The organism is Acidovorax sp. SDU_ACID1, from assembly GCF_045291395.1.
Lineage (GTDB): Bacteria > Pseudomonadota > Gammaproteobacteria > Burkholderiales > Burkholderiaceae_C > MR-S7.
The window spans coordinates 732,176-843,377 of the sequence record NZ_CP152342.1 but is presented as its reverse complement, the minus strand read 5'-3'; the positions used below and the strand labels follow the sequence as shown (position 1 = coordinate 843,377).

Here is a 111,202-nt window from a genome sequence, read left to right as displayed (position 1 = left end):
AGCCAGTGGATCACCTCGCCCGAAGCCCGGGCGGACGGCCATGCCTGGCGGGCGCGGGCATGCGCCGTGCTGACCGGCATCGGAACGGTGCTGGAGGACGACCCGCGCCTGGACGTGCGCGAGGTGGCCACGCCGCGCCAACCTCATCTCGCCATCGTGGACAGCCGCCTGCAAACGCCGGCCGATGCGCACCTGTTCGACGTGCCCCAGCGGCAGGTCTTCATCTACACCGCCGCAGCGGAAAGCGCGCCCCAGGCGGACGCCCTGCGCGCCAGGGGCGCGGTGCTGGTGCCCCTGCCCAATGCCCATGGCAAGGTGGACCTGCCCGCCATGCTGCGCGACTTGGGCGCGCGCGGCGTGAACGAGCTGCACATGGAAGCGGGCAACAAGCTCAATGGCTCGTTCATCCGCGAAGGGCTGGTGGACGAGGTGCTGCTGTATGCCGCCCCGCTGCTGCTGGGCAGCGGCGGCCAGGGCATTGCCGGGTGGGGGCCGCTGGAGTCCCTGGCCGAAGGGGTGCGCATGGCATTCCACTCCGCCGATCGCATCGGCCCCGATCTGCGGCTGGTGGCACGCATCCTGGGCCGCGCCGACTTCTAGGGCGGCGGCGGCCCGCCTGCGCATGTCCGGTTGTCCGACAGCGAACGCCACGCGCGTGGCGTTATATCTTCGGTACATGGTTTTCAACCTCATACACGCCCTGCCCTCCGCCGCCCTTCAGCCACACGGCTTGATGCTGCTGCGCTGGTGCGCCATGGCGTGCCTAGTGCTCGCTTGCGGCGGCTGCGCAGGCCTGCCGAAGGACGTGAACCGGCCGCCATCCACCGCGTTCGATGCGTCCTCCGCACCCACGGCCCTCTCCGCGCTGGTGGCCGAACGCCGGCAGGCGGCCGGCGGCAAGTCTCCGTCGGGTTTCCTGCTGCTCAGCGGCCCGCAGGAGGCCTATGGCAGCCGGCTGGCGCTGGTGCAAGCGGCGCAGAAGACGCTGGATTTGCAGTACTACGCCATCCACGCAGACACCAGCTCCGCCCGCCTGCTGCGCGGCGTGGTGGAGGCCGCGCGCCGGGGGTGCGCGTGCGCATCCTGCTGGACGATTTCCACAGCACTGGCCGCAATGCGCTGGTGATGCGCATGGCATTTGAGCCAGGCATCGAGATGCGCATGTTCAACCCCGTGGCGGGCACGCGCGCGTCGGCGCTGGGGCGGCTGTGGGGCTCCGTCACCGATTTCTCGCGCGTGCAGCAGCGCATGCACAACAAGCTGTTCCTGGCCGACAGCGTGATGGGCGTGACCGGCGGGCGCAACCTGGGCGATGCCTATTTCGGCCAGGGGCAGGCGGAGAACTTCGTCGACCTCGACGTGCTGGCCGTGGGCCCCATCGTCGGCGAGATGGCGCGCAGCTTCGACAGTTACTGGAACAACCCGCGCGCCTATCCCGTGCAATCGCTCATCACCGAGGAAGAGCTGGCACGCATCCGCTCGCAGGCGCTGCCTTCCGAAAGCGACGGCGCGCCGGCGAAAGGCGCACCGTCGCCATCGGCCCACGCCGACCTGGCCTGGAACGAAGAGCCCATGGACCTGCGCAGCGCCGAGTTCGCCTGGGCACCCGCCGTGATGCTGGTGGACAAGCCCGCCAAGATCGCGCTGGACGGCGAGGACGCGCCCGTTCCCACCGAAGGCGCAGCCCCTGCGGACACCGTGGTGGACGGGCTGCTCAACCTCATGGACCGCACGCGCAAGGACCTGCTCATCATCTCGCCCTACTTCGTGCCGGGCGAAGACATGAAGAAGGCCTTTGCCGAAGCGCGCGCGCGGGGGTGCGGGTGCGGGTGCTGACCAATTCGCTGGCCTCCAACGACGCACCCATCGCCCACGTGGGCTATGCACGCCACCGCGAGGATCTGCTGGCCATGGGCGTCGAGCTCTACGAGCTGCGCAGCGAACAGGCGGGGCTGCGCTCGGCCTTCGGCAACTCGGGGGGCGGCGGCTCCGTGGGCGCATCGCGCTCCATGCTGCATTCCAAGGTGATGGTGATGGACGGCCGGCTGGTGGCGGTAGGTTCCATGAACCTGGACCTGCGCTCGCAGCTGCAGAACACCGAGATCGCCCTGCTCATCCGCAGCCGCGCGCTGGCTGCCGAGGCTGCCCAGCAGATCGAGGCCGCCATGCGCGAAGCCTCCTGGCACCTGCAGCGCACGGACGGCGGCGCGCTGGTATGGCGCGCACCCGAGGGCAGCGGCCTGGCCGACGCCTACACGGACCCCGATGCCAGCCTGGGCCTGCGCCTGCTGCTCAGGCTGCTGGGGCCGCTGGCCCCCGATCACCTCTTGTAAGGCTTTCCACCCATTCGGTGATGGTGCGCTGGTCGGTCAGCACGCGCACCTGCTGAAACGCCGCCTCGGCTTGGGGGTAGCGCCGGCGCAGCAGGTTCAGCCACTGCTTGAGCCGGCCGGCGCGCTGGCGCGGATCCAGGTCTTCGCACACCAAGCGCCAGAAACGGGCGATGTGCGGCGGCAGCGCCTCCCAGGGCAGCGGCGGCGCATCGGGCCGGCCCGCATCCACGGCGCGGATGGCCAGCGCCAGCCCGGGGTCGGCCACGATGCCGCGGCCCAGCATGAGCGCGCCGCAGCCCGATACGGCGCGGCAGCGCAGCGCGTCGGCCACGGTCCAGATCTCGCCGTTGGCGACCACGGGGATGCGCACCGCCGCGCAGATGGCGGGGATCTGCTCCCAATAGGCGGGCGGGCGGTAGCCGTCGGCCTTGGTGCGTGCGTGCACCACCAGCTCGCAGGCGCCGCCGTCCTGCATGGCCTGCGCGCAGTCGAGCGCCAGGCGGGCGTCGTCGTAGCCCAGCCGCATCTTGGCCGACACGGGCAGACGGGCCGGCACCGCGCGGCGCACGGCAGCCACCACGGCGGCGATGCGTTCGGGCTCGCGCAGCAGCGCGGCGCCGCCGCCGTGGCGATTCACCGTCTTGGCGGGACAGCCGAAGTTCAGGTCGATGCCCTCGGGGCCCAGCTCCGCCAGGCGGGCGGCGTTCTCGGCCATGCTCACCGGGTCGGAGCCCAGCAGTTGCGCCCGCACCGGCACGCCCGACAGCGTGCGGCCGCCGTTGTGCAGCTCGGGGATGTAGCGCAGGAACACCTTGTCCGGCAGCAGGCTGCCGGTGATGCGGATGAACTCCGACACGCACCGGTCCACCCCGCCCACGCGGGTGAGCACGTCGCGCAGCACGAAGTCGAGCAGCCCCTCCATGGGGGCGAGCAGCAGCGGCGGTGCGGATGCGCTCATTTTTGAATGAAATCAGCCTCTAGCGCTTATGCAGCAAGCGCAACCAGCTATCAAAAGAGGAGTTACGAATCTGTGGCGTGCACACCCAGGCGCCACAGCGAGGTGACCTCGGTCGCGCGCGCGCCGGCCAGCACGTCGCCGCCGGCCGTAGCCTTGCCATGGCGCGGACGGATGTCGTGGCGGCCGAGTACCTCCAACCCGGCGGCAGCGATCCAGCCGAGCAGTTCGTCGCGGCTGCGCAGGCGCAGGTGCTCGGCCAGGTCGGACAGGATGAGCCATCCCTCGCCCTGCGGCGCCAGATGCGCCGCCAAGCCCGCGAGAAAGCCGCGCAGCATGCGGCCGCCCTCGTCGTACACCGCGCGCTCGATGGGTGCAGCGGCCTTGGCCGGCAGCCAGGGCGGGTTGCAGACGACGAGCGGGGCACGCCCCTCTGGGAACAGGTCGGCTTGCAGCAGCTCCATGCGGCCGGCCAGGCCCAGGCGGGCCAGGTTGTCCTGCGCGCAGGCCAGGGCGCGCGGGTCCAGCTCGGTCGCCACCACGCGGTCCACGCCGCGCCGCGCCAGCACGGCGGCCAGCACGCCGGTGCCGGTGCCGATCTCGAAGGCCAGCGCCTCCGCGCCCGGCGGCAGCGGCGCCTGGGCGACCAGGTCCACGTATTCGCCGCGCACGGGCGAGAACACGCCGTAGTGCGGATGGATGCGCGCGTCCAGCGCAGGCACGGGCACCCCCTTCTTGCGCCATTCGTGCGCGCCCACAGCCCCCAGCAGTTCGCGCAGCGAGACGACGCAGGGTGCGCCGGGCGCGGCGCCCCAGGCCTCGGCACAGGCCACGCGCCAGTCGGGCGCGCGTCGCAGGGCGATGCCCCAGTCGGGCTCCAGCCCGATCAGCAGCAGGCCCAGCAGGCGTGCGCGCTGCGCCTGCGCCTGGCGGTGCAGGTGGAAGGCGTGCGGGAACTCCGGAGCGGCAGCGTGCTTGCCGCCCTTGCGGTCCTTGCGCGGACGGTCGATGCGGCGCTTGAGCGCATCCAGCAGGTGGCGCGCGTTCTGGAAGTCGCCGCGCCACAGCAGGCCCGTGCCTTCGCACACCAGGCGATAAGCGGCGTCGGCGGCCAGCGTGTCGTCGGCCAGCACCACGCGACGCGGCGCGCTGGCGCCGCTTTCGGAGCGCCACGGCGCGCTGCGCTCATCGCCGTGCTCGCTCCAGTGGATCATGCGGCGAGGGCGACCTGCTGGTTGATCGGACGCTTGAGGCGCACTTCCTCGATCTTCATGCCGCCGACGACGGCCGTCTTGGCGGTCGTCATCTCGCGCTTGAAGCCGGCCAGCTCGTGGAAGCGCAGCGCGCGCTCGTTGCGCAGCGGCACCCAGGCGGTAACCGTGGTGCAGCCCTCTTCCTGCAGGCCATCGCGGGCGGCGTCCCACAGGGCCAGGCCCACGCCCTGGTTCCAGTGCGTGGGGGCGGCGTAGATGGCCCAGATTTCGCCGGTGGTGGGGCGGGATTTTTCATCGCGCGAGCGGTCGAAGCCGACGAAGCCGACGATCCTGTCGCCGTCCACGGCCACCTGGACCTGGGGTTCGCAATATTCGATGGCCTCGCGCCAATAGGCTTGGCGCTTCTCCACCGAGGACATGGATTTCAATTGCTCGTCTGGCACCAGACCGCGATAGGCCTCCATCGCAGCGGCGGTATGGACCTGGGCGATGGCTTTGGCATCGCGAAGGGTGGCGGGACGAACCTGGATACTGGACATGGGGAAACGAAAAACGGGTGGGAAACGAAAAACCCGCTATTGTCGCGCAAACGGATTTTCGCTTCCTACCCCCTGCTGTTTCCACGTTCCCCACCGTGCCATTGCACGCAAACGGCGCCAGTTGTGGCAGGCGCTACATCAGCCTGCGCAGCATCGCCATGACCTGGTCGAAACGCGCTCCGTAGGGCGGGTACAGCAGGTGCCCCAGGGACCAGCGCGACTGCGCCAGCACCGACTTCTGGTGGCAAAAGCGCAGGAAGCCCTGTTCGCCGTGGTAGGCCCCCCAGCCGCTGTCGCCCACGCCGCCGAAGGGCAGCGCGCCGTGCGCGATGTGCATCAGCGTGTCGTTCACCGACACGCCGCCGCTCACCGTGCGGCGCAGCACGTCGTCGCGCACCTGCTCGCTGCGGCCGAACCAGTACAGCGCCAGCGGGCGCGGGCGGGCGTTGATGTGGGCGATGGCGTCGTCCAGCCGCTCGTAGCCCAGCACGGGCAGCACCGGGCCGAAGATTTCCTCCTGCATGAGCTGCATCTGCGGCGTGGCGCCGAACACCAGCACCGGCGCCATCTGCCGGCCCACGCCATCGCCGATGCCCTGGGGCGGTGGCGGCGGCGAGCCCGGCACGGGCTGCATCACCTGCACCTCGGCCCCCTGGGTCTGCGCCTGCTGCAGCATGGTGCGCAGCCGCGCGAAGTGGCGCGTGGTGATGATCGACGCGTAGTCCGGATTGCCCTCGAAGTACGGAAACAGCCGCGCCACGGCCGCGCGGAAGGCGTCGGCGAACGCTGCCTCGCTGCCGCGCGGCAGCAGCACGTAATCGGGCGCGATGCACGTTTGTCCCGCGTTGAGCAGCTTGCCGTGGGCGATCTTGAGCGCGGCATCCTGCATGTCGCAGTCCGCATCGATGATGCAGGGCGACTTTCCGCCCAGCTCCAGCGTGGTCGGCGTGAGGTTGGCCGCCGCCGCCTGCGCCACCTTGCGGCCCACGGCCGTGGAGCCGGTGAACACGAGGTGGTCGAACGGCAGCGAGGCGACCAGCGCCGCCGTGGCCGCGTCGCCCTGCACCACGCAGAACTCGTCGGGCGCGAAGAACTGCGCCACCAGCGCCGCGAGCTGCGCCGAGGTGTGCGGCGTGAGCTCGCTGGGCTTGAGCACCACGCGGTTGCCCGCCGCCAGCGCGCCGATGGCCGGCGCCAGCGCGAGCTGCACCGGGTAGTTCCACGGCGAGATGATGCCCACCACGCCCAGCGGCTGCCGCTCGATCCAACCACGCGCGGGCTGCAGGAACAGCGGCGTGCGCACCTTGCGCGGCCGGCACCAGCGCGCCAGGTGCCGCAGCGTGTGCGCGAGTTCCGTGCGCAGCAGGAACAGATCCGCCACCTCGGTCAGGCGCTGCGAGCGCATGCCGAAGTCCGCCTGCACCGCCGCCGCCAGCACGGGGCCATGCTCGTCGAGCATCTTGGACAGGCGCAGCAGCCGCTCGCGGCGCACCATGAGCGGCACGTCGGGGTGCGCGCGGCTGGCATGGTGCTGGATCTCGAACAGGTGGCGGATGTCGTCAGGGCTCATGGCTTCCATGATAGGGCGCGCAGGCACGCCGTTGGCGCAAAGGCACGTGACATTGTTTTGCCGCACGGTCCTTCGTAAGATGCCCCACCCCTTCCCCAGACCTGAAAGGCCCATCGAGATGAACGGTCATTGCCTCTGCGGCGCAGTCAGCTTCACGTCGCCCGACACGAAAGAGATCGGCGCCTGCCATTGCGGCTTCTGCCGCCGCTGGGGCGGCGGGCCGATGCTGGCCGTGCATTGCGGGCCGGACGTGGCGTTCACGGGCGAGGACCAGATCGCCGTCTACGCGTCCTCGGACTGGGCGCAGCGCGCCTTCTGCAAGCGGTGCGGTACGCACCTGTACTACAAGCTGCTGGCGACGGGCGAGTACTTCGTTCCGGCCGGAGCGTTCGACACGCAGGACTTCACGCTGGCCAGCCAGATCTACATCGACAACAAGCCCGCGTACTACACCTTCGCGGAACAGACGCCAATGCTCACGGAACAGCAGGTGATCGCGCAGTATGCGCTGCCCAGCGATTGAAGCCTTTTTAACCTCCAGCGCTTACCCATCAAGCGCTGGCAGCTCTCATTTCAGGAGCAATCAGCGGACTTCGCGCGGCACCACGTCGGTCACGTCGGCACCGCCTTGCGCCGCACGCGCCGAGGGGCTGGGGGCCGTCCAGCGCGCGGTGCTGCGGTAGACGGTGCTCCAGCCATCGCGCGGGCTCATGCGCATGGCCCAGGGCATGACCGGCCGGCCCGTGAGGCGCGCCCACAGTGCGCGCACCCCCCAGACGAGCGCCAGCACGGCAGCCGCGGCCAGCAGGCTCAGGAAAAAGAGCACGCCCATGGCGAGTACCACGAGGCGCAATGTCCACCGGATCGCGCCGGCCACTATGTCGTTCAAACCATGCCCCTTTCTGGCAGATGAAGCCCCGGGCGCGAGAAACGCCTGGAGCTTCTATGGTAGACCTCACCCTGCGGGGCGGGCCTCTCCGAAGTGGAATACCCCTGGGTCCTTCACCGGATCGACGTCCACGGGGATCGCGCTCTTGGGCGGGTAGCGCCCTTCGAGCAGCAGCTTGGACAGCGGGTTCTCGATGCGTTGCTGGATGGCCCGCTTGAGCGGGCGCGCTCCGAACACAGGGTCGAAGCCGACCTTGGCCAGCTCGCCCAGCGCAGCGGGCGACACCTGCAGAGCAAGGTCCATTTTCGCCAGCCGCGATTCCAGCAGCCGCAACTGAATGCGAGCGATCGCTTCGATGTGCTTCGCGTCGAGGCCGTGGAACACCACCGTCTCGTCGATGCGGTTGAGGAACTCGGGGCGGAAGTGCGTCTTCAGCTCGCCCCACACCGCTTCCTTGATGTCCTCGGAGTCCTGCCCCACCATGGCCTGGATCAGGTGCGAGCCGATGTTGCTGGTCATCACGATGACCGTGTTCTTGAAGTCCACGGTGCGGCCCTGGCCATCGGTCAGGCGCCCGTCGTCCAGCACCTGCAGCAGCACGTTGAACACGTCGGGGTGGGCCTTCTCCACCTCGTCGAGCAGCAGCACGCTGTAGGGCTTGCGGCGCACGGCCTCGGTGAGGTAGCCGCCCTCCTCGTAGCCCACGTAGCCGGGCGGCGCGCCGATGAGGCGGGCCACGGAGTGCTTCTCCATGAACTCGCTCATGTCGATGCGAACCAGATGATCCTCGCTGTCGAACAGGAAGCCCGCCAGCGCCTTGCACAGCTCGGTCTTGCCCACGCCCGTAGGGCCGAGGAACAGGAACGAGCCGGTGGGCCGGTTGGGGTCGGACAGGCCCGAGCGCGAGCGGCGGATGGCATTGGCGACAGCGGAGATCGCCTCGTCCTGCCCCACCACGCGCTCGTGCAGCTTGTCTTCCATGTGCAGCAGCTTGTCCTTCTCGCCCTGCATCATCTTGGCCACGGGGATGCCCGTGGCGCGGCTCACCACCTCGGCGATTTCCTCGGCGCCAACTTGCGTGCGCAGCAGCTTGTGCCTGGTACCAGTGCCGCCGGCCTCGCTGTCCTGTGCTTCCTTGAGCTGCTTTTCCAGCTCGGGCAGCTTGCCGTACTGCAGCTCGGCCACCTTGTTGAAGTCGCCCTTGCGCTTCAGGTCGTCGATCTGCGTGTGGATCGTGTCGATTTCCTTGCGGATTTGCTCGCTGCCCTGGGCGCTGGCCTTCTCGGCCTTCCAGACGTCTTCGAGGTCGGCGTATTCGCGCTCGATGTTGCCCAACTCTTCCTCGATGAGCTGCAGGCGCTTCTGGGAGGCCTCGTCGGTCTCCTTCTTCATCGCCTCGCGCTCGATCTTGAGCTGGATCATGCGGCGCTCGAGCTTGTCCATCGCCTCCGGCTTGGAGTCGATCTCGATCTTGATCTTGGCCGCGGCCTCGTCGATCAGGTCGATGGCCTTGTCGGGCAGGAAGCGGTCGGTGATGTAGCGGTGGCTCAGCTCGGCCGCGGCGACGATGGCCGGGTCGGTGATGTCCACGCCGTGGTGCGCCTCGTAGCGCACCTGCAGGCCGCGCAGGATGGCGATGGTGTCTTCCACGCTGGGCTCGTCGACCAGCACCTTCTGGAAGCGCCGCTCCAGCGCCGCATCCTTCTCGATGTACTTGCGGTATTCGTCGAGCGTGGTGGCGCCGATGCAGTGCAGCTCGCCGCGCGCCAGGGCCGGTTTGAGCATGTTGCCCGCATCCATGGCGCCATCGGCCTTGCCGGCGCCGACCATGGTGTGGATCTCGTCGATGAACAGGATGATGCGCCCTTCCTCGTGCGCGACTTCCTTGAGCACGGACTTCAGCCGCTCCTCGAAGTCGCCGCGGTACTTGGCACCGGCCAGCAGGCCCGCCATGTCCAGCGACAGCACGCGCTTGTTCTTGAGCGACTCGGGCACCTCGCCCTCGACGATGCGCTGGGCCAGGCCCTCGACGATGGCGGTCTTGCCCACGCCGGGCTCGCCGATCAGCACAGGGTTGTTCTTGCTGCGCCGCTGCAGCACCTGGATGGCGCGGCGGATCTCGTCGTCGCGGCCGATCACCGGGTCGAGCTTGCCCGCGCGGGCGCGCTCGGTCAGGTCGAGCGTGTACTTCTTCAGCGCCTCGCGCTGGCCCTCGGCCTCGGCGCTGTCCACCTTCTGGCCGCCGCGCACGGCGTCGATGGCGGCCTCCAGGCTCTTGCGCGTGAGGCCGTTGTCCTTGGCGAGCTGGGCAGCCTCGCCCTTGCTGTCGATCAGGGCCAGCAGGAACAGCTCGCTGGCGATGAACTGGTCGCCGCGCTTGATGGCCTCCTTCTCGGTGGCCTGCAGCACGCGGCCCAGTTCGGGGCTGCCCTGCACCTGGTCCTGCCCCTGCACCTGCGGCAGGCGCTTGACGGCCGCCTCGGCCGCGGCCAGCAGGCCGTGTACGTTGGCACCGGCGCGCTGCAGCAGCGCGCGCGGGCCTTCGTCCTGGCGCAGCATGGCGACCAGCATGTGAACGGGTTCGATGTAGGCGTTGTCGTGCCCCAGCGCGATGGACTGGGCATCGGACAGGGCTTCCTGGAACTTGGTCGTGAATTTATCGAGACGCATGAAAATCCTCCAAACTTCCCGTTAACTAGGGCCCATGGGCCGCTTTTTCAAGCCAGGACGCCGCTTGTTTCAGCTCGCCTGCGGCGCCGCCTCGATGCCCCAGCGCGCCAGGGCCGCGTCGTCGCTCACGCGCGCATCCACCCAGCGCGCGCCCTGCGGCGTTGCTTCCTTCTTCCAGAAAGGCGCCTGGGTCTTGAGGTAGTCCATGAGGAACTCGCAGGCCTGGAAGCTCTCGCCCCGGTGCGCCGAAGTCACCGCCACCAGCACGATCTGCGCCGAAGGCTGCAGCAGCCCCACGCGGTGGATGACACGAACGCCGAACAGGTCGAACCGGCGCCGCGCCTCGGCCACCATCGCCTCGATGGACTTCTCGGTCATGCCGGGGTAGTGCTCCAGTTCCATCGACGCGACCGCATCGCCGTCGCTGCGATCGCGCACCGTGCCCACGAAGCAGCACACGGCGCCCACGCGCCCGTCCTGCGCGCGCAGGGCGGCCAGTTCGGCGGAAACGTCGAAGTCGTCGGTCTGGATGGAAACGCTGGACATGGGGGCGGCGGCACGGGTTTGCTACAGTGCCCGCCACTTTAACGCCGCACCCCCATGGCCACGCAATCCTTCACCTCCGACGGCTACACGCTCTACCCCTCGCCCCGCAACGTGCACCGCGTGGTGTTCGAATTCCAGGTGTTCGTGCCCCATCCCTATGCGCTGATCGACCTGCCCAGCTACGGGCTGGCGGGCCGCCACAGCCTGTTCTCGGCCTGCCGCACGGCCGACGGCAAGATGGGCCAGCTCGTCACCTTCGAGCAGGATGCCGACCGGCAGCGCTTCGAGGACCGATTCGTGCCCGATTGACCTGGGGCAAAGACACTACAGCGCGCATGGTTTGCAATGGTGCCATTACATCCAGAAGGAACCGCCCCATGCAACTGCTCAAGCAACTCTTCACCACCGAGGTGGGCCTGTTCAGCGCCGTCGGCATCGGCATCATGCTGTGCATGGCCGGCTTCTTCCTCTGGCTGTTCACGCGCGACGACGCACCCAAGGACAAGCCGAACCCGTGACGCCGCATCGGCGGGACAATGCGCCGATGCACGACGACAACCAGATCACCGTCCCGCCCTCCTTCATCGCGATCTACAGCGATGCGCGCCAGCGACTGCGCGAAAGCACGGCGGTGGTGCGCACGCGCTACGAACTCTGCGAAGACCTGGCCTGCCACCTGGTGGAGCACGCGCAGCAGCTCTACCACGTGCAGGCGCCATCTGAAGCCGAGATCCTGCGGCGCATCCACGCCGGCCTGGCCGCCGGCCCGGATTCCGGCGTGAACGCCGATGAAGCCGCCTGGATCACCTGCCGCCTGGCCGAGTTGCTGCAGTGGCCCTGCCCCGAGCTGCCGCAGCCCCCCGCTATACTGCGCTGATGCCTTCGCGCCCCGCCCTCGCCTACCGCACCGCCTCCGTGGCGGCCGCGCCGTGCGTGGGCAAAGCGCAAAAACCCCAGCTCATCTGACCGGAGCTGCGGTTCCGTCCGGATGAGCGACGGAACCGACAGGCACGATCTTTCCCCGTTTCCCTTTCAAGCCTCCAGGCCCCTGCGCGCATCCGTCCGGTTGTCTGCCCGGTCGCCATCCATGCCTTGAAAGGACGAAACCGATGCCTGCCTCCCTCACCCCCGCCGGGTTCACCGGCCTGTGGATTCCCCTCGTCACCCCTTTCCACGCGGATGGATCGGTGGACCACGCGGCGCTGCGCGCGCTGGTGCAGCGGCTGCGCGCCAGCGGCATCGCCGGCGTGGTCGCGTGCGGCTCCACGGGCGAGGCCGCCGCGCTCGATGCCGCCGAGCAGGACGCGGTGCTGGACACCGTGCTCGGCGCGGCACAGGGCCTGCCCGTGGCCATGGGCCTGTCGGGCTACCACCTGGGCCACGTGCTGGAGCGCGTGCGCGGCTGGAACGCCCGGCCCCTGGCCGGCCTGCTGGTGCCCGCGCCCCACTACATCCGCCCCTCGCAGGCGGGCCTGCTGCACTGGTTCCGCGCGATCGCCGACGCGAGCGTGCACCCGCTGATCGTCTACGACATTCCCTACCGCACCGGCGTGACGCTGGAGCTGGAAACCCTGCGCGCGCTGGCGCAGCACCCGCGCATCCGCGCCATCAAGGACTGCGGCGGCAGCGCGGCCAAGACGCAGGCGCTCATCGCCGACGGGCAACTGCAGGTGCTGGCGGGGGAGGATGCGCAGATCCTGCCCACCCTGGCCCTGGGCGGCAGCGGCGCCATCGCCGCCAGCGCGCACTGGCAGCCCGGACGCTTCGCCGAATTGATGCACTGCGTGGCTGCCGGCGACCTGCCGCGCGCCCGGGCGCTGTGGCAGGCCCTGGCGCCGGTGGCGGAGGCCTGCTTCGCCGAGCCCAACCCCGCTCCCATCAAGGCCCTGCTCGCAAGCCAAGGCGCAATGCAGGCCGGCCTGCGCGCGCCGATGGAGGCGGCAAGCGCCGCGCATGCCCAGCGCATCGCGGCACTCGCGGCCGTGCAGGAGGTGGCGCTCAGCCGCCTGTGACGGGTGGGAAGAACGCCGCCTCGGCTCCCGGGGCCAGCGGCGCGTCGTCGCCCGCCATGACCTGGTCCAGCGCCATGCGCACCGCGCGCCCGCGCGCCAGGCTGGCGGCCCAGGGGCCGCCGCGGGCGATGAGTTCGTCGCGCAGCGCACCCAGCGTGTCGGCCTGGGTCTGCAGCGTTTCCTGGCCGGTGCCCACCGCTTCGCGGATGGAGGCGAAATAGCGCACGGTGAGGGTCTTGCTTGTGCTCATGACAGCAGCTCCGCCATGGGGAGGTAGCGCACGGTGTCTCCGCGCGCGATGGTGCAACCCGCGGGGTTGTCCACCACGCCGTCGGCCCAGGCAGCCGAGGTGAGCACGCCCGAGCTCTGGTTGGGGAACAGCTCCAGCGTGCCGTCCGGCGCGCGGCGCACGCGCAGGAATTCGCGGCGCTTGTCGGCCCGGGGCCAGTCGAATCCAGCGGTGGCGGCCATGGACCTGGGAGCCGCATCGGCCACGCCCTGCAGCCGCAGCACGAAGGGCCGCACGAGCAACGCGAAGGTCATGAAGCTGGAGACGGGGTTGCCGGGCAGGCCCATGAAGTGCGCACCGCCTACCCGGCCATAGGCGAAGGGCTTGCCGGGCTTCATCCCGATCTGCCACAGGGCCAGCGTGCCCAGGCTTTCCACGGCGGGCCTGATGTGGTCTTCCTCACCCACGGAGACGCCGCCGCTGGTGACGATGAGGTCGCACGCCTGCGCGGCCTCGCGCAGCGCGGCGATGGTGGCCTCGCGCCGGTCGGGCACGATGCCGAGGTCCGCCACCTCGCAGCCCAGGCGCCGCAGCAGGGTGCGCAGGAAGAAGCGGTTGCTGTTGTAGATGGCGCCGGGCGGCATGCGCTCTGGCGGCACTTCGCCGGGCATGACGAGTTCGTCGCCGGTCGAGAACAGGGCCACGCGCGGCCTGCGCGCCACCTGCAGGGTTCCCAGGCCGATGCTGGCGGCCAGGCCCAGGGCGGCGGGCGTGAGGCGCGTGCCGGCGGCGAGCACCTGCGCGCCCAGGGCGATGTCTTCGCCCGCACGGCGCACCCACTGGCCGGGCGCGGGCACGGCGTTCACACGCACGCAGGAGCCGCCGTCCAGTGCCTCGCAGTCTTCCTGCATGACGATGGCGTCGGCCCCTGCGGGCACGGGCGCGCCGGTGAAGATGCGCGCGGCCGTGCCGGCGGCCAGCGGGGTGCCGGCAGCGCCGGCGGGAATGCGCTGGCTGACTGGAAGGGTGATCGGCAGCGCCACGCCCGGCGCCGCCACGTCGGCGCGGCGCACGGCGTAGCCGTCCATGGCGCTGTTGTCCAGCGGCGGCACCTGCAGCGGCGAGACGGCGGTCTGCGCGAGCACGCGGCCGTCGGCATCGAAGGTATCGACGGTGTCCGTGCCCACCAGCGGCGCGGCCTGCGCCAGCAGCTCGGCCAGCGCGTCGTCCAGGGGCTTGAGGGGGGGCGCGTGCTCATCGCTCGGTTTCCAGGCTGGGGAAGGAATAGTCAAAGCGCTCGTCCTGCGCCAACAGCCAGCCCACGATGGCGGCCGGGTCGCGCACATCCAGCACCGGCAGCGGCGTGGGTGCGGGCAGCGGCGTGCCGTCGGTGGCGACGGCGACGATGCAGGGGTCGTGCGGATAGAGCGGGGGCCGCTCGCGGCTATCGAGCCACTGGCCGCGCAGAAGCTCGATCTTGGGCAAATCCGCGTGCTTGAAGCCTTCCACCAGCACCCAGTCCACCGCCGGGTCCAGCGCGGCCAGCAGTTCGGGCACATGGGGTTCGCGCGGCTGGTCGTATTCGCGCATCAGCGCCAGGCGCTGGTCGGAGGCGATGAGCACCTCGCTCGCGCCCGCCTTGCGGTGGCGCCAGCTGTCCTTGCCTTCATGGTCGATATCGAAGCCATGGTGCGCATGCTTGACGACCGACACGCGCTGGCCGCGCGCGCGCAGGCCGGCGATGACCTGCTCCAGCAGCGTGGTCTTGCCGCTGCCCGAATAGCCGGCGAAGCCGACGACCTTCATGGCGCCATCCTTCCAAATTGATAGCTGCCAGCGCTTGACAGGCAAGCGCTGGAGGCCGATTTGACCCTCAATCGCAGTGGGCGGCGATGTAGGACTTCACCTGCTGAGCGTCGGCCGGCAGCACGGTCACGCGCTTCGGCAGGGCTTCGATGCCCTCGAACTTCGCGGGGCGGTCGGGCGCGCGGCCCAGGGCTTCCTCGATGGTGGCGGCGAACTTGATGGGCAGCGCCGTCTCCAGCACGACCATGGGCACGGCCGGGTCGCCCCGCAGCGCACGCGCCACCTTCACGCCATCGGCGGTATGGGTGTCGATGATCTGGCCGAAGCGCTCCCAGGTGTCCTTGATGGTGGCGAGGCGGTCGGCGTGGGTACTCTTGCCGCTCACGAAGCCGTAGCGCGCGGCGGCATCCTTGAATGCAGGGCTGCCGCTCAGGTCGAAGCGGCCCTGCCTGCCCACGCCGTCCTCGAACAGCGCGCGCGTGGCGGCGCCATCACGTCCCAGCAGGTCGAACACGAAGCGCTCGAAGTTGCTGGCCTTGCTGATGTCCATCGACGGGCTGGAGGTCTCGTAGGTCTGCGCGCTGCCGCGCACCTGGTAGACGCCGGTGCGGAAGAACTCGTCGAGTACGTCGTTCTCGTTGGTGGCGACGATCAGGCGGTCGATCGGCAGGCCCATCTGCCGCGCGACATGGCCCGCGCAGACATTGCCGAAGTTGCCGCTGGGCACGGCGAAGCTGACCTTTTGCGCGTTGCTTTCCGTCGCCTGGATGTAGCCCGCGAAGTAGTAGACCACCTGCGCAAGCAGCCGCGCCCAGTTGATCGAGTTGACGGTGCCGATCTTGTACTGGGCCTTGAACGCGTGGTCGTTGCTCACGGCCTTGACGATGTCCTGGCAGTCGTCGAACACGCCCTCGATGGCGAGGTTGTGGATGTTCTCGTCCTGCAGCGAGAACATCTGCGCCTGCTGGAACGGGCTCATGCGCCCGTGCGGGCTGGTCATGAAGACGCGGATGCCTCGCTTGCCGCGCATCGCGTATTCGGCAGCGCTGCCGGTGTCGCCGCTGGTGGCACCCAGGATGTTGAGCTGCTCGCCGCGCCGCGCCAGTTCGTACTCGAACAGGTTGCCCAGCAGTTGCATCGCCATGTCCTTGAAGGCCAGCGTGGGGCCATTGGACAGGGCCTCGATCCACAGGGCGTCTTCAAGGTGGCGCAGCGGGACGATCTCGCCGGTGCCGAAGACCTCGGCGGTGTACGTTTTCTCGCACAGGCGCTTCAGGTCGGCGGCGGGGATGTCGTCGATGTAGAGCGAGAGCAGGCGGAAGGCCAGCTCCGCATAGCCCTGCTTGTGGTAGACCTCACGCAGCTCCGTGAGCTGCGCGTCGCTGATCTGCGGATAGCGCTCGGGCAGGTACAGGCCGCCGTCGGGCGCCAGGCCTTCGAGCAGGATGTCGCAGAAGCGCTTGCGGTCCGGATGGCCGCGCGTGGAGAGGTACAGCATCAGTTCAGCTCCTCCTTGCGGATGCGCGTGATCGGCGCCAGCACCGTGGGCAGGCCCTGGATCTGCGCGAGCGCCGCGTCCATGTCGCCCTCGCGCGTGTCGTGCGTGAGGATGATGAGGTCGGTCTGCGTGGAGCCCTCGCCGCCCACCTCGTCGGCCTCGCGCTGCAGCACCGCGTCGATGCTGATGCCGGAGCCGGCCAGGATGCCGGTGATCTTGGCGAGCACGCCGGCCTCGTCGGCCACGCGGATGCGCAGGTAGTAGCTGGTGACCACGTCGGCCATGGGCAGCACGGGCAGCTCGCCGCTGGCGGCCGCCAGCGTGTGGCTCTGGAAGGCCAGCGCGGGCACGCGGTGCGCGGGATCGGCCTCGATCAGGCGGGTGATGTCCACGAGGTCGGCGATCACCGCGCTGGCCGTGGGCTCGCTGCCCGCGCCCTTGCCGTAGTACAGCGTGGTGCCCACGGCGTCGCCGTGCACCACGACGGCGTTCATCGCGCCCTCGACGTTGGCGATCAGCCGCTTGGCGGGCACCAGGCTCGGGTGCACGCGCAGCTCGATGCCCTTGGGCGTGCGCTTGGTGATGCCCAGCAGCTTGATGCGGTAGCCCAGTTGCTCGGCGTAGCGGATGTCGGCCCCGGCGAGCTTGGTGATGCCCTCCACGTAGGCCTTGTCGAACTGCACCGGGATGCCGAAGGCGATGGCGCTCATGATGGTGGCCTTGTGCGCGGCATCCACGCCCTCGATGTCGAAGGTCGGGTCGGCCTCTGCGTAGCCCAGGCGCTGCGCTTCCTTGAGCACCACGTCGAAGTCCAGGCCCTTGTCGCGCATCTCGGAGAGGATGAAGTTCGTCGTGCCGTTGATGATGCCGGCCACCCACTGGATCTGGTTGGCCGTCAGGCCTTCGCGCAGCGCCTTGATGATGGGAATGCCGCCGGCCACGGCCGCCTCGTAGGCGACGACCACGCCCTTCTCCGCGGCTGCCTTGAAGATCTCGGTGCCGTGCACGGCCAGCAGCGCCTTGTTGGCGGTGACCACGTGCTTGCCTGCGGCAATCGCCTCCAGCACGAGCTGCTTGGCGATGCCGTAGCCGCCGATCAGTTCCACCACGATGTCGATCTCGGGGTTGGCGATCACCTCACGCGCATCGCCCACCACGCGGGCCTTATCGCCCACGATGGAGCGCGCGCGGGCGGTGTCCAGGTCGGCCACGCAGGCGATCTCGATGCCGCGGCCCGCGCGGCGGCGGATCTCCTCCTGGTTGCGCTGCAGCACGTTGAACACGCCGCTGCCCACGGTGCCGATGCCGAGCAGGCCAACTTGGATGGGTTTCATATCAGGATTACCAGTCAAAATGGGCTGCAGCGCTTAGCAGGAAAGCGCCAGCAGCTATCAAAAGATGAGTTTCACGCGGCCTTCGCGTGGCGCTGCCGGTAGGCGGCCAGGAACCCGGCCAAGCGGCCGATGGCCTCGCGCAGGTCGTCCTCGTGCGGCAGGAAGACGATGCGGAAGTGCTGGTTGTCGGGGTAGTTGAAGCCCGAGCCCTGCACCAGCATCACGCGCGTGGCGCGCAGCACTTCCATGAAGAACTGGCGGTCGTCGGCGATGGGGTACATCTCCGGGTCGAGCCGCGGGAACATGTAGAGCGCCGCCTGCGGCCTGACGCAGGTGACGCCGGGGATCTGCGTGATGAGCTCGTAGGCCAGGTCACGCTGGCGGCGCAGGCGCCCGCCGGGCCGCACCAGGTCGTTGATGCTCTGGTAGCCGCCCAGCGCCGTCTGGATCGCCCACTGGCCCGGCACGTTGGAGCCGAGCTTGAGGTTGGCCAGCATGTTCAGGCCTTCGATGTAGTCGCGCGCGTCGGCCTTGGGGCCGGAGATCACCATCCACCCCGCGCGGTAGCCGCAGGAGCGGTAGGCCTTGGAGAGCGAATTGAAGGTGAGCGTGAGCACGTCGGTGGACAGGCTCGCCATCGAGGTGAACTGCACGCCGTCGTACAGCACCTTGTCGTACACCTCGTCCACCAGCAGCACGAGGCTGTGCTCGCGCGCGATCTGCACGATGCCCTTGAGCAGCTCGGTGGAGTACAGCGCGCCGGTGGGGTTGTTGGGGTTGATGACGACGATGCCGCGCGTGCGCGGGCCTATTTTTGCGCGCATGTCGGCCAGGTCGGGCATCCAGCCGTCGTCCTCGCGGCACTCGTAGTGCACCGGCTTGCCGCCCGAAAGGCTGGTGGCCGCCGTCCACAACGGGTAGTCGGGCGAGGGCACGAGCAGTTCGTCGCCGTCGTCGAGCAGCGCGTTGGTCGCCATCACGATGAGTTCGCTTGCGCCGTTGCCCAGGTAGATGTCGTCCAGCGTCACGCCCGCGATGCCGAGCTGCTGGGTGTAGTGCATCACCGCCTTGCGCGCGGCGAAGATGCCCTTGCTGTCCGAGTAGCCCGCCGAGTTGGGCAGGTTGCGGATCATGTCCTGTTGCACTTCCTCGGGCGCATCGAAGCCGAACGGAGCCATGTTGCCGATGTTCAGCTTGATGATCTTCTGGCCTTCGTCCTCCATCTGCTTGGCCGCGTCCACGATCGGGCCTCGGACATCGTAGAGAACGTTGCTCAGCTTCGCGGACTTGTGGATCGGCTTCATGGACGGGCCCAGGGCATCAATAGGGGGAAAACCTATAATTTGACCACAGTTCCCCCGACGGCCTCCGCATGAAATTCCAGCCCGACCGCTCCGACGTACAGACCATCACCGCCTATGGGCCGGGCTGGATCGGCATCGACGCCGACAAGGTCACCGCCAGCGTGGTCGTGGGCTCGCACGGCCAGCGCATCGACTGGCATTGCGACCGCTTCGAGGACCTCACGCCCGCGCACTTCGCCCAGCTGGCCGAACTCGACGCCGAGGTCGTGATCTTCGGCAGCGGCGCACGCAACCGCTTTCCGCCCGCCGCCTGGCTGCAGCCGCTGATGGCGCGGCGCATCGGCCTGGAGACCATGGACACCCAGGCCGCCTGCCGCACCTACAACATCCTGGCGGGCGAAGGGCGCAACGTGGTCGCGGCGCTGCTGCTGGAGCCGCCGGCAAGACACCACCCGTAACTCGGGCACCTGGGCGCCCACTCGCGAATAAGAGGCGTTCGGGGTAGAATCGTGTGTTGCGGTCGGGGGGCACTTGCCTACAAGCCAGACCCATTTTCCCCCGGCTTTTCATCGGCTAATTGCAGAGAGATAGAAGCGCCATGGCGATCGTTGTCAACAAACCCCTTCCTGAATTTGAAGCCAACGCGACCGGCGGAATCAAGGTCACCAACACTTCGCACCAGGGCCAGATCCTGATCCTGTACTTCTACCCCAAGGACAACACGCCGGGCTGCACCACCGAGGCCATGCAGTTCCGCGACAAGTTCAAGGACTTCGTGAAGGCCGGCGCCACCGTGTTCGGCGTCTCGCGCGACAACATGAAGTCGCACGACGATTTCAAGGAAAAGCTGGAGCTGCCCTTCGAGCTGATTGCCGACACCGAAGAGAAGATGTGCCACATGTTCGGTGTGGTCAAGAACAAGATCATGTACGGCAAGAAGGTCAAGGGCATCGAGCGCAGCACCTTCCTCGTCGGCCCCGACGGCATGCTGGTGCAGGAGTGGCGCGGCCTGAAGGTTCCCGGCCACGTGGACGAAGTGCTCAAGGCCGTCAAGGCCATCAAGGCCCCCGTCAAGAAGGCTGCCTAAAGCCCGCCCGGCCCGCGCGCCACTGCGCGGGCGCCGTCACGGGGAGCATGCATAATGGGTCAATGCTGCTGAAAAACGCACCGCGCCCTCCCCGCTCGCAAGCCGCCTTGGTCTCCAGGCGGCTTTTTGCTTTTTGACCTCTTCCAGCGAGACCACCCGCACCATGCCCCTGCCTCCCGCACCGACCAAGCGTGCCGCGCTGCTCGCACCGGACGCCTACCGCATGACCGCCTCCCAGGAGGAGCCGGATGCCGAAGCCGTTCCCGCCCCGGCCGTAACGGCGGCCGCCGCGCCCAAGAAGACTGCGCCTAAATCCAAAGCCGCCCCCGCCGCCGCCCGCAGGAGCACTAGCGCCCTGAAGGAGCAGCCCGCCGCCCGCGCGCCCCGCGTGGAAACCACGGCCCCGGACCTTGCGCCCACCCCGCGCGCCGACAGCGTCGCCCCCCAGCCCCGCCGCCAGCCCGAAGCCGCTGCGCCGCGCAAGCGCGCCGCCCCCGGCCCCAAGAAGATGTTCGTGCTCGACACCAACGTGCTGCTGCACGACCCGACGAGCCTGTTCCGCTTCGAGGAGCACGACATCTTCCTGCCGATGATCGTGCTGGAGGAGCTCGACGGCCACAAGAAGGGCATGACCGAGGTGGCCCGCAACGGCCGCCAGGCCAGCCGCACGCTCGACGCGCTGGCCGCCGCGCAAGGCGCGCAGGACATCGCCAACGGCCTCAAGCTCGACGCCACCGGCCAGCGCGCCGCCACCGGGTGCCTGTATTTCCAGACCGCCCCGCTGCAGTACGACCTGCCCACGAGCCTGCCGCAGGGCAAGGCGGACAACCAGATCCTGGGCGTGGTCGAGGCGCTGCGCAGGCAGCACGCACCGCGCGAGGTGGTGCTGGTGTCCAAGGACATCAACATGCGCGTCAAGGCCCGCGCGCTGGGCCTGCCCGCCGAGGACTACCAGAACGACAAGGCCCTGGAGGACGGCGACCTGCTGTACTCCGGCAGCCTGGCCCTGCCAGCGGACTTCTGGACCAAGGCCGGCAAGAACGTCGAGAGCTGGCAGAACGGCGCCCACACGTACTACCGCATCAGCGGCCCGGTCGTGTCGCAGCTCATGATCAACCAGTTCGTCTATTTCGAGGCGCCGGGCGAGCCCAGCCTCCATGCGCGCGTGACCGAGATCCGCGACCGCACGGCGGTGCTGGAGACGCTCAAGGACTACGGCTCGTCCAAGAATGCCGTCTGGGGCGTGAACACGCGCAACCGCGAGCAGAACTTCGCCATGAACCTGCTCATGGACCCCGAGGTGGACTTCGTCACCCTCACCGGCACCGCCGGCACCGGCAAGACCCTGCTCACGTTGGCCGCCGGCCTCACGCAGGTGCTGGACGAGCGCCGCTACACCGAGATCATCATGACCCGCGCCACCGTCAGCGTGGGCGAGGACATCGGCTTCCTGCCCGGCACCGAGGAAGAGAAGATGGGCCCCTGGATGGGCGCGCTGGACGACAACCTCGAATTCCTCGCCAAGGGCGACGGCGGCAACGCGGGCGAATGGGGCCGCGCCGCCACCAACGAACTGATCCGCAGCCGCATCAAGATCAAGAGCATGAACTTCATGCGCGGGCGTACCTTCCTCAACAAGTACGTCATCATCGACGAGGCGCAGAACCTCACGCCCAAGCAGATGAAGACGCTCATCACCCGCGCCGGCCCTGGCACCAAGATCATCTGCATGGGCAACCTCGCGCAGATCGACACGCCCTACCTCACCGAGGGCTCCTCGGGCCTGACCTATGCGGTGGACCGCTTCAAGGGCTGGCCCCACAGCGGCCACATCCTGCTGGCGCGCGGCGAGCGCTCGCGCCTGGCGGACTTTGCCAGCGAGGTGCTGTAAGCGCCTGCCCATGATGACGGACAAGCCGGTCACGTCGGTACTCCAGGCGGGCATACATCTCTCCGAGGAGCAGCCCGCGCCGTACTACGTGCAGCTGCAGCGCCAGCTGCGGGCGCTGATCGACAGCGGCGCCCTCAGCGAAGGCAGCCACCTGCCCTCCGAGCGCGACCTGGCCGACACGCTCAAGATCAGCCGCACCACCGTCAAGCGCGCCTACGACGCTCTGCGCGATGCCGATGTGATCGCCAGCGGCCAGGGGCGCGGCGGCACCGTGGTCAAGGGCACGCCGCGCGTCAGCCCCGTCATGGCGCGCCTCAAGGGCTTCACCGAAGAGATGCGGGAATTGGGCATGGAGCCCTCCACCCTCCTGCTGGGGCTGGAGGTGGTGCACGAGCGCACCATCGCCAGCCTCTTCGACCGCCCCTCGCACGCGCCGCTGCTGCACGTACGCCGCCTGCGCCTGGGCAATGGTGCGCCCATGTCGCACGAACTGGCGTGGTACGACCTCACCCTGGCCCCTCAACTCGAAGACTGGAGCGGCGAAGGTTCCATCTATGCTTGGCTGCGCGAGCGCTGCGGCATTCACATGGCCGGTGCCGAGCAAAGCATCGAGGCCGTCATGAGCAGCCCGCAGGAGATGGAAGCCTTCGGCTTCGAAGCCCCCATGCCCTGCCTGCTCATCAAGCGCAAGAGCCTGGACGCCGAAGGGCGGCTGATCGAGTACGTCGAGGGCACCTTCCGGGGCGATGCCTACGCCTACCGGGTTCACCTGGCAGGATAGGCATCAAATTGCCCCCTAGCGCTTGACTGGCAAGCGCAAGCAGCTATCTTTTTTGATTCACCTGCAGTTGCGGTGCCCGCCCAGCACACCCAGCGCCGCCGCCAGCAGGCCCAGCGCCCAGGGCGCATCCACGGGAATGGCCTGCGGCCCGCCGGGAGCCACCGGAGCCACCACGCAATCGATCTGCACGTTCGCCACATCGACAGCAGCATTGCCCTGGCCGTTGGCCGTAACCGCGCAGAGTTGCCCCGCAGGCTGGGCGAGGACGGTGACGTCATAGGCCCCGCCTGGCGCCACGGGCATGGCGAACACGAAGGGGGCCGGACCGGCAGGCGCCGGGGCGGGCACGGCCAGGTCGCCGCTGCCGTTGTTGCGCAGCACCAGGCCCGCGCCGGTCAGGCCGGTGATGGTGCCCGCCAATGGTGAAGACGGGCATCAGCCGGGCGATGCGAGGATGCGCCTCGCCTCCCACCTGGGTAAACCACCCGCCAATCAGCACCTTGCCATCAGGCTGAACCGAGACGCTGTTGACGATGTAGTCCGCCCCAGCACCGGGATTGAAGGTGGTATCCAGCGTGCCATTGGCGTTGAGCCGGGCAATACGGTTGCGCGCAACGCCATCCACCTCGGTGAATTCCCCGCCGATCAGCACCTTGCCATCGGGCTGCAGGGCCAACTGCCTAGGCATGCCATTGGTGCCTGTCCCTGGATTGAAGGCGGCATCCAGCGTGCCATTGGCGTTGAGCCTGGCAATGCGGTTGCGCGCAACGCCATTCACCTCGGTAAACGCCCCCCCGATCAGCACCTTGCCATCGGGCTACAGGGCCAAGTGCCAAGGCGTGCCATTGGTGCCTGTTCCTGGATCGAAGGTGGCATCCAGCGTGCCATTAGCGTTGAGCCGGGCAATGCGGTTGCGCGCAACGCCCCCCACCTCGGTGAACCGCCCCCCGATCAGCACCTTGCCATCAGGCTGCATGGCAAGAGAGTACACAGAGCGTCCGTTAAGAAGCCCCGGAGCTTGGAAAGAGGCATCCACCGTGCCGTCGGTATTCAGAAGGGCAACGCCTTCAGTGGGTGTGCCGTTCACTCCTGAGAAGGGCCCATTAATCAGCACCTTGCCACTGGGCAACGAAATGATGTTGTCCACCGCATACGTCGACGCACTAAACCCCGGATCAGGCATCCAGTTGGCCTGAGCCAGCGCCGCGCCCACCAGCCCTTGCCAAAGCAGCATGGCCCCGCACAACCTCATGGACAACCGCAGCGTGCGATTCATGGGCGTTCCCCTCTCCAAAGAGTTTCAATGGTCAAAACAACCGCCAACGCTTGCCCAGCAAGCGCCAGAAGCTATTGATTCAATAGTGATCGCGCCGCGCCCTGCGCCAGCCCGCCACGCCCAGCAGGGCCGACAGCAGCGCCAGCGCCCAGGGCGCATCCACGGGGATCGCCTGCGGCCCGCCGGGGCCGATGGCAGGGCTGGGCATAAGCCGCGCGAGGCGAGCGGTGCCTGGCTGTCCATTGACTTGGGTGAACCGTCCGCCCAACAACACCGTACCGTCGCCATGGAGGGTCAGTGCATACACCAAGGCATCGGCCCCCGTGCCTGGGTCGAACGTGCCATCAAGCGAGCCGTCTGCATTGAGCCGGGCGATGCGGTTGCGCGTCACGCCATCCACCTCGGTGAAGTCGCCGCCGATCAGTATCTTGCCGTCGGCCTGCACGGCCATGGCCCGCACGGCACCGTTGGGGCCAGCACCCGGCACGAACGCAGGGTCGGACGCGCCATCGGCGGCATTCAGCCGCACAACGGCATCCACGCCGCCGAACGGAAAGCCCGCCCGCAGCACCTCTCCTCCAGGCAGCAGGGCAATGCTGCTGACAGCACTTGCCAACGCCGGGGCGAACATGGCGTCGAGCGTGCCGTCGGCGTTCAGCCGCGCGATGTTGCGCCGCACCACGCCGCCCACTTGGTTGAAGCTGCCGCCGATCAGTATCTTGCCGTCAGCCTGCACGGCCAGGCTGTTCACCACGCCATCGACATCCGGGTTGAACGTGCCGTCGAGCGAGCCGTCTGCATTGAGCCGTGCGATGTGGTTGCGCGCCACGCCGTTCACTTCAGTGAAGTCGCCGCCGATCAGCACCTGGTTGAGCCCCTGCATCCTCACGGCCCACACAACGTTGTTGGTGCCTGTACCCGGATCGAACGTGCCGTCGAGCGTGCAATCGTCATGGAGCCGGGCAATACCGTTGCGCGCCACGCCGTCCACCTGGGAGAAACCGCCACCGACCAGCATCTTGCTATCCCAGCCCCGCACCGCCAGGGCATACACGACACCGTTGGGGCCTGGGGCGGGAGCGCAGGAGGCATCCAGCGCGCCGTTGGCATTCAGATTCAGCCGTGCGAGGCGCGAGTGCGGCGCACCCGACACGGTGGTGAATCCGCCACCGATCACCACCCGTTCACCATCGACCCACGGTGCGATAGCGAGCACGTTGTTGCCAACCGTGGCCGTGAATGCCGGGTCTGGCACCCAATTGGCCTGCGCCTGCACCGCGCCCACCAACCCCAGCCACAGGCCCATCCCTCCCAGCAGCCGCCACGGCACGGCCCGCACCTGGCGGGTGGAAAACCGGATTGAGGAGCGCCGCGCGCCCCGGCAGATGTGCTGCATGGATGACCCTCTCCAAAAAAATAAAGAATCCAATTAAACATCAAAACATGCATTGGACTGCTTTTTTGTTTGATGGATTTCTGTTGGGATCTATCCAGTGGCGGTTTTTCCGTCCAGCAGCGTCTGCACTTCGGCCATGCATGGCAGCGTGGAGAGAATGCCGCCCCGGCTGGCGGCCAGCGCGCCGCAGGCGTTGGCCATGGCGAGCGCCTGGGCCATGGGCTGGCCGTGGGCCAGGGCGGCGCACAGCCCGGCGCTGAAGGCATCGCCCGCACCCACGGGCTGCTCGGCCCTCACGGGGTAGCCTGGCAGGCGCAGCAAGGCGCCGCCGCGCGCGTGGGCCACGCAGCCTTGCGCGCCCAGGGTGATGACGAGCCACTGCCCACCCGGCCACTGGCGCCAGAGAGAGGACGGCGGGGCGGCATCCGGCGCGCCGGCCAGGCCGAAGCTGCGCAGCAGGCATTGCGCCTCGCCGCGGTTGACGACGAGGATGCTGGCGGCGTCCAGCAGCCCGGCGCAGGCCACGCCGCCGGGCCAGGGTGAGGGGTTGAGCACGGTGACGGCACCTGCGGCGCGCGCCTGGCGCAGGGCCTGGGCGGCCAGCGGAGGGGGTACTTCAAGCTGGGCGTAGGCGACGGCGGCGTGTTCCACGCAGGGGCGCGCATGCAGCAGTTCGCGCTCGCCCAGCAGGGCGTTGGCGCCAGGATAGACAGCGATGGCGGGATCGCCCTGCGCATCGATCAACCCGCAACCCTGGCCGGAGTGCGGGCCGAGACGGTGGACGTAAGCCGCGCCCAGCCTCTCCTGCGCCAGCAGTTGCAGCAGTGCGTCGCCCGCCGCGTCGTGGCCCACGGCCAGGAGCAGATCGACCGCCGCGCCCAGCCGGTGCGCGCCCAACGCCACGGCCAGGCCCTTGCCCGCGCACTCGCGCACGTAGGCGCTGGCCTGCTGGCTTTCGTCGCTGCCGGGGCGGCGGGGCACGAACCAGCAGTGGGCCTCAACGAAGCTGCCGATGACGAAGAGCCTGCGCCGGGGCGCGCCGATGAGGTGTGGCATGGCACGAGGATACCAATGCGACGCCATTCAACCCAGGGAACCATCGTGTGCTTGCACTATCCTTCCCCCATGGCCATCAACTGGATCACCGCATTGAAGATCGTGCCCTGGGGCGAGGTGCTCAACGCCGCACCGCAGATCGCCCAGGGCGCACGCCGGCTGTTCAGCGACACGCAGAAGCAGCAGCCAGCGCCCTCCCCCACACCGCGGGCCGCGCAGGCTGACCCATCGGAGGCGTTGCGCGCGCGCATCCTGGCGCTGGAAGACGAGCAGCGCGCCTCTGCCGTGCTGATCCAGTCGCTGGCCGAGCAGAACGCCCAGGTGGTGCGCGCCGTCGATGCGCTGCGCGTGCGCAGCCAGCGGCTGCTGGCCGCGGTCTGCGTGCTGACCGCGGCAACGGCCGGGCTGCTGGCCTGGGCGGTATCGCAGTGATTCCGCTACCGAATCAATAGCTGCTTGCGCTTGCTGGACAAGCGCCAGCGGCCGATTTTGCTAGAAGTCGTCGCCGTAGCCCATCGCCAAGTTCTCGAAGCGCGTCTGGTTCTTCTGGAAGAACAGCTTCACCGTGCCCGTGGGGCCGTTACGCTGCTTGCCGATGATGACTTCGGCGATGTTGGGCTCCTTGGAGTCCTTGTTGTAGTAGTCGTCGCGGTAGATGAACATGATGATGTCCGCGTCCTGCTCGATGGCGCCGGATTCGCGCAGGTCGGACATCATGGGGCGCTTGTCGGTGCGCTGCTCGACCGAGCGGTTGAGCTGCGACAGCGCGATCACCGGGCACTGCAGTTCCTTGGCCAGCATCTTCAGGCCGCGCGAGATCTCGCCGAGTTCGGTGGCGCGGTTGTCGGAACTGCTGGAGCCCGAGCCGCTCATGAGCTGCAGGTAGTCCACCACGATCAGCCCCAGCTTGCCGCACTGGCGCGCCAGGCGCCGCGCGTTGGCGCGCAATTCGGACGGCGTGAGGCCGGGCGTCTCGTCGATGTGCAGGCTCACGGTGCGCAGGCGCTCGATGGCCTCGGTCAGGCGCGGCCATTCCTCGTCGGAAAGCTTGCCGGTACGCAGGTTGCCCTGGTTCACGCGGCCGATGGAACCCACGATACGCACGGCGAGCTGCGCCGCGCCCATTTCCATCGAGAAGATGGCGACGGGCAGGCCCTCGTTGAGCGCCACGTGCTCGGCAATGTTCACCGCGAACGAGGTCTTGCCCATCGACGGGCGCGCGGCCAGCACCACGAGGTCGCCCGCCTGCAGGCCGCTGGTCATGCGGTCGAGGTCGGCGAAGCCCGTGGGCACGCCGGTCACGTCCATGGGGTTGTCGGCCATCTCCTGCACGCGGTCGAGCAGGTCGATCACCAGCGAATCCAGCGACTGGAAACCCTGCTTCATGCGCGAGCCTTCTTCACCGATGGCGAAGATCTTCTGCTCGGCCTCGTCGAGCACGCGCTCGACAGGCTTGCCCTGTGGGTTGAAGGCGTTGGTGGCGATCTCGTCGCTGGCCGTCACCAGCTTCCTCAGGATGGCGCGCTCGCGCACGATTTCCGCGTAGCGGCGGATGTTGCTGGCGCTGGGCACGTACTGCGCCAGGCTGTTGAGGTAGGCCAGCCCACCCGTTTCCTCGGCCTTGCCCAGGCCCTGCAATTCCTCGTAGACGGTGATCACGTCGGCGGGCTTGCTGGCGTTGATCAGCTTGCCGATGGCGGCGTAGATCTGCTGGTGCTCGTGGCGGTAGAAATCGCCGTCCACGAGCAGGTCGCCCACGCGGTCCCAGGCCATGTTGTCCAGCAGCAGGCCGCCGAGCACGCTGGATTCGGCCTCGATGGAATGGGGCGGCACGCGCAGCTGGGCCACTTCGCGGTCCAGCGGCGCGGGGGCGAAGCCGTCGAGGGAGGGAGACGGAACGGCGGACATGGAACTCAAGGCTTTCTGGAGGGCAAGCGGGGGATGCTAGCGGGCGCGGGCATCGCCGTCATTGCACAACCCTGTGGATAAACGGTGGGCGGGAGGTGCACAAGAAAAGCAAAAGCCGCCCTGGGGGCGGCTTTTGCTGCGGGCGTGAGGCCGAAGGTCAGGCGGTTTCGCCGTAGACCGACACGGTCACTTCGACAGCCACGTCGGTGTGCAGGGCCACGGTGACGGTGGTGTCGCCCACGACCTTGATCGGGCCGTTGGGCAGACGCACTTGCGACTTCACCACTTCGTAGCCTTGCTTGTTCAGCTCTTCAGCGATGTCGTGGTTGGTCACGGAGCCGAACAGGCGGCCGTCCACGCCGGCCTTCTGGGTCAGCTTGACGGTGGAGCCGCCGAGCTTCTCGCCTTGCGCCTGGGCGGCGGCCAGCTTCTCGGCGGCAGCCTTTTCCAGTTCGGCACGGCGGGCTTCGAACTCGGCCTTGGCGGCCTCGGTGGCGCGGCGGGCACGGCCCGAGGGGATCAGGAAGTTGCGGGCGTAACCGTCCTTGACCTTGACAATTTCGCCGAGGCTGCCGAGGTTGACGACCTTGTCGAGCAGGATGACTTGCATGGGAATCGTGCTCCTTAGATCTTGTGCTGGTCGCTGTAAGGCACCAGGGCCAGGAAGCGGGCACGCTTGATGGCGGTGTTGAGCTGGCGCTGGTAGATGGCGCGCGTGCCGGTCAGGCGCGCGGGAATGATCTTGCCGTTCTCGGCGATGAAGTCGCGCAGGGTGTCGACGTCCTTGTAGTCGATCTCTTCGACGCCGGCGACCGTGAAGCGGCAGAAGCGCTTGCGCTTGAACAGCAGCGACTGGGTGTTGCGCTTCGGACGCTTGTCCTTGTTGAATTTCTTGAACGTGGCCATTTTCGAGCCTCTTGAAAATTAATCGTGTTGATGGATGTCCTGGATGTGGAACACCACGCCCTTGCCGCCGCGTGCCGCCGCGAGGAACCCCCGGAATGTCCAGAGGCTTCCCAGTGCCTGCCGCGCCAGCCGTTCCGCCATGGCGCCGAAGGCCACGGCCTTCACGCTGACCTGCACCTTGCGGGCCGCCCCTGCCTCCTGCTGCTGCGACTCATGGTCGAGCCGCATGTCCAGCGCCGGCAATCCGGCGGGGGTGTAGCGCAGGGGCTGCGCCTCGGCGATGCAGGCCGTCAGGGCGAGCTGGTTGTTCACACCTCCTGGCAAACAGGCGGTGGATCAGCGCTCGCCGGCGGCAGCGGCCTCGGCCTGGCTGGCCTTGCGGGCTTCTTCGCGCTCGACGGTCTTCATCATGGACGAAGGGCCGGTCTCGGCCTTCTTCTTCTGCACCGTCAGGTGGCGCAAAACGGCGTCGTTGAACTTGAAGGCGTGCTCCAGCTCGCCCATCACGGCCTGGTCGGCCTCGATGTTCAGGCACAGGTAGTGGGCCTTGGCCAGCTTGTTGATCAGGTACGCCAGTTGGCGGCGGCCCCAGTCTTCCACACGGTGGATCTTGCCGCCGCCGGCGGTGATCATGCCCTTGTAGCGCTCCAGCATGGCCGGAACCTGCTCGCTCTGATCCGGATGGATCAACAGAATGATTTCGTAGTGACGCATGCACACTCCTTTTGGAAGAAGCCACCCGCCGCGTCGATTGGTAGCGGTGTGGCAAGGCAAAACGCGAGATTATAGCCGTGCCCAGGATGCTTGTACACTGCGACCCGCGCCCATCCCTGCCGGGCGCCCTTGCTTGCAGGCCGATGGCGGCAAAAGCGGCGTTTTGGCTTGAAATCCCGGAACCTGCACCCAAGTAGCCGCGCGTACCCCTTCAATTTCAACAAGACGCCGACATGTCTGATACCCAGAAACCCGCTCCCGAAGAAGTCGAAGCCGCGATGGCGGCCCATGCCGCCGACGAGCTGGCCCGCCTGCAGGGCGAGCTGGCGGAACTCAAGGCCAAGAGCAGCGAGCTGGCCGACCAGTACCTGCGTGCCAAAGCCGAGGCCGAGAACACCCGCCGCCGCGCCGACGAGGAAGTGACCAAGGCCCGCAAGTTCGGCATCGAGAGCTTCGCCGAGAGCCTGCTGCCCGTGTGCGACAGCCTGGACGCAGCCCTCGCCATCGAGAACGCCACGGCCGAGCAGCTGCGCGAAGGCTCCGACGCCACGCTGCGCCAGTTGCTGTCGGCCCTGGAGCGCAACAAGGTGCTGGCCATCAATCCCGCCGCGGGCGCCAGGTTCGATCCCCACCAGCACCAGGCCATCAGCATGGTGCCTGCCGACCAGGAAGCCAACACCGTCGTGGGCGTGCTGCAGAAAGGCTACCTGATCGCCGACCGCGTGCTGCGCCCGGCCCTGGTCACGGTGGCCGCGCCGCGCTAAATAAATTGCGGCGTCCCGCTTGAAGACAGGCGAGTTATCCACAAGTTACTGCTATCCACACATTCACGAATCCAACGGAGAAAAACATGGGAAAGATCATCGGCATCGACCTGGGCACCACCAATAGCTGCGTGGCCATCATGGAAGGCAACAACACGCGCGTGATCGAGAACAGCGAAGGCGCGCGCACCACGCCGTCCATCGTCGCGTACCAGGACGACGGCGAGATCCTCGTCGGCGCCTCGGCCAAGCGCCAGGCCGTCACCAACCCCAAGAACACGATCTACGCCGCCAAGCGACTGATCGGCCGCAAGTTCGAAGAGAAGGAAGTGCAGAAGGACATCGACCTGATGCCCTTCCAGATCGTCAAGGCCGACAACGGCGACGCCTGGGTGCAGGTGCGCGACCAGAAGCTGGCCGCCCCCCAGATCAGCGCCGAAGTTCTGCGCAAGATGAAGAAGACCGCCGAGGACTACCTGGGCGAGCCCGTGACCGAGGCCGTGATCACCGTGCCCGCGTACTTCAACGATGCCCAGCGCCAAGCCACCAAGGACGCCGGCCGCATCGCGGGCCTGGATGTCAAGCGCATCATCAACGAGCCCACCGCCGCTGCGCTGGCCTTCGGCCTGGACAAGCAGGACAAGGCCGACCGCAAGATCGCCGTGTACGACCTGGGCGGCGGCACGTTCGACGTGTCCATCATCGAGATCGCCGACGTCGATGGCGAGAAGCAGTTCGAGGTGCTCTCGACCAATGGCGACACCTTCCTGGGCGGCGAGGACTTCGACCAGCGCATCATCGACTACATCATCAGCGAGTTCAAGAAGGAACAGGGCGTGGACCTGTCCAAGGACGTGCTGGCCCTGCAGCGCCTGAAGGAAGCGGCCGAGAAGGCCAAGATCGAGCTGTCGAACTCCTCGCAGACCGACATCAACCTGCCCTACATCACGGCCGATGCCTCGGGTCCGAAGCACCTGAACATCAAGCTGACCCGCGCCAAGCTCGAAAGCCTGGTCGAGGATCTGATCGAGCGCACCATCGCGCCCTGCCGCACGGCCATCAAGGACGCGGGCATCAGCGTGTCGGACATCAACGACGTGATCCTCGTGGGCGGCCAGACGCGCATGCCCAAGGTGCAGGAGAAGGTCAAGGAGTTCTTCGGCAAGGAGCCGCGCAAGGACGTGAACCCTGACGAGGCCGTGGCCGTGGGCGCGGCCATCCAGGGCCAGGTGCTCTCGGGCGACCGCAAGGACGTGCTGCTGCTGGACGTCACCCCCTGTCCCTGGGCATCGAAACCCTGGGCGGCGTGATGACCAAGATGATCACCAAGAACACCACGATCCCGACGAAGTTCGCGCAGACCTTCTCGACGGCCGAGGACAACCAGCCCGCCGTGACGATCAAGGTGTTCCAGGGCGAGCGCGAGATCGCCAGCGCCAACAAGCTGCTGGGCGAGTTCAACCTGGAGGGCATCGCGCCCGCCTCGCGCGGCACGCCGCAGATCGAGGTGACCTTCGACATCGACGCCAACGGCATCCTGCACGTGGGCGCCAAGGACAAGGGCACGGGCAAGGAGAACAAGATCACCATCAAGGCCAACTCGGGCCTGTCCGAGGACGAGATCCAGAAGATGGTGAAGGACGCCGAGCTGAACGCCGCCGACGACAAGAAGAAGCTGGAGCTGGTCCAGGCCCGCAACCAGGGCGAGGCCGCCGTTCACACGGTGACCAAGAGTCTGGCCGACCATGGCGACAAGCTCGACGCGGCGGAAAAGTCCGCCATCGAGGACGCGGTGAAGGCGCTGGAAGAAGCCCTCAAGGGTGAAGACAAGGCCGCCATCGACGAGAAGACCACCGCGCTGATGACCGCCAGCCAGAAGCTCGGCGAGAAGATGTACGCCGACCAGGCAGCCGCTGCCCAGGGCGCCGCCGACGCCGGCGCACAAGCCGCCCAGGGCGCATCTGCCGGCTCCGCCGCGCAGGACGACAACGTCGTGGACGCCGAGGTCAAGGAAGTCAAGAAGGGCTGACCACAGCCCCAGAGCTGACCCATCGCCGCCGCGCCGGGCCCCGCAGGGCCTTGCGCGGCGTTCGTTCCTGCTGCAACGGCCCGGACACCTGCCATGTCGAAGAGAGATTTTACGAGATCCTCGGCGTTCCCAAGAACGCCTCGGAGGACGAGCTCAAGAAAGCCTATCGCAAGCTCGCGATGAAGCACCACCCTGACCGCAACCAGGGTGATGCCGCCAAGCCTGCCGAAGAGAAATTCAAGGAGGCCAAGGAGGCCTACGAGATCCTGTCCGATCCGCAAAAGCGCGCGGCCTACGACCAGTACGGCCACGCGGGCGTGGACCCCAACATGCGCGGAGGCATGGGCGGCGGCCCCGAGGGCTTCGGCGGCTTCGCCGAGGCCTTCGGCGACATCTTCGGCGACATGTTCGGCCAGCAGCGCGGTGGGCGCGGCGGGCGGCAGGTCTACCGCGGCAACGACCTGTCGTATGCCATGGAGGTCACGCTGGAAGAGGCCGCCAAAGGCAAGGAAGCCCAGATCCGCATCCCGAGCTGGGAAGGCTGCGACACCTGCCACGGCAGCGGCGCCAAACCCGGCACCAGCGCCAAGACCTGCGGCACCTGCAACGGCCAGGGTGTAGTGCAGATGCGCCAGGGCTTCTTCAGCGTACAGCAGACCTGCCCGCACTGCCGCGGCACGGGCAAGATCATTCCCGAGCCCTGCACCGCCTGCCACGGCCAGGGCAAGATCAAGAAGCAGAAGACGCTGGAGGTGAAGATCCCCGCCGGTATCGACGACGGCATGCGCATCCGCTCCACCGGCAACGGCGAGCCCGGCACCAACGGCGGCCCGCCGGGCGACCTGTACATCGAGATCCGCGTGAAGAAGCACGACATCTTCGAGCGCGACGGCGACGACCTGCACTGCGAGGTGCCCGTGAGCTTCATCACCGCCGCGCTCGGCGGCGAGATCGAGGTGCCCACGCTCGCGGGCAAGGCCGCGATCGACATTCCCGAAGGCACGCAGGCCGGCAAGCAGTTCCGCCTGCGCGGCAAGGGCATCAAGGGCGTGCGCGCCAGCTACCCCGGCGACCTGTACTGCCACATCGTGGTGGAGACGCCCGTCAAGCTCACCGAGTACCAGCGCAAGCTGCTCAAGGAGCTGGACGAATCGCTCAAGAAGGGCGGCGCCAAGCATTCGCCTTCCACCGAAAGCTGGACGGACCGGCTCAAGAGCTTCTTCAGCTGACCCCCATCGACGGCCCGCACAGCGGGCCTTTTTTTGGCTCAAATCCCGATCAATTTCTTCGGGAATACCCACCCTCGGTTGACAAAGATCAGCCCACGAAAAACCGGGCCCTCTAAGGTACGCGGCTGCGCGCTGCCCACGCGGCGCAGTGCCAGCACCCAGAGAGCCTTCGTGACCGATACCGCCAGCCCCACGCCCGCCACCTCCCCCGAACTCGTGTGCCCCGCCGGAAGCCTGCCCGCCCTCAAGGCGGCCGTGGACGCGGGGGCCGACTGCGTCTACCTCGGCCTGCGCGACGCCACCAACGCGCGCAACTTCGCGGGCCTGAACTTTGACGAAACGGCCATCCGCAACGGCATCGCCTACGCCCATGCGCGCGGCCGCAAGGTGCTGCTGGCGCTCAACACCTACCCGCAGGCCAGCAACCCCGCGCCCTGGCGCGCGGCGCTGGACAAGGCGGCCGCCTGGGGCATCGACGCCGTGATCCTGGCCGACCCGGGCCTGATGCGCTACGCCGCCGAGCGCCACCCGCAGCTGCGCCTGCACCTGTCGGTGCAGGGCTCGGCCACCAACCACGACGCCATCAACCTGTACCACCAGCAGTTCGGCATCCAGCGCGCGGTGCTGCCGCGCGTGCTCTCGCTGGAGCAGGTCAAGCAGGTGGTGCAGCGCACGCCGGTGGAGATCGAGGTGTTCGGCTTCGGCAGCCTGTGCGTGATGGTCGAGGGGCGCTGCGCGCTGTCCTCGTACGCCACGGGCGAGTCGCCCAACACGCACGGCGTGTGCTCGCCGGCCAAGTTCGTGCGCTGGCAGGAAACGCCCCAGGGGCTGGAGTCGCGCCTGAACGGCGTGCTCATCGACCGCTACGGCAACGGCGAGAACGCCGGCTACCCCACGCTGTGCAAGGGCCGCTTCGACGTGGGCGGCGAGCGCAACTACTACGCGCTGGAGGAGCCCACCAGCCTCAACACGCTGGAGCTGCTGCCCCAGCTCGTGAAGATGGGCGTGCGCGCCTTCAAGATCGAGGGCCGCCAGCGCAGCCCCGCCTACGTGGCGCAGGTCACGCAGGTGTGGCGCGAGGCCATCGACCACTGCATGGCGCAGGGCCACCTGTACGCGCCCAAGACCACCTGGATGGCCAGCCTCGACCAGGTGGCCGAGGGCCAGCAGCACACGCTGGGCGCCTACCACCGCCCCTGGAAATGAACACCATGAAACTCGCCCTCGGTCCGCTGCTGTACTACTGGCCGCGCGACACCGTTTTTTCCTTCTACCAGGCCATGGCCGAAACGCCCGTGGACGTGGTCTACCTCGGCGAGGCCGTGTGTTCGCGCCGGCGCGAGCTGCGCCAGAGCGACTGGATCGACATCGCGCGCTTGCTCAGGGACGCGGGCAAGCAGCCCGTGCTCTCCACCATGGTGCTGCTCGAATCCACCGCCGACGTGGCCGCCATGCACAAGATCGTGCGGGACGAAGAGTTCCTTGTCGAAGCCAACGACATGGGCGCCGTGCACAACCTCGCGGGCCAGCGCCCGTTCGTGGCCGGCCCGCAGCTCAACCTGTTCAACCCCGACGCCCTGGCCTGGATGGCCGGCCTGGGCGCGCGCCGCTGGGTCATGCCGCTGGAAATGCGCCAAGGCGACCTGGCGGTGCTGCAGCAGCACCGGCCCGCCGGGCTGGAAACCGAAGTCTTCGCCTACGGCCGCATGCCGCTGGCGTTCTCGGCGCGCTGCTTCACCGCGCGCCACTACAACCGGCCCAAGGACGATTGCGGCTTCGCCTGCATCGAGCACCCCGACGGGCAACTGCTGCAAACGCGCGAGGGCGAGGGCTTCCTGGTGCTCAACGGCATCCAGACCCAGTCGGCGCGCGTGCACAACCTGCTGCAGGACGTGCCGGCGCTGCGCGCGCTCGGCGTCGATCTGCTGCGCCTGTCGCCGCAGTCGCAGCACATGGCCGAGGTCATCGCCGCGTTCGACGCCGCGCGCCATGCCGCGCAGCCCGACCCCACGGCGCTGGAGCGCATGCGCGCGCTGATGCCCGCCGCGCCCTGCAACGGCTACTGGCACGGCAAGCCCGGCCTCGACTTGATTGAACCCGCGCACGCTTGACCCGGAGGCCCCATGACCACCACCCCGCCCGCGCCCTTCACCCTGCCGCGCCCCGTGGGCGCCATGCTCGCGCGCCTGCCCGCCTACCCGGGCTCGGTGCTGCTGCTCACCGCCATCCACCTGGCGCTGGCGCGCCACCTGCCCGATGACGTGAAGGCGCTGCTCAAGGACAAGCGCCTGTCCATCCGCGTGCGCGACGCGCGCCTGGCCTTCGACTTCTCATGGAACGGCCAGCGCTTCGCGCCCAGCGCGCCGCAGGCCCAGCCCGACCTGGCCATCAGCGCCAACGCGCAGGACTTCCTGCTGCTGGCGCAGCGCCGCCAGGACCCGGACACGCTGTTCTTCAACCGCCGCCTGGTGATGGAGGGCGACACCGAACTGGGCCTGGTGGTGAAGAACGCGCTCGACGCCATCGAGCTGCCCGTGCTCGACCCCGCGCACTGGACGCCGCGCGCCGTGCTCGCGCGCCGCGCGCCGCAGCTGGCGCGCCAGTTGCCGCCGCTGCCGCCGATCTTTGGAGGCCGACCATGAACGACCCTGCCCCCGCCCCCGACCACCTGCTAGGCGCACGCCCGCTGGTCTATTCCTGCTCCGGCTGCTCCAGCGCCGCGCAGCTCGCCAACCACGTCGCCGTGCAGCTCGACCGGCGCGACGTGGCCGAGATGTCGTGCATCGCCGGCGTGGGCGGCGACGTGCCCAAGCTGGTCAAGCTGGCCCAGTCGGGCCGCCCCATCGTCGCGCTCGACGGCTGCCCGCTGGTGTGCGTGAAAAGCAGCCTGGCGCGCCACGGCATCGCCCCGGCGCGGCACTACCAGCTGCACGAATACGGCGTGAAGAAGCGCAACCACCAGGACTTCGACCCCGCGCAGGCTGCCGAGGTGCTGGGCCGGGTCGAGGCCGACCTGATCGATCACCCGCTGCGCAAAGAGGCCGCATGAGCATTTCTCCCCGCCGCGTCATCGTCGGCATTTCCGGCGCCAGCGGCGCCGTCTATGGCGCGCGCCTGCTGCAGGCGCTGCGCGAGATCGGCAACGTCGAGTCGCACCTGGTCGTCTCCGACGCCGGCTGGCGCAACCTGCGCCACGAGCTGGACATGGACCGCACCAGCGTCGAGGCCCTGGCCGACGTGGTGCACGCGCTGGACAACGTGGGCGCCAGCATCGCCAGCGGCTCGTTCGGCGCGCAGGGCATGGTCATCGCGCCGTGCTCCATGCGCACCCTGGCGGCCGTGGCCCACGGCCTGGCCGACAACCTGCTCACGCGCGCGGCCGACGTGGCACTCAAGGAGCGCCGCCGCCTGGTGCTGATGGTGCGCGAATCGCCGCTGCACCTGGTACACCTGCGCAACATGGCCGCGGTAACCGAGATGGGCGGCATCGTCTGCCCGCCCATGCCCGCGTTCTACCAGCGCCCCACCAGCGTGGGCGAGATCGTGGACCACAGCGTGGCGCGCGCGCTCGACCTGCTGGGCATCGAGAACGCGCTGGCCCCGCGCTGGCAAGGTCTCCCGCAAAACTCCTGATTCGATAGCTGCTCGCGCTTACCCAGCAAGCGCTAGAGGCCAATTTCATTCAAAAATGCACTACCGCGACCTGCGTGACTTCATGGCGCAACTGGAGGCAGCCGGCGAGTTGCGCCGCATCGCCGCGCCCGTCTCCCCGCACCTCGAAATGACCGCGCTGGCCGACCGCGTGCTGCGCGCGGGCGGCCCGGCGCTGCTGTTCGAGCAGCCCACGGGCCATGCCATGCCAGTGCTCGCCAACCTGTTCGGCACACCCGCGCGCGTGGCGCGCGCGCTGGGCGTGGCCGGGCTGCCCGAGATCCGCGCCTTCGGCGAAGTGCTGGCCGCGCTGAAAGAACCCGAGCCGCCGCGCGGCGTGAAAGACCTGTGGGGCAAGCGCGACCTGCTCAAGACGCTGTGGAGCATGGCCCCCGCGCACGTGCGCCGCCCACCGTGCCAGCAGGTGGTGTGGGAGGGCGATGAGGTGGACCTGGCGCGCCTGCCCATCCAGCACTGCTGGCCCGGCGACGTGGCGCCGCTGGTCACCTGGGGCCTCACCATCACGCGCGGGCCTTCGAGGCAGAGGCAGAACCTCGGCATCTATCGCCAGCAGCTGCTGGGCAAAAACCAGCTCATCATGCGCTGGCTGTCGCACCGTGGCGGCGCACTGGACTTCGCCGACCACTGCCGCCTGCACCCCGGCCAGCCCTACCCGGTGGCCGTGGCCATCGGCGCCGACCCGGCCACCCTCCTGGGCGCCGTCACGCCCGTGCCCGACACGCTGTCGGAATACCAGTTCGCCGGCCTGCTGCGCGGCGCGCGCACCGAGGTCGCGCCCGCGCTCGGCGTGCCGCTGCAAGTGCCGGCCAGCGCCGAAATCGTGCTCGAAGGCCACATCCGCCCCGACGCCCGCCACTCCAGCGGCTGGCAGCACGCGCTCGAAGGCCCCTACGGCGACCACACCGGCTACTACAACGAGTGCGCCGAGTTCCCCGTGTTCACCGTGGACCGCATCACGCTGCGCGGGGATGCGCTCTACCACAGCACCTACACCGGCAAGCCGCCCGACGAGCCCGCCATGCTCGGCCTGGCGCTGAACGAACTGTTCGTGCCGCTGCTGCAGCGCGCCTTCCCCGAGATCCTCGACTTCTACCTGCCGCCCGAGGCGTGCAGCTATCGCATGGCCGTGGTGCGCATCCGCAAGGCCTACGCGGGCCACGCGCGGCGCGTGATGATGGGCGTGTGGAGCCACCTGCGCCAGTTCCTCTACACCAAGTTCATCGTGGTGGTGGACGAGGACGTGGACGCGCGCGCATGGCCCGAAGTCATCTGGGCCCTGACCACGCGCATGGACCCCGCGCGCGACACGATGCTGGTGGAGAACACGCCCATCGACTACCTCGATTTCGCCTCGCCCGTCGCAGGCCTCGGCAGCAAGATGGGATTGGACGCGACGAACAAGTGGCCCGGCGAGACGCAGCGCGAGTGGGGCCGGCCGATGGCCATGGACGCCGAGGTCTCCGCGCGCATGAACGCCCTGGCCGACACGCTGGGCCTATAGCCGAGCGCCGCGCACCGCCAATGTGTGACTCCAGCGGGCGCGCTGCTACGCTGGCGGCAAACCACCACGCAGGCCATCCATGAGCGTCACCCTCACCTTCCTCGGCGGCGCCGGCACCGTCACCGGCTCCAAGTACCTCGTGCGCCACGGCGGCCGCGCGCTGCTTGTCGACTGCGGGCTGTTCCAGGGCTACAAGCCGCTGCGCCTGCGCAACTGGCAGCCGCTGCCCATGGCGCCCGCCGCCGTCCAGGCCGTGCTGCTCACGCATGCGCACCTGGACCACTCGGGCTACCTGCCGCTGCTGGCGCGCGATGGCTTCGCAGGGCCGGTGTTCTGCACGGCAGGCACGCGCGACCTGTGCGCGATCCTGCTGCCCGACAGCGGCCACCTGCAGGAGGAGGACGCCAACTACCTCAACCGCCACCACCTCAGCCAGCACGAGCCCGCGCTGCCGCTCTACACGCGGCTGGACGCGCAGCACAGCCTGGCGCTGCTGCGCCCGCGGCCTGTGCACACGGCGTTCGAGCCGCTGCCGGGCTGGCGCGCCACGTTCACGCGCGCGGGGCACATCCTGGGCGCGGCCAGCATCCTGCTGGAGGTGGGCGGGCGGCGCATCCTGTTCTCGGGCGACCTGGGGCGGCCCGACGACCTGCTGATGCGCGCGCCCGAGCCGCCGCCCGCAGCCGACGTGGTGCTGGTCGAATCGACCTACGGCAACCGCACCCACCCCGAAGGCGCAGTGACGGATGAGCTGGGCCCCGCGCTCGCGCGCCTGGCCGCGCGCGGCGGCGTGGCCGTGGTGCCGGTGTTCGCCGTGGGGCGCGCGCAGACGGTGCTGCACGCTATCGCACGACTCAAGGCCGAGGGCACGCTGCCGCCGTCGCTGCCCGTCTACCTGGACAGCCCCATGGCCGTGAGCGCCACCCAGCTCTTCGAGGACCACATGGACGAGCACCGCCTGGACCGCGCCGCCCTGCACGCCATGGCGCGCGGCACGACGCTGGTGCACAGCGTGGACGAGTCGAAGGCGCTGGCGCGGCTGCACGGCCCGCGCGTGATCCTCTCGGCCAGCGGCATGGCCACGGGCGGGCGCGTGCTGCACCACCTGGCGCTGCACGCGGGCGACCACCGCAACATGATCGTGCTGACCGGCCACCAGGCGGGCGGCACGCGCGGCGCGCGCATCGCCGCGGGAGAAAAGAGCATCCGCATCTTCGGGCAGGAGGTGGCCATCCGCGCCGAGGTGGTGCAGTTGGCCACCGCCTCCGCCCATGCCGACGGCGGCCAGCTCATCGACTGGCTGCGCGCCAGCCCGCGCGCGCCGGGGCGGGTGTGCGTGGTGCACGGCGAGCTGGCGGCGGCCGATGTGCTGCGCGAGCGCATCGCCCACACGCTGCGCTGGCCGGCCCAGGTGCCGGAGCACGGTGACACGCTGACGCTCTGAATTGCAAGCCAAATCGACCTCCAGCGCCTGATACGCAAGCGCAAGCAGCTCCTTTTTCAGGAGTGACACCGCCGCATGGCGGCATGCAAGACATCGCATATGGCGATGACAAACCCGCAAACCTCAGGGGAAAATACGCGAATACCTCTCTAAACGAGAAGACATGTTCCCCCGATGAAGAGCTCCGAGCGCAGCTTCGCGCGCCGTATCGACCTGACCTCGCTGCAACTGTTCGTGGCCGTCTGCGAACTGGGCAGCATCGGCCGCGCGGCCGAGCGCGAGTTCATCGCCGCCTCGGCGGTGAGCAAGCGTCTGTCCGATCTGGAGGCCGCCGTCGACACCGCCCTGCTCTACCGCCACAGCCGCGGCGTGACGCTCACGCCCGCCGGCGAAAGCCTGCTGCACCATGCGCGCACGGTGCTGTTCGGCCTGGAGCGCATGCAGGGCGAACTGAGCGAATACGCCGAGGGCGTGCGCGGCCACGTGCGCATGCACGCCAACATCTCGGCCATCGTGCAGTTCCTGCCCGAGGACCTGGGCGCGTTCGCGCGCGCGCACAGCCAGATCAAGATCGACCTACAGGAGCACCTGAGCCCCGACGTGCTGCACGCCGTGCGCGAAGGCGCGGCGGACTTGGGGCTGTGCAACGTGCCGGCCACGGCGGAGGGCGAGCTGCAGAGCCGCCCCTACCGCACCGACCGGCTGGTGCTGGTCGTGCCGCAAGGCCACGCCCTGCAGGCGCGGGAAGCCGTCCAGTTCGACGAAGTGCTCGACTGGGACATCGTCGGCCTGCACGCGGGCAGCAGCATCAGCCTGGCGATGCGCCAGGCCGCCGCGCAGGCGGGGCGCCCGCTGCGCCAGCGCATCCAGGTCACGGGCCTGGACGCCATGTGCCGCATGATCGACAACGGCCTGGGCGTGGGCCTGCTGCCCGACCGGGCGTTCGCGCTGATGCAAGGCGTGGGCCGGCTGGCCGCCGTGCCGCTGGACGAACCCTGGGCCCTGCGCGCGCTGCAGCTGGTGGCGCGCGACTTCGACGCGCTGCCCGTCACCGCGCGCCTGCTGGTCGAACATTTGACCCCTCCTACAATTTCCCTCCCCACCTGAAAGACGAAGCGAGACTGCCATGGGACGCACCCTGTACGACAAGATCTTCGACGAGCACGTCGTCCACACCGAGGAGGACGGCACGTCCGTCCTCTACATCGACCGCCACCTGGTGCACGAGGTAACCAGCCCGCAGGCGTTCGAGGGCCTGCGCGAGGCCGGCCGCAAGCTCTGGCGCGTGAGCTCCATCGTCGCCACGGCCGACCACAACACGCCCACCACGGGCTGGGAGCGCGGCTACGACGGCATCGACGACCCGATCAGCAAGGAGCAGATCACCACGCTGGACAAGAACATCCAGGAATGGGGCGCGGCCGCGTTCTTCCCGTTCCTGTCCAAGCGCCAGGGCATCGTGCACGTGATCGGCCCCGAGAACGGCGCCACCCTGCCCGGCATGACCGTGGTCTGCGGCGACAGCCACACCAGCACGCACGGTGCGTTCGGCGCCCTGGCCCACGGCATCGGCACCAGCGAGGTGGAGCACGTGATGGCCACGCAGACCCTGCTGGCCAAGAAGGCCAAGAACATGCTGGTGAAGGTGAACGGCAAGGTCGCGCCCGGCGTGACGGCCAAGGACATCGTGCTGGCCATCATCGGCCGCATCGGCACCGCCGGCGGCACGGGCTACACCATCGAGTTCGCGGGCGACGCGATCCGCGCGCTGTCGATGGAAGGCCGCATGACGGTGTGCAACATGGCCATTGAGGCCGGCGCGCGCGCGGGCCTGGTGGCCGTGGACGACAAGACCATCGAGTACGTGAAGGGCCGCCCGCTGGCCCCCACGGGCGTGGAGTGGGACCAGGCCGTGGCCTACTGGAAGACGCTGCACTCCGACGCCGATGCGAAGTTCGACGCCGTGGTAGAGCTGAACGGCGCGGACATCGTGCCGCAGGTCACCTGGGGCACCAGCCCCGAGATGGTGCTGGGCGTGGACGCCACGGTGCCCGACCCCGACAAGGAAAAGGACCAAGCCAAGCGCGGCGCCATCGAGCGTGCGCTGACCTACATGGCGCTGGAACCCGGCAAGCCGATCAATGACATCTTCGTGGACAAGGTGTTCATCGGCAGCTGCACCAACAGCCGCATCGAGGACATGCGCGAAGCCGCCGCCGTGGTCAAGAAGCTGGGCCAGAAGGTGGCAAAGAACGTCAAGCTCGCCATGGTCGTGCCCGGCTCAGGGCTGGTGAAGGAACAGGCCGAGCGCGAGGGGCTGCACGAGATCTTCCGCGCCGCGGGCTTCGAGTGGCGCGAGCCCGGCTGCTCCATGTGCCTGGCCATGAACGCCGACCGCCTGGAGCCCGGCGAGCGCTGCGCTTCGACCAGCAACCGCAACTTCGAAGGCCGCCAGGGCGCGGGCGGGCGCACGCACCTGGTGAGCCCCGCGATGGCCGCGGCCGCCGCCATCCACGGCCATTTCGTGGACATCCGCCAATTCGCCTGAGGGGCGCTGCCGTGAAACAGCCTCTCGCCACCCTTCTCGCCCTGGCCTTCGTGCTGACCGGCTGCAACACCGTCAAAGGCATGGGCCAGGACGTGCAGCGCGCCGGCTCGGCCATCGAACGCGCCGCCAAGTAAAGGACACACCGCCATGCAGAAATTCACCGTGCACAAGGGCCTCGTCGCCCCCATGGACCGCGAGAACGTCGACACCGACGCCATCATCCCCAAGCAGTTCCTCAAGTCGATCAAGAAGACGGGCTTCGGCCCCAACCTGTTCGACGAGTGGCGCTACCTCGACAAGGGCGAGCCCGGCGTGCCCGAGAGCGCGCGCAAGCCCAACCCCGACTTCGTGCTGAACCAGCCGCGCTACAAGGGTGCCAGCGTCCTCATCGCACGCCGCAACTTCGGCTGCGGCTCGAGCCGCGAGCACGCGCCCTGGGCGCTGGACCAGTACGGTTTTCGCACCGTCATCGCGCCGAGCTTCGCAGACATCTTCTTCAACAACTGCTTCAAGAACGGCCTGCTGCCCATCGTGCTGCCCGAAGCCACGGTGGACCAGCTCTTCAGCGAAGTGGCGGCCTTCCCCGGCTACGAGCTGACCATCGACCTGGAGCGCCAGGTGGTCGTGCGCCCGCAAGGCGAGGAGATCCCGTTCGACGTGATCCCGTTCCGCAAGTACTGCCTACTCAACGGCTTCGACGACATCGGCCTGACCCTGCGCCACGCCGACAAGATCCGCGCCTTCGAGGCCGAGCGCCTGGCCACCAAGCCCTGGCTGGCCCACACGATGGCGTCCTGAGCATCCTCAAGCCAAAACACGTCCCAGCGCTTTTCTGACAAGCGCTGGCAGCTATCGAAACCGAAGTAAACCGACCATGAAAATCGCAGTTCTGCCGGGTGACGGCATTGGCCCCGAAATCGTCGCCGAAGCCGTCAAGGTGCTCGAGGCGCTCAACCTGAAGCTGGAGATGGAAAGCGCCCCCGTCGGCGGCGCGGCCTACGAAGCCTCGGGCCACCCGCTGCCCGAGGCCACGCTCAAGCTCGCCAAGGAGGCCGACGCCGTGCTGTTCGGCGCCGTGGGCGACTGGAAGTACGACACGCTCGACCGCCCCCTGCGCCCTGAGCAGGCCATCCTGGGCCTGCGCAAGAACCTGGGCCTGTTCGCCAACTTCCGCCCCGCCATCTGCTACGAGCAGCTCGTGGGCGCATCGAGCCTCAAGCCCGAGCTGATCGCGGGCCTGGACATCCTCATCATCCGCGAGCTGACGGGCGACATCTACTTCGGCCAGCCGCGCGGGCGCCGCACCGCCGCCGACGGCCACTTCCCCGGCAGCGAGGAAGCCTTCGACACAATGCGCTACAGCAGGCCCGAGATCGAGCGCATCGCCCGCGTCGCGTTCGAGGCCGCGCGCAAGCGCAATAAGAAGGTGACCAGCGTCGACAAGGCCAACGTGCTGGAGACCTTCCAGTTCTGGAAGGACGTGGTCACCGAGGTGCACAAGGACTACCCCGACGTGGAGTTGCAGCACATGTACGTGGACAACGCCGCCATGCAGCTCGTGAAGGCGCCCAAGGCCTTCGACGTGATCGTGACCGGCAACATGTTCGGCGACATCCTCAGCGACGAAGCCTCCATGCTCACCGGCTCCATCGGCATGCTGCCTTCGGCTTCGCTGAACGACAAGAAGCAGGGCCTGTACGAGCCCAGCCACGGCAGCGCACCCGACATCGCCGGCAAGGGCGTGGCCAACCCGCTCGCCACCATCCTCAGCGCGGCGATGATGCTGCGCTTCTCGCTGGGCCAGGAGGAAGCCGCCCGCCGCATCGAGGCCGCCGTCACGCGCGTGCTGGCGCAGGGCCTGCGCACGCCCGACATCTACAGCGCGGGCACGACCAAGGTCGGCACGGTGGAGATGGGCGACGCCGTGCTGAAGGCGCTGGGCTGAGCGGTCAGGCGGCCGGCGCGGCCTGCGGCAGCGCCGCGCTGGCCGTACGGTTGCGCCCCGCGGACTTGGCGGCGTAGAGCGCCCGGTCCGCCGCCTGCAGCAGCGCGGCCGCCTCCACGGGCGCGTCGCCGGGCACCAACTGCCAGCACACCACGCCCAGGCTCACCGTGACCAGGCCCTGCGGGCTCGCCGGGTGAGGCAGCCGCAGCGCCTCGACCTGCGCGCGCATGCGCTCGGCCACCGCGGCCGCGCCGCGCGCGTCGGTGCCGGGCAGCACGACGACGAACTCCTCGCCGCCATAGCGGCTCACCATGTCGCCCGGCCGCAGCGCACATTGCTCCAGCACCCGTGCCACGGCGCGCAGGCACTCGTCGCCACCCAGGTGGCCCTGGGTGTCGTTGTAGCTCTTGAAATAGTCCACGTCCGCCATGCAAAGCGACAGCACCTGGCCGTCGCGCCGGGCGCGGGCGATCTCGCGCTCCAGCCGCTCGTCCAGCGAGCGGCGGTTGTGCAGCCCGGTGAGATAGTCCTGCCGCGCATAGTAGGCCAGGCGGTCGTTGGCCGCGGTGAGCTGTTCCTCAGCCATCTTGCGCGCAGTGATGTCCATCCACGCGACCGACAGGCCCACCACCGCGCCGCGCGCATCGCGCAGCGGGTGCCGCGTCACGTAGAACCAGCGCCCGTCCCAGGCCCATTCACGGCCGGGCATGGGTGCGCCCGCATCGGCGGCGGCGAAGTCCTCGCGCAGGGCATCGGCCGCCACGGGCACCCGCTCCGCCAGGCACAGGCCGGGCAGCGCCTCCACCTCGCGTCCCAGCAGCAACGCCATGGCCTGGTTGGCCATGGCCACACGCCCCTCGCGCGTCAGCGTGCACAGGGCCACGGGCGCCAGGTCGTACACCGCCTCCAGCTGCAGAACGCGCTCGCCGAGCATCGAGATGTCGCGGTCCACGCCGCGGTAGCCGGCCAGGTCGCCCTGCGCGTCGAAGAGCGGCACGCCGCTGGTTTCGAGCACCACGATGCTGCCGTCGGGCCGCACGTTGCGGTTCACCAGCCCCGAGAACGGCCTGCGCGCCGCCACGATCGCCGCGAACTCGCGGCCCACGCGCTGCGCCTCGGCCTGCGGCATGAAATCGAACGGCGTGCGCCCCAGCACTTCGGAGGGCGGCCGCCCGAGCAGCGCCGTCACCATGGCCGAGCAATAGGTGTAGCGGCCCTGGGCGTCCACTTCCCAGATCCAGTCGCTGTTGTGGTCCAGCATGTCGCGCAGGTGGCGCGGATCGTCCTGCCAGCCTGCAAGGGAATCGTCGAGGGAAGACATGGAGGAAGCGGAACCGTCCGGAAAGATTTGTAACTATACGCCCGGCGGGCTCATGCGACCCAGCCCTCCAGCAGCAGCGGCCGCACGGCTTCGTCGAAAGCCGCCCGGATGTCCGGAAACACCGCCGGCAGCGGCGCGCCCACGGCCTTGAGCCACAGGACGGTGCTAGGGATCGGCGGGTCGAACTCGTGCACCCCGCCGCCGCGCGCCCCATGGTCGGCCGCCGTGAACGGATCGACGATGGACACGCCGCGGCCGTGGAGCACGAACGTCGCCACGGTGGCCGGCGAGCGGGCCGACACCGCCATGCGCCGGGGGATGTTCTGCGCAGTGAACAGCTCGTCGATGCGCAGCCGCGTGAAGCTGCCCTCGGCGAGCGAGACGAACTCGCGGCCGGCCAGCATGGACGGGTCCACCCGCGCCGCACCGCCGAAGTCTCCCGGCGTGGCCGAGATGCATTTGCACCGCAGCCGGTAGGCCTGGATCAGCTCCACGCCGTCGAGATCCACGGGCGGCATGGCCAGGCCGATGTCGTAGCGCCGGTCGCGGACCAGGCCGATGATCTCGTTGGAGCTGAAGGTGTCCACCTCCACCTGCAGCGCCTCGCGCCCCTGCAGCACGCCCGCCAGCAGCCGCGGCAGCCCGCTCACCGACAAGGTGGACATGGCCGCGATGCGCAGGCGCCCGGCCTCCCTGTCGCGCAGCTTGTCGGCCAGGTCGGCCAGCTTCCACACCGCGCCGAACAGTTGCTGCGTCTGCTGGTGCATCACCTGCCCGGCCTCGCTCGGCCGCAGGCCGCCGCGCTTGGATTCGAACAGGCTCAGGCCCAGGTCTGCCTCCAGCGAGGCGATCAGCTTGCTCACCGCGGCCTGGCTGATGAAGAGCGTTTCCGCGGCCGCCTTCATGCTGCCGCCGGTCATCACCGCGTGGAAGGCTTCGAGCTGACGGAACGTGGGTCTGCGGGCTTCGGTGCGCATGGCGACTTAACTTGCGGTTGATTGGACTGAAGCACAAATCCTTTGCCAGGGGCGGCGGCCGCGGCCTACAGTGAATTTCCACACCGCCATTCGCAAAAGGATTCGAGATGAAGTTCGTTCGGACGTTGCTTGCCATCGCCATGCTGGCGACCCTGCCCGCGGCCCATGCGCAGGAGGACTTTCCCAACCGCCCGGTGCGCATCATTGTTCCATGGCCGCCCGGCGCGCTGTCCGACGGGGCGACGCGCATCGTCGCGGCCAAGCTCAGCGAGGAGTGGAAGCAGCCGGTGGTCGTGGAGAACAAGCCCGGCGCGAACGGCACCATCGGCGCCGACCTCGCGGCCCGCGCCAAGCCCGACGGCTACACGCTGATCAACACCAATACCGACATCGACTCGCTCAACCAGCTGCTCTACGCCAACCTGCCCTACAACGCCGAGCGCGACTTCACGCCGGTAGCGATGATGGCGACCCAGGCCATGGTGCTGATGACCCACCTGAACTACGCCTCCACCACGCTGCAGCAGATGGTGGAGGACGCGAAGGGCCATCCCGGCAAGCTCAACTACGCGTCCTGGGGCCGCGGCGGCGTCAGCCACATGGCGATGGAGCTCTTCAAGCACGCGGCGGGCGTGGACATCACCCATGTGCCCTACAAAGGCTCCACCCCCGCCATCTCGGACGTCGTCAGCGGCCAGGTGCAGATGATGTTCGCGGGCGCCGCGTCGGGCATGTCGCTCTACCAGGGGCAGAAGGTGCGCGTGCTCGGCGTGGCCTCCGCGCAGCGCCTGCGCCAGTTGCCCGGCATTCCCACGATCGCGGAGCAGGGCTATCCGGGCTTCGAGGTGGAGACCTGGAACGGCATTTCGGCACCCGCGGGCACGCCTGCCGCCGTGGTGCGCAAGATCAGCGCCGCGGTCCAGCGCGCGCTGTCCGACCCGGCCATCGCCCAGCGGCTGGAGACCCAGGGCGCGACGGTGGTCACAGGCAGTCCCGAGCACTACCGGGACTTCATCCGCGCGCGCGCCGGCAAATGGCAGGCATCGGTCGACATGCTGGGGATCAAGCCCGAATGAGCGCCACCGACGCCACCTCGGTTGGGGTCATCGGCTCCGGCATCCTGGGCCTGTCCACGGCCCTCTATCTGCAGCGCGCCGGCTTCGCGGTGACGGTGATCGACGCGCTGCCCGCGGGCGGGGGCACGTCGTTCGGCAACTCGGGGCTGATCAGCGCCGACACCGCCGTGCCCATCGCCCAACCCGGCATGCTCAGGAAGGTGCCCGGCTGGCTGCTGCGCTCCGACGGACCCCTGGTCATCCGCAGCGGGTATGCGCCCCGCCTCGCGCCCTGGTTGCTGCGCTGGATCGGAGCCAGCTCGATCGAGCGCGTGCTGCGCATCTCCGACGCGATGCGCGCACTGCATTCCACCTCTCTCCACGCCTGGCGCGAACTGCTGGGTGACGCGGATTTCCAGCGCCTCGTGCGGCCCGTCGGGCAGGTGCGCATCTGGGAAGGCGACGGCATGGAATCGCGCATCGAGATGCAGATCGCCCAGCGCCATGCCATCGCCGTCGAGCCGCTTACGGCCGCCGACCTGCAGCGCATCTATCCTGGCATCTCGCCCGAGATACGGCGCGGCATGCGCATTCCCGGCAATGCCTTCACCGTCAGCCCGCTGGGGCTGGTGCAGGCGCTGCATGCGCAATTCCTCGCGGGCGCAGGCCAGACCGTGCACGAGCGCGTACTCAAGATCCTGCCGTGCGGGCCCGAAGGGTTCACGCTGATGACCAACATGGCCAACCGCCGCTTTCCACGCATCGTGGTGGCGGGCGGGGCCTGGAGCGGCAGGCTGCTGGAGCCGCTGGGCCTGCGGGTTCCGCTGGAATCCGAGCGCGGCTACCACGCCCTGCTGCCCGCGCCCAGCATCGAACTGCCCATGCCGCTATCGGTGAAGAACCGTGGCTTCGGCATGACCCCCATGGCCGAGGGCCTGCGGGTGACGGGAACCGTGGAATTCGCCGGGCTCGAGGCCGCGCCGGACGAGCGCCGCGCCGCAGCGCTCGCCGCGCATGCGCGGCGCATCTTCCCTGGCCTGCAGGCCGGCGAGCCGCGCTACTGGATGGGCCACCGTCCGTCCACGCCCGACAGCCTGCCGGTGCTGGGCGAGGCGCCCGGCCATCCCGGCCTGTACCTCGCCTTCGGGCATGGCCACTTCGGCCTCACGGGCGGCCCGCCCAGCGGCAAGCTCGTCAGCCAGCTCATCGCGGGCGCGAAGCCGGCGATCGACCCGGCTCCTTACGCCATCGGGCGATTCTGAGCGGCCGGGCCGGCAGGAGCGCCCGGGCATCCGCTACAATGTCCGGCTATGTTTGCCGCCCGCCCGTTCGCACAGAACACCGCCACTGCCGCCCTGGCAGGCGTCGCCGCGCGTGCAATCACCACCAAAACCACGACCATTAAGGGCTGAAGCAGCTCCGGTATCGTCGTGCGCCCTCCCTGGCCCAGACGAGCCGGGGGTGAACAGAAGTCCGGTCGGGCACTGTTTTTACTTTGTGAAAGGGCGTTGAAAATGAGCAAGTTGGTAGGTTTGGTCGGCTGGCGCGGCATGGTCGGCTCGGTGCTGATGGACCGCATGGCGCAGGAGAAGGACTTCGACCTGATCGAGCCCCTGTTCTTCTCCACGTCGAACGCAGGCGGCAAGGCGCCCGCGATGGCCAAGAACGAGACCGCGCTGCAGGACGCGTTCGACATCGCGCAGTTGGCGCGCTGCGAGATCATCATCACCGCCCAGGGCGGCGACTACACCACCGAGGTCTTCCCCAAGCTGCGCGCCGCAGGCTGGAAGGGCCACTGGATCGACGCCGCCTCCACGCTGCGCATGAAGGACGACGCGGTCATCGTCCTCGACCCGGTGAACATGCCCGTCATCCAGAACGCCTTGGCCAAGGGCGGCAACAACTGGATCGGCGGCAACTGCACGGTGAGTTGCATGCTGATGGGCGTGGGTGCGCTCTACAAGGCGGGCCTCGTCGAGTGGATGAGCACGCAGACCTACCAGGCCGCCAGCGGCGGCGGTGCGCAGCACATGCGAGAGCTGCTCACGCAGTACGGCACGCTGAACACCGAGGTGAAGGCCCTGCTCGACGACCCCAAGAGCGCCATCCTGGAGATCGACCGCAAGGTCATCGCCAAGCAACGCGCCCTCTCGGCCGACGAAACCGCCAACTTCGGCGTGCCCCTGGGCGGATCGCTGATTCCCTGGATCGACAAGGACCTGGGCAACGGCATGTCCAAGGAAGAATGGAAGGGCATGGCCGAGACCAACAAGATCATGGGCCAGGGCGAAGGCTTCGGCTCACCCGCCGTGCCGGTCGATGGCTTCTGCGTGCGCGTGGGCGCCATGCGCTGCCACAGCCAGGCGCTGACCTTCAAGCTGAAGAAGGACGTGCCCGTAGCCGACCTCGAGGCCATGATCGCCGCCGACAACGAATGGGCCAAGGTCGTGCCCAACACGCGCGAGGCCACGCTCCGCGACCTGACGCCCGTGGCCGTCACCGGCACCATGACCATCCCTGTGGGCCGCATCCGCAAGCTGGCCATGGGCCCCGAGTATGTCGGCGCCTTCACCATCGGCGACCAGCTCCTGTGGGGTGCGGCCGAGCCGCTGCGCCGCATGCTGCGCATCCTCTTGGACGCCTGACCCCCCTGCCCGGCGGTGCCCGCGCGGTGCCGCCGGCCGCAGTTCCATGATGGATACGCCCTGTTACGGGTCGTTGTCCGTTACCAACATGCGATGGGCCATTCCTTGCTCCAAACCGGGGCGGAAAAGCTGGAGCGCCGTGTCAGCTTGTCAGTGCAAAACATTGATGCTATGGTGCTTTTTACATATTTTCACGCTCGGGAGGGGCCTCGACCATGAACAGAAAAAAGCCTCTTCCCACGGCTGCATCCCTCATTCACACCGTCGCACCCATGCATCGTTGGAAACTCTCTGTCCTGGCCGCAGCGGCCGCCCTGTCGGCCGGGCTCTATGCCACCGATGCCAGCGCACTGGCCCTGGGACGCGTGAATGTGCAGTCGGCGCTGGGCGAACCCCTGCGCGCCGAAATCGAACTTCCCCAGATCACCCCCTCCGAAGCGGACTCCCTGCGCGTCGCGCCCGCCTCGCCCGAGGTGTTCCGCGCGCAAGGCCTTGAATATTCGCCCGCCGCGCACAACGTCCAAGTCCAGCTCCACCGCCGTCCCGACGGCTCCATGGTGCTGCGGCTGAGCAGCACCCGGCCCATCAACGATCCTTTCGTCGACCTGGTCATCGACGCCTCGTGGAGTTCCGGCCACATCGTGCGCAGCTACACGATGCTGTTCGACCCTCCGGCCCTGCGCCGGCCGCAGGCCGCCGTGACCACGCCGCCCCAGGTCACCGCGCCGCGCGCAGAGGCGGCACCCGCCCCCTGGCACCGCGTCCGCCGGCGGCAGCGCCCATTGCCCGCCCGCCCGCACCCGCGCCCTCCCCGGCACCGGCCCCCACGCCCAGGGCGGCCGCCGAGCGCCCCCAGGGAGCGGACGAAGTCACGGTGCGGGCCGGCGACACCGCCGGGCGCATCGCCAGTGCCCACAAGCCGGCCAGCGTATCGCTGGACCAGATGCTGGTGGCGATGATGCGCGCCAACCCCGATGCCTTCGTGCGGGGCAACGTGAACCGCCTGCGCGCGGGCGCCGTGCTGCAGATGCCCAGCGAAGCCGATGCGCAGGCCACGCCCGCCACCGAGGCCCGGCAGATCATCGCCACGCAAAGCCGCGATTTCAACGAATTCCGCCGCCGCCTGGCGTCCGCCGCTCCCACGGCCGAAGTGGCCGCCGCGCAGCGCACGGCCAGCGGCTCGGTGCAGACACAGGTCGAAGACCGCAAGCCCACGGTCGCCAGCCCGGACAAGCTCACCCTGTCCAAGGGCAGCGTCCAGGCCCAGAAGGCCGACGACAAGCTGGCCCGCGACAAGCAGGCGGACCAGAACGCCGCCCGCATAGCGGAGCTGTCCAAGAATATTTCCGAACTGAACCAGATCAGCAGCGGCACTGCCAAGACGGCCGAGCCTGGCGCGGCACCGGCGACGGCGCCTGCAGCGCAGGCCGGCCCGGGCGTATCCGTGCCTGCCCCGGCGGGCCTTCCCGCTTCCGCGCCTGCGGCCAGCGCCGAGACGGCGCCTGGGGCCGAAAGCGCACCGGCACCTGCAGCGCCCGCCTCGGAGCCCGCTGCTGCGGCCCCCGAACCCGCAGCCGAGGCACCTGCGCCAGCCCCCGCGCAGGCCCCCAAACCCACTCCGCAGCCCGTGCAGTACGAGGAACCCAGCTTCCTCGACTCCCTGACCGAAGACCCGCTGCTGGCGGGCGGCGCGCTCGCCCTCCTGCTGGCCCTGCTGGGCTACGGCGGCTACCGCATCGCCCAGCGCCGGCGCAACCAGGGCGCGGTGGACAGTTCCTTCCTGGAAAGCCGCCTGCAGCCCGACTCCTTCTTCGGCGCCAGCGGCGGCCAGCGCGTGGACACGGCCAACAGCGACCTCACCACCGGTTCTTCCTCCATGACCTACTCGCCCAGCCAGCTGGATGCGGGCGGCGACGTGGATCCCGTGGCCGAAGCCGATGTCTACCTGGCCTATGGCCGCGACCTGCAGGCCGAGGAAATCCTCAAGGAAGCCGCGCGCCACCATCCCGAGCGCGTTTCGATCCCCGCCAAGCTCGCGGAGATCTACGCCAAGCGCCAGGACCGCAAGGCCCTGGAAGCCGCGGCCAGCGAAGTGTTCACCCTCTCCAACGGCCAGGGTCCGGACTGGGCCCGCGTCTCCGACCTGGGCCGCACCCTGGACCCGGACAACGCGCTGTACCAGCCCGGCGGCCGCCCGGTGGCCGCCACCGCGGCGCAGGCCGCCGCCGGTGCCGCTGCAGCCACGGCGTTCGCAAGCACATTCGCAGCGTCTGCCCCCCAGCCGCTGGCCGATGAAGCCCCGAACTCCGTGCTGCCGGACCTGGATTTGGACCTGGACCTCGACCTGCACGAAGCTCCCCCCGCACCCGATCCGGCCCCTGCGGGCGCCTTCGCCGCCGCGATGGCCGATGCCACACTGCATGCGACGCCCCCGGCGGCCGACGTTCCTCCAGCCGAGGCGCCCGCGCCTGAACTGGACCTGGGCGACCTCGAACTGCCCGATACCCCGTGGGAGCCGCCTGCCGCCGCCGCCCAGCCGGAACTCCCGGACGCTGGTGCATCGGGTACGGAGCCCTCCCCGCTCGACTTCCAGCCCTCCGACCTGTCGCTAATGGACTCGGCCGTCGCCCCGCTGACCAGCCGCGATGCCAAGGCCCCGGCGCCAGAGCCGCTCGAATTCGATCTGGGCGACCTGTCGCTGGACCTGGGCGCCCCCAGCGCCAAGGCAGTGTCCGCCGCCCAGCCCGTGCCCCAGCCCACGCCCGCAGCAGCAGCCGATCCACTGCCGGACGATCCGCTGGCCACCAAGCTGGCGCTGGCGGAAGAGTTCAACACCATCGGAGACAGCGAAGGCGCCCGCTCCCTGATCGAGGAAGTGATCGCCGAATCGTCCGGCGACCTCAAGGCCCGCGCCCAGCGCCTGCTGGCCGAACTGGGCTGATGCGCCGCTGCCTGCCCGCGCGCGGCAGCCGCCGCGCCCGCGCGCCGTGGGCCCGGCCGGAGTGCGCACGATGAGGGTGGCCCTGGGCGTCAGCTACAACGGCCAGGCCTACAGTGGCTGGCAAAGCCAGCCGGGCGGCAACACCGTGCAAGACCACCTCGAAGCGGCCCTGGGCCGCTTCGCCACGCATGGCGTATCGACCCTGTGCGCGGGCCGCACGGACGCGGGGGTGCACGGCCTGATGCAAGTGGTGCATTTCGACACCGCCTTGCAGCGCGCGCCCTTCTCCTGGGTGCGCGGCACCAACACCTTCCTGCCGCCCGACATCGCCGTGCAGTGGGCCCAGCCCGTGCCCGATGCGTTCCACGCGCGCGCCAGCGCCGTCGCGCGCCGCTATGCCTACGTGCTGCTGCAATCGCCCGTGCGGCCCAGCGTGGACGCGGGGCGTGTGGGCTGGGTGTTCCATGCGCTCGACGAGCAGGCCATGCGCGCCGCCGTGCAGCACCTGCTGGGCGAGCACGACTTCACGTCCTTCCGCGCCTCGGCCTGCCAGGCCAAGACGCCGGTGAAGACGCTGCACCGCATCGACATCACGCGCCGCGGCCCGGCCAGCGGTCACGACCTGCACGGCTGCACGCCGTGCTACTGGCGCTTCGAGTTCGAGGGCAATGCCTTCCTGCACCACATGATCCGCAACATCATGGGCTGCATCGTCGCCATCGGCCAGGGCCTGCAGCCGCCCGACTGGATGCGCACCGTGCTCCAGGCGCGCTCGCGCGACGCGGCGGCCCCCACCTTCTCGCCCGACGGCCTGTATTTCCTGGGGCCGGTGTACGGGCCCGAGTGGGGCCTGCCCACGCGCACCGCTGCGTATGATTGGCTGCCATGAGCAGCCCCCTTCCCCAGCCCACGCCTCCCGCACCCGCATCAAGATCTGTGGCCTGACCCGCGAGCAGGACGTGGACGCCGCCGTCGATGCGGGCGCCGATGCCATCGGCTTCGTGCTCTATCCGAAAAGCCCACGCGCCGTCACCCCCCCGCGCGCGGCCGAACTGGCTCGGCGCCTGCCGCCCTTCGTCACGCCCGTGCTGCTGTTCGTGAACGCGCCTGCTACTGAAGTAATAGCTGCTTGCGCTTCTGTGGCGGGCGCCACAGCCCAATTTCATGGTGATGAATCGCCCGAGGACTGCTGGGCCGCCAGCGACCAGGGGCGCATTCCCTTCCTGCGCGCCGCGCGCATTCCGCTGGGCGAAGGGGCGGCGCGCTTCGACCTCGTAAAATACGCCCACGATCACTCTCACGCCCGCGCCATCCTGCTCGACGCCCACGTCGAAGGCTATGGCGGCGGCGGCAAGGCATTCAATTGGTCACTCCTTCCACCAAGCGTCGACTCTCACCTCGTTTTGTCTGGTGGACTCACGCCTGCAAACGTGACCGATGGCATCTTGCAGGTTCGCCCGCGTTGCCGGGTGCTGGCGGTTGACGTCAGCTCCGGCGTAGAGGCCGACGGTCCCGATGGCGCCCCCTCAAGGGCGTCAAGGACGCCGGCAAGATCCAACGCTTCATCGCCGCCGTGCGCGCGGCGGATGCGGCACCAGCTTCCCTTTCCTAAATGCCTGCATACCAACAACCCGATGCGTCGGGCCATTTCGGCCCCTATGGCGGCAGCTTCGCCAGCGAAACCCTGACCCACGCGCTGACCGAGCTGCGCGAAGCCTACGCGCGCTACCAGCACGACCCGGAATTCCTCGCCGAATTCCACTACGAGCTGGCGCACTTCGTGGGCCGGCCCTCGCCCGTCTACCACGCCGCGCGCACCTCGCGCGAAATGGGCGGCGCGCAGATCTACCTCAAGCGCGAAGACCTCAACCACACCGGCGCGCACAAGATCAACAACGTGATCGGCCAGGCCATGCTCGCCAAGCGCATGGGCAAGCCGCGCATCATCGCCGAGACCGGCGCCGGCCAGCACGGCGTGGCCACGGCCACGATCTGCGCGCGCTACGGCCTGGAGTGCGTGGTCTACATGGGCTCCGAGGACGTCAAGCGCCAGAGCCCCAACGTCTACCGCATGAAGCTGCTGGGCGCCACCGTGGTGCCCGTCGAATCCGGCAGCAAGACGCTCAAGGACGCGCTCAACGAGGCCATGCGCGACTGGGTGACGAATGTGGACAACACGTTCTACATCATCGGCACCGTGGCCGGCCCGCACCCCTACCCGATGATGGTGCGCGACTTCCAGAGCGTGATCGGCCAGGAATGCCTCACGCAGATGCCCGAGATGCTCTGCGCGCAGCAGATAGCCGCCGAGCAGCCCGACGCCGTGGTCGCCTGCGTGGGCGGCGGCAGCAACGCCATGGGCATCTTCCACCCCTACATCCCGTTCGAGAAGACGCGCCTGATCGGCGTGGAAGCCGCGGGCGAGGGGCTCGACAGCGGCAAGCACTCCGCCAGCCTGCAGCGCGGCTCCAGCGGCGTGCTGCATGGCAACCGCACCTTCATCCTGCAGGACGAGAACGGCCAGATCACCGAGACGCACAGCATCAGCGCCGGGCTGGACTACCCCGGCGTCGGCCCCGAGCACGCCTGGCTGCAGGAAATCGGCCGCGCCGAATACGTAGGCATCACCGACCAGGAGGCGCTGGAGGCGTTCCACTACCTGTGCCGCACCGAGGGCATCATCCCCGCGCTGGAATCCAGCCACGCCGTGGCCTACGCGATGAAGCTCGCCAAGACCATGCAACCTTCGCAATCCATCCTCGTGAACCTCTCCGGCCGCGGCGACAAGGACATCGGCACCGTGGCCGACCTGTCCGGCACCGACTTCTACGACCGCCCCAGCATGCGCGGCCATACGGTCAAGGGAGGGCCCGCCGCATGAGCCGCATTGCAGACACCTTCGCCGAACTGCAGTCCAAGGGCCGCAAGGCCCTCATCCCCTACGTGACGGCCGGCTTCCCGTTCGCCGACATCACGCCCGCGCTCATGCACGGCATGGTGGAGGCCGGCGCCGACGTGATCGAACTGGGCGTGCCCTTCTCCGACCCCATGGCCGACGGCCCCGTCGTCCAGAAGGCCGGCGAGAAGGCGCTGGCCCTGGGCATCGGCATGGCGCAGGTGCTCGACATGGTGCGCAGCTTCCGCCAGCGCAACAGCACCACGCCCGTGGTGCTCATGGGCTACGCCAACCCGGTGGAGCGCTACGAGCAGCGCCACGGCCAGGGCGCGTTCGCGCGCGACGCGGCTGCCGCCGGCGTGGACGGCCTGCTGGTCGTGGATTACCCGCCCGAGGAATGCGAGCAGTTCGCTGCCGAACTGCGCGCACAAGGCATCGACCTGATCTTCCTGCTCGCTCCCACCAGCACGCCCGAGCGCATGCAGCAGGTGGCGCGCGTGGCCAGCGGCTACGTCTACTACGTCTCGCTCAAGGGCGTGACCGGCTCGGGCGCGCTGGACACCAACGCCGTCGAGGCCATGCTGCCGCGCATCCGCGAGCACGTGAAAATCCCCGTCGGCGTGGGCTTCGGCATCCGCGACGCCGCCACCGCCCAGGCCATCGGCCGCGTGGCCGACGCGGTCGTCATCGGCAGCCGCATCATCCAGCTCATCGAGGACCAGCCGCACGAGAAGGTCGTCCCCATCACCGTGGACTTCCTGCGCGGCGTCCGAAAAGCGCTGGACGCATAATCATCGCCCTCAAGCAAGAGGAAACCCTATGTCCTGGCTCGAAAAACTCCTGCCTTCCAAGATCCAGCAAACCGACCCCGCCGAGCGCCGCCAGATGCCCGAGGGCCTGTGGGTCAAGTGCCCGAGCTGCGAGGCCGTGCTCTACAAGACCGACCTGGAGCACAACCAGAACGTCTGCCCCCAGTGCAGCCACCACCACCGCATCGGTGCGCGCGCGCGGCTCAACCTGTTCCTGGACGGCGAAGGCCGCTACGAAATCGGCCAGGAAGTCCTGCCCGTCGACGCCCTCAAGTTCAAGGACAGCCGCAAGTACCCCGAACGCCTGAAGGAGGCGCTGGAGAACACCGGCGAGACCGACGCGCTCGTCGTCATGGGCGGCTCGGTCAAGAGCATCAACGTGGTCGCCGCGTGCTTCGAGTTCGACTTCATGGGCGGCTCCATGGGCAGCGTGGTCGGCGAGCGCTTCGTGCGCGGCGTGGAAACCGCCATCGAGCAGAAGGTGCCCTTCCTGTGCTTCACCGCCACGGGCGGCGCACGCATGCAGGAAGGCCTGCTGTCGCTGATGCAGATGGCCAAGACCAACGCAGCGCTCACGCGCCTGGCCAAGAAGGGCCTGCCCTACATCAGCGTGCTCACCGACCCGACCATGGGCGGCGTCTCCGCAGGCTTCGCCTTCGTGGGCGACATCGTCATCGCCGAGCCCAAGGCCCTGATCGGCTTCGCCGGCCCGCGCGTGATCGAATCCACCGTGCGCGTCACGCTGCCGGAAGGCTTCCAGCGCGCCGAATTCCTGCAGACCAAGGGCGCGGTGGACTTCATCTGCGACCGGCGCGAGTTGCGCGACACCGTGGCCCGCAGCCTGGCCATGCTGCAGCGGCTGCCGGCAGACGCGGTGGCCTGAGCGCCAACGCTGCCCCCATCAAAAAGACCGCCCTGCCCGGCGGTCTTTTTTTGCATCCCGCTCCTCTAATAGGAGCTGCCAGCGCTTGACTGGCAAGCGCTGGAGGCCAAAAACATGCCTACTCCAGCGCCGAAGGCCTCACGGGTGAAAGCGCAACTCCTGCACCGCACGGTCCCGCAGCCAGACCGAGGGGCGGAAGCGCTCGCCGAAGCGGTCGGCCAGCACGTCGCAGCGCTGCACGAAGGCCGCACAGCCCACGGTGTCGATGTAGGAGAAGGTGCCCCCCGTCCACGCCGGAAAGCCCAGGCCCAGCAACGCGCCCAGGTCGCCGTCGGCTGCCGAGGTCAGCACGCCCTCTTCCAGGCAGCGCGCGGACTCCATCGCCTCGATGGACAGCAGGCGGGCCATGACGGTGTCCAGATCGGGCTGCTCGCCGCTTTGAGGGAACTGCTGCGCCAGCCCCGGCCACAGGTGCTTGCCGGATTGGTGGTAGTCGTAGAAACCGCCGCCGCTCTTGCGGCCCAGGCGCTGGAGCTGGTTCATGCGCTCCACCACGGGCTGGGCGAGGGTGCGCAGGAATTTTTCCTCCAGCCCGTCCTTGCGCACCTGGCCGATGACCAGGGCTTGCAGATCGAGCGACACCTCGTCGGTCACCGCCAGCGGCGGCGTGGCGAAGCCCGCCTGCCGCGCTGCGTTCTCGATGAGCGCGGGGTTCACGCCCTCGGCCAGCATGGCCATGCCTTCGTCGATGTAGGCGCAGAAGATGCGGCTGGTGTAGAAGCCCGGGCTGTCGTTGACCAGGATGGGCGTCTTGCCCAGCCGCGCGGCCAGGTCCAGCGCGCGGGCGACGGTGGCCGGGTCGGTGCGCGCGCCCAGAATGATCTCCAGCAGCGGCATGCGCGGCACCGGCGAGAAGAAGTGCATGCCGATGACCTGCTCCGGCAGGGCCCATGCGGATGCCAGGCCGCCGATGGGCAGCGTGGAGGTGTTGCTGGCCCAGACGAAATGCGCGGGCCGGCCGGCCAGCACAGGCGCGGCGCGGGCCATCAGGTCGGCCTTGACGGCCCGGTCTTCGAACACTGCCTCGATGACGAATTCGCAGCCGTGCAGGCGCTGCAGGTCCGCCGTGGGCTCGATGCGCTGGGCGATGGCCGCGGCGCGGTCGCCGTGGCTGCGCGCCAGGGCCGCGGCGATCTTGCCGTGCGCGGCCTGGGCGCGCTCGGCGCTGGTGTCCACCATGACCACCTCGATGCCCGCCGCCGCGGCCACCTGGGCGATGCCCGCGCCCATCAGGCCCGAGCCCAGCACGCCCAGCTTGCGCACGGGCTGCTCGGGCACACCCGCCGGGCGACGCACCAGTTGCCGCGCCTGGGCCTGGTGCAGCCATTGGGAGCGGATCTGGTTGGCCGTGGCCGGCTCGGCCAGCGCCTGGGCGGCGCACTGCGCCTCCACCTTCAGCGCCGCGTCGATGGGCAGTTGCGTGCCCTCGTAGACGGCCGAGAGCAGGGCCAGCGGCGCGGGCTGGGTGTCGCTGGGCTTGCGCAGGCGGGCGATGTTGTCGGTGAAGCTGCGCCCCGCGTGCGGCGCCATTGCGCCCGCGCCGCCCGGCAGGCGGTAGCCCTTGGCATCCCACGGTGCCTGGGCCTGCGGGTGGGCCAGCAGCCATGCGCGCGCATCCTGCAGCGCCTGCGCCATAGGCTGCACGCCGCTCAAAAGGCCCATCTGCCGGGCGGCATCCGCCTCCCAGGTATCGCCCGCCAGCAGGCCGTTCAGCACGGCGGGAATGCCCGCGAGGCGCGGCAGGCGCTGCGTGGCGCCCGCGCCCGGCGGCAGGCCACGCTTGACGAGCGGCAGGCCCAGCCGTGCGCCAGGCACGGCCCAGCGCGCATGGCAGGCCAGCGCGAATTCGAGGCACAAGTCCATGCATGCGCCTTCGATGACGATGGCGATGGGCTTGGGCAGGCGCTCCACCGCGCGCAGCAGTCCAGAGCGGCGCTGCAGCACGGCGGCGATGGCGTTGGCATCGCCCGCGCGGCACAAATCGAGCCACGCCTGCGCGCCCGCTTCGGGCAGCCATGACGGGCCACTGGCGTGCAGCAGCACGCCCTGCACGTCGGCGCGTTCGGCAGCGGCCTGCAATGCGGCCACCAGCGCTTCGAGCTGCGGCGGGCAGACCGTGCCTGCCTCGCCGGGTTGAGTGTCCAAGCGGATGAGAGCGATGCCGCCCTCTTGCAGCGTCAGGGGAAATTGATCCGTCATTTCAAACTCGCTCGATGATGAGGGCGGTGGATTGGCCGGCGGCCGCGCACAGCGTGACCAGCCCGGTGTTCAGGTCGCGGCGCTCCAGCTCGTCGAGCAACGTGCCGAGCAGCATGGCGCCCGTGGCGCCCAGCGGGTGGCCGAGGGCGATGGCGCCGCCGTTGGGGTTGATGCGCTGCGGGTCGATGCCGAAGTGGCGCGCGTAGCACATGGGCACGACGGCGAAGGCCTCGTTGACCTCGAACAAGTCGATGTCCCGGATGGACATGTGCGCGCGCGCCAGCGCCTTGTCGGTCACCGGCATCGGGCCGCCCAGGCTGAGGAGCGGCTCGTCGGCGCAGGTGGCGGCGGCGCGGATGCGCGCGCGGGCACGCAGGCCGCCGCGTTCGCCGAAGTCGCGGCTGCCCAGCAGCACGGCGCAGGCGCCATCGACGATGCCGCTGGAGTTGCCGCCAGTGTGGATGTGCTCGATGCGGTCCAGTTGCGGGTAGCGGCGCAGCACGATCGCGTCGTAGCCCAGCGCGCCGGGCTTGTCGAACACGGGCTGCAGCCTGGCGAGGTCGGCCAGCGTGGTGCCGGGGCGGTGGGCTTCGTCGCGCGCCAGCACCACGTTGCCCAGCCGGTCGCGCACGGGCACGAGCGAGGGATCGAACCAGCCCGCGTCCACCGCCTGCGCGGCGCGGCGCTGGCTTTCGACGGCGTAGGCGTCCACCTCGTCGCGGGTGATGCCGCCGAGCGCGGCCATCAGGTCGGCGGCCACGCCGTTGGGGATGTAGGGGTAGCGCTTGCCGACGTCCGGGTCGGTATAGACCGCGCCGCCGTCGCTGCCGATGGTCACGCGCGACATGGACTCCACGCCGCCGCCGATGGCCGCATCCGCCTGGCCCGAGACGATGAGGCCGAAGCCCATCTTCACCGTGTCGAGCGCCGAGGTGCAGAAGCGGTTGAGCTGGTAGCCCGAGACGGTGTCGCCGTAGCCCGCCTCCAGCAGCGCCACGCGCGCGATGTCCGCGCCCTGCTCGCCGATGGGCATGACGACGCCCAGGCCCACGTCGTCGATGGCGCGCGGATCGAAGCCGTTGCGCTCGCGCAGCGCGCGCAGCGTCTGCGACGCCAGCTGCACCGGCGTGATGGGGTGTAGCGCGCCGCCGGGGCGGCCCTTGCCGCGCGGCGTGCGCACGTGGTCGTAGATGAAAACGTCTTGCATGGATGGGCCTACTTGCTTGTGAGCAGATGGGTGCCGAAGCGCTTGCGCAGCTCCAGCTTGGAGAGCTTGCCGGTGGCGGTGAGCGGGATCTTCTCGACGAACACCACGGCATCGGGCATCCACCACTTGGCGATCTGGCCTTCGAGGCCGGCCAGCACCTGTTGCTGCGTCAGCGCGGCGCCCTCGCGCGGCTGCACGACCAGCACGGGCCGCTCGCCCCACTGGTCGTGCTGGGCGGCGATGCAGGCCGCCAGCTCCACGCCGGGCACGGCCATCGCCAGGTTCTCCAGATCGACGGAGGAAATCCATTCGCCGCCGGACTTGATCAAGTCCTTGCTGCGGTCGGTCAGGCGCATGAAGCCGTCGGCGTCGATGAGCGCCACGTCGCCCGTGGGCAGCCAGCCGTCCTCTGTCACCGCATCCGCGCTGGCGCCGTAGTAGCGCCGGATGACCCAGGGCGCCTTCACCTGCAGATCGCCCGGCTGGCCGCTGCCCCAGGGGATCTCGCGGCCTTGCCCATCGACGGTGCGCAGGTCGCCGCCCGCCACCACGCGGCCCGCCGTCTGGTAGATGGTGCGCTGCAGCTCGGCCAGCGGCACGCCCTGGTGGTGCGCCAGCGGCTGGGTGGTGGAGGTCATGGCCGCCGTCTCGGTCATGCCCCAGCCCTGCGTGACCTGCACGCCCATGGCGGCATAGGCCTCGATCATCGACAGCGGCGTGGACGAGCCTCCCAGCAGCAGGCGCTGCAGCGTGCGGAAACGCAGGCCGTTCTGCTGCAGGTACGACAGTACGTTGAACCAGACCGTGGGCACGCCGATGGACATGGTGACGCCCTCGGCCTCGATGAGCTGGTGCAGCGACGCGCCGTCGAGCTTCGGCCCCGGCAGCACCAGCTTGGCGCCGGTGAGCGTGGCGGAAAAAGGCGACTCCCACGCATTCGCATGGAACATGGGCACTGCAGGCATCAGCACGCTGCAGGCCGAGACGTTCTGCGAATCGGGCAGCGCCACCGCGTAGGCGTGCAGCACCGTGCCGCGGTGCGTGTACATCACGCCCTTGGGCTGGCCCGTGGTGCCGGACGTGTAGCACAGGAAGGCGTTGGCGCGCTCGTCGAAGTCGGGCCAGGCCATGCTGCCGTCCTGCGCGGCCAGCAGCGCCTCGTAGCTGCCGGGCTGCGATGCGGGGGCGTCGATGGGGATCCAGTGGCGCACGCCGGGGCACTGGGGCTTGATCTTCTCGACCAGCTCGGCGAAGTCCTGCGCGTAGCACAGCGCCACGTCCTGCGCGTCGTTGACGATGTAGACGATCTGCTCCAGGAACAGGCGCGGATTCACCGTGTGGCAGACCGCGCCCACGCCGGTGACGCCGAAGTACAGCTCATAGTGCCGGTGGTCGTTCCACGCCAGCGTCGCCACGCGGTCGCCCTGCTGCACGCCCAGCGCCAGCAGCGCCTGGCCCAGCTTGCGCGCGCGCAGCTCGCAGTCGGCATAGGTGTGGCGCACGGTGCGGCCGTCGATGACCGAGACGATCTCGCCGCGCCGGTGGTGGCGCGCCGCGCCGAGCAGCAGGTTCTTGAGCAGCAGGGGCGCGTCCATGGCGTAGGTGGGGGCTGCGTTGTTCACGGGTCTTGTCTCCGGTAGATGTGCGGGGATGATGCAGCGCCCGCGAGGAAGCGCCAATCGTCGGGAGCGACGATTTTTTTCATCGCCGGGCTGCCCCAAGATGAAAAGCGGCCCCCTCGGGGGGCAGCGACCCGCGCAGCGGCGGAGCGTGGGGGCTATTTGTCACGTTCGTCGGATCGGACGATTGCAGCCCGCCTGGGCCATCCCGATACTGGCCCGCATGGACAACTACGGAAACACACCATGCTAGGGCCGCTGCACGGATTGAAGGTCGTCGAGATGGAGGGCATCGGCCCCGGCCCCTTCTGCGCGATGGTGCTGGCCGACCTGGGCGCCGAGGTGCTGCGCATCGGCCGCGAGGGCAAGGAGGCCTCGCCCCACGACGTGCTGGCGCGCGGGCGCCAGGTGCTGCCGCTGAACCTGCGCGAGCCGCACGAGCGCGAACGGGCGCTGGCCTTCATCGAGCGCGCCGACGTGCTCATCGAAGGCTTTCGCCCCGGCGTGATGGAGCGCCTGGGCCTGGGGCCCGACGTGTGCCTGGCGCGCAATCCCGCGCTCGTCTACGGCCGCATGACCGGCTGGGGCCAGAGCGGGCCGCTGGCGCACGCGGCGGGGCACGACATCAACTACATCGCCATCAGCGGCGCGCTGCACGCCATCGGGCAGGCGGGCCAGCGGCCCACGGTGCCGCTCAACTACGTGGGCGACTTCGGCGGCGGCGCGATGCTGCTGGCCGTGGGCATCCTGAGCGCGCTGTGGGAGGCGCGCCGCACCGGCCAGGGCCAGGTGGTGGATGCGGCCATGACCGACGGCGCCGCCCTGCTCTCGGCCATGTTCTACGGCTTCAAGGCCGCGGGCCAGTGGAGCAGCGAGCGCGGAGAGAACCTGCTGGACGGCGGCGCGCACTTCTACGACGTGTATGCCTGCGCCGACGGCAAGTACCTGGCCGTGGGCGCCATCGAGCCGCAGTTCTACGCCGAACTGCGCAGCCGCTGCGGCCTGGCGGACAACCCCGACTTCGACCACCAGACGGACGCGCGCTGGTGGCCCTCGCTGAAGGTGAAGCTGGCCGACCTGTTCCTCACCCGCACGCAGGAGCAATGGTGCGCGCTGCTCGAGGGCAGCGACGCCTGCGTGGCCCCCGTGCTGGACTGGGACGAGGCACCCGTGCATCCGCACAATGCGGCGCGCGGCACCTACGTGGAAGCCAACGGCATGGTGCAGCCCGCGCCCGCGCCGCGCTTCGGCCGCCACGCGCTGCGCGTGCCGCCCGCGCCGCAGCCGGCGGATGCCGACGCGCTGCTCGCGCGCTGGACACAACACCCCACCCAGGAGACGGTTTCGTGATCGATTTCAAACGCAGTTGGGAAGACGGCGACCTCGCCTTGTTCCGCCAGACCGTGGCGCGCTTCATCGAGGACGAGATGCAGCCCGGCGACGCGCAGGCGCGCGAGCAGGGCCACGTGGGCCAGGCGCTGTGGCGCCGGGCGGGCGAGCTGGGCCTGCTGTGCGCCGACATTCCCGAGGAATTCGGCGGCGCGGGCGGTGACTTCCGCCACGAGGCGGTGATCGGCGAGGAGCTGTACCGCCGCTCGCTCACCGGCATGAACGTGGCCGTGCACAGCATCGTGGCCCACTATCTGCTCAACCATGGAACGCCGCAGCAGAAGGCGAAGTGGCTGCCGCGCATGGCGCGCGGCGAGATGGTGGGCGCCATCGCCATGACCGAGCCCGGCGCGGGCTCCGACCTGCAGGGCGTGCGCCTGCGCGCGGTGCGGGACAGCGGCGACTACGTGCTGAACGGCACCAAGACCTTCATCAGCAACGGCTTCCTGGCCGGGCTGGTGCTGGTGGTGGCACGCACCGATCCCGGCGCGGGCGCCAAGGGCATCTCCATCATCGCGGTGGAAACCGACAGCCTGCCCGGCTACCGCGTGGGCCGCCTGCTGGACAAGATCGGCATGAAGGCGCAGGACACGGCCGAGCTGTTCTTCGACGACGTGCGCGTGCCCGCCGCCAACCTGCTGGGCGGCACGGAGGGCCGGGGCTTCGCGCAGCTCATGTCCGACCTGTCGTACGAGCGGCTGCTGATCGGCGTGAATTCGCTGGCGATGATGGAAGGTGCGTACGACAGCACGCTGCAATACGTGCGCGAGCGGCAGGCGTTCGGCAAGCCGGTCGCGGAGTTCCAGAACACGCGCTTCCAGCTCGCGGGCATCGCCACGCAGATCCAGGTGGGGCGCGCCTTCATCGACCGCTGCGTGGAACGGCAGTTGGAGGGCACGCTGGATGCGACAACCGCGTCGATGGCGAAGCTCTGGGCTTCGGAGGCGCTGGGGCGCGTAGTGGACGAGTGCGTGCAGCTCTTCGGCGGGTATGGCTACATGAACGAGTACCTGATCGGGCGCATGTACCTGGATGCGCGGATTCAGCGCATCTACGGGGGGACGAGCGAGATCATGAAGGAAGTGATCGCGCGGGCGATGTGACAATTTGATAGCTGCCTGCGCTTTCCCACAAAGGATTTCAGTTAGTTTTCTATATTGAACCTAATGCTGGCAAGCGCAATCAGCTCACTTTTTAATAGTCACGGAATCAGCCGCAGCCGCCTGGCCAGCGCCACCGCCTGCGTGCGGCTGCCGGCGCCCAGCTTGGCGTTGATGTGCCTCAGGTGGGTGCGCACCGTCGTGTCCGCCACCACCATCTTCTCGGCAATGGCGCTGTTGGAGTACCCCTCGGCCAGCAGCTGCAGCACGTGCAGTTCCTTGCGCGTGAGCGGCTCGGCGGGCGGCGCGGGCATGTCCTGCGCAGGGTCGGCGTCCAGCGCGATGTGCGCGGATGCCTGCAGCTGGCGCAGGTACTCGGCATAGATCGGGTCGCCCTCCCCGCCCTGCATGGCCGCGAGGTAGGCGGCCAGCAGCGGCGTGATCCATGGTGCCTCGTCCAGCACCAGGCGCACGAAGCCTTCGCGGCACGCGGTCTGCAGCAGCGGCTCCAGCAGCGCCGTGGCGGGCCGCCCCGCGCGGTGTTCGGCCAGCGCATGGATCAGCCGCAGCTTGAGCGCACGGCGGTAGCGGCCCGCGCGCTCGGCGGCGGTGGCCTGGGCGGCGGCATCGCCTGCGGCGGCCAGCGCGTCGCCGAAGCAGGCGTCCCAACGCAGCTGCGCGAGCGCGAGATATTCCAGATCCTGCGCCAGCAGCCGGTAGCCGTCCTGCGCGCCGCTGTCGCAGGGGGATAGCACTGGCACGGCGCAGCTCGTCCTGTGCGGCGCGGCTGTTGCCCTGCTGCATGAAGATGCGCGCTCGCTCCAGGTGCGCGGCGGCCACCACACGCGGCAGGTGGCGCAGGTGGCCCAGGTGCTCCAGTTCGGTCAGCGTGTGCAAGGCGCTGTCCACGTCGCCCGCCGCGAAGGCCAGGCGCGTGCGCAGCGCATGGCCCAGGATCATGTGGTCGGGCAGGCCCACGTCGCGCGCCATCGGCAGGTAGATGTTGAGCAGGTGGTCGGCCTTCTCCAGCCGGTTGGCCTCGTACATCGCGTAGGCGTAGAGCACGCCCGCCCAGGCGTTGCCGTGGCTCTGGTTGAACGTGGCCTGGTGCGTGGATTCCACGGCGATGCGAAAGCGCGCCGTGGCCTGGCGCATGCGGCCTTCGAACAGGTCGAACATGCCCTCCAGCGACTCGGCGTACATGCGGTTGAACGTGCTGCCGCCGAAGCGCGAGCGCGCCACGCCCAGCAGCCGGCGCGATTCGTCGGTATGACCCAGCACCGAGGAGATGTTGGCCATCAGGTTCAGCAGCGCGCTGTCGGCGAACGGCAGTTCCGAGGGCAGCGCCGCCAGCGCCTGCTGGCCGACGGCGTAGGCGTCGGCATAGCGGTCCTGCAGCGCCAGCAGCATGGCGCGCAGCGCGAGGTAGTGCGCTGCCTCGCCCTCGGCGGGGCGCGCGTCGCCACAGCCCATCTGCGCCAGCGTCTCGATGGGGCCGCGCGTGAAGCAGGCGGCCCACAGCGCCAGGTGCGTGAGCCGCTCGTGCCCCTGCAGCGCGGCCGGGCTGACGGCCTGGAACCAGCGGTCGAGCAGGCGCAGCCGCCCCTGCTCCACGAACGCTTCGGCATGCGCGGCCAGCAGCGCGATGGCGCGCGCATGGTCCTGCGCGAGGATGGCGTGGTCGATGGCGGGCACGGGGCGGCCCTCGGCCTCGTAGGCATGCGAAGCGGCAGCGTGCAGCTCGCGCACCTGCGCCCCCGGCTGCTGCGCCAGCCGCGCGTGCAGGAACGAGGCGAACAGGCTGTGGTAGCGCCAGGTGGGCGGCGCATCGCCGATGCGCGTGAGGAACACGCCGTGCGTGGCCAGGTGCTCCAGCATGGCTGCGCAGTCGGTCTGCGGGCACAGCGCGGCGCAGACCGGGGCGGTGAGCTGCTTGAGCACGCTGGTGCGCAGCAGGAATTCGCGCACCTCGGGCGGCTCGTGGGCCAGCACGTCCTCGGCCAGGTATTCGGCCAGCGCCTGGTCGGAGCCGGAGAAGCTCTCGGCCAGCGCCACCGTGTCGCGGCGGCGCTGCAATGCGAGCGATGCCAGCCACAGGCCCGTGGCCCAGCCCTCGCAACGGTTGTGCAGGGTGACCAGCGCATGCTCGGGCAGTTGGGCGTCGCGGTTGCGCAGGAAAGCGCGCGTCTCCTCCAGGCTGAAACGCAGTTGCGCCGGGCCCACCTCGACGAGCTGCCCGCGCGCGCGCAGGCGGCCCAGCCCCAGGTCGGGCCAGCCGCGGCAGCCCACCACGAGCTGGCCGCCGCGCGGCAGGCGCTCGATCAGCTCGCGCAGCAGGCCGAGCACGCCCGCGTCGCGCAGCGTGTCCAGCTCGTCCATGAAGAAGGTGAAGGCGCTCGGATGCGCGGCGATGGCGTCCACCGCCTCCACGGGGCTGCGCGGCGGCGCGCTGGCGATGCCGGCCTGCACCATCATCTCGCCCAGGTAGTGCAGGAAGCGCGAGAGGTCGTTGTCCAGCGCGTCCAGCGTGAGCCAGGCGACGGTCTGGCCGCGTGCCTCCAGCGCACGATGGCACTGCATCATCGCCGTGCTCTTGCCGAAGCCCGCCGGTGCGCGCACCAGTACCACGCGCGCGGCGGTGGGGGCGTCCAGCCCCGCCGGGTGGCGGGTCAGCTGATGGGGCGCAGCGGCCGGGGGCGTGAGTTTGGTGGTGAGGCGGGGGATGTGGGCCGGTGTCATGGCACGGGCGAATCTACCCGGTTTCTACCCCTGTTTCTTCACCAGCTTGCAGGTGCTCTGCTCGATGGGACGGAAGGCCTTTTCCGCGGGAATCACGGCCTTGAGCTTGTAGTAGTCCCAGGGCTTCTTCGACTCCTCGGGCGCCTTGACCTCGAACAGGTACATGTCGTGCACCATGCGCCCGTCTTCGCGCACGCGGCCGTTCTCGGCGAACACGTCGTTCACGGGCAGCTTCTTCATCGCCGCCACGGTGGCCTTGGCCTCGTCGGTGCCCGCGGCCTGCACGCCCTTGAGGTAATGCAGCACGGCGGAATACGTGCCCGCCTGCACCATCGTCGGCATCTTCTTGCGCTGCTCGAAGAAGCGCTGCGACCACGCGCGGCTGGCGTCGTTGCGGTCCCAGTAGAAGCCGTCGGTCAGGAACAGGCCCTTGGCGGCCTTCAGGCCCAGCGCGTGCACGTCGGTGATGTGGGTGAGCGACGCGGCGATCACCTGCCTGGGCGTCACGCCGAACTCGGCCGACTGCTTGAGCAGGTTGGCCGAATCGCCCGCCGCGTTGGCCATGCCGATCACGTCGGCCTTGGAGGCTTGCGCCTGCACGATCTGCGACGAGAAGTCGCCCGCGCCCAGCGCGTGCCTGGCACTGCCCACCACCGTGCCGCCGGCGGCCTTGATGGCTTCCTCGAAGCCCGCGCGCAGCGCCTTGCCGCCGGCGTAGTCGGCCTCGATGAAGAACCAGCTCTTCTTGCCCGACTCGGTGATCGCGCGCGCCGTGCCCTGGCCCTGCGAATACTCGTCGTAGGCCCAGTGCATCGTCGTGGCGTTGCAGTCGTCGTTGGTGATGCGCAGCGACGCAGGGCCGACCGGGATCACCACCTTGTTCTTCTCCACGGCCAGGTTCATCACGGCCAGCGTCACGGCCGACGAGGGGATGTCGGTCACCATGTCCACGCCCTCGCGGTCGAACCAGGTGCGCGCGATGGAGGCGCCGATGTCCGGCTTGAGCTGCATGTCCGCCGAAAGCAGCTTGACCTTGAAAGCGGGCTTGTGCTGCGCGACGAAGTCGTCGATGGCCATCTGCGCGGCCAGTACCGAGCCGCGCCCGCTCGCGTCCGAATACACGCCCGACAGGTCCGTCAGCACGCCGATGCGCACCTCTCCGTCGGAAATGCCCTGTGCCGCGGCATGGTGGGCCAGGCCCGCCAGCGCCAGGGCGGCGGTCATGGTGCGCAAGGATGAAAGGGCGTTGCGTGACATCTGCGTTGTCTCCTGGATGTGAATTGAGGCTGGCGCATTGTGGACAGGCGCATGGGCGCCGCACATCGTCCGATGCGACGATTCCGCCCCGCACCACCCTCCGCGTTAACCCTGCCTGCACTGCCTGGCGACGCGCAATTCGTCGTAACGGACGATGCGGCGTCGGCGCGATCTCCAGATACTGCCGGCCATGCCATCGCCGCTCAACCACCGCCCCGTCCTCGTCGGCCAGGGCGAAATCACCCTCAAGACCGCCGACCTGTCGCAGGCCCGGGAACCCCTGGCGCTGATGGAGGCTGCCGTGCGGCGCGCCTTCGAGGACGCGGGCGCGCCCGGCGCCCTCGCGCTGGTCGATTCGCTCGACGTGGTCTCCGAATACTCCTGGCCCTACCCGGACGCACCCGGCCAGCTCGCGTCGCGCCTGGGCATCGCGCCGGCGCGGCAGGCGTACGGCGAGGTGGGCGGCGAATCGCCTGTCCGCTTCATCCACGAGGCCGCGCTGCGCATCCAGCGCGGCGAGTCCCGCGTGGCGGTGGTCGTGGGTGCGGAGTCGGAATATTTCGTCCAGGCAGCCCGCAAGGCGGGGCAGGCGCTGCCGTGGTCGCCCCGCAACCCGCAGGCACACCTCAAGCGCGGCACCGACTGGCTGCGTCCGCTGGCCGTGCAGTTGGGCGTGGCCAGCCCCGCCAGCGTCTACCCGTTCTACGAGAACGCCACGCTGGCCGCCTGGGGGCAGACGCCCGCCGAGGCCCTGGAAGACAGCGGCCGCATCTGGTCCGGCTTTTCGCAGGCGGCCCAGGCCAACGCCTCGGCCTGGTCGCGCCAGGCCCTCGCGCCCGAAGACATCACCGCCATCACGCCCGCCAACCGGCTCATCGCATGGCCGTACACGGTGCGCGTCATCGCCAACCCGCAGGTCAACCAGGGCGCGGCCGTGGTGCTCATGGACGCGGCGCTGGCGCAGCAGCTGCAGGTGCCCGAGCGCCAATGGCTGCACCTGTGGGGTGGCGCGGCGGCCAGCGAGCCGGAGGACTACCTGGACCGGGCGGACTACCGCAGCGTGCCCGCCCAGACCGCCGTGCTCGGCGCCGCCCGGCAATGGCTTGCCGACCCGCTGCAGGACTGCTGCATCGAGCTCTACAGCTGCTTTCCCGTCGTGCCCAAGCTCGCGCGCCGCGCGCTGGGCCTGCCGGCGCACGCCCCCCTGAGCTGCACGGGCGGGCTGAGCTTTTTCGGTGCGCCGCTGAGCAACTACATGACGCATGCCACCGCGGCGGTGATGCGCCGGCTGCGGCAGCCCGGCGCCCCCATGGGGCTGCTGTATGGCCAGGGCGGCTACGCGACCAGCCACCATGCGCTGGTGGTGTCCTCCCGGCCTGCGCCCCGCCCGCTCGACGAGCACTACAGCGTGCAGGCGGCGGCCAACGCGGCGCGCGGCCCGGCGCCGGCGCTGGACCTGCGCTACAGCGGCCCGGCGCAGTTGGAGACGCACACGACGCTGTTCGAGCGCGACGGCAGCCCCCGGCACGGCGTGGTGATCGCCCGCACACCGCAATCCACGCGCGTGCTCGCCTGCGTGCCCGCATCGGACACGCAGGCGATCGGCCTGCTGACCAGCCCCCAGGCATCGCCCGTGGGCCTGCAGGGCACCGTGGCCCTGCAGCACGACGGCACGCCGCGCTGGCATTTCGCCTGACCCCTTCCACCGACCGAAAAAAGGAGACACCCTCATGACCCACCGCACCCCGCGCCGCCATTGGCTCGGCTGGGCCGCCGCCGCGGCGCTGCTCGCCAGTGCACCCGCCTACGGCCAGAAGGCCCCCGTTCCGCCCGAAGTGGCGGCTTTTCCCAACAAGGTGGTCAAGCTGGTGATGCCCTTTCCCGCCGGCGGCGCGGGCGACATCCTGGCCCGCATCCTGGCCGACGGGCTGACCCATGAATGGAAGCAGCAGGTCATCGTCGAGAACAAGGCCGGCGCCTCCGGCATCATCGGCAACAACCAGGTGGCCAAGTCCGCGCCGGACGGCTACACGCTGCTGCTGACCATCACCTACCTGGTGCAGGCCCCGTCGCTGGGCGTGAAGCTGCCCTACGACGCGCTCAAGGACTTCACCCCGCTGACCCGCGTCGCGGATGCGCCGTCGCTGCTGGTGACGACGGACCCCGAGATCACAAGCGTCAAGCGCTACGTGGAGCTGGCCTCGACCGCGCCGGGCAAGTATTCCTACGGCACCTACGGCACGGGCACCACCTCGCACATCTACGCCGAGCTGTTCAACAAGCGCAACGGCATCCAGGGCGAGGCCATCGCCTACAAGGGCGCGGCGCCGCTGCTGCAGGACATGCTGGGCCGCCAGCTGGGGCTGTCGTTCGTCGACCTGGCCACCTCGCTGCCCTACATCAAGGCCGGCAAGATGCGCGCGCATGCCGTGGTGGGCACCAAACGCTCGCCCCTGCTGCCCGACGTGCCCACGTTCACCGAGCTGGGCTTCCCCGGCCTGGAGGTGGTGGGCTGGTACGGCGCTTTCGCGCCCGCGGGCATGCCGCCCGCGCTGGCCGACAAGATCCGCACCGCCATCGAGAAGGTGGTGCGCCAGCCCGAGACACGCCAGCGCATCCTCGACATGGGGCTGGCGCCGGCCTCGGGCGCACCCGAGAATTTCCAGGAGCGCATCCTCTCCGACCTGGTGAACTGGCGCCGCGTGGTCCAGCAAAGCGGTATCTCGCTCGAATGACGCGCAGCCTGAACCACTGCGCCGCGCTCACGGGCGCGGCCGAGCTGGGCTACCAGCGCGGCGTGAGCGAGTTCTCCACGCTGTCGCTGCAGCTGCAGGCGGGCCTGGCGGCGGCGCGCGATGCCGGGGTGGCGCCGGCCGAGATCGACGGCGTCATCGCCATGTCCAACGGCTCGGCGCTGGCCGAGGACTTCGTGCAGGCCTTCGGCATCCGCGACCTGCGCTTTTCCGCCATGGTGCCCATGGGCGGCGCCAGCCCGGTGGCCGCGCTGCAGCTGGCCGCCGCCGTGATCCAGGCCGGCATCTGCCGCCACGTGCTGCTGCCCACGGGGCGCGACGGCCGCGGCGGCGACGCCACCGCCCGCATCGCGCAGCTGCAGGTCTTCCGCGGCGTGGCCGAGTTCGAGATGCCGCTGGGCGCGTTCGCCGCGCCGCAGCTCTACGCGGCCATGGCCCGCCGCCACATGCACGAGTACGGCACGCGGTCCACCGACTTCGCGGAGATCGCGGTGGCCATGCGCCACCACGCCAGCACCCAGCCCAACGCGCTGATGCGCCGGCCGATGACCATCGACGACCACCAGAACTCGCGCATGGTCGCGGACCCGCTGCGCCTGCTCGACTGCTGCATCGACAACGCCGGCGCCGCCGCCGTGCTGGTCAGCGCCCCCGATGCGGCGCGCGACCTACGCCGCCCGCCCGTGTGGCTGATGGGCGCGGCCGAAGGCCATCCCGATTCGCCCCTGTCCATCACCCAGCGTCCCGATCTCACGCGCCTGGGCGCCGCCAAGGCCGCGGACCGCGCCTTCGCCATGGCGGGCATCGGGCGCGGCGACATCGACGTGGCCTGCCTCTACGACTGCTTCACCTACATCGTGCTCTGCCAGCTGGAAGACCTGGGCTTTTGCGCCAAGGGCGAAGGTGGCCCGTTCGTGCGCGGCGGGGCGCTCAAGGTGGGCGGCCGCCTGCCGGTCAACCCGCATGGCGGCGCCATGTCCCAGGCGCACATGGTCGGCATGAACCACATCGTCGAGATGGTGCACCAGCTGCGCGGCGAGGCCGCCAACCAGGTGCCCGGCGCGCGCCACGGCCTGGTGAGCGGCTATGGCGACCTGGGCGACGGCAGCGTCGCCATCCTCTGCAAGGACACGGCATGACCACCCTCGAAGCCCTTCCCTACCACGAGGCGCTGGCCGCCGGGCACCTGCTGCTGCAGGCCTGCGGCGACTGCGGCGCGCTGCGCCACCCGCCCTCGCCCATGTGCCCGTGCTGCCAGTCGGTGAACGTGCGCTGGCAGCGCTCGGCCGGCGCCGGCGCCGTGCATTCGGCCGTCACCGTGCACCACACCACCACGCCTGCCTACCGCGAGCGCACGCCCTACACCGTACTGACCGTGGCGCTGGACGACGGCGTGCGCCTGCTGGCTCCCCTGGATTTCGACGCGCAGGCCGTGCCGCCCATCGGCGCGCGCGTGGCCCTGCACTTCGCCCCGCAAACCGACGGCAGCCTGCTGCCCCTCTTCAAGACCGTTCCATGACCCCTACCACCGCTCCCGGCGCGCTGCATTCGCTGTTCTCCCCCGCTCCATCGCCCTGGTGGGCGCCTCCGAGCGCTCGGCCTGGTCCAACACCGCGCACAAGAACCTGGTCGACTTCGGCTTCACGGGCCGCATCCTGCCCGTGAACCGCAAGGGCGACGCCGTCTACGGCCGCCCCGCCGCTACCTCGCTGCGCGCGCTGGGCGAGGCCGTGGACCTGGCCCTGGTGATGGTGCCGCAGGCCGCCGTGGAAGACGTGCTGGACGAGGCGCGGGAGGCGGGCATCCGCAACGCCGTCGTGCTCGCGTCCGGCTATGCCGAGACCGGCGCCGCCGGCCAGGCGCTGCAGGAGCAGCTGCGCGCCAAGGCGCTGGAGGCCGGCATCCACCTCATCGGGCCCAACTGCGTGGGCTTCGTGAACTACGTGCGCCGCACGCCGGTGTTCACCATCACCCCGCCGCTGCCCATCCTGCCGGGCAGCCTGGCCGTCATCTCCCAGAGCGGCGCCGTGGGCACGCTCACCCACCAGTACGCCCACAAGCAGGGGATCGGGCTGTCGCACATCGTCACCACCGGCAACGAGGCGGTGATCGACGTCGGCCGCGTGATCGGGCACATGGCCGACGACCCCGACACGCGCTCGATCGCGGTCTTCATCGAAGCCGTGCGGGACGTGGCGAGCTTTCGCGCGGGCGCCGAGCGGGCGCGCGCCGCCGGCAAGCCCGTGGTGGTGCTCAAGATCGGCCGCAGCGCCGCCACGGCGAAATCCGCGCAGGCCCACACCGGCGCGCTGGTGGGCGACGACCGCGTGTTCGACGCCGTCTGCCAGTCGCTGAACATCCTGCGCGTGGACTCGATCGAGGAGATGGTCGTGACCGCCGAACTCATCGCCCGCACGGGCGTGCTGCGGGGCGACGGCGTGGGCTTCTCGTCGATCTCGGGCGGCATCTGCGAGATCCTCGGCGACCGCGCGGAGTCCGTGGGCATCCGCCTGCCCGAGCCCAGCCCCGCCACCGTGAAGCGGCTGCAGGCGGCGCTGCCGGACTTCGGCACGCCCCACAACCCGCTGGACACCACGGGCGCCATCATCCTCGACCCCAAGCTGATGGGCGAGACCACCCGCATCCTGCTGGAGGAGCCGCGCTTCGACCTGCTCGGCGTGGCCTTCGACGTGCCGATCTCCCAGCAGCAGGAGCGCAGCTACAGCCGCCCCGGCCTGGAGGCCATCCAGCAGGCCGCAGGCGCCGGCGGCATCCCCGCGCTCATCCTGAGCCACACCGCGCAGTCGCTCACGGACCACGCGCGCGGCACGGTCGAGGCGCTGGGCCTCAACTACTTCCCTTGCGGGCTGGAGCTGGCCGTGCCGGCCATCGGACGCGCCGTCGCGTGGTCGCGCGCCATGCGCGAGACGCAGGCCCGCCCCGCTGCCGCCGCCGCGCCGCCGCCGGCCGCGCCGGCCGAGCGCCCCGAGGGCGAGCGCGCCCTGCTCCAGGCGCTGGGCCGCTGCGGCGTGCCGGTCATCCCCCAGGCGCTGGCGCGCAACGCGCAGGAGGCCGCAACGGCAGCTGCCGCATGCGGCTGCCCCGTGGCCATCAAGATCGCGTCGCCGGACATCGCCCACAAGACGGAGGTGGGCGGCGTGGCGCTGAACATCGCCACGCCCGAGGCCGCGGCCGCCGCCTGCGACGCGATGCTGGCCGCCGTGGCCCGCAAGGCCCCCGGCGCACGCATCGACGGCGTGGTGGTCTCGCCCATGCGCGCCCCTGGCGTGGAGCTGCTGGTGGGCGTGCGCTCCGACCCGCTGTGGGGCCCCGTGCTGGCCCTGGGGCTGGGCGGTGTCTGGGTGGAGATATTGAAGGACACGCAACTGCGCCTGCTGCCCGCCACGGAGGACGACGTGCTGGACATGCTCGGCCGGCTCAAGGGCCGTGCCCTGCTGGACGGCTACCGCGGCACGCCCGCCGTGGACCGGCGGGCGGTGGCGCGTGCCGTCGTGGCCATCGCGCAGGCCGCGCTGGCCCTGGGCCCGCAGCTGGACACGCTGGAGATCAACCCGCTGCGCGCAGGCCCGAACGGCGCGGAAGCGCTGGACGCGCTGGCCGTGTGGAAAGACTGACCCGGACTATCAAAAAAATAGCTGCCAGCGCTTGCCAGTCAAGCGCTGGAGGCCATTTTCATGGTGAAACGCCGCTCAGCGCATCACCCCGGCCTGCAGGTGCCCCAGCACGATCATCGCCACCTGCAGCGCCACCAGCGCCACCAGCGGCGACAGGTCGATGCCGCCCAGCAGCGGCAGCACGCGGCGGATGGGGCGCAGCACCGGCTCGCACAGCCGCGCGATCACGTCGCTGATGGGTGAGCGCGTCTGCACCCACGACAGCACGGCGTAGACGATCAGCAGGCCCATCATTCCCGAGACGGCCACGCGCGCCATGCCGAACAGGGCCATCCATGGCAGCCAGGCCAGGCCCATGGCACCGGCCGAGAAGCCGCCCAGCAGCAGCCACAGCAGCAGGTACTGCGCCAGCTGCACCAGCAGCGCGCCCGCCAGGCTGGGCAGGTCCCACCGCCCGGCGGCGGGCAGCAGCTTGCGCAGCGGCAGCACCAGCCAGTCGGAGAGCGCGAAGACCAGCCGCCCCACGGGGTTGGCGAAGGAGACGCGCTGCAATTGCATGTACAGCCGCAGCAGGCAGGCGCCCGTGAGCAGGCCGCCGACGACGTCGAGGAGGAAGGAAACGATCTGGAACAGCATGGAGGAGGGCTTGGCCGACGTATTGCGTGGGATGATAGCCATGCCGCATCCACCCCTGCCCCATGCCCCGACCGCTCACCCTGACATCGCTGCCGCTGTTCCCGCTGGGCACCGTGCTGTTTCCCGGCGGGGTGCTGGCACTGCGCGTGTTCGAGGTGCGCTACCTCGACATGGTGCGCAAGTGCCAGGCCGCGGGCGCGCCGTTCGGCGTGGTGGCGCTGGCCCAGGGGCACGAGGTGCGCCGCGCCGGCGCGCCGCCGGAGCAGTTCCACGACGTGGGCACGCTGGCCGTGATCGAGCAGTTGGACGCCCCGCAGCCGGGGCTGATCGTGCTGCGCTGCCACGGCACGGAACGCTTTCGCATCACCCACCGCAGCCACCTGCCGCACGGGCTGTGGGTGGCGGACGTGGAGCAGTTGCCGGGCGATGCCCACGTGCCGGTGCCCGAGGACCTGCGGCGCACGGCCCACGCGCTGGCCCAGGTGCTGGCCACGCTGCGCAGCCGCGAACCCGACGCCGCGCAGCCCCCGACGCCCACCGCCCTGCAGCTGCAGGACTGCGGCTGGGTGGCCAACCGCTGGTGCGAGCTGCTGCCGGTGCCGCTCGATCTGAAGCAGCGGCTGATGGCGCTGGACAATCCGCTCCTGCGCCTGGAGCTGGTGGGCGACGTGCTGGAGCGCACCGGTATTTCACTATGAAATAGGCCTCCAGCGCTTATCCATCAAGCGCAAGAAGCTATCAATACAGGAGCGGATGGTATTCCGGCACCCGCTCGCGCAATCCCTCGCGCAGCACGGCGAAGGCCGGCGCGGGGCCCAGGCCCTCCACCCAGCGCAGGAGGGTGTCCAGGTCCAGCGCGTCCGGCTCGCCCTGCCGCGCCACGCGCAGGCGCGGGTGGCGGGTGGGCTGGGTGGTTTCGCCGTCGGCCAGCCATTCCTCGTAGAGCTTCTCGCCGGGGCGCAGGCCGGTGAAGACGATGGGCACCTCCGCCTCGGTCTTGCCCGACAGGCGGATCAGCAGGCGCGCCAATTCCACGATCTTCACCGGGTCGCCCATGTCCAGCACGTAGATCTGTCCCGAGCGGCCCATCCACCCGGCCTGCACGACGAGCTGTGCGGCCTCGGGGATGGTCATGAAGTAGCGCACGATATCCGGGTGCGTGACGGTGACCGGCCCGCCGCGCGCGATCTGCGCGGTAAAGAGCGGCACCACCGAGCCGCTGGAGCCCAGCACGTTGCCGAAGCGCACGGCCACGTAGTCGGTGCCTGTGTATTCGCTGGCGATGCGCTGCACCACGCGCTCGGCCAGGCGCTTGCTGGCGCCCATCACGTTGGTGGGGTTCACCGCCTTGTCGGTGGAGACGAGCACGAACTTGGCGGCGCCGCACTCGCCGGCGACGCGCGCCATGTGCAGCGTGCCCAGCGCGTTGGTGCGCAGCGCCTCGATCTCGTTGAGCTCCTCCATCAGCGGCACGTGCTTGTAGGCGGCGGCGTGGAAGACCACGGCCGGACGGTGGCGCTGGGCGATGGCCAGCACGCGGCCGTGCTCGCGCACGTTGGCGGTGTAGTAGAAGCCCTGCATCTGCGGGTGGGCGGCGCGCAGCTCCTGCTCCAGCGGGTAGATGGCGGCCTCGGACACGTCCACGCACACCAGGCGCGCCACGCCGAAGCGCGCCACCTGGCGGCACAGCTCGGCGCCGATGGAGCCGCCCGCGCCGGTCACCAGCACCGTCTGGCCGGACAGCCATTCGGCGAGGTTGCCCGCGTCCAGCACCACGGGGGGCGGCCCAGCAGGTCTTCCAGCTCCACCTTGCGCAAATCGGGTGCCGTGGCGCTCAGCCAGTGGTCGGCCACGGGCATCGACAGCAGGTTCAGCCCCGAGCCCGACCAGCGCAACAGCACCTCGCGCCGCAGCGCCGCGCCCGGCGGGCTGGCCAGCAGCACCGAGCGCACCTGCAGCGCCTGCGCCACCACGCCCAGCGCCGGGGTGGCGCCCACCACGCTGACGTTGTGCAGGCTGCGGCCCGCGTCTTCCTCGTTCGGCGAGACGATACCCGCCACGTGCCACAGCGCCGTGCCCTTGATGGCGCGCAGCGCCTGGTCGGCCTCCTCCAGCGTGCCCACGATGAGCAGCGGCGTCTGCCCCGGCGCGAGCGGGCCCGCGCGCCGCTCCGCCAGCGTGCGCCACAGCGCGCGCGCGCCGGTCAGCAGCACCAGCGCCAGCACCCCGAACAGCGGGAACACCGAGCGTGCGAAGCCGGGATAGCGCATCACCATGATGCCGGCCGTGGCCGCCAGTGTGCCCAGCAGCGCGCCCCAGGCGAGCTGGCGCAGGTCGGCCAGCCCCACGTAGCGCCAGGCCTGCCGGTGCACCCGCGCCACGGCCAGCCCCAGCGCCATGCAGCCCACGGCCCAGGGCATGGTGGCCAGGGCCATGTCCAGGTATTCGTCGGGCATCTCGAAGTTGAAGCGCAGCCAGAACGCGGCCCACCAGGCCAGCGCCACCAGCGCCAGGTCGGCCAGCGCGAAGGGCGCCATGGCGCGGCTCCAGCGGGCCGTCATGCGGCGCCTTTCAGCAGCACGGCCGCGGTGCGCAGCAGGATGCGCAGGTCCGCGCCCAGGCTGCGGTGCGCCACGTAGTCCAGGTAATAGCGCTGCTTGAGGGGCATGATGGTGTCGATGTAGGCACGCTCGGCATCGGGCGCGGCGGCCAGCAGGGCCTCTTCGTTGCGGAAGGCGATGCTCGCCGGGTCGGTGATGCCCGGGCGCACCGACAGGATGGCGCGGCGCGCCTCGGGCGGGTAGAGCGCCATGTAGCGCGGCACCTCGGGCCGGGGGCCGACCAGGCTCATGCGGCCCTGCAGCACGTCGATGAGCTGCGGCAGCTCGTCGAGCTTGTAGCGGCGCAGCACGCGGCCCACGCGGGTGATGCGCGCGTCGCCCCCGGCGGTGACCTGCGGGCCCGCGCCACCCACGCGCATGGTGCGGAACTTGTGGATGCGGAAAGGCCGCCCGTGCAGCCCCACGCGCTCCTGCCGGAAGAGCGCGGGGCCGGGCGAATCGAGCCGGATCGCCAGCGCCACCGCCAGCCCCAGCGGCCACAGCAGCGCCAGGCCCAGCAGGGAGAGCAGCACGTCCATGCAGCGCTTCATGCGCCCTCCAGCACACGGCGCACGGCCGCCGCCACGCGCTGCACGGCCGCGTCGTCCATGCGGCTGTAGATGGGCAGCGAGGCCGTGCGTTCGTAAATGGACTGGCTCACGGGAAAGTCTTCGGGCCGCAGGCCGCAGAAGTCACGCCAATACGTCTGCTGGTGCAGCGGGATGTAGTGCACGCTCATGCCGATGCCCTGGTCGAACATGGCCTGCACGAAGGCGTCGCGCGGCATGCGGTGCACCTCGATGGGGAACAGGTGCCAGGCATGCACGTCCCCCGGCGCGGGGCCGGGCGGCAGCGCGAGGGGCAGGCCGGCCAGCGCCTCGCCGTAGTGCCGGGCGATGGCGGCGCGGCGCTGCTGGAAGCGGTGCACCTTGGGCAGCTGCGCCAGGCCGATGGCGGCGGCGATGTCGGTCAGGTTGTACTTGAAGCCGGGCGCCACCACGTCGTAGCGCCACGCGGGCACGGGGGTGTTGAAGCGCGCGAACGCATCGCGGTCGATGCCGTGCAGCCGCATCACGCGCGCACGGCGGGCGAGCTGCGCGTCGCGCGTGACCAGCATGCCGCCCTCGCCCGTGGTCATGGTCTTGTTGGCGTAGAAGCTGAAGACCGTGGCGCTGCTGCCCAGCGTGCCGACGCGCTGCCCGCCGTGCGTGGCGGGCAGCGCGTGGGCCGCATCCTCCACCACGTGGATGCCGTGCGGGCGCGCCAGCGCCAGCAGCGCCGCCATGTCCGCGCTGCGCCCGCCGAAGTGCACGGCGATGATGGCGCGCGTGCGTGGCGTGATGCGCTGGGCCACCTGCGCGGGGTCGATGCACAGCGTGGACCGCTCCACGTCCACCAGCACGGGTTGCGCGCCCAGGTAGCGGATCACCTCGGCCGTGGCCGTGAAGGTGTGGGTGGTGGTGATGACCTCGTCGCCGGGGCCGATGCCCAGAGCCTCCAGCGCCAGGTGCAGGCCGGCGGTGGCGGAGTTAACGGCAATGGCCTCCAGCGCCGGATCGCCCAGGAACTCGGCGAAGGCGGCCTCGAACCGGCGCGCCTTCGGCCCCGTGGTGAGCCAGCCGGAGCGCAGCGTGTCCAGCACCTCGGCCTCTTCCTCGGGGCCGATGTCGGGCAGGGCGAAGGGCAGGAAGTCAGTCATGGGGCTTGTCGATCAGGCAAAGCAGGTGCGTACGCAGCCACGGCACCGCATTGGCCCACGGATAGAGGCCGGGGTGCACGCGGCAGAGCAGCCGCCCCAGCGGCGGCGCCAGCGTCACGCGGCGCGCCTGCACACGGCCCTGGGGAAACAGCTCGCGCACGCGCGCCAGGGCACGCCGCGCACGTCGGGGTTGCGCGGATTGTTCACGGTGAAATCGTGCCACAGCACCGCGCCGCCGGGCCGCAGCCATCGCCACACGCGCGCGGCCAGGGCCTGCTGCGCGCCGGGCGAGAGGATGGACGAGAAGACAGTGAACAGCAGCACCAGATCCTGGCTGGCATCGGGCAGGTCGGCGTGCAGCGCGTCGGTGCTCTGGATGCGGCAGGCGGCGGGCAGTACGGCGCGGGCATGAAAGGCGCGGGTTTCCAGCAGCTCGATGCCCTGCACCCGCGCAGGATCGACACCCAGGCGGAGCAGGTCCTGCAGGTTGCCGCCGCTGCCGCAGCCCACTTCGAGCACCGACAGCGCCGCCAGATCACGCCCGGCCAGCAACCGCACGATGGCGCGCTGGCGCTCCTGCCAGGCGGCCAGGGCGTAGGGGTCGGTGAGCGCATAGCGCCGCGCATCCGCGGCCGCGTCGCGCCGGGCGTAGCGCTCCTGCACGCGCCGGGATTCGTCCTGCGTCATCGCGTGAGCGCCCCCCAGCGCGGCTGCGGCGCGCGGTGGCGCCACCAGTCCCACCAGCCGCGCAGCGACCCCCAGCCGTAGCCCAGGTGGTAGGCCGCGATGACCGCCACCGCGCGCGCGGCGATGCCCGGCCCCACGCCGCGCATGCCCGCGATCGCCAGTGCCAGCAGCAGCCCGTAGGCCAGCAGCAGCGCGGCCAGCGGCGCGGCGCTCCATACCAGAGCCAGGCCCGCGGCGGCGGCCAGCGCCAGCACGAACGCGGCCGGCACCAGGTGCCGCAGCGCGGCGGCCTGGCCGTGCTTGGCGATGACGAAGGGCTTCCAGTAGCCGTACTGCGCGTACTGGCGCAGCACCTGCGCCAGCCGCGCGCGCGGGAAATAGGTGCTACGGATGCGCTGGCTCTGCCAGATGCGCCCGCCCGCGCGGCGGATGCGCAGGTTGTGTTCGTCGTCCTGGTTGCGCACCAAATGTTCGTCGAAGCATCCGAAGCGTTCGAACGTGGCGCGCGGCCAGCAGCCGAGATAGACGGTGTCCACCTCGCCCTCGAACCCCAGGTCGCGCGAGCGCGCGCCGCCCGCCACCCAGCGCGACTGGAAAGCCGCGGCCACGGCGCGCTGCATGGGCGTGCGTCCCTCGGCGCGCCAGGGGCCGCCCACGTTGTCGGCGCCGCTCGCCTGCAAGGCCGCGATGCACTGCGCGAGGTAGTCGGGGGCGTATTCGCTGTGGATATCCAGCCGCGCGATGACCTCGCCCCGCGCCTGCGCGATGCAGCGGTTGAGGCCGGTGGAGACGATGCGGCCGGGGTTGTCCACGCGCTGGAAGCGCACGTTTTGCGTGTTGCGCGCGCACCATTCGTCCAGCAGCTCGCGCGTGCCGTCGTCGCTCTCGCCGTCGGCCACCAGCACCTCCATGCGCCAGCCGGGCGGCAGCGCCTGCCGCGCCACGCTCTCGCAGAACGCGAGGATGTGGGCGCGCTCGTTGCGGCAAGGCGCGATCACGGACAGCAGGCTCATGCCCCGCCCTCGCAGCGGAAGAAGTAGTGGTAGCGGTGCATGGGGAACACGCCGCTGTCCACGCGCGCGAAGCGCTCGCGCATGTGGGCGACGAGGGCCGAGCGGCGCGTGGGCCAGTGCGAGCCGATCTCCCAGTAGTGCCCATCGGTCAGCCGCCTGCGGCACGGGATGCGCAGGCCCAGGCACACGTTCACGAAGCGGTTGTGGATGCCGAAGCGCCCCGCGAAGCCCAGCCAGGGGAAATGGCCCGGCAGCGAGATGAAGGCATTGGGCGCCAGGCCGCGCAGCACGTCGAGGTTGGCGCCGAATTGATCGAACGGCATGTGCTCCAGCACCTCGCAGCACGACACCACGTCGAACCGCTCGCCGCACAGGCGCTCGGGCAGTTCGGCCAGCGGCGCGCAGATGTCGGCCCCGAGCGCGGGGTTGATGTCCGCCGTCACCACCTCGATGCCCGACTGCCGCAGGAAGGTGGAGACGAAGCCGTTGCCGATGCCCACCTCCAGCACGCGGCGCGGCCGGAACGAGCGCAGCTGCAGGATCTGGAACGAGAGGGAATGCAGGTGCTCGGGCGTGAAGTTCGCGTCGCCCGTGTAGTGGTCGCGCGCCAGCCCCGCTTCGCGCGCCGCGCCTACCTTGCCTTGCCTGCCCATGTCGCGTGCTTCCAGGAATACATACCAAATCGGTCTCTATCGCTTACCTATCAAGCGCAAGCAGCTATCAATCTTGAAAAACCATCACCTGCTAAGTATCGGCCCGAACGGCGCGCAGGGCGCACACGATGTAACCCATGTAGACACATATCGCCGCTGCCGCATAGGCCGTCGCCACGCCTTCGGCGCCCCAGCGCGCGCCCGCCAGCGCCGCGCCGAAAGCGGCGGTGAACAGCAGGCACTGCCCCAGCAAACTCCACCCCAGCCAGCCGCGCCACGCGGGCAGGAAGGCCACGGGGCTGGCCACCATGCGCACGGCGCCCAGGGGCAGCAGGAGCAGCACGACCGCCGCCAGTTCGCGCCCCTGCGCGGGGAACAGCCACGGCAGCAGCCACCACGCGGCCAGCGCGCCCGCGAGGTGCATGGGGAGGGAAACGCCCGCCATGCGCCGCAGCGCCGCCGTGACTACCGCCTGCGCCTGGTCGCGCGCGCCGCCGGCAACGACCTGCGCGCGCAGCCCATCGGCCCAGGCCAGCCCGACGAGGCTGGTCGGCAGCATCGCCACGCGCATGCCGAGCGCGATCACCCCGGCGGCGGCATCGCCCGCGACCAGGCCCACGGCCAGCACCTGCCCGTGGTTGGCGGCGGTGTTGAGCGCCAGCCCCAGCCACTCCGTGCGCAAAAAGGGCCAGCGCGCGCGCAGCAGGCGGCGCAGGCGGGGCGCTCCGTGCCGTGGAGCAGGCATCACGCACAGGCTGACCCATGCGGCCACGGGCAGGCTCCAGGCGATGGCATCCGTCTCCTGGAACGCGCAGGCGACGGCCTGCAGTGGCACCATGCAGATCGCGGGCAGCGCGCGCACCACCGCCGCCGCAGCCACGCGGCCCTCGCGCGCATGCGCGGCGGCGCGCACCTGCACGAGCGCGAGAGGCGCCACCGCCAGCGCGCCCGCGCCCACCCACCACGGCACGGCGCCGGCCAGCGCCGCACCAATACCCAGCGCCGCCACGCCCAGGCCCAGTCCGAGCGCCAGCCGCCGCGCCGCCGCGAACAGCGATGCGGCTCGCGGCGCGCGCGCGTCGAGCTGGCCGGCGTATTCCATGCGCAGCGTGATGAGCGCAGCGAGCACGGTGGCCAAGGCCAGCGCCTGGCTCCATTCGCCGAAGCGCCCCGCCCCGGCCCACCACGACACGAGCCAGGCTGAGGCGAAGAACGCGCCGTGCTGGGCGAGCGTCCAGCCCACGGCCCCACGCACGTTCGGAACGCCCGACAGGCTCATCCGCCCCGCCCCACGCCCTGGTAGGAGAAGCCTGCGCGCCGCATCTCGGCGGGGTCGAACAGGTTGCGCCCGTCGAACACCACGGGCGCGCGTAGCGCCTTGCGCAGCGCCGCCAGGTCGGGGCTGCGGTAGACCTTCCATTCGGTGGCGATGAGCAGCGCGTCGGCGCCGCGCGCGGCCTCCAGGGGATCGGCGCAGAACACCACCTGCCGCGCCAGCCGGCCCGGGCGCTCGCCAGGCAGGAGCTGCTGCAGGGACTGCACCAGCGGGTCGTGCGCCCGCACCTGCGCGCCCGCCGCCGCCAGCCGGCGCACGATGCGGCGGCTGGGCGCCTCGCGCACGTCGTCGGTGCCGGGCTTGAACGTCAGGCCCCACAGGGCGATCACACGCCCCTGCAGCGATCCGCCGAAGTGGCGCAGCACCTTGTCCATGAAGCGGTCGGGCTGCGCGGCGTTGACGGCGCGCACGGCCTCCACCACGCGCATGCGCTGGCCCGCGGCGCGCGCGGCGTGGCACAGGGCGTCCACGTCCTTGGGGAAGCACGAGCCGCCGTAGCCCAGGCCCGCGTAGATGAAGTCGTAGCCGATGCGCCGGTCCGAGCCGATGCCCCGGCGCACCTGCTCGATGTCGGCGCCCAGCGACTCGGCCAGCGCGGCCATGTCGTTCATGAAGCTGATCTTGGTGGCAAGCAGCGCGTTGGCGGCGTATTTGGTCAGTTCGGCGCTCTGCACGTCCATGGCCACGATGCGCTCGCGGTTGCGGTTGAAGGGAGCATAGGCGCGGCGCAGCAGCGCCTCGGCGCGGCGGCCGGCAGCGTTTTGGGGCACGCCGAGCACCACGCGGTCGGGGCGCATGAAATCGTCCACGGCCGCGCCTTCCTTGAGAAATTCGGGGTTGGAGACGACGGCGAACTCCGGCGCCTTGCGCAACTGCCCCGCGCGCACGCGCCGCGCCAGTTCGCGCGCGATGGTTTCGCGCACGCGCCCGGCCGTGCCCACGGGCACGGTGGATTTGTCCGCTATCACCTGGAAGCGCGTGAGGTGCTCGCCCACGGCCCGCGCCACCTCCAGCACCTGGCCCACGTCGGCCGCACCGTCGGCCTGCGCGGGCGTGCCCACGGCGATGAACAGCAGCTCGCCATGGCGCACGCCGCGCGGCAGGTCGGTGGTGAAGGCCAGGCGGCCGGCCTCCAGGTTCTTAGCGACCAGCTCGCGCAGGCCCGGTTCGTACAGCGGCAGGTCGGCCTGCCGCAGCCGTGCGACGCGGCCCTCGTCGCAGTCCACGCAGACGACGTGGTTGCCCAGCTCGGCGAAGCAGGCGGCGGAAACCAGCCCGACGTAGCCTGCGCCTGCGATGGTGATCTTCATGGTGCGATGGAAAAAGGGGCCCGCTGGGTAAAATTGCCGGTTATTCACAAAAGCGTGACCAGCCCGCCGCTGATTGTCCACGCTCTCCACCCCGCACATTCCTTATGTCTTCCGAACAGACCAGCGCCGCAGCAGCCCCCCACCAGGACGAGAACCAGCTCATCGCCGAACGCCGCGAGAAGCTCCAGACCCTGCGCGAGCGCCAGGCCCAGGGCCAGGGCGTGGCCTTCCCCAACGACTTCAAGCCCGCGCACCACGCGGCCGCCCTGCAACAGCAGTACGGCGCGCTGGACGCCGAGCCGCTGGAGGCGCAGGCCGTGGCGGTCAGCGTGGCCGGCCGCATGATGCTCAAGCGCGTGATGGGCAAGGCCAGCTTCGCCACGCTGCAGGACGGCTCGCTGGGCAGCACGGGCGGGCGCATCCAGCTCTACGTGACGCGCGACGCGCTGGGCGAGGAGGTGTATGCCGACTTCAAGAAGTGGGACCTGGGCGACATCGTCGGCGCCGAGGGCACGCTGATGAAGACCAAGACGGGCGAGCTGTCGGTCAAGGTCACACGCCTGCGCCTGCTCACCAAGAGCCTGCGCCCCATGCCCGACAAGTTCCACGGGGTGGCCGACCAGGAGGTGAAGTACCGCCAGCGCTACGTCGACCTGATGACCGACGAGGCCGCGCGCCGCCGTTTCGTGGCGCGCAGCAAGGCCGTGAGCGGCATCCGCGCGTTCATGGTGGAGCACGGCTTCCTGGAGGTGGAAACGCCCATGCTCCACCCCATCCCCGGCGGCGCCAACGCCAAGCCCTTCGTCACCCACCACAACGCGCTGGAGCAGGAGATGTACCTGCGCATCGCGCCCGAGCTGTACTTGAAGCGCCTGGTGGTGGGCGGCTTCGAGCGCGTGTTCGAGATCAACCGCAACTTCCGCAACGAAGGCATCTCGGTGCGCCACAACCCCGAGTTCACGATGATGGAGTTCTACGCGGCCTACTGGAACTACCGCGACCTTATGAATTTCACCGAACAGCTCGTGCGTGACGCTGCCATGAAGGCGGCCGGCACGCTGGAGCTGAGCTACGGCGGCCGCGCGGTGGACCTGGCCCAGCCCTTCCAGCGCCTGACCATCCGCGAGGCGATCTTCCAGTACACCGAGGCCGGTGCGCACGTGGACGACGCGGCGTGGCTCATCAGCGCCTTGAAGAAGCTGGGCATGACCGAGGAGAAGGACCGCCTGTCCACGCGCACGCTGGCCAGCCTGCAGGTGCTGTACTTCGAGGAAGAGGTGGAGGACAAGCTCTGGCAGCCCACCTTCATCATGGAGCACCCGACCGAGATCAGCCCCCTGGCGCGCGCCAACGACGTGCGCCCCGAGGTGACCGAGCGCTTCGAGCTCTACATCACCGGCCGCGAGTTCGGCAACGGCTTCTCCGAGCTGAACGACGCCGAGGACCAGGCAGCGCGCTTCAACGCCCAGGTGGCGGCCAAGGACAGCGGCGACGACGAGGCCATGTACTTCGACCACGACTTCGTGCGCGCGCTGGAATACGGCCTGCCCCCCACCGGCGGCTGCGGCATCGGCATCGACCGGCTGATGATGCTGCTGACCGACAGCCCCAGCATCCGCGACGTGATCCTGTTCCCTGCCCTGCGCCGGGAACACTGACCCGACATGAGCCCGGCGACCGGCACCCCCGACGCCTTCCCCGCGCGCCTGCACGAGCCGTTCTGCGTGCTGGTCGTGGAAGACCAGGCCTCCATTCGCGCCCTGCTGGCCGACGAACTGCGCCAGGTGGGCGCCAGCGAAGTGCTGGAGGCGACCTCCGCCGACGCGGCGCTGCAGCTCTTCAAGCTGCGCCGGCCCGACCTGGTGCTGCTGGACATCCGCCTGCCCGGCGGCAACGACGGCTACTGGGTGGCGCAGCGCATGCGCGAAGCCGAGCCCGGCGGGTGGACGCCCATCATCTTCCTGTCCGGACTGGACGGCGACCTGGACGTGTGGCGCGGCATCGAGGCGGGCGGCGACGACTACCTGGTCAAGCCCGTCAAGCCCATCGTGCTGGCCGCCAAGCTGCGCGCCATGCGCCGGCTGCGCGACATGCGCCGCCGCCTCGTCGAGCTGACCGAGGAACTGCACCTGGCCAACCAGCGGCTCAACGAGATGGTGGAGGTGGACGCGCTCACCGGGCTGGTCAACCGCCGCGGCTTCGACCGCATCCTGCACAGCGAGATCCTCGCGGCCCGGCGCGACGGCACGCCCCTGACGCTGATGCTGTGCGACCTGGACCATTTCAAGCGCTACAACGACTCCCTGGGCCATGTGCAGGGAGACACCTGCCTCAAGGAAGTCAGCCGCGTGCTGCGCGAAGTCTGCGTGCGCCCGCGCGACGTGGCCTCGCGCTACGGCGGCGAGGAGTTCGCCCTGATCCTGCCGGGCACGCCGCGCTCGGGCGCCATGACCTTCGCGCGCGCGCTGGGCAAGGTGCTGCAGTCGCGCGCCATCCCGCACCCCGGGTCGCCCGAAGGCAGCGTGCTGACCATCTCCGGCGGCATCACCACCTGCGTGCCCGACGACAGCACCAGCGCGGAGACCATGGTCATGCGCGCCGACCAGGCGCTCTACGCGGCCAAGGCCCAGGGCCGCAACCGCTTCTTCAGCTTCGAGATGCAGATGGACACCATCGAGCAGCGCAACCTGTGAACCGCCGCCGCCCCGCGCCTTCCGCGCCCTGACCCGCCATGCTGACGCGCCTGAAAATCCACCTGCCGCCCTGGATGCACGACTGGCTCGACATCATCGTGCCGGGCTTGCAGATCCTGCTCATCCTGGCCGCGGCGCTGCTGCTGCAGCGGCTGATCCTGCGCATCGTGATGCGCGCCAGCGACCACTACCAGTTCCCGCACGAGTTGCTCACGCCCGTGCGCGGCATGGTGCGCTGGCTCATCATCGGCAGCGCCGGGCTGCTGGTGCTCGAGCGCCTGGGCGTGTCCGCCGCCGTGCTGTGGACCGCGTTCACCGGCTTCGCCACCGTGGGCGCCGTGGCCTTCTTCGCCGCGTGGAGCGTGCTCTCCAACCTGTTCTGCGCCTTCCTGATCTTCACCGTGGGGCCGTTCCGCGTGGGCGACCACATCGAGCTGCTGGACACCGCCGAGAAGCCCGGCGCCCTGGGCCGCGTGATGGACATCAACCTGCTCTACACCACGCTGGAAGACGCCACCTCGCCCGAGCCCGGCACCCTGCTGCAGATCCCCAACGCGCTGATCTTCCAGCGCGTGGTGCGCCGCTGGCGCGCGGGCACGCCCGTGCCCGAATCCAAGCTGCACCCCGCCGCCCCCGAGTCTGCGGCCGCTCCGGCGCCCAAGGCGGCGAACTTTCCCTGATCCGTACACCGCTCTCAAAACAATAGCTGCCAGCGCTTTACTGGAAAGCGCTGCAGCCGTTTTTTCCTCAAATCTTGCGCCCCCTCAAGCGCACACCTCTCCCGCCCGCCGCCCGCGCCGGCTCTGTTGGTAACATTACGCACTTCGTTCATCCCGGCGGTTCAACAGCAGGCCCTTCGCGGCCTGCATTGTTTTTCAGAACCCCTCAACCAACGCTGAAGAGACTTTTCATGAACATTCCGTTCCGCATGCCCACCCTCGTCGCCGCGCTGAGCCTGGCTGGCGCCACGCTGCTGTCCGCCGCGCACGCGCAGGTCAAGATCGCCATGGTGATCCCCACCACCGGTCCGCTGACGCAATACGGCGACATGGTCAAGGAAGGCGTGGAGACCGCCGTCGAGGAGATCAACGGCGCCGGCGGCATCGGCGGCAAGAAGATCGAGATCGTGGCGATCGACGACGCCTGCGAACCCAAGCAGGGCCCCGTGGCCGCCAACCGCGTGGTCAATGCCAAGATCGGCTACGTGGTGGGCCCCGTGTGCTCCGGCGCCTCCATCGCCGCCGCGCCCATCTACAACAACGAAGGCGTGGTCGTGATCACGCCCTCGGCCACCTCGCCCGCGCTGACCGAAGGCAAGAACTACACCTACATCTTCCGCACCATCGGCCGCGACGACCAGCAGGGGCCGTTCGCCGCCAAGTTCATCGCGGAGAAGGTCAAGCCCAAGAAGGTCGCCGTGCTGCACGACAAGCAGTCCTACGGCCAGGGCATCGCCGCTGCCGTGCGCGACACGCTCAAGGCATCCAACGTGAACGTGGCGCTGTTCGAGGGCATCAATGCCGGCGACAGCGACTACTCCGCCGTCATCACCAAGCTCAAGAGCGCAGGCGTGGACTTCGTCTACTACGGCGGCTACCACCCCGAGATGGGCCTGCTGCTGCGCCAGGCCAGCGAGCAGGGCCTGAAGGTACGCATGATGGGCCCCGAGGGCGTGGGCAACCCCGAGATCAACGCCATCGGCGGCGCCTCCGTCGAAGGCATGCTGGTGACGCTGCCGGCCGACTTCGCCTCCAACCCCAAGAACGCTGCCGTGGTCAAGGCGTTCAAGGACAAGAAGCGCGACCCGTCCGGCTCGTTCCAGATGGCCTCGTACACCGCCGTGAAGGTGATCGCCGAGAGCATCAAGGCCGTGGGCGACAACGCGGACAAGGTGGCCAAGCACCTGCACACCGCTTCCTTCGACACGCCGCTGGGCACGCTGGCCTGGGACGCCAAGGGTGACCTGAAGTCCTACGACTTCCAGGTGTTCCAGTGGCACAAGGACGGCAGCAAGACCGCCGCGGCCAAGTAAGACCACCGTTTCGGCCATGGGGGCGCGAGCTGAAGGCTGCGCCCCCTTGCGCTATCTGGAAACCCTTTATCTGGAGGAGACGGCACACCATGTCTGATCTCTTGCCCCAACTGATACAGCAGTTGTTCAACGGTCTGTCCCTGGGCGCCATCTACGCCCTGATCGCCATCGGCTACACCATGGTCTACGGCATCATCGGGATGATCAACTTCGCCCATGGCGACATCTACATGATCGGCGCCTACGTGGGCCTGGTCACGCTCTCGGCCGTCGGCGTGCAGAGCGGCCTGCCCGTCTGGCTCGTCATCGCGCTCATGCTGGCCGTGGCCGTGGCCGTGACGGGCGTCTACGGCTTCGTGGTGGAGCAGGTGGCCTACAAGCCGCTGCGCGGTAGCCCGCGCCTGGTGGCGCTGATCTCGGCCATCGGCATGTCCATCTTCCTGCAGAACTGGGTGGCCCTGGGCCAGGGCGCGCGCGACATGGCCGTGCCCTCGCTGATTCCCGGCGCCATGCGCTTCGGCGGCGAAGGCGGCGGCTTCGAGGTGTTCGTGCCCTACTCGCGCGTGCTCATCATCGTGGTGACGGTGCTGCTGATGATCGCGCTCACGCTCTACATCAAGCATTCGCGCATGGGCCGCGCCTCGCGTGCCTGCGCGCAGGACATGCACATGGCCAACCTGCTGGGCATCGACACCAACCGCGTGGTCTCGTTCACCTTCATCCTCGGCGCCATGCTGGCCGCCGTGGGCGGCGTGCTGATCGCGCTGGCCGTGGGCAAGCTCAACCCGTTCATCGGCTTCCTGGCGGGCATCAAGGCGTTCACCGCCGCCGTGCTGGGCGGCATCGGGTCCATCCCCGGCGCCATGCTCGGCGGCGTGATCCTGGGCGTGGCCGAGACCTTCGCGGCCGCCTACATCTCGTCGGAATACAAGGACATCGTGGCCTTCGGGCTGCTGGTGCTGATCCTGCTGCTGCGGCCCACCGGCCTGCTCGGCAAGCCCGAAGTGGAGAAGGTGTGATGCGCCAGGCCAACCGCTTTCCCCACGCCCTCAAGAACGCCCTCATCGCCACGCTGCTCGCGGCCGTGGTGGTACTGCCCATCTTCACGCTGCACCTGGAGCGCGCGGGCGTGCGCACCATCATCGTGCCCGAATGGCGCACGCTGCTCTGGGGGTGCCTGGCCGTGTTCGTGGTGCAGCTGCTGCGCCCGCTGCTCGCGCCCAGGCTGCCCCGCATCGCGCTGCCCCGCCTGCCGCAGGTGGCGCCCAGCCACCGCAAGGCGCTCATCTTCGCGGCGCTGATGCTCGCCGCCACCTGGCCCTTCTTCGCGGGCCGCAATGCGGTGGACATCGCCACGCTGGCCATGATCTACGTGATGCTCGGCCTGGGCCTGAACGTGGTGGTGGGCTTCGCCGGGCTCCTGGACCTGGGCTTCGTGGGCTTCTACGCCGTGGGCGCCTACACCTACGCGCTGCTGTTCCACTGGGCCGGCTGGACGTTCTGGGAGGCCCTGCCGCTGGCGGGTGCCGCCGCGGCGCTGTTCGGCTTCGTGCTCGGCTTTCCGGTGCTGCGCCTGCGCGGCGACTACCTGGCCATCGTGACGCTGGGCTTCGGCGAAATCATCCGCCTGCTGCTGGTCAACCTGACCGACTGGACGGGCGGGCCGGACGGCATCTCCAGCATCCCCAAGCCCAGCGTGCTCGGCCTGCCGATGACGCGCTCGCCGGTGACCGAAGGCGGCACCACCTTCCACCAGTTCTTCGGGCTGGAATTCAACTCCATGCACATGGTGATCTTCCTGTACCTGATGGCACTGCTGCTCGCCGTGGTCACGCTGTTCATCAGCAACCGCCTGATCCGCATGCCCATCGGCCGCGCCTGGGAGGCTCTGCGCGAGGACGAGATCGCCTGCCGTTCGCTGGGCCTCAACCCCATGAAGATCAAGCTCTCGGCCTTCACGCTGGGCGCCATGTTCGCGGGCTTCGGCGGCGCGTTCTTCGCGGCGCGCCAGGGCATCGTCAATCCCGAGTCGTTCACCTTCATCGAATCGGCGCTGATCCTGGCCATCGTCGTGCTCGGCGGCATGGGCTCGCAGCTGGGCGTGATCATCGCCGCCATCATCCTCACCGTGCTGCCCGAGCTGGCGCGCGAATTCTCCGAATACCGCATGCTGATCTTCGGCCTGGTCATGATCCTGATGATGGTCTGGCGCCCGCAGGGCCTGCTGCCCATGAAGCGCCACCATGTGGAGGTGCCCGCATGAGCGCCGCTCCCCTGCTCCAGGTGAAGGACCTGTGCATGCGCTTCGGCGGCCTGCTGGCCGTCGACCACGTCGGCTTCGACGTGCAGCCGCAGGAGATCTTCGCCATCATCGGCCCCAACGGCGCGGGCAAGACCACGGTGTTCAACTGCATCAGCGGCTTCTACCAGCCCAGCAGCGGCCAGATCGCGCTGGCCGGCCAAAGCATCGCGGGCCAGAGCAGCCACCAGGTCGCCAACCACGGCGTGGTGCGCACCTTCCAGAACGTGCGCCTGTTCAAGGGCATGACGACACTGGAGAACCTGCTGGTGGCCCAGCACCGCCAGGCGAAGGCACCGCTGCTCGCAGGCCTGTTCAACACCGCGCGCTACCGCAGGAGCGAAGCCGACAAGATCGACAACGCCATGCGCTGGCTCGACGTGATGGGCCTGCGCCCGTTCGCCAACCGCGAGGCCGGCAACCTCGCCTACGGCCACCAGCGGCGCCTGGAAATCGCGCGCTGCATGATCACGCAGCCGCGCCTGCTCATGCTCGACGAGCCCGCGGCCGGCCTGAACCCGCAGGAGAAGAAGGACCTGCAGCAGCTCATCGACCAGCTGCGCCGCGACTATGGCGTGGCCGTGCTTCTCATCGAGCACGACATGGGGCTGGTGATGGGTGTGTCCGAGCGCATCCTGGTCATGGAATACGGCAAGCCCATCGCCATGGGCGTGCCCGAAGCCATCCGCAACGACGAACGGGTCATCAAGGCCTACCTGGGGGAAGCGTAATGACAGGCCTGATGCACACCACACCCATGCTGCAGGTGCAGGATCTGTGCACCCACTACGGCGCTATTCAAGCGGTGGACCACGTGAGCCTGCATGTGAACCAGGGCGAAATCGTCTCGCTTATCGGCTCCAACGGCGCGGGCAAGACCTCGCTGCTCATGACCATCTGCGGCACGCCGCGCGCCAGCGGCGGCAGCGTGCACTTCGAGGGCGAGGACATCACCCAGCAGTCCACGCACCTGATCATGCGCAAGGGCATCGCCGTCTCCCCGGAGGGGCGCCGCATCTTCTCGAACCTGACCGTGGTCGAGAACCTGCAGATGGGCGGCTTCTTCCAGGACAACGCCGCCATCGACGCGGGCATGGAGCACGTGTTCAAGCTGTTCCCCCGCCTGCGCGACCGCGCCAGCCAACGCGCCGGCACCATGTCGGGCGGCGAGCAGCAGATGCTGGCCATCGGCCGCGCGCTGATGAGCAAGCCCCGCCTGCTGCTGCTCGACGAGCCCACGCTGGGCCTGGCGCCGCTGATCATTGCCCAGATCTTCGAGATCATCCAGGCCATCCGCGCCGAGGGCGTGACCGTGTTCCTCGTGGAGCAGAACGCCAACCGCGCGCTGCAGATCGCCGACCGCGGCTACGTGCTGGAGAACGGGCACGTGGTGCTGGAAGACACGGGGGCGAGCCTGCTGGCCAATGCCGACGTGCGCAAGGCGTATCTGGGAGGCTGAAGAACCGCGCCTGCGGTAAGAAAGCGGCCTCTGGCCGCTTTTTTCATAATCATGGCCTCCCCAACCCATTCGCAATGGAACTGTATGCGTGCTTCCTCCTGCCTCATCACCGCCGCAGTGTCCGCGCTGTTGTCCCATGCCGCGCTGGCACAGCCCGTGCATGCCACCTGCGAGAGCAAGCGCGCGGACATTTCACGCGACATCGACCACGCCAAGGCCAAGGGCCAGACCAACCGCGTGCGCGGACTGGAGAAAGCGCTGCGCGAGATGCAAGCAAATTGCAGCGATACAGAGCTCGCGAAAGAGCACGCAGCGCGCATTGCCCGCCAGGAAAAGAAGATCGCCGAACGCCAGCGCGACCTCGACAAAGCGCGGGAGCAAGGCAAGGCGGGCAAAATCGCCGACCGCGAAGCCAAGCTGGCCAAGGAAAAGGCCGAGCTTGAAAAACTGCGCACAGGGTCGCGCTGAACGCAAACCCTCCTATTCCCCCAGGCACACCCCGATGTCGCGCGCCATGGCGAGCAGCTCATGGTCCGGCGGAACCGTGCGCTGGGTGTTCGCCACGTCGGCGATCGCCACGCTGCCAATGCGCCCGCCCTGCAGCGTGACCATGCGGCCGAAGCGGCCCTCGATCACGAGGCGCGCCGCATGGTGGCCGAAGCGCGTGGCCAGCACGCGGTCGAACGGCGTGGGGTCGCCGCCGCGCTGCACGTGGCCGAGCACGGTGGCGCGCACCTCGCTCTTGAGGTGCGGCTGCAGGCGCTCGCGCAGCACGTGGCCGACGCCGCCCAGGCGCACCGGGTCGGGGCTGTATTCCACGCGCTCACGCACGGTGAGGCTGCCGCCGCGCTCCTTGGCGCCCTCGCCGATGCAGACGATGGTGTAGCGCTGGCGCTGCTCGCGCGCGCGGCAGCGGGCGATGACGGCCTCCAGGCCGTAGTCGATCTCGGGCAGCAGGATCACGTCGGCGGCGCTGGCGATGCCGCTCTCCAGCGCCAGCCAGCCCGCGTGGCGGCCCATGGTCTCGACGATCATCACGCGGTGGTGGCTGTAGGCCGTGCTCTCGATGCGGCGCAGCGCGTCGGTGGCGGTAGCCACCGCCGTGTCGAAGCCGAAGCTGCGCTCGCAGTGGGCGATGTCGTTGTCGATGGTCTTGGGCACGCCCACTGCGTTCAGGCCCACGGCACGCAGGCCGTGCGCGATGGACATGGTGCCGTCGCCGCCAATGGCCACCACGCCATCCAGCCCCAGCGCGCGCACGTTGCGGCCCACCTGGGCCAGCGTGGCGTCGTCCTTCAAGGGGTTGGCGCTGTTGCTCGTGCCGAGGATGGTGCCGCCGATGTGCAGGATGCCCGACACGTCACCCCACCCCAGCGGCCGCGTGCGCGGCGCATCGCCCATCAGGCCCTCGAAACCGTCAAGGATGCCCACCACCTCGCAATGCCCGTGGTGGATCAGCGACTTGGCGACCGCGCGGATCACCGCGTTGAGGCCGGGGCAGTCGCCGCCTCCCGTGAGCACGCCGATGCGCATCGTGGTTCTCCTCAAGGCAGCAGGTCGAGCGCGTGCATGTACGCGGGCTGCACCATGAGGTCGTCCCAGGGCTGGGGCAGCGTCTCGGGCAGCAGGGCGAGGCGGCGGGCCTCGCTGTTCTGGCTGGGCTGCCAGCGGCGCTTGCCTTGCGCTTCGCTCAGGCCGTCCAGCAGTTCATCGACCGCCCTGCCCTCGCCCAGGCTCTGGTTGCACAGCAGCACGAGGTTGCAGCCGGCGTTGAGGGCTTCCACGGCCGCGTCGGTGTAGCTGACCACCTGGCCGTCGATGCGGCGCGCGCCTTCCATGCTCAGGTCGTCGCTGAAGATGGCGCCGTCGAAGCGCAGGCGGCCGCGCAGGATGTCCTGCAGCCATTTGGCCGAGAAGCCCGCCGGGCGCTTGTCCACCTTGGGGTAGATGACGTGCGCGGGCATGACGCTGGTGAGCACGGTGGAGAGCCACGGGTACGGCGCCGCGTCCTCCTGCAGGATGGCCTTGAGGCCGCGCTTGTCCACGGGCACCTCGGTGTGCGAATCGGCCCGGACGTTGCCGTGGCCGGGAAAGTGCTTGCCGCAGTTCGCCATGCCCGCCTGCAGCAGCCCCTGCATGAGCGCGCGCGCCAGCATGGCGACCACGCGCGGGTCCCGGTGGAAGGCGCGGTCGCCGATCACGCCGCTCTCACCCCAGTCCAAATCGAGCACGGGCGTGAAGGAGAAATCGACGCCGCAGGAGCGCAGCTCGCTGCCCAGCACGTAGCCCGCCGCCGTGGCCGCGTCCATGGCGCGCAGGGCGTCCTGCATCCACAGCTCGCCCAGGGCGCGCATGGGCGGGAGGTGGGTGAAGCCGTCGGTCTTGAAGCGCTGCACGCGGCCGCCTTCGTGGTCCACGCAGATCAGCAGGTCATCGCGCACAGCCTTGATGGCGGCGGTGAGCTCCAGCAGCTGCGCGCGGTTTTCCCAGTTGCGCGCGAACAGGATCATGCCGCCCACGAGCGGGTGCGCGAGGCGGCGGCGGTCGGCGTCGGTGAGCTGGGTTCCAGCCACGTCGATGATGAGGGGGCGTGTTCTGTCATAGGCTGCTTACTCACTTATTGATAGCATATTGCGTTTTTCCATCGAGCGCTGGAGGCCGATTTGGCTTCAAACTTTCTCCACCACGCAAAAGCTCGCCGCGTAGTTCGTCTCGTCGGTCACGGTCACATGGCAGCGCAGGCCGCGTGCGTCGAACCAGTCCTTGAGCGCGCCGTGCAGCACGATGGACGGCTGGCCGCTCGGCAGGTTGACGATCTCGCAGGCGCGCCACGTCATCGGCATGCGCATACCCAGGCCGATGGCCTTGCTGAACGATTCCTTCGCGGAGAAGCGCGTGGCGAGGTAGCGCACGCCGCGTTCGGGCCAGCGGGCACCGCGCGCGCGCCAGGTGGCGAGTTCGCCCTCGGCCAGCACCTTCTCGGCGAAGCGGTCGCCGTGGCGCCCGAGGCTTTCGCGGATGCGGCGCACGTCGCACACGTCGGTGCCGATGCCGTAGATCATGTGCGCTGCGCCATGCCCCGGTCGATGCACTGCTGGTAAGCGCGCACCGTGGCGGCGTAGCCCAGCTCCAGCGCATCGGCGACGAAGGCGTGGCCAATGGAGACTTCGAGCAGCCCCGGCACGCGCGCGACGAATGCCGCCAGGTTCTCGCGGTTCAGGTCATGGCCCGCGTTCACGCCCAGACCCGCATCCAGCGCGGCCTGCGCCGCGGCGGCGTATTGCCGCAATTGCGCCTCCTGGCCGGGCGTGCCCCAGGCGGCGGCGTAGGGCTCGGTGTAGAGCTCCACGCGGTCGGCCCCCGCCGCACGGGCGGCGGCCATCTGCTCGGGCACGGCATCCATGAACAGGCTCACGCGCACGCCCAGGCGCCTGCATTCGGCGGCCAGGGGCGCCAGGCGCTCGGCATCCTGCGGAAAGCTCCAGCCGTGGTCGCTGGTGAACTGGTCCTCGCTGTCGGGCACGAAGGTTGCCTGCTGAGGACGCACCTCGCGGATGAAGTCCATCAGGTTCTGCGTGGGATTGCCCTCGATGTTGAATTCACGGCCCGGCCAGGCCTTGAGCAGCGCGGCGAGCTCGTGCACGTCGTCGGCGCGGATGTGGCGGCCGTCGGGGCGTGGGTGGACGGTGATGCCCTGCGCGCCCGCCTCCAGGCACAGGCGCGCGGCGCGCGCGACCGAGGGGATGCCGAGGTGGCGCGTGTTGCGCACCAGCGCGACCTTGTTGACGTTGACCGAGAGTGCGGTGGTGTGGGTCGTCATAGCGATTGCAGATCCATCATGAGCTGGCGCGTGCGCAGCAGCGGGTGGCCGCAATGGTATTGCAGCAGCGCGCGCAACTGGGGCTTGAGTTCGGCCGCCACAGGGGCCACGGCGCGCAGCAGCGCGGTGTAGGCGGTGCCAGCCTCCTGCGCTTGCTGCAGCGCGCCCCATTGCGCGCCGCTGAGGCTGGCGCGGTCGGCATCGGTGGCGGCGCGCAGGCCGCCTTCGGCCACGAGGGTGTAGCGTGCCTGCGCGGCCAGCGCGCCGAGCGTGGCGGTCTCCAGGTCGAGCGCGGGCAGCAAGCCCACTTCGCGCAGCAGCAGCAGCTCAAAGGCGCGCAGCACGGGCTCCAGCGCGTCGCCGTGTTCGCTGGCAAGCACGCGCACCACGCCCGCGTACACGTCGAACAGGGCGGCGTGCGTGTCCTCGCGCGCCAGCAGGCGCAGCAGCAGTTCGTTGAGGTACAGGCCCGAGAGCAGCGCGTCGCCCGTGGGCATCACGTGCCCGCCCACCCATTCGGCGCCCTTGAGCGCGTGGATCTCGCCATGCCCCTCGCCCGCCACGCCGTAGGCCACGCGCAGCGGCTGCAGCGGCAGCAGCACGGGACGGAAGTTGGAGGTGGGCTTCTTCGCGCCCTTGGCGACCAGCGCCACGCGCCCGTGGTGGCGCGTGAAGGCTTCGAGGATCAGGCTCGACTCGCTCCAGTCATAGCTGTGCAGGATGTAGGCAGGCTCGTCGTGGATGCGGCGCGTGGCCATGGGTCGCTATTGTTTCAATAGCTGCTTGCGCTTGTCGGATAAGCGCTAGCGGCTGATTTTATTCATAGCCGAAGGAGCGCACGCGCGCCTCGTCGTCGGCCCAACCGGAGCGCACCTTGACCCAGACTTCGAGGAACACCTTGGCGTCCATGAGCTTTTCCAGCTCCTGCCGCGCCTCGGTGCTGATGCGTTTCAAGCGCTCGCCCTTCTCGCCGATCACCATCGCCTTGTGGCCGTCGCGCTCGACGACGATGGTTGCGGCGATGCGGAGGAAGCGCTTGTACTGCTTGCTCTTTTCCTCGTCGAACTTGTCGATGACCACGGTGGAGGTGTAGGGCAGCTCGTCGCCGGTGAAGCGGAAGAGCTTCTCGCGCACCGTCTCGCTCGCCAGGAATTTCTCGCTGCGGTCGGTCAGCTCGTCCTCGGCGTACCACCAGGCCTGCTCGGGCAGGTACTTTTCGCAGATGCCGTACAGACGCTCGATGTCGCCCTTGTTCTTGGCCGACATGGGCACGAACTCGGCGAACGGGTGGCGCTGCTGCATGTCGCGCAGCCACGGCGCGATCTCGGCGCGGCGGTGCACGGTGTCGAGCTTGTTGGCGATGAGCAGCGTGGGGATGCCGGGCTTGAACAGGCTCAGCACCTTGGCATCGGCCAGCGTGAAGCTGCCCGCCTCGACCACGAACAGGATCAGATCCACGTCGCCGATCGCGCCCATCACGGTCTTGTTGAGCGACTTGTTCAAGGCCGTGCTGTGCCGCGTCTGGAAGCCCGGCGTGTCGACGAACACGAACTGCGTGGCCCCGCGCGTGCGGATGCCGGTGATGCGGTGGCGCGTGGTCTGCGCCTTGCGCGAGGTGATGCTGATCTTCTGCCCGACGAGCGCGTTCATCAGCGTGGACTTGCCCACGTTGGGCTTGCCGACGATGGCGATCAGGCCGCAGCGCTGCCCTTCCACGGGCGCGCCGGCAGCAGGCCGTGCGGCGGCCAACATGGATTCGAGGTCGTTTTGGCCTTCAGCGCTTGTCCCTTCTGCGCCAGCAGCTCCGTTTTCAGTAGCATTCATGCCTGTTTCGCTTTCAGTTGGGCCAGCATGGCGGCGGCGGCGGCCTGCTCGGCCGCACGGCGCGATGCACCGCTGCCGCGCTGCAATTGCCGCAGCTCGGCGATCTCGCACTCCACGTGGAAGACCTGGTTGTGCGCGGCACCGGTCGTCTCGGCCACGCGGTACTGGGGCAGTTTCATTTTGCGGCCCTGCAGCCACTCCTGCAACGCGGTCTTGGCGTCCTTGGCGGCCTCCTGCAGGCGGGGGCTCAGCTCCACGCCCTCGAACAGGCGGTGGACCAGCGCCTCGGCGCGTTCATAGCCCGCGTCGAGGTAGACGGCGCCGATGATGGCCTCCAGCGCATCGGCCAGGATCGAGGGGCGCAGCTTGCCGCCCGACTTGGACTCGCCCTCGCCCAGGCGCAGCACCTCGGACAGCTGGAGCCTGAGCGCGATGCCGTGCAGGGAATCCTGCTTGACGAGGTGGGCGCGCACGCGGGAGAGCTCGCCCTCCGGCAGCGTGCGCAGCTGGCGGAACAGCAGGCTGGAGACGGCCAGGTTGAGCACCGAGTCGCCCAGGAATTCCAGGCGCTCGTTGTGGTCCGCGGAAAAGCTGCGGTGCGTGACGGCCCGCTGCAGCAGCGAAGGATCGGAGAAGCGGTGCTGCAGGCGCTCCTGCAGGGCGGCGTGGCTGGCGGGCGGCACTAATCAGTCGGTCGAGTGTTGGAAGCGGTACACCAGGTACGCCGGCCCGGCCAGCGGGATCTCGCGCGCGTAGCTGAACGACACGATGACCTTGTCGTTGCGCTTGGTCACTTCCAGGTCCTTGCCCCCGATGGAGCTGATGTCGTCGATGGCGGCGGCGCGGTCGAACGAGGCGCGGATCTCGGGCACCGTGGAGCCCTCGCGCGCGGCCTTGGCGGCGGCCTTCTTGATGGCCACGTATTCCAGGAAGATGGGCACGGACTGCCCGCCGATGGCGAACGCGGCCACGGCGAGCACGCCGATGAAGACGAGGCCGATGAAAGACAGTCCCCGCTGGCGCGAGCGAGCCGCGGTGTGTTGCAGACCCATGCCTGATTCCCCCATGCTGGTGTCGCGCATCAGTTGAACGAGCCGATGCGCTTGAGGTTGCCGAAATTCATCCACACGAAGAAGGCCTTGCCGACGATGTTCTCGTCCGGCACGAAGCCCCAGTAGCGCGAATCGAGCGAATTATCGCGGTTGTCGCCCATCATGAAGTAGTGGCCCTCGGGCACCTTGCAGCTCACGCCCTCCACGCTGTAGCGGCAGTTCTCGCGGAACTTGAACTGGCTCGCGCTCTGCACGAAGGCCGGCACCTCGGGGGTGTTGAGGATGCGGTGGCGGTGCTCGCCCAGTTGCTCGTCGAACTGCTTGAAGTAGCGCATCGCGTCCTGGTCGAAGAAGTCGGGCAGCGCCGTGGTCTCCACGGGCTTGCCGTTCACCGTGAGGCGCTTGTTCAGGTAGGCCACCTCGTCGCCCGGCACGCCGACCACGCGCTTGATGTAGTCCATGCTGGGCTGCGGGGGTAGCGGAACACCATCACGTCGCCGCGCTGCGGGGCGTTGCCCTGCGTGATCTTGGTGTTGACGACGGGCAGGCGCACGCCGTAGGTGAACTTGTTCACCAGGATCAGGTCGCCCACGAGCAGCGTCGGGATCATGGAGCCCGAGGGGATCTTGAACGGCTCGAACAGGAACGAACGCAGCAGGAAGACCACGGCGATCACGGGGAAGAGCCCGGCCGTCCAGTCCAGCCACCAGGGCTGCATGAGGATGCGGCCCTTGGCCTCCTCGACGTCGCCGTCCACTTTCTGGATGCCCATGCGGTCCAGCTCGGCGCGGCGCTGGGCCGCGGCGTCTTCCAGCGCCTGGGCGGCGCGGCGGCGGCGCGGCAAAAAGACGAACCGCTCGGCCAGCCAGTAGACGCCCGTGACCACGGTGGCCAGGAACAGCAACAGCGCGAAATTGCCTTCGATGGCCCCCAGGTACCAGGCGCCCACGTAGCCCGCGAACGCCGCGAGCACGGCGGCGGTGATGTATTGCATGGCTTGCATCAATCCTCCACTTGCAGGATGGCCAGGAATGCCTCCTGCGGCACCTCGACCGAGCCGATCTGTTTCATGCGCTTCTTGCCGGCCTTCTGCTTTTCGAGCAGCTTGCGCTTGCGCGTGATGTCGCCGCCGTAGCACTTGGCGAGCACGTTCTTGCGCAGCGCCTTGATGGTCTCGCGCGCGATGATGTTGGCGCCGATGGCGGCCTGGATGGCCACGTCGAACATCTGGCGGCTGATGATCTCGCGCATCTTGGCCGCCACCGCGCGGCCGCGGTACTGGCTCTGGCTGCGGTGCACGATGATGGACAGGGCATCGACCTTCTCGCCGTTGAGCAGGATGTCGACCTTCACCACGTCGGATGCGCGGTACTCCTTGAACTCGTAGTCCATCGACGCATAGCCGCGCGAGACCGACTTGAGCTTGTCGAAGAAGTCCAGCACGATCTCGCCCAGCGGCAGCTCGTAGGTCAGCATGACCTGGCGGCCGTGGTAGGCCATGTTCAACTGCACGCCGCGCTTCTGGTTGGCCAGCGTCATCACCGGACCCACGTAGTCCTGCGGCATATAGAGGTGCACGGTGACGATGGGCTCGCGGATCTCCTGGATGCGGCCCTGCTCGGGCATCTTGGAGGGGTTCTCCACCATGATGACCTCGCCGTCGCCCTTGACCACCTCGTAGACCACGCTGGGCGCGGTGGTGATCAGGTCTTGGTCGAACTCGCGCTCCAGGCGCTCCTGCACGATCTCCATGTGCAGCAGGCCCAGGAAGCCGCAGCGGAAGCCGAAGCCCAGCGCCTGCGACACCTCGGGCTCGAAGTGCAGCGAGGCGTCGTTGAGCTGGAGCTTTTCCAGCGCATCGCGCAGCTGGTCGTACTGGTTGGCCTCGGTCGGGTAGAGGCCCGCGAACACCTGGGGCTGGATTTCCTTGAAGCCGGGCAGCGCCTCCGTGGCCGGGCCCGCGTTGTTGGGCAGCTTCTTTTCCAGCGTGATGGTGTCGCCCACCTTGGCGGCCTTGAGCTCCTTGATGCCGGCGATGATGTAGCCCACCTCGCCCGCGCGCAGCATGTCGCGCGGCTGGTTGGCCGGCGTGAACACGCCGAGCTGGTTGGCGTCGTAGGCGGCGCCGGTCGCCATCATCTTGAAGCGCTCGCCCTTCTTGAGCTCGCCGTCCACCACGCGCACCAGCATGACCACGCCCACGTAGCTGTCGAACCAGCTGTCGATGATCATGGCACGCAGCGGGCCTTGCGGGTTGCCCTTCGGGGGCGGCACCTTGGCCACCACGGCCTCGAGGATCTCGTCGATGCCCATGCCCGTCTTGGCCGAGCAGGGAATGGCCTCGCTCGCGTCGATGCCGATCACGTCCTCGACCTCGGCCTTCGCGTTCTCGGGGTCGGCCTGCGGCAGATCCATCTTGTTGAGCACGGGCAGCACTTCCACGCCGAGTTCGAGCGCGGTGTAGCAGTTGGCCACGGTCTGCGCCTCCACGCCCTGCGATGCATCCACCACCAGCAGCGCGCCTTCGCATGCGGAGAGCGAGCGCGAGACTTCGTACGAGAAGTCCACGTGGCCGGGCGTGTCGATCAGGTTGAGGTTGTAGACCTGGCCATCGCGGGCCTTGTATTGCAGCGCGGCGGTCTGCGCCTTGATGGTTATCCCACGCTCCTTCTCGATGTCCATCGAGTCCAGCACCTGGGCTTCCATCTCGCGGTCCGCGAGCCCGCCACAGCGCTGGATGAGGCGGTCAGCAAGGGTGGACTTGCCGTGGTCGATGTGCGCAATGATCGAGAAATTTCTGATGTGATTCATCAACGGATAACGACAAGTATTTGAATTGCAATGACCGGCACAAGAAAAAAGGGCGCGTCAAACAAGCGACGCGCCCTGAACCAACAATCTTTGGCAACTGCGATAGTTGGAGCTTCATTGTAGGCAAAAAGGCCTTTCCGGGAAGCCCATCCGACTACAGCCAAGGGCCGTTGCCATGCTGCAACGGGAATTTTATCAACAGGTTATCAACAATTGGGAGCCCAAATATCTGGACAAGGTGTGCGCGAGCTGTGGAACACCTGTGCATCACTCGCCTGCCTCCCGCATGGTGGCGAAGCGGCGGGAGTTTATATCAAAACCCTCACATTGAACCCCTCCATTCTACAAATATGCACAGATAGAAAAACTCGGCCGCAGGCTGCAGTTTGCGCTTCACGGAAAAAAGCCCCACTCCCGACTCCGGGGCAGGGCTTTGTCACGCAGGCTCCGCTCGTCAGCGGGCAGGACGGATCAGCGTGTACTGCGCCCACTCGCCCCGGCGGAACAGCACGTTGATGGGCTTGGCCTTGTCGGCCTTGGCCAGTGCTGCCTCGAAGTCCTTCAGGTTGCGGATCTCGGTGTTGGCCAGCGCCACGATGACGTCGTCCGTGCGCAGGCCTGCGCGGGCCGCGGCATCCGCAGCCGTCACGACACGCACGCCGCCCTTGACCTTCAGCTCCTTTTCCTGCGCGGCAGTGAGCTCTGCCACGACCAGGCCGATCTGCTGCGCGGCCGAGGACGACTTGCCCTTGCTCTCCTGCTCTGCGGCCTTGGCCACGGCCTTCTCCTCCGGCTCCACCTCGGCGATGGTGATCGACAGGTCGCGCGAGGCACCTCGGCGGAACACGGTGATGCTGGTCTTGGTACCCGGCTTGGTATTGCCCACCAGGCGCGGCAGGTCCGAGACCTTCTCCACGGCCTTTCCGTCGTAGCGAGTGATGATGTCGCCCGCTTCGATGCCGGCCTTCTCGGCCGGAGAGCCGGCTTCCACGCCGCGTACCAGGGCGCCCTGGGACTTGCCCAGCCCGATCGACTCCGCGACGTCCTTGGACACCGATTCGATCTGCACGCCGATGCGCCCGCGGCTCACGCGGCCCACGGTGCGCAACTGCTCGCTCACGCGGATGGCCTCGTCGATGGGGATGGCGAAGGAAATCCCCATGAAGCCGCCCGAGCGGGAATAGATCTGGCTGTTGATCCCGACCACCTCGCCGCGCATGTTGATCAGCGGCCCGCCGGAATTGCCGGGGTTGATGGCCACGTCGGTCTGGATGAAAGGCAGGTAGTCGCCCGTGTCGCGCTGCTTGGCGCTGACGATGCCCGCGGTCACCGTGTTCTCCAGCCCGAAGGGCGAGCCGATGGCCATGACCCATTCGCCCGCCTTGAGGCGGCTCACGTCGCCCACCTTGACGGCCGGAAGGCCCGTGGCGTCGATCTTGACCACGGCGACATCCGTGCGCTTGTCGGCGCCCACGATCTTGGCCTTGAACTCGCGCTTGTCGGTGAGCGTGACGATGACTTCGTCCGCTCCCTCGACCACGTGCGCATTCGTCATCACGTAGCCGTCAGGCGTGAGGATGAAGCCCGAGCCCACGCCGCGCGGCTGCTCCTCGGGCTGCGGGCGCTGCGGTCCCTGCTGCCGGGGAATGTTGGGGACCGGGACGCCGAAGCGCCGGAAGAACTCCAGCATGTCCTCGTCCATGCCGTTCAGCGCCGGACGGCTGGACACCTTCTCCGTGGTGCGGATGTTCACTACCGACGGCCCCACCTGCTCCACCAGTTCCGTGAAGTCGGGCAGGCCCCGCACCGCGGGCGCAGATTGCGCCTGCGCGGACCCCGTCCCCAGCAGACCGCCAGCACCTGCCACCGCCATCAGGCCGGCAAGGGCCCAGGAGTGCATGCCTTCCTTCCAATCGATCATCCGCATCGTCGACCTTTCCTTGTCTTTCAAATCACCGAAACTGAATCTGTGAAGGCGCCCGGCCCGATTGGTTCCCGCCGTCAGCGCCAGGATAGGCGTTCAGCGTGCACGCTCCAGGGCACCGATGAAACGGCGCAGCGTCTCCAGGGGCACTTCCCCCACGGCGGTGGCCCAGGTGTCCTGCCCGACTTTTTGCGCCACCACCTGGGTCGCTCCCATGCTGACGGAACGGGCACCCTCCGGGTGCCGCCCGGCGCCATAGGGCTCCAGGAAGACCGACAGCGTCGCCAGCCCATCCGAGTAGATGCACTGCAGCACCGTGCGCGGCACCTCCGCTTGAACAGCACGCGCCTTCTTGTAACAGCCCTGGGGAACGAAGCCCGCCACCGTGGCCCGCATGCGCCAGCCTTCGGCGTCCGCCGTCGTCCGCTCCAGTGGGACGGCCGCCCTGCGGTAGCCCTCCATGTCGCCCATCATGCGCAGCATGGCCTGCAGCCCGGCGGGCGACTCCATGGCCAGCTCCGAGAAGGCGGCCTGCTCCAGCACGCGCCCCTCGGCATCCAGGGTCTGCAGTTGGAGGGCGAGGCCCGAGCCTTGCTCCGCCCAGATGCGGTAGCCGAAGCGCCAGGCATCGCGCGGAATGAAGGCCACCACGTCGGCATCCAGCCCAGCCACGCGCTCCCGGCCAGCAGCTTTCACTGCATAGTGCTTGTCCGGCGATACGCCTTCCGCATCGGGAACGCGGGGGAACAGCCCCCTGGCATCGCGCATTTCGCTGCGCACGATGCGCGCCTGAGGCAGAAAAGTCCGTACTTCGCCCTCGTGGCGGAACACGATCCTCGGCGTTCCGCTGAGCGCTTCCACGCGCTCGATCTGCTGCGAGCCTTCACAAGCGTGCCAGATCCGGGAACTGGCCATCGCCCCGTTGGACGACAGGACCATGAACGTGCCACTGTAATTGCGGCTGAGCGACGCGTGGTGCATGCGGGCTATCCACCCCGCCACATCTGTCGGCCGGCTTGCAGCAGGCGCGTCGGAAACCGCCACTGCGCACGGTGCAGGCTCCGCACTGGCCGCGCCGATCAGCCACAGGGCCACGCCCACAGCGATTCCACCCCATTTCGCATACCACGCCAGCATCCGTTGATCCGCACGAATCCGCATGCGCGTCACGCTACTCCCGTTCCTGGACAAATAGCCTGGTCAATGTTTTCAGCGCGCAGGGGCCTCGAAAGTGGCGTTGCGCAAAAAGCCTGCGGGCATCTGCAGGGCAGAGGTGCTGCCGAACTGCTTGTGGGCCGCCAGCAGTTCGTCCAGGCGCGGGTCGCGGATCATGATCTGCGGCCCATCGGATCCGATATTCGTGGCCACCATCGTCTGCTGCTGCGGCGGCATGGCAGGCGCGGGCTGCACGGCGGCCAGCTGCGCGCCCGCAGCAGCGACGCCCGGGGTCAGCCCGACATAGGCATTCCAGCCCAGCGCCGCGACGGCGGCCAGGGAAGCGAAGCCTGCGGCAAGCTTCCAGCGGAACACCGACGCGTTGGCGGCCTCGTCGTGGCGGGCCACCTGTGCCAATGCGGCAGCGGGCAGCCGCGCGGGCAGCGGCTCACGCGCAAGTTGCTCGCGCAAGCGTCCCAGCAGCGCAGGGTCGGTGGCATGCACGGGCTCGCTGCAGCGCATCACCTCGCCAATCATGTGGTAGAGCTGCCAGGATGCCTGGCCTTCGTCTGTGCCGGCATAGGCCATGGCCTGGGCGAACTCATCCCCTTGCAACTCCCCGTCGGCCAGTGCCGACAGGCATTCGCGCTTCATCACATCGTCCTTCATGGTGCCACCTGCATCGCGCTACCCCGATATATCCATTACCACCGCTTGCCCGAGCGCTTCTCGAGCAAGGGCTTGACCCGGGCCGATATCGCCTCCCGGGCCCGGAAGATCCGCGACCGCACCGTGCCGATAGGGCAGTTCATGGCCGCGGCGATCTCCTCGTAACTCAGTCCCTCGATCTCCCGCAGCGTCACCGCCTGCCTCAGGTCTTCAGGCAACGCCTCCATGGCCGCGTTCACCGCAGCGGCGATCTCCTGGGCTGCCAGGACGGTCTCGGGGGTTTCGTCGCTGGTTAGTTCACGATCGAGCAGGGAAGTTTCATCGTCGTCGTCACCGCCACCGCGCAGGGCGCTTTCGGTGATCACCGGGTTGCGCTTGAGGTCCACCAGGGCCTTCTTGGCCGTGTTGACCGCGATGCGGTAGAGCCAGGTGTAGAACTGCGCCTCCCCCGGAACTGGTGGAGCGCCCGGTAGGCCCGCAGGAAAGTCTCCTGCGTGATGTCCTGCACCAAGTCCACATCGCGCACCATGCGCCCGATCAGCCGCTCGATGCGCCGCTGGTACTTGATGACCAGCAACTCGTACGCCCGCTGGTCGCCCGCGACCGTGCGCTCCACCAGGCGCAGATCACTGTCGGCGGGTTCATTCGTAGAGGCTGTCATGTCCTTGTCTGTGTCTCACCTTCGTGCCGGGAAGGCATGCCTTCGGCACGGGCCGTGCCGGATGGGGCGCGCGAATATACCGCACGCCGCAGGGCTTCCCACCGGAGTGGCGAACTGCCGCGCTCCAGCCACAGCCAGACCGTACGGCCGCGCACCAGGCGCAAGGACAGGAGTAGCCCCGATTGCAGATCCAGGTGCACGCGCGGCCATTGCACCAAGCCGCCCCACCCCCGGCCCCCATCGGCCAGCAGGGACCATTCCCGGCCATCCCACACCAATTGCCCCGGAAAAAGGCCATGCCACAGGCTCCAGGCCGCCGCCGCGCACAGGCACCACAGCGCCAGGCCCGCCAGAGCACGTTCGCGGCCATTGCCGAGCATCCACCAGGCCAGCATGCAGGCGAACCCCAAGGCCGCGACCGCGAACAAGGCCTGCCCTGCGCGCCGCGAACGGCCGAAGGGGAATTGGACGGAGGGTGCGTAGGCGGCGCCGCGCATCAAAGCCGCCCGGCGGCATCCGGGCGTGCTGCCGCCGGCAGGCGTGCCCGCTGCGGCAGGGATGCCATCAAACGCGCCTGAAGACCAACGTGCCGTTGGTGCCGCCGAAGCCGAAATTGTTCTTGAGGGCGACATCCATCTTCATGTCGCGCGCCGTGTTCGCGCAGTAGTCCAGATCGCACTCCGGATCCTGCGAGAAAAGATTGATGGTCGGCGGCACCTTCTGGTGGTGCAGCGCCAGCACGGTGAACACGCTCTCGATACCGCCCGCGCCGCCCAGCAGGTGGCCGGTCATGGACTTGGTGGAACTCACCACCATCTTCTTCGCATGGTCGCCGAGCGCCGCCTTGATGGCGTTGGTTTCGTTCAGGTCGCCCAGCGGGGTGGAGGTGCCGTGCGCGTTGAGGTACTGCACCTCGTCCGCGTTCACGCCGGCGTTGCGCAGGGCCGCCTGCATGGCGCGGCGCGGGCCGTCCATGTTCGGCGCGGTCATGTGCCCAGCATCGGCGCTCATGCCGTAGCCAGCCACCTCGGCATAGATGCGAGCACCGCGCGCCTTGGCATGCTCGTACTCTTCGAGCACGACCACGCCCGCACCCTCGCCGAGCACGAAGCCGTCGCGGTCCTTGTCCCAAGGGCGCGAGGCCGTCTTGGGATCGTCGTTGCGCGTGGACAGCGCGCGCATCGCGGCGAAGCCCCCCACGCCCAGCGGGGAAACGGTGGCCTCGGTGCCGCCGGCCACGATCACGTCGGCATCGCCGTATTCGATCTTGCGGGCCGCCTCGCCGATGCAGTGCAGCCCCGTCGTGCACGCGGTCACGACAGAGAGGTTCGGGCCCTTGAAGCCGAAGCGCATCGATACCTGGCCGGCCACCATGTTGATGATCGACGCCGGCACGAAGAACGGCGTGATGCGGCGTGGGCCGCGGTTGGCCAGTTCGGCGTGGGTGTTCTCGATCAGCGGCAGGCCGCCGATGCCCGAGCCGATGATGCAGCCGATGCGCGTGGCCAGCTCTTCATCCAGCGCCTCGCCTGTCGGCAGGCCCGCGTCGCGTACAGCCTCCTGGGCTGCGGCGATGCCGTAATGGATGAAGGTGTCCATGGTGCGCGCATCCTTGGCGCTGATGTAGGACTCCAGATCGAAGCCCTTGACCTCGCCCGCGATCTTGCAGGCAAAGTTCGATGCGTCGAACTTGGTGATGAGGTCAATGCCGGATTGCCCGGCAAGGATGCTGGCCCAGGCATCCTGCACCGTGTTGCCCACGGGCGAAATGCAACCCAGGCCGGTCACGACGACGCGACGACGGCTCATGCGTTAAACCTTCTGCTGATCGGATGCTGCGCCCCACCGGGGCGCCGGCCGCTCATTCCATTTATCTATCAATCGAGTGCACGAAGGCGAAGCCGACAAAGCAACGGTTGATTTAGAAATGGAATCAGGCCTTTTGGTGGGTGTTGGCGTAGTCGATGGCGTTTTGCACCGTCGTGATCTTCTCGGCATCCTCATCGGGGATCTCGATGCCGAATTCGTCTTCCAGCGCCATCACCAGCTCCACCGTGTCCAGAGAGTCGGCACCCAGATCGGCCACGAAAGCCTTTTCGTTGGTGACTTGGGACTCTTCCACGCCGAGTTGTTCGGCAATGATTTTTTTGACACGTGCTTCGATATCGCTCATGGTTTCCCTCTGGGGGTTGTGAATGAATCCGCGATTCTAGCCGCTTCGGGTGCAGCACCCGAGCAGCCCGCCGCACGGACGATCCGGCGTCAATTTGCTTCAACTACATGTACATGCCGCCATTGACGTGCAATTCCTGCCCCGTCACATAGCCAGCGCCCTGCG

Annotated in this window: 103 protein-coding genes and 10 pseudogenes (2 of these 113 cut by a window edge); 53 read left to right on the top strand and 60 right to left on the bottom strand. The window is 69.2% G+C overall.

Translation table 11 applies throughout. The annotated features are described in order from the left end of the window. Positions 1-600: the 3' portion of a bifunctional diaminohydroxyphosphoribosylaminopyrimidine deaminase/5-amino-6-(5-phosphoribosylamino)uracil reductase RibD gene (gene ribD, locus AAG689_RS04060; RefSeq protein WP_406626283.1), read on the top strand. It extends 495 nt beyond the left edge of the window; 600 of the gene's 1,095 nt are visible here — the last part of the coding sequence; its start codon lies beyond the left edge, outside the window; it ends in the stop codon at positions 598-600. A 133-nt stretch (positions 601-733) separates the two neighbouring features. After that, a pseudogene (locus AAG689_RS04055) lies at positions 734-2,333 on the top strand (phospholipase D family protein). Here AAG689_RS04055 and AAG689_RS04050 read toward each other — a convergent pair. The 4 genes from AAG689_RS04050 to AAG689_RS04035 form a co-directional block, all read right to left on the bottom strand. Beyond that, positions 2,293-3,291: a tRNA dihydrouridine synthase gene (locus AAG689_RS04050; RefSeq protein WP_406624857.1), complete on the bottom strand. Its 999-nt coding sequence runs from the start codon at positions 3,289-3,291 to the stop codon at positions 2,293-2,295. The pseudogene AAG689_RS04055 and the gene AAG689_RS04050 overlap by 41 nt on opposite strands. A 62-nt stretch (positions 3,292-3,353) precedes the next feature. Then, positions 3,354-4,502 (bottom strand): methyltransferase, encoded by a 1,149-nt coding sequence (locus tag AAG689_RS04045; RefSeq protein ID WP_406624856.1) that lies wholly within the window; start codon positions 4,500-4,502, stop codon positions 3,354-3,356. Beyond that, a complete protein-coding gene (locus AAG689_RS04040) occupies positions 4,499-5,041 on the bottom strand; it encodes an N-acetyltransferase family protein (protein ID WP_406624855.1) in 543 nt (180 codons plus the stop codon). The genes AAG689_RS04045 and AAG689_RS04040 overlap by 4 nt, the downstream gene beginning before the upstream one ends. A gap of 133 nt (positions 5,042-5,174) precedes the next feature. Continuing rightward, positions 5,175-6,611, bottom strand: a complete 1,437-nt coding sequence (locus AAG689_RS04035) for a coniferyl aldehyde dehydrogenase (protein ID WP_020229780.1) — start codon at positions 6,609-6,611, stop codon at positions 5,175-5,177. Between the two features lie 118 nt (positions 6,612-6,729). Here AAG689_RS04035 and AAG689_RS04030 point away from each other — a divergent pair, with 118 nt between their 5' ends. After that, positions 6,730-7,134: a GFA family protein gene (locus AAG689_RS04030; RefSeq protein ID WP_406624854.1), complete on the top strand. Its 405-nt coding sequence runs from the start codon at positions 6,730-6,732 to the stop codon at positions 7,132-7,134. A gap of 60 nt (positions 7,135-7,194) precedes the next feature. On the opposite strand, the gene AAG689_RS04025 is transcribed toward AAG689_RS04030, so the two are convergent. From AAG689_RS04025 to moaE, 3 genes are all read right to left on the bottom strand, one after another. Further along, a complete protein-coding gene (locus AAG689_RS04025) occupies positions 7,195-7,500 on the bottom strand; it encodes a hypothetical protein (protein ID WP_024001925.1) in 306 nt (101 codons plus the stop codon). A 66-nt stretch (positions 7,501-7,566) separates the two neighbouring features. Further along, positions 7,567-10,170, bottom strand: coding sequence for an ATP-dependent chaperone ClpB (gene clpB / locus AAG689_RS04020; protein ID WP_406624853.1), 2,604 nt, complete (start codon positions 10,168-10,170; stop codon positions 7,567-7,569). 69 nt (positions 10,171-10,239) lie between these two features. Then, the gene (gene moaE, locus AAG689_RS04015; RefSeq protein WP_406624852.1) at positions 10,240-10,716 is read right to left on the bottom strand and encodes a molybdopterin synthase catalytic subunit MoaE; all 477 of its coding nucleotides are present in this window, start codon (positions 10,714-10,716) and stop codon (positions 10,240-10,242) included. A gap of 54 nt (positions 10,717-10,770) precedes the next feature. Between moaE and AAG689_RS04010 the strand changes: the two genes are divergently transcribed. The 4 genes from AAG689_RS04010 (at position 10,771) to dapA (ending at position 12,728) form a co-directional block, all read left to right on the top strand. Next, positions 10,771-11,025 carry a hypothetical protein gene (locus AAG689_RS04010; RefSeq protein WP_020229790.1) on the top strand — a complete coding sequence of 85 codons (255 nt, stop codon included), beginning with the start codon at positions 10,771-10,773 and terminating at the stop codon, positions 11,023-11,025. A 68-nt stretch (positions 11,026-11,093) separates the two neighbouring features. After that, the gene (locus AAG689_RS04005) at positions 11,094-11,234 is read left to right on the top strand and encodes a DUF3149 domain-containing protein (protein WP_406624851.1); all 141 of its coding nucleotides are present in this window, start codon (positions 11,094-11,096) and stop codon (positions 11,232-11,234) included. A 26-nt stretch (positions 11,235-11,260) separates the two neighbouring features. Further along, complete coding sequence (locus AAG689_RS04000) at positions 11,261-11,593, top strand: hypothetical protein (protein ID WP_406624850.1); 333 nt, start codon at positions 11,261-11,263, stop codon at positions 11,591-11,593. Positions 11,594-11,825: 232 nt separating this feature from the next. Beyond that, positions 11,826-12,728 (top strand): 4-hydroxy-tetrahydrodipicolinate synthase, encoded by a 903-nt coding sequence (gene dapA / locus AAG689_RS03995; RefSeq protein WP_406624849.1) that lies wholly within the window; start codon positions 11,826-11,828, stop codon positions 12,726-12,728. Here dapA and AAG689_RS03990 read toward each other — a convergent pair. From AAG689_RS03990 to AAG689_RS03965, 6 genes are all read right to left on the bottom strand, one after another. Continuing rightward, complete coding sequence (locus AAG689_RS03990) at positions 12,715-12,978, bottom strand: MoaD/ThiS family protein (RefSeq protein ID WP_406624848.1); 264 nt, start codon at positions 12,976-12,978, stop codon at positions 12,715-12,717. The genes dapA and AAG689_RS03990 overlap by 14 nt on opposite strands. After that, positions 12,975-14,249, bottom strand: coding sequence for a gephyrin-like molybdotransferase Glp (gene glp, locus AAG689_RS03985; RefSeq protein ID WP_406624847.1), 1,275 nt, complete (start codon positions 14,247-14,249; stop codon positions 12,975-12,977). The genes AAG689_RS03990 and glp overlap by 4 nt, the downstream gene beginning before the upstream one ends. Further along, a complete protein-coding gene (gene mobB / locus AAG689_RS03980) occupies positions 14,212-14,763 on the bottom strand; it encodes a molybdopterin-guanine dinucleotide biosynthesis protein B (RefSeq protein WP_406624846.1) in 552 nt (183 codons plus the stop codon). The genes glp and mobB overlap by 38 nt, the downstream gene beginning before the upstream one ends. A gap of 67 nt (positions 14,764-14,830) precedes the next feature. Continuing rightward, positions 14,831-16,261 (bottom strand): threonine synthase, encoded by a 1,431-nt coding sequence (thrC, locus tag AAG689_RS03975; protein ID WP_406624845.1) that lies wholly within the window; start codon positions 16,259-16,261, stop codon positions 14,831-14,833. Then, positions 16,261-17,595 carry a homoserine dehydrogenase gene (locus AAG689_RS03970; protein WP_020229798.1) on the bottom strand — a complete coding sequence of 445 codons (1,335 nt, stop codon included), beginning with the start codon at positions 17,593-17,595 and terminating at the stop codon, positions 16,261-16,263. Before AAG689_RS03970 ends, thrC begins: the two co-directional genes overlap by 1 nt. A 71-nt stretch (positions 17,596-17,666) precedes the next feature. Next, on the bottom strand, positions 17,667-18,899 hold the full coding sequence (locus AAG689_RS03965; RefSeq protein ID WP_406624844.1) for a pyridoxal phosphate-dependent aminotransferase: 1,233 nt from the start codon (positions 18,897-18,899) through the stop codon (positions 17,667-17,669). 68 nt (positions 18,900-18,967) lie between these two features. On the opposite strand from AAG689_RS03965, the gene AAG689_RS03960 reads away from it, so the two are divergent. The 4 genes from AAG689_RS03960 to AAG689_RS03945 all read left to right on the top strand — a co-directional run bounded on the left by AAG689_RS03960 (position 18,968) and on the right by AAG689_RS03945 (position 22,658). After that, on the top strand, positions 18,968-19,357 hold the full coding sequence (locus tag AAG689_RS03960) for an Mth938-like domain-containing protein (protein WP_020229800.1): 390 nt from the start codon (positions 18,968-18,970) through the stop codon (positions 19,355-19,357). A 140-nt stretch (positions 19,358-19,497) separates the two neighbouring features. Then, the gene (locus AAG689_RS03955; RefSeq protein ID WP_020229801.1) at positions 19,498-19,986 is read left to right on the top strand and encodes a peroxiredoxin; all 489 of its coding nucleotides are present in this window, start codon (positions 19,498-19,500) and stop codon (positions 19,984-19,986) included. 163 nt (positions 19,987-20,149) lie between these two features. Continuing rightward, the gene (locus AAG689_RS03950) at positions 20,150-21,877 is read left to right on the top strand and encodes a PhoH family protein (RefSeq protein ID WP_406624843.1); all 1,728 of its coding nucleotides are present in this window, start codon (positions 20,150-20,152) and stop codon (positions 21,875-21,877) included. 10 nt (positions 21,878-21,887) lie between these two features. Next, the gene (locus AAG689_RS03945; protein WP_406624842.1) at positions 21,888-22,658 is read left to right on the top strand and encodes a GntR family transcriptional regulator; all 771 of its coding nucleotides are present in this window, start codon (positions 21,888-21,890) and stop codon (positions 22,656-22,658) included. A gap of 57 nt (positions 22,659-22,715) precedes the next feature. Here the strand turns inward: AAG689_RS03945 and AAG689_RS03940 are convergent, their stop codons facing one another. The 5 genes and pseudogenes from AAG689_RS03940 to AAG689_RS03920 all read right to left on the bottom strand — a co-directional run bounded on the left by AAG689_RS03940 (position 22,716) and on the right by AAG689_RS03920 (position 26,386). After that, a complete protein-coding gene (locus AAG689_RS03940; protein WP_406626408.1) occupies positions 22,716-23,078 on the bottom strand; it encodes a hypothetical protein in 363 nt (120 codons plus the stop codon). 22 nt (positions 23,079-23,100) lie between these two features. Then, positions 23,101-23,463: pseudogene (locus AAG689_RS03935) on the bottom strand (delta-60 repeat domain-containing protein); the annotation flags it as partial. Positions 23,464-23,475: 12 nt separating this feature from the next. Continuing rightward, positions 23,476-23,934: a delta-60 repeat domain-containing protein gene (locus tag AAG689_RS03930; protein ID WP_406624841.1), complete on the bottom strand. Its 459-nt coding sequence runs from the start codon at positions 23,932-23,934 to the stop codon at positions 23,476-23,478. Positions 23,935-24,013: 79 nt separating this feature from the next. Beyond that, positions 24,014-25,330 (bottom strand): delta-60 repeat domain-containing protein, encoded by a 1,317-nt coding sequence (locus tag AAG689_RS03925; protein ID WP_406624840.1) that lies wholly within the window; start codon positions 25,328-25,330, stop codon positions 24,014-24,016. Positions 25,331-25,420: 90 nt separating this feature from the next. Continuing rightward, positions 25,421-26,386 (bottom strand): PfkB family carbohydrate kinase, encoded by a 966-nt coding sequence (locus AAG689_RS03920; RefSeq protein ID WP_406624839.1) that lies wholly within the window; start codon positions 26,384-26,386, stop codon positions 25,421-25,423. Between the two features lie 69 nt (positions 26,387-26,455). Between AAG689_RS03920 and AAG689_RS03915 the strand changes: the two genes are divergently transcribed. After that, positions 26,456-26,818 (top strand): hypothetical protein, encoded by a 363-nt coding sequence (locus AAG689_RS03915; RefSeq protein ID WP_406624838.1) that lies wholly within the window; start codon positions 26,456-26,458, stop codon positions 26,816-26,818. 60 nt (positions 26,819-26,878) lie between these two features. On the opposite strand, the gene dnaB is transcribed toward AAG689_RS03915, so the two are convergent. From dnaB to rpsF, 5 genes are all read right to left on the bottom strand, one after another. Next, positions 26,879-28,294, bottom strand: a complete 1,416-nt coding sequence (gene dnaB, locus AAG689_RS03910; protein ID WP_406624837.1) for a replicative DNA helicase — start codon at positions 28,292-28,294, stop codon at positions 26,879-26,881. 157 nt (positions 28,295-28,451) lie between these two features. Further along, entirely contained in the window at positions 28,452-28,904 is a 453-nt protein-coding gene (gene rplI, locus AAG689_RS03905; protein WP_406624836.1) for a 50S ribosomal protein L9, read from the bottom strand. 14 nt (positions 28,905-28,918) lie between these two features. Next, positions 28,919-29,200, bottom strand: a complete 282-nt coding sequence (gene rpsR, locus AAG689_RS03900) for a 30S ribosomal protein S18 (RefSeq protein WP_011794373.1) — start codon at positions 29,198-29,200, stop codon at positions 28,919-28,921. Positions 29,201-29,218: 18 nt separating this feature from the next. Next, positions 29,219-29,512 (bottom strand): primosomal replication protein N, encoded by a 294-nt coding sequence (gene priB, locus AAG689_RS03895; protein ID WP_020229808.1) that lies wholly within the window; start codon positions 29,510-29,512, stop codon positions 29,219-29,221. 24 nt (positions 29,513-29,536) lie between these two features. Beyond that, positions 29,537-29,914 carry a 30S ribosomal protein S6 gene (gene rpsF, locus AAG689_RS03890; RefSeq protein WP_020229809.1) on the bottom strand — a complete coding sequence of 126 codons (378 nt, stop codon included), beginning with the start codon at positions 29,912-29,914 and terminating at the stop codon, positions 29,537-29,539. 233 nt (positions 29,915-30,147) lie between these two features. Here rpsF and grpE point away from each other — a divergent pair, with 233 nt between their 5' ends. The 15 genes and pseudogenes from grpE to leuB all read left to right on the top strand — a co-directional run bounded on the left by grpE (position 30,148) and on the right by leuB (position 45,046). After that, a complete protein-coding gene (gene grpE, locus AAG689_RS03885) occupies positions 30,148-30,678 on the top strand; it encodes a nucleotide exchange factor GrpE (protein WP_406624835.1) in 531 nt (176 codons plus the stop codon). A gap of 86 nt (positions 30,679-30,764) precedes the next feature. Next, positions 30,765-32,707: pseudogene (dnaK, locus tag AAG689_RS03880) on the top strand (molecular chaperone DnaK). A gap of 93 nt (positions 32,708-32,800) precedes the next feature. Then, a pseudogene (gene dnaJ / locus AAG689_RS03875) lies at positions 32,801-33,936 on the top strand (molecular chaperone DnaJ). 171 nt (positions 33,937-34,107) lie between these two features. Next, on the top strand, positions 34,108-35,142 hold the full coding sequence (locus tag AAG689_RS03870) for a peptidase U32 family protein (protein ID WP_406624834.1): 1,035 nt from the start codon (positions 34,108-34,110) through the stop codon (positions 35,140-35,142). Between the two features lie 5 nt (positions 35,143-35,147). Continuing rightward, positions 35,148-36,047, top strand: a complete 900-nt coding sequence (locus tag AAG689_RS03865; protein WP_406624833.1) for a U32 family peptidase — start codon at positions 35,148-35,150, stop codon at positions 36,045-36,047. A 12-nt stretch (positions 36,048-36,059) separates the two neighbouring features. Further along, positions 36,060-36,578 carry an SCP2 domain-containing protein gene (locus AAG689_RS03860; protein ID WP_406624832.1) on the top strand — a complete coding sequence of 173 codons (519 nt, stop codon included), beginning with the start codon at positions 36,060-36,062 and terminating at the stop codon, positions 36,576-36,578. Next, positions 36,575-36,985, top strand: a complete 411-nt coding sequence (locus AAG689_RS03855; protein WP_406624831.1) for a putative zinc-binding protein — start codon at positions 36,575-36,577, stop codon at positions 36,983-36,985. Before AAG689_RS03860 ends, AAG689_RS03855 begins: the two co-directional genes overlap by 4 nt. Next, positions 36,982-37,569 (top strand): UbiX family flavin prenyltransferase, encoded by a 588-nt coding sequence (locus AAG689_RS03850; RefSeq protein ID WP_406624830.1) that lies wholly within the window; start codon positions 36,982-36,984, stop codon positions 37,567-37,569. Before AAG689_RS03855 ends, AAG689_RS03850 begins: the two co-directional genes overlap by 4 nt. Before the next feature lie 55 nt (positions 37,570-37,624). Further along, positions 37,625-39,109, top strand: coding sequence for a 4-hydroxy-3-polyprenylbenzoate decarboxylase (ubiD, locus tag AAG689_RS03845; protein WP_406624829.1), 1,485 nt, complete (start codon positions 37,625-37,627; stop codon positions 39,107-39,109). A gap of 79 nt (positions 39,110-39,188) precedes the next feature. Beyond that, positions 39,189-40,553 carry an MBL fold metallo-hydrolase gene (locus tag AAG689_RS03840; RefSeq protein WP_406624828.1) on the top strand — a complete coding sequence of 455 codons (1,365 nt, stop codon included), beginning with the start codon at positions 39,189-39,191 and terminating at the stop codon, positions 40,551-40,553. Positions 40,554-40,727: 174 nt separating this feature from the next. Further along, on the top strand, positions 40,728-41,660 hold the full coding sequence (locus AAG689_RS03835; RefSeq protein WP_406624827.1) for a LysR family transcriptional regulator: 933 nt from the start codon (positions 40,728-40,730) through the stop codon (positions 41,658-41,660). Positions 41,661-41,679: 19 nt separating this feature from the next. Continuing rightward, positions 41,680-43,101, top strand: coding sequence for a 3-isopropylmalate dehydratase large subunit (gene leuC, locus AAG689_RS03830; protein ID WP_020229821.1), 1,422 nt, complete (start codon positions 41,680-41,682; stop codon positions 43,099-43,101). An 11-nt stretch (positions 43,102-43,112) separates the two neighbouring features. Further along, positions 43,113-43,235 carry an entericidin A/B family lipoprotein gene (locus AAG689_RS03825; protein ID WP_406624826.1) on the top strand — a complete coding sequence of 41 codons (123 nt, stop codon included), beginning with the start codon at positions 43,113-43,115 and terminating at the stop codon, positions 43,233-43,235. 13 nt (positions 43,236-43,248) lie between these two features. Continuing rightward, positions 43,249-43,899 (top strand): 3-isopropylmalate dehydratase small subunit, encoded by a 651-nt coding sequence (gene leuD / locus AAG689_RS03820; RefSeq protein WP_406624825.1) that lies wholly within the window; start codon positions 43,249-43,251, stop codon positions 43,897-43,899. A gap of 76 nt (positions 43,900-43,975) precedes the next feature. After that, positions 43,976-45,046, top strand: a complete 1,071-nt coding sequence (leuB, locus tag AAG689_RS03815; protein ID WP_406624824.1) for a 3-isopropylmalate dehydrogenase — start codon at positions 43,976-43,978, stop codon at positions 45,044-45,046. 4 nt (positions 45,047-45,050) lie between these two features. Here leuB and AAG689_RS03810 read toward each other — a convergent pair whose 3' ends face one another. Both AAG689_RS03810 and AAG689_RS03805 read right to left on the bottom strand, forming a co-directional pair. After that, the gene (locus tag AAG689_RS03810; RefSeq protein ID WP_406624823.1) at positions 45,051-46,367 is read right to left on the bottom strand and encodes a diguanylate cyclase; all 1,317 of its coding nucleotides are present in this window, start codon (positions 46,365-46,367) and stop codon (positions 45,051-45,053) included. Positions 46,368-46,417: 50 nt separating this feature from the next. Next, positions 46,418-47,344: a LysR substrate-binding domain-containing protein gene (locus AAG689_RS03805; protein ID WP_406624822.1), complete on the bottom strand. Its 927-nt coding sequence runs from the start codon at positions 47,342-47,344 to the stop codon at positions 46,418-46,420. Between the two features lie 107 nt (positions 47,345-47,451). Between AAG689_RS03805 and AAG689_RS03800 the strand changes: the two genes are divergently transcribed. From AAG689_RS03800 to accD, 9 genes and pseudogenes are all read left to right on the top strand, one after another. Continuing rightward, entirely contained in the window at positions 47,452-48,420 is a 969-nt protein-coding gene (locus AAG689_RS03800; RefSeq protein ID WP_406624821.1) for a Bug family tripartite tricarboxylate transporter substrate binding protein, read from the top strand. Next, positions 48,417-49,661, top strand: a complete 1,245-nt coding sequence (locus AAG689_RS03795; protein WP_020229827.1) for an FAD-binding oxidoreductase — start codon at positions 48,417-48,419, stop codon at positions 49,659-49,661. The genes AAG689_RS03800 and AAG689_RS03795 overlap by 4 nt, the downstream gene beginning before the upstream one ends. Before the next feature lie 252 nt (positions 49,662-49,913). Next, positions 49,914-51,044 (top strand): aspartate-semialdehyde dehydrogenase, encoded by a 1,131-nt coding sequence (asd, locus tag AAG689_RS03790; protein ID WP_406624820.1) that lies wholly within the window; start codon positions 49,914-49,916, stop codon positions 51,042-51,044. A gap of 272 nt (positions 51,045-51,316) precedes the next feature. After that, positions 51,317-53,985, top strand: a pseudogene (locus AAG689_RS03785) (FimV/HubP family polar landmark protein). Between the two features lie 70 nt (positions 53,986-54,055). Further along, positions 54,056-54,874, top strand: a complete 819-nt coding sequence (gene truA / locus AAG689_RS03780; RefSeq protein WP_406624819.1) for a tRNA pseudouridine(38-40) synthase TruA — start codon at positions 54,056-54,058, stop codon at positions 54,872-54,874. Next, a pseudogene (locus AAG689_RS03775) lies at positions 54,858-55,597 on the top strand (phosphoribosylanthranilate isomerase). The gene truA and the pseudogene AAG689_RS03775 overlap by 17 nt, the downstream one beginning before the upstream one ends. Next, positions 55,598-56,866, top strand: coding sequence for a tryptophan synthase subunit beta (trpB, locus tag AAG689_RS03770; RefSeq protein ID WP_406624818.1), 1,269 nt, complete (start codon positions 55,598-55,600; stop codon positions 56,864-56,866). Then, positions 56,863-57,672, top strand: coding sequence for a tryptophan synthase subunit alpha (trpA, locus tag AAG689_RS03765; protein ID WP_406624817.1), 810 nt, complete (start codon positions 56,863-56,865; stop codon positions 57,670-57,672). Before trpB ends, trpA begins: the two co-directional genes overlap by 4 nt. Before the next feature lie 28 nt (positions 57,673-57,700). Beyond that, positions 57,701-58,573 carry an acetyl-CoA carboxylase, carboxyltransferase subunit beta gene (gene accD, locus AAG689_RS03760; RefSeq protein ID WP_020229835.1) on the top strand — a complete coding sequence of 291 codons (873 nt, stop codon included), beginning with the start codon at positions 57,701-57,703 and terminating at the stop codon, positions 58,571-58,573. Positions 58,574-58,711: 138 nt separating this feature from the next. On the opposite strand, the gene AAG689_RS03755 is transcribed toward accD, so the two are convergent. From AAG689_RS03755 to AAG689_RS03745, 3 genes are read right to left on the bottom strand one after another with little or no spacing between them, the layout of a single operon-like run. Next, positions 58,712-60,832: a 3-hydroxyacyl-CoA dehydrogenase NAD-binding domain-containing protein gene (locus AAG689_RS03755; protein WP_406624816.1), complete on the bottom strand. Its 2,121-nt coding sequence runs from the start codon at positions 60,830-60,832 to the stop codon at positions 58,712-58,714. 1 nt (position 60,833) lies between these two features. Beyond that, complete coding sequence (locus AAG689_RS03750; RefSeq protein WP_406624815.1) at positions 60,834-62,039, bottom strand: acetyl-CoA C-acetyltransferase; 1,206 nt, start codon at positions 62,037-62,039, stop codon at positions 60,834-60,836. Positions 62,040-62,047: 8 nt separating this feature from the next. After that, positions 62,048-63,634 carry a long-chain-fatty-acid--CoA ligase gene (locus tag AAG689_RS03745; RefSeq protein WP_406626282.1) on the bottom strand — a complete coding sequence of 529 codons (1,587 nt, stop codon included), beginning with the start codon at positions 63,632-63,634 and terminating at the stop codon, positions 62,048-62,050. A 270-nt stretch (positions 63,635-63,904) separates the two neighbouring features. On the opposite strand from AAG689_RS03745, the gene AAG689_RS03740 reads away from it, so the two are divergent. Beyond that, on the top strand, positions 63,905-65,008 hold the full coding sequence (locus AAG689_RS03740) for a CaiB/BaiF CoA transferase family protein (protein WP_406624814.1): 1,104 nt from the start codon (positions 63,905-63,907) through the stop codon (positions 65,006-65,008). Continuing rightward, entirely contained in the window at positions 65,005-66,150 is a 1,146-nt protein-coding gene (locus tag AAG689_RS03735; RefSeq protein WP_406624813.1) for an acyl-CoA dehydrogenase family protein, read from the top strand. The genes AAG689_RS03740 and AAG689_RS03735 overlap by 4 nt, the downstream gene beginning before the upstream one ends. Positions 66,151-66,248: 98 nt before the next feature. On the opposite strand, the gene AAG689_RS03730 is transcribed toward AAG689_RS03735, so the two are convergent. The 3 genes and pseudogenes from AAG689_RS03730 to AAG689_RS03720 form a co-directional block, all read right to left on the bottom strand. Beyond that, positions 66,249-66,902, bottom strand: coding sequence for a LuxR C-terminal-related transcriptional regulator (locus AAG689_RS03730; protein ID WP_406626281.1), 654 nt, complete (start codon positions 66,900-66,902; stop codon positions 66,249-66,251). 136 nt (positions 66,903-67,038) lie between these two features. Further along, positions 67,039-67,557 (bottom strand): annotated as a pseudogene (locus AAG689_RS03725) (helix-turn-helix transcriptional regulator); the annotation flags it as partial. 1,353 nt (positions 67,558-68,910) lie between these two features. Continuing rightward, on the bottom strand, positions 68,911-70,143 hold the full coding sequence (locus AAG689_RS03720) for an ABC transporter substrate-binding protein (RefSeq protein WP_406624812.1): 1,233 nt from the start codon (positions 70,141-70,143) through the stop codon (positions 68,911-68,913). 190 nt (positions 70,144-70,333) lie between these two features. Between AAG689_RS03720 and AAG689_RS03715 the strand changes: the two genes are divergently transcribed. From AAG689_RS03715 to AAG689_RS03695, 5 genes are read left to right on the top strand one after another with little or no spacing between them, the layout of a single operon-like run. After that, positions 70,334-71,839: a hypothetical protein gene (locus AAG689_RS03715; protein ID WP_406624811.1), complete on the top strand. Its 1,506-nt coding sequence runs from the start codon at positions 70,334-70,336 to the stop codon at positions 71,837-71,839. Positions 71,840-71,873: 34 nt separating this feature from the next. Further along, positions 71,874-72,878 carry a Bug family tripartite tricarboxylate transporter substrate binding protein gene (locus AAG689_RS03710; RefSeq protein ID WP_406624810.1) on the top strand — a complete coding sequence of 335 codons (1,005 nt, stop codon included), beginning with the start codon at positions 71,874-71,876 and terminating at the stop codon, positions 72,876-72,878. Continuing rightward, positions 72,875-74,035, top strand: a complete 1,161-nt coding sequence (locus tag AAG689_RS03705; RefSeq protein WP_406624809.1) for a thiolase C-terminal domain-containing protein — start codon at positions 72,875-72,877, stop codon at positions 74,033-74,035. The genes AAG689_RS03710 and AAG689_RS03705 overlap by 4 nt, the downstream gene beginning before the upstream one ends. Next, positions 74,032-74,415, top strand: a complete 384-nt coding sequence (locus AAG689_RS03700) for a Zn-ribbon domain-containing OB-fold protein (RefSeq protein WP_406624808.1) — start codon at positions 74,032-74,034, stop codon at positions 74,413-74,415. Before AAG689_RS03705 ends, AAG689_RS03700 begins: the two co-directional genes overlap by 4 nt. Beyond that, positions 74,312-76,531 (top strand): acetate--CoA ligase family protein, encoded by a 2,220-nt coding sequence (locus AAG689_RS03695; RefSeq protein WP_406626280.1) that lies wholly within the window; start codon positions 74,312-74,314, stop codon positions 76,529-76,531. The genes AAG689_RS03700 and AAG689_RS03695 overlap by 104 nt, the downstream gene beginning before the upstream one ends. A gap of 75 nt (positions 76,532-76,606) precedes the next feature. Here AAG689_RS03695 and AAG689_RS03690 read toward each other — a convergent pair whose 3' ends face one another. Then, entirely contained in the window at positions 76,607-77,167 is a 561-nt protein-coding gene (locus tag AAG689_RS03690) for a YggT family protein (RefSeq protein ID WP_020229848.1), read from the bottom strand. Positions 77,168-77,229: 62 nt separating this feature from the next. On the opposite strand from AAG689_RS03690, the gene AAG689_RS03685 reads away from it, so the two are divergent. Next, a complete protein-coding gene (locus tag AAG689_RS03685) occupies positions 77,230-77,865 on the top strand; it encodes an LON peptidase substrate-binding domain-containing protein (RefSeq protein WP_406624807.1) in 636 nt (211 codons plus the stop codon). 40 nt (positions 77,866-77,905) lie between these two features. Here AAG689_RS03685 and AAG689_RS03680 read toward each other — a convergent pair whose 3' ends face one another. The 10 genes from AAG689_RS03680 to AAG689_RS03635 all read right to left on the bottom strand — a co-directional run bounded on the left by AAG689_RS03680 (position 77,906) and on the right by AAG689_RS03635 (position 86,465). Beyond that, positions 77,906-78,943: a UDP-N-acetylglucosamine 4,6-dehydratase family protein gene (locus AAG689_RS03680; RefSeq protein WP_406624806.1), complete on the bottom strand. Its 1,038-nt coding sequence runs from the start codon at positions 78,941-78,943 to the stop codon at positions 77,906-77,908. Then, entirely contained in the window at positions 78,886-79,728 is an 843-nt protein-coding gene (locus tag AAG689_RS03675) for a nucleoside-diphosphate sugar epimerase/dehydratase (protein ID WP_406624805.1), read from the bottom strand. The genes AAG689_RS03680 and AAG689_RS03675 overlap by 58 nt, the downstream gene beginning before the upstream one ends. Continuing rightward, the gene (locus AAG689_RS03670) at positions 79,725-80,318 is read right to left on the bottom strand and encodes a sugar transferase (protein WP_406624804.1); all 594 of its coding nucleotides are present in this window, start codon (positions 80,316-80,318) and stop codon (positions 79,725-79,727) included. The genes AAG689_RS03675 and AAG689_RS03670 overlap by 4 nt, the downstream gene beginning before the upstream one ends. Next, a complete protein-coding gene (locus tag AAG689_RS03665; RefSeq protein ID WP_406624803.1) occupies positions 80,315-81,466 on the bottom strand; it encodes a DegT/DnrJ/EryC1/StrS family aminotransferase in 1,152 nt (383 codons plus the stop codon). The genes AAG689_RS03670 and AAG689_RS03665 overlap by 4 nt, the downstream gene beginning before the upstream one ends. Next, on the bottom strand, positions 81,459-81,584 hold the full coding sequence (locus tag AAG689_RS03660) for a hypothetical protein (protein ID WP_406624802.1): 126 nt from the start codon (positions 81,582-81,584) through the stop codon (positions 81,459-81,461). The genes AAG689_RS03665 and AAG689_RS03660 overlap by 8 nt, the downstream gene beginning before the upstream one ends. After that, a complete protein-coding gene (locus tag AAG689_RS03655; RefSeq protein ID WP_406624801.1) occupies positions 81,581-82,153 on the bottom strand; it encodes a class I SAM-dependent methyltransferase in 573 nt (190 codons plus the stop codon). Before AAG689_RS03655 ends, AAG689_RS03660 begins: the two co-directional genes overlap by 4 nt. Continuing rightward, on the bottom strand, positions 82,150-83,166 hold the full coding sequence (locus tag AAG689_RS03650) for a glycosyltransferase family 2 protein (protein WP_406624800.1): 1,017 nt from the start codon (positions 83,164-83,166) through the stop codon (positions 82,150-82,152). The genes AAG689_RS03655 and AAG689_RS03650 overlap by 4 nt, the downstream gene beginning before the upstream one ends. Next, the gene (locus tag AAG689_RS03645; RefSeq protein WP_406624799.1) at positions 83,163-83,819 is read right to left on the bottom strand and encodes a class I SAM-dependent methyltransferase; all 657 of its coding nucleotides are present in this window, start codon (positions 83,817-83,819) and stop codon (positions 83,163-83,165) included. Before AAG689_RS03645 ends, AAG689_RS03650 begins: the two co-directional genes overlap by 4 nt. A gap of 91 nt (positions 83,820-83,910) precedes the next feature. Beyond that, positions 83,911-85,098 carry a hypothetical protein gene (locus AAG689_RS03640; RefSeq protein WP_406624798.1) on the bottom strand — a complete coding sequence of 396 codons (1,188 nt, stop codon included), beginning with the start codon at positions 85,096-85,098 and terminating at the stop codon, positions 83,911-83,913. Next, positions 85,095-86,465, bottom strand: a complete 1,371-nt coding sequence (locus tag AAG689_RS03635) for a UDP-glucose dehydrogenase family protein (protein ID WP_406624797.1) — start codon at positions 86,463-86,465, stop codon at positions 85,095-85,097. Before AAG689_RS03635 ends, AAG689_RS03640 begins: the two co-directional genes overlap by 4 nt. A 104-nt stretch (positions 86,466-86,569) precedes the next feature. Between AAG689_RS03635 and lysS the strand changes: the two genes are divergently transcribed. From lysS to AAG689_RS03590, 9 genes are all read left to right on the top strand, one after another. After that, on the top strand, positions 86,570-88,123 hold the full coding sequence (gene lysS, locus AAG689_RS03630) for a lysine--tRNA ligase (RefSeq protein ID WP_406624796.1): 1,554 nt from the start codon (positions 86,570-86,572) through the stop codon (positions 88,121-88,123). Between the two features lie 6 nt (positions 88,124-88,129). Next, complete coding sequence (locus tag AAG689_RS03625) at positions 88,130-89,158, top strand: diguanylate cyclase domain-containing protein (protein ID WP_406624795.1); 1,029 nt, start codon at positions 88,130-88,132, stop codon at positions 89,156-89,158. Positions 89,159-89,196: 38 nt separating this feature from the next. Further along, positions 89,197-89,838, top strand: a complete 642-nt coding sequence (locus AAG689_RS03620) for a mechanosensitive ion channel domain-containing protein (RefSeq protein ID WP_406624794.1) — start codon at positions 89,197-89,199, stop codon at positions 89,836-89,838. A gap of 230 nt (positions 89,839-90,068) precedes the next feature. Beyond that, positions 90,069-91,190 carry a high-affinity branched-chain amino acid ABC transporter substrate-binding protein gene (locus AAG689_RS03615; protein ID WP_034691272.1) on the top strand — a complete coding sequence of 374 codons (1,122 nt, stop codon included), beginning with the start codon at positions 90,069-90,071 and terminating at the stop codon, positions 91,188-91,190. Between the two features lie 89 nt (positions 91,191-91,279). Continuing rightward, the gene (gene livH / locus AAG689_RS03610) at positions 91,280-92,209 is read left to right on the top strand and encodes a high-affinity branched-chain amino acid ABC transporter permease LivH (RefSeq protein ID WP_406624793.1); all 930 of its coding nucleotides are present in this window, start codon (positions 91,280-91,282) and stop codon (positions 92,207-92,209) included. Then, a complete protein-coding gene (locus AAG689_RS03605; RefSeq protein ID WP_406624792.1) occupies positions 92,209-93,453 on the top strand; it encodes a high-affinity branched-chain amino acid ABC transporter permease LivM in 1,245 nt (414 codons plus the stop codon). Before livH ends, AAG689_RS03605 begins: the two co-directional genes overlap by 1 nt. After that, positions 93,450-94,220 carry a high-affinity branched-chain amino acid ABC transporter ATP-binding protein LivG gene (livG, locus tag AAG689_RS03600; protein ID WP_406624791.1) on the top strand — a complete coding sequence of 257 codons (771 nt, stop codon included), beginning with the start codon at positions 93,450-93,452 and terminating at the stop codon, positions 94,218-94,220. The genes AAG689_RS03605 and livG overlap by 4 nt, the downstream gene beginning before the upstream one ends. An 11-nt stretch (positions 94,221-94,231) precedes the next feature. Further along, positions 94,232-94,948, top strand: coding sequence for an ABC transporter ATP-binding protein (locus AAG689_RS03595; protein WP_406624790.1), 717 nt, complete (start codon positions 94,232-94,234; stop codon positions 94,946-94,948). A 51-nt stretch (positions 94,949-94,999) separates the two neighbouring features. Continuing rightward, positions 95,000-95,416 carry a DUF1090 domain-containing protein gene (locus AAG689_RS03590; protein ID WP_406624789.1) on the top strand — a complete coding sequence of 139 codons (417 nt, stop codon included), beginning with the start codon at positions 95,000-95,002 and terminating at the stop codon, positions 95,414-95,416. Positions 95,417-95,428: 12 nt separating this feature from the next. Here the strand turns inward: AAG689_RS03590 and AAG689_RS03585 are convergent, their stop codons facing one another. From AAG689_RS03585 to fabG, 18 genes and pseudogenes are all read right to left on the bottom strand, one after another. Further along, positions 95,429-96,481, bottom strand: a complete 1,053-nt coding sequence (locus AAG689_RS03585) for a 6-phosphofructokinase (protein ID WP_406624788.1) — start codon at positions 96,479-96,481, stop codon at positions 95,429-95,431. An 11-nt stretch (positions 96,482-96,492) separates the two neighbouring features. Further along, positions 96,493-97,550 (bottom strand): annotated as a pseudogene (nagZ, locus tag AAG689_RS03580) (beta-N-acetylhexosaminidase). A gap of 67 nt (positions 97,551-97,617) precedes the next feature. Continuing rightward, positions 97,618-98,010 carry a holo-ACP synthase gene (gene acpS, locus AAG689_RS03575; RefSeq protein ID WP_406624787.1) on the bottom strand — a complete coding sequence of 131 codons (393 nt, stop codon included), beginning with the start codon at positions 98,008-98,010 and terminating at the stop codon, positions 97,618-97,620. Then, positions 98,007-98,768 (bottom strand): pyridoxine 5'-phosphate synthase, encoded by a 762-nt coding sequence (locus AAG689_RS03570; protein WP_406624786.1) that lies wholly within the window; start codon positions 98,766-98,768, stop codon positions 98,007-98,009. Before AAG689_RS03570 ends, acpS begins: the two co-directional genes overlap by 4 nt. Beyond that, entirely contained in the window at positions 98,765-99,526 is a 762-nt protein-coding gene (recO, locus tag AAG689_RS03565; protein ID WP_020228370.1) for a DNA repair protein RecO, read from the bottom strand. The genes AAG689_RS03570 and recO overlap by 4 nt, the downstream gene beginning before the upstream one ends. Before the next feature lie 58 nt (positions 99,527-99,584). Continuing rightward, positions 99,585-100,592 (bottom strand): GTPase Era, encoded by a 1,008-nt coding sequence (gene era, locus AAG689_RS03560; RefSeq protein WP_406624785.1) that lies wholly within the window; start codon positions 100,590-100,592, stop codon positions 99,585-99,587. Continuing rightward, the gene (rnc, locus tag AAG689_RS03555) at positions 100,589-101,275 is read right to left on the bottom strand and encodes a ribonuclease III (protein ID WP_020228372.1); all 687 of its coding nucleotides are present in this window, start codon (positions 101,273-101,275) and stop codon (positions 100,589-100,591) included. Before rnc ends, era begins: the two co-directional genes overlap by 4 nt. A gap of 3 nt (positions 101,276-101,278) precedes the next feature. Further along, the gene (locus AAG689_RS03550; RefSeq protein ID WP_034690605.1) at positions 101,279-101,644 is read right to left on the bottom strand and encodes a DUF4845 domain-containing protein; all 366 of its coding nucleotides are present in this window, start codon (positions 101,642-101,644) and stop codon (positions 101,279-101,281) included. A gap of 29 nt (positions 101,645-101,673) precedes the next feature. Beyond that, a pseudogene (gene lepB, locus AAG689_RS03545) lies at positions 101,674-102,647 on the bottom strand (signal peptidase I). Continuing rightward, positions 102,647-104,455 (bottom strand): translation elongation factor 4, encoded by a 1,809-nt coding sequence (lepA, locus tag AAG689_RS03540; protein ID WP_020228375.1) that lies wholly within the window; start codon positions 104,453-104,455, stop codon positions 102,647-102,649. The pseudogene lepB and the gene lepA overlap by 1 nt, the downstream one beginning before the upstream one ends. A gap of 454 nt (positions 104,456-104,909) precedes the next feature. Next, positions 104,910-106,328 (bottom strand): Do family serine endopeptidase, encoded by a 1,419-nt coding sequence (locus tag AAG689_RS03535; protein ID WP_406626279.1) that lies wholly within the window; start codon positions 106,326-106,328, stop codon positions 104,910-104,912. Between the two features lie 147 nt (positions 106,329-106,475). Then, entirely contained in the window at positions 106,476-107,516 is a 1,041-nt protein-coding gene (locus AAG689_RS03530; protein ID WP_406626278.1) for a MucB/RseB C-terminal domain-containing protein, read from the bottom strand. A 72-nt stretch (positions 107,517-107,588) separates the two neighbouring features. Continuing rightward, on the bottom strand, positions 107,589-108,203 hold the full coding sequence (locus AAG689_RS03525; protein ID WP_406624784.1) for a sigma-E factor negative regulatory protein: 615 nt from the start codon (positions 108,201-108,203) through the stop codon (positions 107,589-107,591). A 35-nt stretch (positions 108,204-108,238) separates the two neighbouring features. Beyond that, positions 108,239-108,864 (bottom strand): annotated as a pseudogene (gene rpoE, locus AAG689_RS03520) (RNA polymerase sigma factor RpoE). Then, entirely contained in the window at positions 108,861-109,361 is a 501-nt protein-coding gene (locus tag AAG689_RS03515; RefSeq protein ID WP_406624783.1) for a hypothetical protein, read from the bottom strand. Before AAG689_RS03515 ends, rpoE begins: the two are co-directional and overlap by 4 nt. A 67-nt stretch (positions 109,362-109,428) precedes the next feature. Then, complete coding sequence (fabF, locus tag AAG689_RS03510; RefSeq protein ID WP_406624782.1) at positions 109,429-110,673, bottom strand: beta-ketoacyl-ACP synthase II; 1,245 nt, start codon at positions 110,671-110,673, stop codon at positions 109,429-109,431. A gap of 124 nt (positions 110,674-110,797) precedes the next feature. Continuing rightward, complete coding sequence (gene acpP / locus AAG689_RS03505) at positions 110,798-111,037, bottom strand: acyl carrier protein (RefSeq protein ID WP_003058049.1); 240 nt, start codon at positions 111,035-111,037, stop codon at positions 110,798-110,800. Between the two features lie 103 nt (positions 111,038-111,140). Next, on the bottom strand, positions 111,141-111,202 hold the 3' end of the coding sequence (gene fabG, locus AAG689_RS03500; RefSeq protein ID WP_020228381.1) for a 3-oxoacyl-ACP reductase FabG. The gene runs 682 nt beyond the window's last position; 62 of the gene's 744 nt are visible here — the last part of the coding sequence; the start codon falls outside the window, past its right edge; its stop codon occupies positions 111,141-111,143.

Bases quoted from the DNA above. Each gene is read 5' to 3' on its own strand.
- AAG689_RS04050 (WP_406624857.1), bottom strand. From the start codon at position 3,291: ATGAGCGCATCCGCACCGCCGCTGCTGCTCGCCCCCATGGAGGGGCTG.
- AAG689_RS04045 (WP_406624856.1), bottom strand. From the start codon at position 4,502: ATGATCCACTGGAGCGAGCACGGCGATGAGCGCAGCGCGCCGTGGCGC.
- AAG689_RS04040 (WP_406624855.1), bottom strand. From the start codon at position 5,041: ATGTCCAGTATCCAGGTTCGTCCCGCCACCCTTCGCGATGCCAAAGCC.
- AAG689_RS04035 (WP_020229780.1), bottom strand. From the start codon at position 6,611: ATGAGCCCTGACGACATCCGCCACCTGTTCGAGATCCAGCACCATGCC.
- AAG689_RS04030 (WP_406624854.1), top strand. From the start codon at position 6,730: ATGAACGGTCATTGCCTCTGCGGCGCAGTCAGCTTCACGTCGCCCGAC.
- clpB (WP_406624853.1), bottom strand. From the start codon at position 10,170: ATGCGTCTCGATAAATTCACGACCAAGTTCCAGGAAGCCCTGTCCGAT.
- moaE (WP_406624852.1), bottom strand. From the start codon at position 10,716: ATGTCCAGCGTTTCCATCCAGACCGACGACTTCGACGTTTCCGCCGAA.
- AAG689_RS04010 (WP_020229790.1), top strand. From the start codon at position 10,771: ATGGCCACGCAATCCTTCACCTCCGACGGCTACACGCTCTACCCCTCG.
- AAG689_RS04005 (WP_406624851.1), top strand. From the start codon at position 11,094: ATGCAACTGCTCAAGCAACTCTTCACCACCGAGGTGGGCCTGTTCAGC.
- AAG689_RS04000 (WP_406624850.1), top strand. From the start codon at position 11,261: ATGCACGACGACAACCAGATCACCGTCCCGCCCTCCTTCATCGCGATC.
- dapA (WP_406624849.1), top strand. From the start codon at position 11,826: ATGCCTGCCTCCCTCACCCCCGCCGGGTTCACCGGCCTGTGGATTCCC.
- AAG689_RS03990 (WP_406624848.1), bottom strand. From the start codon at position 12,978: ATGAGCACAAGCAAGACCCTCACCGTGCGCTATTTCGCCTCCATCCGC.
- mobB (WP_406624846.1), bottom strand. From the start codon at position 14,763: ATGAAGGTCGTCGGCTTCGCCGGCTATTCGGGCAGCGGCAAGACCACG.
- thrC (WP_406624845.1), bottom strand. From the start codon at position 16,261: ATGCTGTACCTCTCCACGCGCGGCCATCCGGACCGCAAGCGCTTCTGC.
- AAG689_RS03970 (WP_020229798.1), bottom strand. From the start codon at position 17,595: ATGAAACCCATCCAAGTTGGCCTGCTCGGCATCGGCACCGTGGGCAGC.
- AAG689_RS03965 (WP_406624844.1), bottom strand. From the start codon at position 18,899: ATGAAGCCGATCCACAAGTCCGCGAAGCTGAGCAACGTTCTCTACGAT.
- AAG689_RS03960 (WP_020229800.1), top strand. From the start codon at position 18,968: ATGAAATTCCAGCCCGACCGCTCCGACGTACAGACCATCACCGCCTAT.
- AAG689_RS03955 (WP_020229801.1), top strand. From the start codon at position 19,498: ATGGCGATCGTTGTCAACAAACCCCTTCCTGAATTTGAAGCCAACGCG.
- AAG689_RS03950 (WP_406624843.1), top strand. From the start codon at position 20,150: ATGCCCCTGCCTCCCGCACCGACCAAGCGTGCCGCGCTGCTCGCACCG.
- AAG689_RS03945 (WP_406624842.1), top strand. From the start codon at position 21,888: ATGATGACGGACAAGCCGGTCACGTCGGTACTCCAGGCGGGCATACAT.
- AAG689_RS03930 (WP_406624841.1), bottom strand. From the start codon at position 23,934: ATGAATCGCACGCTGCGGTTGTCCATGAGGTTGTGCGGGGCCATGCTG.
- AAG689_RS03925 (WP_406624840.1), bottom strand. From the start codon at position 25,330: ATGCAGCACATCTGCCGGGGCGCGCGGCGCTCCTCAATCCGGTTTTCC.
- AAG689_RS03920 (WP_406624839.1), bottom strand. From the start codon at position 26,386: ATGCCACACCTCATCGGCGCGCCCCGGCGCAGGCTCTTCGTCATCGGC.
- AAG689_RS03915 (WP_406624838.1), top strand. From the start codon at position 26,456: ATGGCCATCAACTGGATCACCGCATTGAAGATCGTGCCCTGGGGCGAG.
- dnaB (WP_406624837.1), bottom strand. From the start codon at position 28,294: ATGTCCGCCGTTCCGTCTCCCTCCCTCGACGGCTTCGCCCCCGCGCCG.
- rplI (WP_406624836.1), bottom strand. From the start codon at position 28,904: ATGCAAGTCATCCTGCTCGACAAGGTCGTCAACCTCGGCAGCCTCGGC.
- rpsR (WP_011794373.1), bottom strand. From the start codon at position 29,200: ATGGCCACGTTCAAGAAATTCAACAAGGACAAGCGTCCGAAGCGCAAC.
- rpsF (WP_020229809.1), bottom strand. From the start codon at position 29,914: ATGCGTCACTACGAAATCATTCTGTTGATCCATCCGGATCAGAGCGAG.
- grpE (WP_406624835.1), top strand. From the start codon at position 30,148: ATGTCTGATACCCAGAAACCCGCTCCCGAAGAAGTCGAAGCCGCGATG.
- AAG689_RS03865 (WP_406624833.1), top strand. From the start codon at position 35,148: ATGAAACTCGCCCTCGGTCCGCTGCTGTACTACTGGCCGCGCGACACC.
- AAG689_RS03860 (WP_406624832.1), top strand. From the start codon at position 36,060: ATGACCACCACCCCGCCCGCGCCCTTCACCCTGCCGCGCCCCGTGGGC.
- AAG689_RS03855 (WP_406624831.1), top strand. From the start codon at position 36,575: ATGAACGACCCTGCCCCCGCCCCCGACCACCTGCTAGGCGCACGCCCG.
- AAG689_RS03850 (WP_406624830.1), top strand. From the start codon at position 36,982: ATGAGCATTTCTCCCCGCCGCGTCATCGTCGGCATTTCCGGCGCCAGC.
- ubiD (WP_406624829.1), top strand. From the start codon at position 37,625: ATGCACTACCGCGACCTGCGTGACTTCATGGCGCAACTGGAGGCAGCC.
- AAG689_RS03840 (WP_406624828.1), top strand. From the start codon at position 39,189: ATGAGCGTCACCCTCACCTTCCTCGGCGGCGCCGGCACCGTCACCGGC.
- AAG689_RS03835 (WP_406624827.1), top strand. From the start codon at position 40,728: ATGAAGAGCTCCGAGCGCAGCTTCGCGCGCCGTATCGACCTGACCTCG.
- leuC (WP_020229821.1), top strand. From the start codon at position 41,680: ATGGGACGCACCCTGTACGACAAGATCTTCGACGAGCACGTCGTCCAC.
- leuD (WP_406624825.1), top strand. From the start codon at position 43,249: ATGCAGAAATTCACCGTGCACAAGGGCCTCGTCGCCCCCATGGACCGC.
- leuB (WP_406624824.1), top strand. From the start codon at position 43,976: ATGAAAATCGCAGTTCTGCCGGGTGACGGCATTGGCCCCGAAATCGTC.
- AAG689_RS03810 (WP_406624823.1), bottom strand. From the start codon at position 46,367: ATGTCTTCCCTCGACGATTCCCTTGCAGGCTGGCAGGACGATCCGCGC.
- AAG689_RS03805 (WP_406624822.1), bottom strand. From the start codon at position 47,344: ATGCGCACCGAAGCCCGCAGACCCACGTTCCGTCAGCTCGAAGCCTTC.
- AAG689_RS03800 (WP_406624821.1), top strand. From the start codon at position 47,452: ATGAAGTTCGTTCGGACGTTGCTTGCCATCGCCATGCTGGCGACCCTG.
- AAG689_RS03795 (WP_020229827.1), top strand. From the start codon at position 48,417: ATGAGCGCCACCGACGCCACCTCGGTTGGGGTCATCGGCTCCGGCATC.
- asd (WP_406624820.1), top strand. From the start codon at position 49,914: ATGAGCAAGTTGGTAGGTTTGGTCGGCTGGCGCGGCATGGTCGGCTCG.
- truA (WP_406624819.1), top strand. From the start codon at position 54,056: ATGAGGGTGGCCCTGGGCGTCAGCTACAACGGCCAGGCCTACAGTGGC.
- trpB (WP_406624818.1), top strand. From the start codon at position 55,598: ATGCCTGCATACCAACAACCCGATGCGTCGGGCCATTTCGGCCCCTAT.
- trpA (WP_406624817.1), top strand. From the start codon at position 56,863: ATGAGCCGCATTGCAGACACCTTCGCCGAACTGCAGTCCAAGGGCCGC.
- accD (WP_020229835.1), top strand. From the start codon at position 57,701: ATGTCCTGGCTCGAAAAACTCCTGCCTTCCAAGATCCAGCAAACCGAC.
- AAG689_RS03755 (WP_406624816.1), bottom strand. From the start codon at position 60,832: ATGACGGATCAATTTCCCCTGACGCTGCAAGAGGGCGGCATCGCTCTC.
- AAG689_RS03750 (WP_406624815.1), bottom strand. From the start codon at position 62,039: ATGCAAGACGTTTTCATCTACGACCACGTGCGCACGCCGCGCGGCAAG.
- AAG689_RS03745 (WP_406626282.1), bottom strand. From the start codon at position 63,634: ATGGACGCGCCCCTGCTGCTCAAGAACCTGCTGCTCGGCGCGGCGCGC.
- AAG689_RS03740 (WP_406624814.1), top strand. From the start codon at position 63,905: ATGCTAGGGCCGCTGCACGGATTGAAGGTCGTCGAGATGGAGGGCATC.
- AAG689_RS03720 (WP_406624812.1), bottom strand. From the start codon at position 70,143: ATGTCACGCAACGCCCTTTCATCCTTGCGCACCATGACCGCCGCCCTG.
- AAG689_RS03715 (WP_406624811.1), top strand. From the start codon at position 70,334: ATGCCATCGCCGCTCAACCACCGCCCCGTCCTCGTCGGCCAGGGCGAA.
- AAG689_RS03710 (WP_406624810.1), top strand. From the start codon at position 71,874: ATGACCCACCGCACCCCGCGCCGCCATTGGCTCGGCTGGGCCGCCGCC.
- AAG689_RS03705 (WP_406624809.1), top strand. From the start codon at position 72,875: ATGACGCGCAGCCTGAACCACTGCGCCGCGCTCACGGGCGCGGCCGAG.
- AAG689_RS03700 (WP_406624808.1), top strand. From the start codon at position 74,032: ATGACCACCCTCGAAGCCCTTCCCTACCACGAGGCGCTGGCCGCCGGG.
- AAG689_RS03690 (WP_020229848.1), bottom strand. From the start codon at position 77,167: ATGCTGTTCCAGATCGTTTCCTTCCTCCTCGACGTCGTCGGCGGCCTG.
- AAG689_RS03685 (WP_406624807.1), top strand. From the start codon at position 77,230: ATGCCCCGACCGCTCACCCTGACATCGCTGCCGCTGTTCCCGCTGGGC.
- AAG689_RS03675 (WP_406624805.1), bottom strand. From the start codon at position 79,728: ATGACGGCCCGCTGGAGCCGCGCCATGGCGCCCTTCGCGCTGGCCGAC.
- AAG689_RS03670 (WP_406624804.1), bottom strand. From the start codon at position 80,318: ATGAAGCGCTGCATGGACGTGCTGCTCTCCCTGCTGGGCCTGGCGCTG.
- AAG689_RS03665 (WP_406624803.1), bottom strand. From the start codon at position 81,466: ATGACTGACTTCCTGCCCTTCGCCCTGCCCGACATCGGCCCCGAGGAA.
- AAG689_RS03655 (WP_406624801.1), bottom strand. From the start codon at position 82,153: ATGACGCAGGACGAATCCCGGCGCGTGCAGGAGCGCTACGCCCGGCGC.
- AAG689_RS03650 (WP_406624800.1), bottom strand. From the start codon at position 83,166: ATGAGCCTGCTGTCCGTGATCGCGCCTTGCCGCAACGAGCGCGCCCAC.
- AAG689_RS03645 (WP_406624799.1), bottom strand. From the start codon at position 83,819: ATGGGCAGGCAAGGCAAGGTAGGCGCGGCGCGCGAAGCGGGGCTGGCG.
- AAG689_RS03640 (WP_406624798.1), bottom strand. From the start codon at position 85,098: ATGAGCCTGTCGGGCGTTCCGAACGTGCGTGGGGCCGTGGGCTGGACG.
- AAG689_RS03635 (WP_406624797.1), bottom strand. From the start codon at position 86,465: ATGAAGATCACCATCGCAGGCGCAGGCTACGTCGGGCTGGTTTCCGCC.
- lysS (WP_406624796.1), top strand. From the start codon at position 86,570: ATGTCTTCCGAACAGACCAGCGCCGCAGCAGCCCCCCACCAGGACGAG.
- AAG689_RS03625 (WP_406624795.1), top strand. From the start codon at position 88,130: ATGAGCCCGGCGACCGGCACCCCCGACGCCTTCCCCGCGCGCCTGCAC.
- AAG689_RS03620 (WP_406624794.1), top strand. From the start codon at position 89,197: ATGCTGACGCGCCTGAAAATCCACCTGCCGCCCTGGATGCACGACTGG.
- AAG689_RS03615 (WP_034691272.1), top strand. From the start codon at position 90,069: ATGAACATTCCGTTCCGCATGCCCACCCTCGTCGCCGCGCTGAGCCTG.
- livH (WP_406624793.1), top strand. From the start codon at position 91,280: ATGTCTGATCTCTTGCCCCAACTGATACAGCAGTTGTTCAACGGTCTG.
- AAG689_RS03605 (WP_406624792.1), top strand. From the start codon at position 92,209: ATGCGCCAGGCCAACCGCTTTCCCCACGCCCTCAAGAACGCCCTCATC.
- livG (WP_406624791.1), top strand. From the start codon at position 93,450: ATGAGCGCCGCTCCCCTGCTCCAGGTGAAGGACCTGTGCATGCGCTTC.
- AAG689_RS03595 (WP_406624790.1), top strand. From the start codon at position 94,232: ATGCACACCACACCCATGCTGCAGGTGCAGGATCTGTGCACCCACTAC.
- AAG689_RS03590 (WP_406624789.1), top strand. From the start codon at position 95,000: ATGGCCTCCCCAACCCATTCGCAATGGAACTGTATGCGTGCTTCCTCC.
- AAG689_RS03585 (WP_406624788.1), bottom strand. From the start codon at position 96,481: ATGCGCATCGGCGTGCTCACGGGAGGCGGCGACTGCCCCGGCCTCAAC.
- acpS (WP_406624787.1), bottom strand. From the start codon at position 98,010: ATGATCTACGGCATCGGCACCGACGTGTGCGACGTGCGCCGCATCCGC.
- AAG689_RS03570 (WP_406624786.1), bottom strand. From the start codon at position 98,768: ATGACGACCCACACCACCGCACTCTCGGTCAACGTCAACAAGGTCGCG.
- recO (WP_020228370.1), bottom strand. From the start codon at position 99,526: ATGGCCACGCGCCGCATCCACGACGAGCCTGCCTACATCCTGCACAGC.
- era (WP_406624785.1), bottom strand. From the start codon at position 100,592: ATGAATGCTACTGAAAACGGAGCTGCTGGCGCAGAAGGGACAAGCGCT.
- AAG689_RS03550 (WP_034690605.1), bottom strand. From the start codon at position 101,644: ATGGGTCTGCAACACACCGCGGCTCGCTCGCGCCAGCGGGGACTGTCT.
- lepA (WP_020228375.1), bottom strand. From the start codon at position 104,455: ATGAATCACATCAGAAATTTCTCGATCATTGCGCACATCGACCACGGC.
- AAG689_RS03535 (WP_406626279.1), bottom strand. From the start codon at position 106,328: ATGGCGGTGGCAGGTGCTGGCGGTCTGCTGGGGACGGGGTCCGCGCAG.
- AAG689_RS03530 (WP_406626278.1), bottom strand. From the start codon at position 107,516: ATGCTGGCGTGGTATGCGAAATGGGGTGGAATCGCTGTGGGCGTGGCC.
- AAG689_RS03525 (WP_406624784.1), bottom strand. From the start codon at position 108,203: ATGAAGGACGATGTGATGAAGCGCGAATGCCTGTCGGCACTGGCCGAC.
- AAG689_RS03515 (WP_406624783.1), bottom strand. From the start codon at position 109,361: ATGCGCGGCGCCGCCTACGCACCCTCCGTCCAATTCCCCTTCGGCCGT.
- fabF (WP_406624782.1), bottom strand. From the start codon at position 110,673: ATGAGCCGTCGTCGCGTCGTCGTGACCGGCCTGGGTTGCATTTCGCCC.
- acpP (WP_003058049.1), bottom strand. From the start codon at position 111,037: ATGAGCGATATCGAAGCACGTGTCAAAAAAATCATTGCCGAACAACTC.